The sequence below is a fragment of the Rhizobium sp. 22-785-1 genome, assembly GCF_053521965.1.
Window position 1 is genome coordinate 1 of sequence record NZ_JBNWDI010000002.1, and the last position, 113,822, is coordinate 113,822.

Annotated in this window: 106 protein-coding genes and 1 pseudogene (1 of these 107 running past the window's edge); 44 read left to right on the forward strand and 63 right to left on the reverse strand. The window is 57.6% G+C overall.

All coding sequences use genetic code 11. The features are described from left to right. Positions 1-480: pseudogene (locus ACQZ5M_RS04805) on the reverse strand (ice nucleation-like protein); the annotation flags it as partial. Between the two features lie 1,339 nt (positions 481-1,819). Further along, a complete protein-coding gene (locus tag ACQZ5M_RS04810; RefSeq protein WP_449079193.1) occupies positions 1,820-3,853 on the reverse strand; it encodes a methyl-accepting chemotaxis protein in 2,034 nt (677 codons plus the stop codon). 257 nt (positions 3,854-4,110) lie between these two features. Here ACQZ5M_RS04810 and ACQZ5M_RS04815 point away from each other — a divergent pair, with 257 nt between their 5' ends. Further along, on the forward strand, positions 4,111-4,863 hold the full coding sequence (locus ACQZ5M_RS04815; RefSeq protein ID WP_296041324.1) for a TlyA family RNA methyltransferase: 753 nt from the start codon (positions 4,111-4,113) through the stop codon (positions 4,861-4,863). Then, entirely contained in the window at positions 4,860-6,110 is a 1,251-nt protein-coding gene (locus ACQZ5M_RS04820) for a class I SAM-dependent RNA methyltransferase (protein ID WP_449079194.1), read from the forward strand. The genes ACQZ5M_RS04815 and ACQZ5M_RS04820 overlap by 4 nt, the downstream gene beginning before the upstream one ends. A 6-nt stretch (positions 6,111-6,116) precedes the next feature. Here the strand turns inward: ACQZ5M_RS04820 and ACQZ5M_RS04825 are convergent, their stop codons facing one another. The 3 genes from ACQZ5M_RS04825 to ACQZ5M_RS04835 all read right to left on the reverse strand — a co-directional run bounded on the left by ACQZ5M_RS04825 (position 6,117) and on the right by ACQZ5M_RS04835 (position 9,090). Continuing rightward, entirely contained in the window at positions 6,117-6,446 is a 330-nt protein-coding gene (locus tag ACQZ5M_RS04825) for a hypothetical protein (protein WP_449079195.1), read from the reverse strand. 89 nt (positions 6,447-6,535) lie between these two features. Next, complete coding sequence (locus tag ACQZ5M_RS04830) at positions 6,536-7,294, reverse strand: crotonase/enoyl-CoA hydratase family protein (RefSeq protein ID WP_449079196.1); 759 nt, start codon at positions 7,292-7,294, stop codon at positions 6,536-6,538. Positions 7,295-7,305: 11 nt separating this feature from the next. Then, positions 7,306-9,090, reverse strand: a complete 1,785-nt coding sequence (locus ACQZ5M_RS04835; RefSeq protein ID WP_449079197.1) for an acyl-CoA dehydrogenase — start codon at positions 9,088-9,090, stop codon at positions 7,306-7,308. A gap of 216 nt (positions 9,091-9,306) precedes the next feature. Between ACQZ5M_RS04835 and ACQZ5M_RS04840 the strand changes: the two genes are divergently transcribed. Continuing rightward, complete coding sequence (locus ACQZ5M_RS04840; protein ID WP_296041335.1) at positions 9,307-10,302, forward strand: transporter; 996 nt, start codon at positions 9,307-9,309, stop codon at positions 10,300-10,302. Positions 10,303-10,360: 58 nt separating this feature from the next. Here ACQZ5M_RS04840 and ACQZ5M_RS04845 read toward each other — a convergent pair whose 3' ends face one another. The 4 genes from ACQZ5M_RS04845 to ACQZ5M_RS04860 form a co-directional block, all read right to left on the reverse strand. After that, complete coding sequence (locus ACQZ5M_RS04845; RefSeq protein WP_296016702.1) at positions 10,361-10,864, reverse strand: BA14K family protein; 504 nt, start codon at positions 10,862-10,864, stop codon at positions 10,361-10,363. A gap of 218 nt (positions 10,865-11,082) precedes the next feature. Next, the gene (locus ACQZ5M_RS04850; protein ID WP_296016703.1) at positions 11,083-11,553 is read right to left on the reverse strand and encodes a BA14K family protein; all 471 of its coding nucleotides are present in this window, start codon (positions 11,551-11,553) and stop codon (positions 11,083-11,085) included. Between the two features lie 181 nt (positions 11,554-11,734). Further along, positions 11,735-12,811 (reverse strand): 2Fe-2S iron-sulfur cluster-binding protein, encoded by a 1,077-nt coding sequence (locus ACQZ5M_RS04855; RefSeq protein WP_449079198.1) that lies wholly within the window; start codon positions 12,809-12,811, stop codon positions 11,735-11,737. A gap of 11 nt (positions 12,812-12,822) precedes the next feature. After that, on the reverse strand, positions 12,823-14,067 hold the full coding sequence (locus tag ACQZ5M_RS04860; protein ID WP_449079199.1) for an aromatic ring-hydroxylating oxygenase subunit alpha: 1,245 nt from the start codon (positions 14,065-14,067) through the stop codon (positions 12,823-12,825). 317 nt (positions 14,068-14,384) lie between these two features. Here ACQZ5M_RS04860 and ACQZ5M_RS04865 point away from each other — a divergent pair, with 317 nt between their 5' ends. The 4 genes from ACQZ5M_RS04865 (at position 14,385) to ACQZ5M_RS04880 (ending at position 18,725) form a co-directional block, all read left to right on the forward strand. Then, entirely contained in the window at positions 14,385-15,002 is a 618-nt protein-coding gene (locus tag ACQZ5M_RS04865; RefSeq protein ID WP_449079200.1) for a DUF6656 family protein, read from the forward strand. Positions 15,003-15,191: 189 nt separating this feature from the next. Beyond that, on the forward strand, positions 15,192-16,169 hold the full coding sequence (locus ACQZ5M_RS04870; RefSeq protein WP_449079201.1) for an L-threonylcarbamoyladenylate synthase: 978 nt from the start codon (positions 15,192-15,194) through the stop codon (positions 16,167-16,169). 33 nt (positions 16,170-16,202) lie between these two features. Continuing rightward, positions 16,203-17,633 carry an FAD-binding oxidoreductase gene (locus ACQZ5M_RS04875; RefSeq protein ID WP_449079202.1) on the forward strand — a complete coding sequence of 477 codons (1,431 nt, stop codon included), beginning with the start codon at positions 16,203-16,205 and terminating at the stop codon, positions 17,631-17,633. Positions 17,634-18,158: 525 nt separating this feature from the next. Continuing rightward, complete coding sequence (locus tag ACQZ5M_RS04880; RefSeq protein WP_296016712.1) at positions 18,159-18,725, forward strand: DUF6101 family protein; 567 nt, start codon at positions 18,159-18,161, stop codon at positions 18,723-18,725. An 84-nt stretch (positions 18,726-18,809) separates the two neighbouring features. Here the strand turns inward: ACQZ5M_RS04880 and ubiA are convergent, their stop codons facing one another. From ubiA to ACQZ5M_RS04895, 3 genes are all read right to left on the reverse strand, one after another. After that, positions 18,810-19,763, reverse strand: a complete 954-nt coding sequence (gene ubiA, locus ACQZ5M_RS04885; RefSeq protein ID WP_449079203.1) for a 4-hydroxybenzoate octaprenyltransferase — start codon at positions 19,761-19,763, stop codon at positions 18,810-18,812. A gap of 93 nt (positions 19,764-19,856) precedes the next feature. After that, complete coding sequence (locus ACQZ5M_RS04890) at positions 19,857-21,113, reverse strand: class I SAM-dependent methyltransferase (RefSeq protein WP_449079205.1); 1,257 nt, start codon at positions 21,111-21,113, stop codon at positions 19,857-19,859. A 152-nt stretch (positions 21,114-21,265) separates the two neighbouring features. Further along, the gene (locus ACQZ5M_RS04895; protein WP_449079206.1) at positions 21,266-23,578 is read right to left on the reverse strand and encodes a Tex family protein; all 2,313 of its coding nucleotides are present in this window, start codon (positions 23,576-23,578) and stop codon (positions 21,266-21,268) included. A gap of 174 nt (positions 23,579-23,752) precedes the next feature. Here ACQZ5M_RS04895 and purD point away from each other — a divergent pair, with 174 nt between their 5' ends. The 5 genes from purD to ACQZ5M_RS04920 all read left to right on the forward strand — a co-directional run bounded on the left by purD (position 23,753) and on the right by ACQZ5M_RS04920 (position 29,639). Next, positions 23,753-25,024: a phosphoribosylamine--glycine ligase gene (gene purD / locus ACQZ5M_RS04900; protein ID WP_449079207.1), complete on the forward strand. Its 1,272-nt coding sequence runs from the start codon at positions 23,753-23,755 to the stop codon at positions 25,022-25,024. 247 nt (positions 25,025-25,271) lie between these two features. Beyond that, positions 25,272-25,997, forward strand: coding sequence for a hypothetical protein (locus ACQZ5M_RS04905; RefSeq protein ID WP_296077704.1), 726 nt, complete (start codon positions 25,272-25,274; stop codon positions 25,995-25,997). Continuing rightward, entirely contained in the window at positions 25,982-26,854 is an 873-nt protein-coding gene (locus tag ACQZ5M_RS04910; RefSeq protein ID WP_449079208.1) for a hypothetical protein, read from the forward strand. Before ACQZ5M_RS04905 ends, ACQZ5M_RS04910 begins: the two co-directional genes overlap by 16 nt. A gap of 258 nt (positions 26,855-27,112) precedes the next feature. After that, positions 27,113-27,574: a plant virulence effector HPE1-like domain-containing protein gene (locus ACQZ5M_RS04915; protein ID WP_296077708.1), complete on the forward strand. Its 462-nt coding sequence runs from the start codon at positions 27,113-27,115 to the stop codon at positions 27,572-27,574. 235 nt (positions 27,575-27,809) lie between these two features. Next, positions 27,810-29,639 (forward strand): methyl-accepting chemotaxis protein, encoded by a 1,830-nt coding sequence (locus ACQZ5M_RS04920; protein ID WP_449079209.1) that lies wholly within the window; start codon positions 27,810-27,812, stop codon positions 29,637-29,639. Between the two features lie 54 nt (positions 29,640-29,693). Here the strand turns inward: ACQZ5M_RS04920 and ACQZ5M_RS04925 are convergent, their stop codons facing one another. Together ACQZ5M_RS04925 and glyS are read right to left on the reverse strand one after the other, a co-directional pair. Beyond that, positions 29,694-30,179, reverse strand: coding sequence for a 2-thiouracil desulfurase family protein (locus ACQZ5M_RS04925; RefSeq protein ID WP_296078703.1), 486 nt, complete (start codon positions 30,177-30,179; stop codon positions 29,694-29,696). A 15-nt stretch (positions 30,180-30,194) separates the two neighbouring features. Next, complete coding sequence (gene glyS, locus ACQZ5M_RS04930; protein ID WP_296078704.1) at positions 30,195-32,348, reverse strand: glycine--tRNA ligase subunit beta; 2,154 nt, start codon at positions 32,346-32,348, stop codon at positions 30,195-30,197. Positions 32,349-32,568: 220 nt separating this feature from the next. Between glyS and ACQZ5M_RS04935 the strand changes: the two genes are divergently transcribed. The 5 genes from ACQZ5M_RS04935 to ACQZ5M_RS04955 all read left to right on the forward strand — a co-directional run bounded on the left by ACQZ5M_RS04935 (position 32,569) and on the right by ACQZ5M_RS04955 (position 39,569). Further along, entirely contained in the window at positions 32,569-33,531 is a 963-nt protein-coding gene (locus tag ACQZ5M_RS04935) for a glycine--tRNA ligase subunit alpha (RefSeq protein WP_162741795.1), read from the forward strand. Positions 33,532-33,657: 126 nt separating this feature from the next. Then, complete coding sequence (locus ACQZ5M_RS04940; protein ID WP_113266159.1) at positions 33,658-34,209, forward strand: LemA family protein; 552 nt, start codon at positions 33,658-33,660, stop codon at positions 34,207-34,209. A gap of 40 nt (positions 34,210-34,249) precedes the next feature. Then, entirely contained in the window at positions 34,250-35,515 is a 1,266-nt protein-coding gene (locus tag ACQZ5M_RS04945; RefSeq protein WP_113327602.1) for a 3-phosphoshikimate 1-carboxyvinyltransferase, read from the forward strand. Positions 35,516-35,573: 58 nt separating this feature from the next. Then, complete coding sequence (locus tag ACQZ5M_RS04950; RefSeq protein WP_296074992.1) at positions 35,574-37,496, forward strand: DUF2207 domain-containing protein; 1,923 nt, start codon at positions 35,574-35,576, stop codon at positions 37,494-37,496. A gap of 207 nt (positions 37,497-37,703) precedes the next feature. Next, positions 37,704-39,569, forward strand: a complete 1,866-nt coding sequence (locus tag ACQZ5M_RS04955) for a DUF2207 domain-containing protein (RefSeq protein WP_449079210.1) — start codon at positions 37,704-37,706, stop codon at positions 39,567-39,569. Positions 39,570-39,664: 95 nt separating this feature from the next. Here the strand turns inward: ACQZ5M_RS04955 and ACQZ5M_RS04960 are convergent, their stop codons facing one another. From ACQZ5M_RS04960 to ACQZ5M_RS04975, 4 genes are all read right to left on the reverse strand, one after another. After that, the gene (locus tag ACQZ5M_RS04960; RefSeq protein ID WP_062425942.1) at positions 39,665-39,859 is read right to left on the reverse strand and encodes an NfeD family protein; all 195 of its coding nucleotides are present in this window, start codon (positions 39,857-39,859) and stop codon (positions 39,665-39,667) included. Positions 39,860-39,873: 14 nt separating this feature from the next. Then, complete coding sequence (locus tag ACQZ5M_RS04965; RefSeq protein ID WP_449079211.1) at positions 39,874-40,731, reverse strand: S49 family peptidase; 858 nt, start codon at positions 40,729-40,731, stop codon at positions 39,874-39,876. A 106-nt stretch (positions 40,732-40,837) separates the two neighbouring features. After that, positions 40,838-41,629: a tRNA1(Val) (adenine(37)-N6)-methyltransferase gene (locus ACQZ5M_RS04970; protein ID WP_449079212.1), complete on the reverse strand. Its 792-nt coding sequence runs from the start codon at positions 41,627-41,629 to the stop codon at positions 40,838-40,840. A gap of 6 nt (positions 41,630-41,635) precedes the next feature. Next, positions 41,636-41,863, reverse strand: a complete 228-nt coding sequence (locus tag ACQZ5M_RS04975) for a putative signal transducing protein (RefSeq protein ID WP_112358867.1) — start codon at positions 41,861-41,863, stop codon at positions 41,636-41,638. Positions 41,864-41,974: 111 nt separating this feature from the next. Between ACQZ5M_RS04975 and ACQZ5M_RS04980 the strand changes: the two genes are divergently transcribed. The 4 genes from ACQZ5M_RS04980 (at position 41,975) to moaB (ending at position 46,538) form a co-directional block, all read left to right on the forward strand. Continuing rightward, positions 41,975-42,991, forward strand: coding sequence for a polyprenyl synthetase family protein (locus tag ACQZ5M_RS04980; RefSeq protein WP_449079213.1), 1,017 nt, complete (start codon positions 41,975-41,977; stop codon positions 42,989-42,991). Between the two features lie 241 nt (positions 42,992-43,232). After that, positions 43,233-45,071 (forward strand): tetratricopeptide repeat protein, encoded by a 1,839-nt coding sequence (locus tag ACQZ5M_RS04985; RefSeq protein ID WP_449079214.1) that lies wholly within the window; start codon positions 43,233-43,235, stop codon positions 45,069-45,071. Positions 45,072-45,078: 7 nt separating this feature from the next. After that, a complete protein-coding gene (locus ACQZ5M_RS04990) occupies positions 45,079-45,987 on the forward strand; it encodes a 4-(cytidine 5'-diphospho)-2-C-methyl-D-erythritol kinase (RefSeq protein ID WP_449079215.1) in 909 nt (302 codons plus the stop codon). Next, positions 45,984-46,538, forward strand: a complete 555-nt coding sequence (moaB, locus tag ACQZ5M_RS04995) for a molybdenum cofactor biosynthesis protein B (RefSeq protein WP_449079216.1) — start codon at positions 45,984-45,986, stop codon at positions 46,536-46,538. The genes ACQZ5M_RS04990 and moaB overlap by 4 nt, the downstream gene beginning before the upstream one ends. A gap of 120 nt (positions 46,539-46,658) precedes the next feature. Here the strand turns inward: moaB and ACQZ5M_RS05000 are convergent, their stop codons facing one another. Next, positions 46,659-47,177: a glycosyltransferase family A protein gene (locus ACQZ5M_RS05000; protein ID WP_296078091.1), complete on the reverse strand. Its 519-nt coding sequence runs from the start codon at positions 47,175-47,177 to the stop codon at positions 46,659-46,661. A 352-nt stretch (positions 47,178-47,529) separates the two neighbouring features. Here ACQZ5M_RS05000 and ACQZ5M_RS05005 point away from each other — a divergent pair, with 352 nt between their 5' ends. Together ACQZ5M_RS05005 and ACQZ5M_RS05010 are read left to right on the forward strand one after the other, a co-directional pair. After that, positions 47,530-48,687: a PA0069 family radical SAM protein gene (locus ACQZ5M_RS05005; RefSeq protein WP_296016766.1), complete on the forward strand. Its 1,158-nt coding sequence runs from the start codon at positions 47,530-47,532 to the stop codon at positions 48,685-48,687. 295 nt (positions 48,688-48,982) lie between these two features. Further along, a complete protein-coding gene (locus ACQZ5M_RS05010) occupies positions 48,983-49,657 on the forward strand; it encodes a ribonuclease HII (protein WP_449079217.1) in 675 nt (224 codons plus the stop codon). A gap of 46 nt (positions 49,658-49,703) precedes the next feature. Here ACQZ5M_RS05010 and ACQZ5M_RS05015 read toward each other — a convergent pair whose 3' ends face one another. The 16 genes from ACQZ5M_RS05015 to ACQZ5M_RS05090 form a co-directional block, all read right to left on the reverse strand. After that, a complete protein-coding gene (locus ACQZ5M_RS05015; RefSeq protein WP_449079218.1) occupies positions 49,704-51,533 on the reverse strand; it encodes a methyl-accepting chemotaxis protein in 1,830 nt (609 codons plus the stop codon). A 401-nt stretch (positions 51,534-51,934) separates the two neighbouring features. Beyond that, complete coding sequence (locus ACQZ5M_RS05020; RefSeq protein ID WP_296078087.1) at positions 51,935-52,420, reverse strand: F0F1 ATP synthase subunit B; 486 nt, start codon at positions 52,418-52,420, stop codon at positions 51,935-51,937. A gap of 1 nt (position 52,421) precedes the next feature. Next, positions 52,422-53,060 (reverse strand): F0F1 ATP synthase subunit B, encoded by a 639-nt coding sequence (locus tag ACQZ5M_RS05025; protein ID WP_449079219.1) that lies wholly within the window; start codon positions 53,058-53,060, stop codon positions 52,422-52,424. A 79-nt stretch (positions 53,061-53,139) separates the two neighbouring features. Beyond that, complete coding sequence (locus ACQZ5M_RS05030) at positions 53,140-53,367, reverse strand: F0F1 ATP synthase subunit C (protein WP_027673924.1); 228 nt, start codon at positions 53,365-53,367, stop codon at positions 53,140-53,142. A gap of 70 nt (positions 53,368-53,437) precedes the next feature. Beyond that, positions 53,438-54,187, reverse strand: coding sequence for a F0F1 ATP synthase subunit A (locus ACQZ5M_RS05035; RefSeq protein WP_449079220.1), 750 nt, complete (start codon positions 54,185-54,187; stop codon positions 53,438-53,440). Between the two features lie 70 nt (positions 54,188-54,257). Further along, positions 54,258-54,623 (reverse strand): AtpZ/AtpI family protein, encoded by a 366-nt coding sequence (locus ACQZ5M_RS05040; protein ID WP_296041431.1) that lies wholly within the window; start codon positions 54,621-54,623, stop codon positions 54,258-54,260. Between the two features lie 301 nt (positions 54,624-54,924). Beyond that, entirely contained in the window at positions 54,925-56,100 is a 1,176-nt protein-coding gene (locus ACQZ5M_RS05045) for a cell wall hydrolase (protein ID WP_296016798.1), read from the reverse strand. Between the two features lie 168 nt (positions 56,101-56,268). Further along, positions 56,269-56,706 (reverse strand): TadE/TadG family type IV pilus assembly protein, encoded by a 438-nt coding sequence (locus ACQZ5M_RS05050; RefSeq protein ID WP_296078084.1) that lies wholly within the window; start codon positions 56,704-56,706, stop codon positions 56,269-56,271. Beyond that, on the reverse strand, positions 56,703-57,299 hold the full coding sequence (locus ACQZ5M_RS05055) for a TadE/TadG family type IV pilus assembly protein (RefSeq protein ID WP_296078104.1): 597 nt from the start codon (positions 57,297-57,299) through the stop codon (positions 56,703-56,705). The genes ACQZ5M_RS05050 and ACQZ5M_RS05055 overlap by 4 nt, the downstream gene beginning before the upstream one ends. After that, the gene (locus tag ACQZ5M_RS05060) at positions 57,296-59,212 is read right to left on the reverse strand and encodes a pilus assembly protein TadG-related protein (RefSeq protein WP_296078081.1); all 1,917 of its coding nucleotides are present in this window, start codon (positions 59,210-59,212) and stop codon (positions 57,296-57,298) included. Before ACQZ5M_RS05060 ends, ACQZ5M_RS05055 begins: the two co-directional genes overlap by 4 nt. 415 nt (positions 59,213-59,627) lie before the next feature. Continuing rightward, positions 59,628-61,520 (reverse strand): potassium transporter Kup, encoded by a 1,893-nt coding sequence (locus ACQZ5M_RS05065; RefSeq protein ID WP_296078102.1) that lies wholly within the window; start codon positions 61,518-61,520, stop codon positions 59,628-59,630. A 39-nt stretch (positions 61,521-61,559) separates the two neighbouring features. Further along, positions 61,560-62,537 (reverse strand): magnesium/cobalt transporter CorA, encoded by a 978-nt coding sequence (corA, locus tag ACQZ5M_RS05070; protein ID WP_296016804.1) that lies wholly within the window; start codon positions 62,535-62,537, stop codon positions 61,560-61,562. A 327-nt stretch (positions 62,538-62,864) separates the two neighbouring features. Then, positions 62,865-63,995 carry an Mrp/NBP35 family ATP-binding protein gene (locus ACQZ5M_RS05075; RefSeq protein ID WP_449079221.1) on the reverse strand — a complete coding sequence of 377 codons (1,131 nt, stop codon included), beginning with the start codon at positions 63,993-63,995 and terminating at the stop codon, positions 62,865-62,867. Positions 63,996-64,178: 183 nt separating this feature from the next. Then, positions 64,179-65,396 carry an ABC transporter substrate-binding protein gene (locus ACQZ5M_RS05080; protein WP_296078078.1) on the reverse strand — a complete coding sequence of 406 codons (1,218 nt, stop codon included), beginning with the start codon at positions 65,394-65,396 and terminating at the stop codon, positions 64,179-64,181. Positions 65,397-65,472: 76 nt separating this feature from the next. After that, entirely contained in the window at positions 65,473-66,213 is a 741-nt protein-coding gene (locus ACQZ5M_RS05085) for a helix-turn-helix transcriptional regulator (RefSeq protein WP_296016811.1), read from the reverse strand. Between the two features lie 140 nt (positions 66,214-66,353). After that, entirely contained in the window at positions 66,354-67,151 is a 798-nt protein-coding gene (locus ACQZ5M_RS05090) for an IclR family transcriptional regulator (RefSeq protein ID WP_296078076.1), read from the reverse strand. A gap of 122 nt (positions 67,152-67,273) precedes the next feature. Here ACQZ5M_RS05090 and ACQZ5M_RS05095 point away from each other — a divergent pair, with 122 nt between their 5' ends. The 4 genes from ACQZ5M_RS05095 to ACQZ5M_RS05110 are packed head-to-tail and all read left to right on the forward strand — an operon-like array spanning position 67,274 to position 70,496. After that, on the forward strand, positions 67,274-68,044 hold the full coding sequence (locus ACQZ5M_RS05095; RefSeq protein ID WP_449079222.1) for an SDR family NAD(P)-dependent oxidoreductase: 771 nt from the start codon (positions 67,274-67,276) through the stop codon (positions 68,042-68,044). Then, positions 68,044-68,961 carry a 2-dehydro-3-deoxygalactonokinase gene (locus tag ACQZ5M_RS05100; RefSeq protein WP_296078072.1) on the forward strand — a complete coding sequence of 306 codons (918 nt, stop codon included), beginning with the start codon at positions 68,044-68,046 and terminating at the stop codon, positions 68,959-68,961. Before ACQZ5M_RS05095 ends, ACQZ5M_RS05100 begins: the two co-directional genes overlap by 1 nt. 14 nt (positions 68,962-68,975) lie before the next feature. Next, the gene (locus tag ACQZ5M_RS05105) at positions 68,976-69,605 is read left to right on the forward strand and encodes a 2-dehydro-3-deoxy-6-phosphogalactonate aldolase (RefSeq protein ID WP_449079223.1); all 630 of its coding nucleotides are present in this window, start codon (positions 68,976-68,978) and stop codon (positions 69,603-69,605) included. A 3-nt stretch (positions 69,606-69,608) separates the two neighbouring features. Then, entirely contained in the window at positions 69,609-70,496 is an 888-nt protein-coding gene (locus ACQZ5M_RS05110) for an SMP-30/gluconolactonase/LRE family protein (RefSeq protein ID WP_296078068.1), read from the forward strand. Positions 70,497-70,561: 65 nt separating this feature from the next. Here ACQZ5M_RS05110 and ACQZ5M_RS05115 read toward each other — a convergent pair whose 3' ends face one another. Together ACQZ5M_RS05115 and ACQZ5M_RS05120 are read right to left on the reverse strand one after the other, a co-directional pair. Beyond that, positions 70,562-71,914, reverse strand: a complete 1,353-nt coding sequence (locus tag ACQZ5M_RS05115) for a putative bifunctional diguanylate cyclase/phosphodiesterase (protein WP_296078066.1) — start codon at positions 71,912-71,914, stop codon at positions 70,562-70,564. Positions 71,915-72,025: 111 nt separating this feature from the next. Next, on the reverse strand, positions 72,026-73,690 hold the full coding sequence (locus tag ACQZ5M_RS05120; protein WP_296041462.1) for a response regulator: 1,665 nt from the start codon (positions 73,688-73,690) through the stop codon (positions 72,026-72,028). A 337-nt stretch (positions 73,691-74,027) separates the two neighbouring features. Here ACQZ5M_RS05120 and mutL point away from each other — a divergent pair, with 337 nt between their 5' ends. The 6 genes from mutL to ACQZ5M_RS05150 all read left to right on the forward strand — a co-directional run bounded on the left by mutL (position 74,028) and on the right by ACQZ5M_RS05150 (position 79,083). Further along, on the forward strand, positions 74,028-75,848 hold the full coding sequence (mutL, locus tag ACQZ5M_RS05125; protein WP_296016829.1) for a DNA mismatch repair endonuclease MutL: 1,821 nt from the start codon (positions 74,028-74,030) through the stop codon (positions 75,846-75,848). Positions 75,849-75,995: 147 nt separating this feature from the next. Further along, complete coding sequence (locus tag ACQZ5M_RS05130; RefSeq protein ID WP_296016831.1) at positions 75,996-76,226, forward strand: DUF2093 domain-containing protein; 231 nt, start codon at positions 75,996-75,998, stop codon at positions 76,224-76,226. 51 nt (positions 76,227-76,277) lie between these two features. Beyond that, entirely contained in the window at positions 76,278-76,679 is a 402-nt protein-coding gene (locus tag ACQZ5M_RS05135) for a DUF350 domain-containing protein (protein ID WP_449079224.1), read from the forward strand. 11 nt (positions 76,680-76,690) lie between these two features. Beyond that, entirely contained in the window at positions 76,691-77,317 is a 627-nt protein-coding gene (locus ACQZ5M_RS05140; protein WP_296101162.1) for a DUF1190 domain-containing protein, read from the forward strand. Beyond that, the gene (locus ACQZ5M_RS05145; protein ID WP_296078061.1) at positions 77,318-78,475 is read left to right on the forward strand and encodes a glutathionylspermidine synthase family protein; all 1,158 of its coding nucleotides are present in this window, start codon (positions 77,318-77,320) and stop codon (positions 78,473-78,475) included. A 110-nt stretch (positions 78,476-78,585) separates the two neighbouring features. Beyond that, positions 78,586-79,083 (forward strand): YciE/YciF ferroxidase family protein, encoded by a 498-nt coding sequence (locus ACQZ5M_RS05150; RefSeq protein ID WP_296041476.1) that lies wholly within the window; start codon positions 78,586-78,588, stop codon positions 79,081-79,083. A gap of 97 nt (positions 79,084-79,180) precedes the next feature. On the opposite strand, the gene ACQZ5M_RS05155 is transcribed toward ACQZ5M_RS05150, so the two are convergent. The 10 genes from ACQZ5M_RS05155 to ACQZ5M_RS05200 form a co-directional block, all read right to left on the reverse strand. Then, positions 79,181-79,495, reverse strand: a complete 315-nt coding sequence (locus tag ACQZ5M_RS05155) for a hypothetical protein (protein WP_296016842.1) — start codon at positions 79,493-79,495, stop codon at positions 79,181-79,183. A gap of 108 nt (positions 79,496-79,603) precedes the next feature. Next, on the reverse strand, positions 79,604-80,635 hold the full coding sequence (gene lpxK, locus ACQZ5M_RS05160) for a tetraacyldisaccharide 4'-kinase (RefSeq protein WP_449079225.1): 1,032 nt from the start codon (positions 80,633-80,635) through the stop codon (positions 79,604-79,606). A gap of 166 nt (positions 80,636-80,801) precedes the next feature. After that, positions 80,802-81,542, reverse strand: a complete 741-nt coding sequence (locus ACQZ5M_RS05165) for an HAD family hydrolase (protein WP_296078056.1) — start codon at positions 81,540-81,542, stop codon at positions 80,802-80,804. Between the two features lie 3 nt (positions 81,543-81,545). Then, positions 81,546-82,862 carry a lipid IV(A) 3-deoxy-D-manno-octulosonic acid transferase gene (gene waaA, locus ACQZ5M_RS05170; protein ID WP_296016851.1) on the reverse strand — a complete coding sequence of 439 codons (1,317 nt, stop codon included), beginning with the start codon at positions 82,860-82,862 and terminating at the stop codon, positions 81,546-81,548. A gap of 206 nt (positions 82,863-83,068) precedes the next feature. Further along, positions 83,069-83,305 carry a DUF4170 domain-containing protein gene (locus ACQZ5M_RS05175; protein WP_296016853.1) on the reverse strand — a complete coding sequence of 79 codons (237 nt, stop codon included), beginning with the start codon at positions 83,303-83,305 and terminating at the stop codon, positions 83,069-83,071. Positions 83,306-83,376: 71 nt separating this feature from the next. Then, on the reverse strand, positions 83,377-84,186 hold the full coding sequence (locus tag ACQZ5M_RS05180) for a 3'(2'),5'-bisphosphate nucleotidase CysQ (RefSeq protein ID WP_449079362.1): 810 nt from the start codon (positions 84,184-84,186) through the stop codon (positions 83,377-83,379). Positions 84,187-84,272: 86 nt separating this feature from the next. Beyond that, positions 84,273-85,619: a TldD/PmbA family protein gene (locus ACQZ5M_RS05185; protein WP_449079226.1), complete on the reverse strand. Its 1,347-nt coding sequence runs from the start codon at positions 85,617-85,619 to the stop codon at positions 84,273-84,275. Positions 85,620-85,710: 91 nt separating this feature from the next. After that, the gene (locus ACQZ5M_RS05190; protein WP_449079227.1) at positions 85,711-86,649 is read right to left on the reverse strand and encodes a patatin-like phospholipase family protein; all 939 of its coding nucleotides are present in this window, start codon (positions 86,647-86,649) and stop codon (positions 85,711-85,713) included. A 109-nt stretch (positions 86,650-86,758) separates the two neighbouring features. Then, positions 86,759-87,316, reverse strand: coding sequence for a 16S rRNA (guanine(966)-N(2))-methyltransferase RsmD (gene rsmD / locus ACQZ5M_RS05195; protein WP_296041489.1), 558 nt, complete (start codon positions 87,314-87,316; stop codon positions 86,759-86,761). After that, a complete protein-coding gene (locus tag ACQZ5M_RS05200; RefSeq protein ID WP_449079228.1) occupies positions 87,316-89,286 on the reverse strand; it encodes a pseudouridine synthase in 1,971 nt (656 codons plus the stop codon). The genes rsmD and ACQZ5M_RS05200 overlap by 1 nt, the downstream gene beginning before the upstream one ends. A 72-nt stretch (positions 89,287-89,358) precedes the next feature. On the opposite strand from ACQZ5M_RS05200, the gene ACQZ5M_RS05205 reads away from it, so the two are divergent. Then, entirely contained in the window at positions 89,359-89,811 is a 453-nt protein-coding gene (locus tag ACQZ5M_RS05205) for a nucleoside deaminase (protein ID WP_296016867.1), read from the forward strand. 16 nt (positions 89,812-89,827) lie between these two features. Here the strand turns inward: ACQZ5M_RS05205 and ACQZ5M_RS05210 are convergent, their stop codons facing one another. From ACQZ5M_RS05210 to chrA, 6 genes are all read right to left on the reverse strand, one after another. Further along, positions 89,828-90,310: a GNAT family N-acetyltransferase gene (locus ACQZ5M_RS05210; protein ID WP_296016869.1), complete on the reverse strand. Its 483-nt coding sequence runs from the start codon at positions 90,308-90,310 to the stop codon at positions 89,828-89,830. A gap of 81 nt (positions 90,311-90,391) precedes the next feature. Further along, entirely contained in the window at positions 90,392-91,024 is a 633-nt protein-coding gene (locus ACQZ5M_RS05215) for a hypothetical protein (RefSeq protein ID WP_296016870.1), read from the reverse strand. A gap of 234 nt (positions 91,025-91,258) precedes the next feature. Continuing rightward, on the reverse strand, positions 91,259-94,162 hold the full coding sequence (gene ileS, locus ACQZ5M_RS05220) for an isoleucine--tRNA ligase (RefSeq protein WP_449079229.1): 2,904 nt from the start codon (positions 94,160-94,162) through the stop codon (positions 91,259-91,261). A gap of 239 nt (positions 94,163-94,401) precedes the next feature. After that, on the reverse strand, positions 94,402-95,382 hold the full coding sequence (locus tag ACQZ5M_RS05225) for a bifunctional riboflavin kinase/FAD synthetase (protein ID WP_449079230.1): 981 nt from the start codon (positions 95,380-95,382) through the stop codon (positions 94,402-94,404). Positions 95,383-95,391: 9 nt separating this feature from the next. Further along, complete coding sequence (locus ACQZ5M_RS05230) at positions 95,392-96,240, reverse strand: TIGR01459 family HAD-type hydrolase (protein ID WP_296016945.1); 849 nt, start codon at positions 96,238-96,240, stop codon at positions 95,392-95,394. Positions 96,241-96,342: 102 nt separating this feature from the next. Beyond that, positions 96,343-97,662, reverse strand: coding sequence for a chromate efflux transporter (gene chrA, locus ACQZ5M_RS05235; protein WP_449079231.1), 1,320 nt, complete (start codon positions 97,660-97,662; stop codon positions 96,343-96,345). A 169-nt stretch (positions 97,663-97,831) separates the two neighbouring features. Between chrA and groES the strand changes: the two genes are divergently transcribed. The 3 genes from groES (at position 97,832) to ACQZ5M_RS05250 (ending at position 100,499) form a co-directional block, all read left to right on the forward strand. Further along, a complete protein-coding gene (groES, locus tag ACQZ5M_RS05240) occupies positions 97,832-98,128 on the forward strand; it encodes a co-chaperone GroES (protein WP_062425989.1) in 297 nt (98 codons plus the stop codon). Between the two features lie 76 nt (positions 98,129-98,204). Next, a complete protein-coding gene (groL, locus tag ACQZ5M_RS05245; RefSeq protein ID WP_296016884.1) occupies positions 98,205-99,839 on the forward strand; it encodes a chaperonin GroEL in 1,635 nt (544 codons plus the stop codon). Between the two features lie 213 nt (positions 99,840-100,052). Beyond that, positions 100,053-100,499, forward strand: a complete 447-nt coding sequence (locus ACQZ5M_RS05250) for a DoxX family protein (RefSeq protein ID WP_296078044.1) — start codon at positions 100,053-100,055, stop codon at positions 100,497-100,499. A 50-nt stretch (positions 100,500-100,549) separates the two neighbouring features. Here ACQZ5M_RS05250 and ACQZ5M_RS05255 read toward each other — a convergent pair whose 3' ends face one another. From ACQZ5M_RS05255 to hisS, 5 genes are read right to left on the reverse strand one after another with little or no spacing between them, the layout of a single operon-like run. Continuing rightward, positions 100,550-100,960, reverse strand: coding sequence for a GFA family protein (locus ACQZ5M_RS05255; RefSeq protein WP_449079363.1), 411 nt, complete (start codon positions 100,958-100,960; stop codon positions 100,550-100,552). 44 nt (positions 100,961-101,004) lie between these two features. Further along, entirely contained in the window at positions 101,005-101,703 is a 699-nt protein-coding gene (hisG, locus tag ACQZ5M_RS05260) for an ATP phosphoribosyltransferase (protein ID WP_449079232.1), read from the reverse strand. After that, on the reverse strand, positions 101,700-102,821 hold the full coding sequence (locus tag ACQZ5M_RS05265) for an ATP phosphoribosyltransferase regulatory subunit (RefSeq protein ID WP_296076113.1): 1,122 nt from the start codon (positions 102,819-102,821) through the stop codon (positions 101,700-101,702). Before ACQZ5M_RS05265 ends, hisG begins: the two co-directional genes overlap by 4 nt. A 16-nt stretch (positions 102,822-102,837) precedes the next feature. Then, complete coding sequence (locus tag ACQZ5M_RS05270) at positions 102,838-103,206, reverse strand: VOC family protein (RefSeq protein ID WP_296016893.1); 369 nt, start codon at positions 103,204-103,206, stop codon at positions 102,838-102,840. A 6-nt stretch (positions 103,207-103,212) separates the two neighbouring features. Further along, positions 103,213-104,730: a histidine--tRNA ligase gene (gene hisS / locus ACQZ5M_RS05275; RefSeq protein WP_296076115.1), complete on the reverse strand. Its 1,518-nt coding sequence runs from the start codon at positions 104,728-104,730 to the stop codon at positions 103,213-103,215. 153 nt (positions 104,731-104,883) lie between these two features. Here hisS and relB point away from each other — a divergent pair, with 153 nt between their 5' ends. The 5 genes from relB (at position 104,884) to copM (ending at position 107,238) form a co-directional block, all read left to right on the forward strand. Then, positions 104,884-105,111, forward strand: a complete 228-nt coding sequence (relB, locus tag ACQZ5M_RS05280) for a type II toxin-antitoxin system RelB family antitoxin (protein ID WP_296016896.1) — start codon at positions 104,884-104,886, stop codon at positions 105,109-105,111. Next, positions 105,095-105,364, forward strand: a complete 270-nt coding sequence (locus ACQZ5M_RS05285) for a type II toxin-antitoxin system RelE family toxin (protein ID WP_296076117.1) — start codon at positions 105,095-105,097, stop codon at positions 105,362-105,364. The genes relB and ACQZ5M_RS05285 overlap by 17 nt, the downstream gene beginning before the upstream one ends. 3 nt (positions 105,365-105,367) lie before the next feature. After that, positions 105,368-106,132 (forward strand): hypothetical protein, encoded by a 765-nt coding sequence (locus ACQZ5M_RS05290; RefSeq protein ID WP_296076120.1) that lies wholly within the window; start codon positions 105,368-105,370, stop codon positions 106,130-106,132. 313 nt (positions 106,133-106,445) lie between these two features. After that, a complete protein-coding gene (locus tag ACQZ5M_RS05295; RefSeq protein WP_449079233.1) occupies positions 106,446-106,808 on the forward strand; it encodes a hypothetical protein in 363 nt (120 codons plus the stop codon). A gap of 55 nt (positions 106,809-106,863) precedes the next feature. Then, entirely contained in the window at positions 106,864-107,238 is a 375-nt protein-coding gene (copM, locus tag ACQZ5M_RS05300; protein WP_449079234.1) for a CopM family metallochaperone, read from the forward strand. 63 nt (positions 107,239-107,301) lie between these two features. Here copM and ACQZ5M_RS05305 read toward each other — a convergent pair whose 3' ends face one another. Further along, complete coding sequence (locus tag ACQZ5M_RS05305) at positions 107,302-108,216, reverse strand: LysR family transcriptional regulator (protein ID WP_296016902.1); 915 nt, start codon at positions 108,214-108,216, stop codon at positions 107,302-107,304. Between the two features lie 81 nt (positions 108,217-108,297). On the opposite strand from ACQZ5M_RS05305, the gene ACQZ5M_RS05310 reads away from it, so the two are divergent. Next, a complete protein-coding gene (locus tag ACQZ5M_RS05310; protein WP_296077716.1) occupies positions 108,298-109,335 on the forward strand; it encodes a YeiH family protein in 1,038 nt (345 codons plus the stop codon). A 5-nt stretch (positions 109,336-109,340) separates the two neighbouring features. Here the strand turns inward: ACQZ5M_RS05310 and ACQZ5M_RS05315 are convergent, their stop codons facing one another. Then, a complete protein-coding gene (locus ACQZ5M_RS05315; protein ID WP_365999442.1) occupies positions 109,341-109,772 on the reverse strand; it encodes a hypothetical protein in 432 nt (143 codons plus the stop codon). A gap of 8 nt (positions 109,773-109,780) precedes the next feature. Then, positions 109,781-110,410, reverse strand: a complete 630-nt coding sequence (locus tag ACQZ5M_RS05320) for a DNA-3-methyladenine glycosylase I (RefSeq protein WP_296077719.1) — start codon at positions 110,408-110,410, stop codon at positions 109,781-109,783. Positions 110,411-110,592: 182 nt separating this feature from the next. Here ACQZ5M_RS05320 and ACQZ5M_RS05325 point away from each other — a divergent pair, with 182 nt between their 5' ends. Then, positions 110,593-111,315, forward strand: coding sequence for a L,D-transpeptidase (locus ACQZ5M_RS05325; protein ID WP_296077721.1), 723 nt, complete (start codon positions 110,593-110,595; stop codon positions 111,313-111,315). A 160-nt stretch (positions 111,316-111,475) separates the two neighbouring features. Here the strand turns inward: ACQZ5M_RS05325 and glcF are convergent, their stop codons facing one another. Together glcF and glcE are read right to left on the reverse strand one after the other, a co-directional pair. Next, entirely contained in the window at positions 111,476-112,792 is a 1,317-nt protein-coding gene (gene glcF / locus ACQZ5M_RS05330) for a glycolate oxidase subunit GlcF (protein ID WP_296077723.1), read from the reverse strand. Positions 112,793-112,794: 2 nt separating this feature from the next. Beyond that, on the reverse strand, positions 112,795-113,822 hold the 3' portion of the coding sequence (glcE, locus tag ACQZ5M_RS05335; RefSeq protein WP_449079364.1) for a glycolate oxidase subunit GlcE. 169 nt of this gene lie beyond the right edge of the window; 1,028 of the gene's 1,197 nt are visible here — the last part of the coding sequence; its start codon lies off the right edge, out of view; it ends in the stop codon at positions 112,795-112,797.

A 113,822-nucleotide genomic window follows, 5' to 3' on the forward strand; every position in this document is an offset into this window, starting at 1 on the left:
GAGGTTCTCCAGGGCCGCTGCGGTGAGGCTGGAGAGCGCCTGCGCGCTGATGGATGCGATCTCGCCAGTGGAGAAGAGAGCGAGTTCGGCACTGTCCAGCGTGCCGACCTGAGCTGCTGTGAGGCCAGCAACCTGCGCCGAGGTGAGCGCCTCGATCTGACTTGTCCCAAGAGCCTCGAATTGACTGGTGTAAAGAGCAACGACCTGCGCCGCACTCAGGCTGCTGACTTGGCCGCTGCTGAGCACCTCCAGCTGATTCAGCGTCAGACCCTTGACGGCGCTCGGCGAAATGGCGCGCATGTCTTCAGAGTCGAGCAAAGCGATATTCGCGGTACTAAGGGCTGCGATCTGCGAAGAACTAAGGGCCTTGATTTTTGTATTATCAAGAGCGTTCACGTCCGCCGAGGTCAAGCTCGCAATGGTCGATGTGGAAAGCTTTGAAATCTGCGCAGCAGACAGCGAAGAAATAATGGAAGTCATGAACGTGTCCCTTACCGGATGGCGACTGGTCACGCCTATCTGCCGTCAGACATCGCCCAAATAGACATGAATCCGACACGCGCAAATGAAGCGAAATTGTTGAGAACATGGCTCATGTGAACCTGCGTAGGAACCGCTTCATGCAATTCGAGCCTGAGAGGGAAGCCCGGATTTTCCACGCTAGTTATTGCGAATGACGCTAATAAATTTGGTTGCTTGAGTAACCTGACTGTAACGGTGTCTTATCAGGCAAACATTTAAAGCCAAGTTAATATTGGTGACGCATCTGATTATTCTTGAGACACATGTATCTCTGCGAATCAAACGCTAAATTTCAAAGGAAAGCTATGCCACCTACATCATTTTAACCATCTATCAAGAGCGAAAAATTTTAATTCGGCCTCAGATTCTCAATCATTCACGCAGTCTTTTTACTATCCAAGGAAAACCCCGTCGGAAAATTAATAGGTAAACCGCCAACAGAGATAACGACATAAAAAAAAGGGGTAAACACAAGCATATTTTTTAATATGTTGACATCAATGAATTACAATACATCGATTTTAAGATATAATATCGACTTTATCGAATTATAATTGCGATGAATACGGTTTCTGGGCCTTGGTTTCCGTTCCGACACCCGGCGTGAGTTAACGGAGAAAACCCGGTAAAGTTGTTTTTATTCTGCATGATTCGCCGTTTAGGACATTCAATCGGATACTCTCGCGGGCTTGATACTGGCAGTAATCATCACTCTTCCAGCAATATCGTTACAAGATATACTGCGTCTCACCGTCGCATCAGCAGATCATCACGATACCACTGGCTAAACTTTCACGTGCAATCGTCTGACAGTGCATCCCGTCAGCTTTCGATGAAGCGGCTGGCATTGAATCTTGATGGAGGGCGAGCGCGGGGTGCTGATTCGGTAAAACTCATCCTTCATCGAGTTTGACCGCTCCACGTTAGATGCGCGACGAGATCAGGTTTCCGGAACGTCTTGAAATGAAAACAAGAACGGACCGGGATCAGGTTGCGAATTGGGGGAGCCTAATAAGGGAATGCTCTGCGGGTCGAGACACTTCGAGAGGTTCAATACCTTCGTGTGTGACGGCTTTTCGCGCAGACACCGGCATAACGCCGTCGGTCGCAACGCATGCTGCGACACGAGAGCCGGACATTATCTCCGGCTCAAAGAGACTTCATGAGTTGTACGGCGGGCTCAAAGGTCCGCTAGATCTGGGATCATTTTGTTGTATCCGCCGTAACGGTTTTAATATCTGCCTTGCCATATGTTCTCATGGTTTGGCAGTTCAGCGAACTCGCGATGAGCCTGCTCTCAGAACTCTTCCCAGTTCTGTTCGCTTGCTTTCGGTTGTACCGCTTCTGCCGACGCTCCAAAGGCTTTGGCGAGCGTATTGCCCAGCGCACGCGCGGGCGAGGCTACGGGGCGTGCCGTTGGCTTGACAGCAGCAGGCGTGAAGCTCGGCTTCGTCGAATAGAGCGGCTTGGCGGAAGCCGCTGGAGCGGAACGCGGGACAGCGGGAGTGGCGGGCGGTATGTAGGACGCGATGCGCTGTTCTGCCCCTGCCCCGAGGTTGAACTGGCCGATCAGTCCGTTCAGCGCCTCAGCTTCGCGAGCCAGTGAATGGCTGGCTGCGGTCTGTTGTTCGACCATGGCGGCGTTCTTCTGCGTTCCCTGGTCCATGCTGTTGACGGCAGTACTGATCTCCTGCAGGCCCGTCGCCTGTTCGCGTGATGCCGTGACGATGGCGCTGACATGAGCGTTGATCTCTTCCACCTCAGCGACGATCATCTGTAGCGCCTTGCCGGTCTCGTCGACGAGGCCTACGCCATTTTCAACGTATCTGCTTGAGTTGCTGATCAGCGCCTTGATTTCCTTCGCGGCATTGGCGGAACGCTGAGCAAGCTCGCGAACCTCCTGTGCGACGACGGCAAAACCTTTACCGGCCTCACCGGCACGGGCAGCCTCAACACCAGCATTCAGCGCGAGCAGATTTGTCTGGAAGGCAATATCATCGATCACACCGATGATGTTGGTGATTTCGCCGGAAGACTTTTCGATTTCCTGCATTGCGGCCACGGCGCGACGAACGACCGCACCGGATTGTTCGGCACCGGCACGGGCGCGCTGCACCAGAGCTCCTGCTTCTTCAGCACCCTTGGCGCTATCGCGAACGGTGGTGGTCACTTCTTCCAGGGCGGCAGCGGTTTGTTCGACGGAAGCTGCCTGCTGTTCCGTGCGGCGCGACAGATCATCGGCTGCGGACAGCATTTCGGCGGCGCCGGCATGAATTGCAGCAGCGTTCTCGCCCACCTTACGCAATGTCTGCTGCAGGCTATCGAGCGAGGTGTTGAAGTTCAGACGAAGCGGCTCGACGAACGGGGTGAACGGCTTTTCGATGCGATAGTCGAGATTGCCGTCGGCCAGTGCCTGGAGCCCCTTGGCAAGTTCTTCGCGGGCAAAAGCCTGGTCAGCTTCGGCGCGCTCTTTTTCAGCCTCGTTGCGCCGACGATCAGCTTCGGTCGCGGAGCGCATGCGGTCCGTCTCACCTGCAAGACGCTGCTTCTCGATCGCGCTGTCCTTGAAGACCAGAACGGCCTTGGCCATTTTCCCAACTTCGTCGCCGCGATCAACCGCAGGGACATCGACATTGTTATCGCCATTGGCAAGACGGCTCATGGCATCCGTCATGCCGACGATGGGCGTGACGATGGCGCGTGATAGCGCCCAGATCAGCAGGACAGAAACGAGGCCGGCCCCAGCGCCACCGCCAAGCAATGCATATTGCAGGTTGGCCTGGGCGCTTTGCTGAGCCGCGATCTCCGACTTGGTCAGCGCGTTGAGCTGTTCCTTGATCTTTTCGGCTGCAGCGCGGAAGCCATCGACCTGGCCCTTGGCCTGGTTGCGGCCGATCTCGATGATTTCAGAAACCGGTGCTTCCGTCGTCTTGCGGGCTGCCATCTGCGGCTCTGCCAGTTGCTTGTAAAAGACGGTGGCGGTCGCTTCCATCTCATCGATGGATTTCAGAATCTCGGGTTGGTCGGCAGCGTATCCGCGTGCCTCATTCAATTTTGCGAGCATCACGTCGCGCTGGGCAAACACATCCTTGTATGTGCTGTCGCTGCGGAACAGAAGAAAGCCGCGCTGATTGACCACCTGCTCCAGCATGGCGGCTTTCGCTTCGTCGACCGTCTGCATCAGTTGAGCTGTGCGAGTTTGCGTTTCAGACAGATGCTGCGCGTCTAGCGTTTGAAGAAAGACGAATGCCGAGGCGACTAGACACACACCCATCAAGGCGACGAAGGTCATCATCAGTTTGATATTGATAGGTAAATTTTTCAAAGACATCGACAACTCTTCTTCGACGCAGGACCGCGCATCAGTCATCAGACCGCGAACCACAAGTTTTCCGGCCTAACCTTCATGTCAGCGACGGCTCTTTTTTCAGCTTCGCAAACTGCTGCAAAGCGGTTGATTTTTGCTTAAATCTGAAGGTACTAAAAAAACAAAGCTGAGGAGTGCCGGGCAGGGTAAACGAAGTCTTCAAGAGCCCTCGGACACAAACCGCTTGCGCTACGCCCGATTGGCCGTCATTGACACTCTCCATGACCAAAACATCTGAAAACCAACGCCTGGACCAGCTCCTGGTCGCCAAGGGCCTGTTTGCAAGCCGCTCCCGCGCGCGCGATGCCGTATCGCGCGGCACCGTCAGCGTGAATGGCAAGATCGTGACCAAGCCAAGCCTGTGCTTCGCCGAGACCGCAGTGATCGCCATTGACGATCCGGCGCAGGATTATGTCTCGCGCGCCGCCTTGAAGCTCGTTGCCGCACTCGATCATTTCGAGCTGGACCCGAAAGGCCAAGAGTGCCTGGATGTGGGCGCCTCCACCGGCGGTTTCACGGAGGTTTTGCTGGAGCGCGGCGCTGGCCACGTGACGGCGATCGACGTGGGTCATGGGCAGATCCATCCACGGGTGGAGAACAATCCACGCGTGACCAGCATCGAGGGGCTGAATGCGCGGTTCCTAACACAGGACGATATCGACGGTCGCGAGATCAGCTTCATTGTGTCGGATGTCTCCTTCATCTCGCTGAAGCTTGCGCTGGCGCCCGCGCTCGATCTCGCAGTCGAGGGCGCGCTCGCCGTGCTTCTCGTCAAGCCACAATTCGAGGCAGGCCGTGATGCGATCAGCAAGGCTGGTCTTTTGAAAGAGCCGGAGACAGCGCCGCAAGTCGCCGCAGAGCTGGAACGCTGGCTGACCGAAGATATGGGCTGGGAAAGCCTTGGCCTTATCCCCTCCCCGATTGCGGGTGGGGATGGCAATGTAGAATTCCTTCTCGGAGGCAGAAAGCCATGAGCACGCAGACCGTCAAGATCCAGAGTCTGGGAGCCCAGGGCGACGGCATCGCACATTGCCCTGAAGGCACGGTCTACGTGCCCTTCGCCCTTCCGGGGGAAACAGTCGCGATCGCCCGAGTGAAAGACCAGGGAACGATCATGTCGATCACCGAGGCGTCGGAGCAGAGACGTGAGCCCGCCTGCCGTCATTTCGGGCCGGATGGCAAGAACGGCACTTGCGGGGGCTGTTCGCTTCAACATGTGGCGGACGAAACCTATCACGCCTTCAAACGCAACCTCGTCGTCTCCGCGCTGCGCTCCAAAGGGTTGGATGCGGAGGTCGGGCCACTGGTGATCTGTCGGCCCGGTGAGCGCCGTCGCGTCGTCTTCACCGCACGCAAAACCGAGAAAGGACTTCTTCTCGGCTTCAGCCAAGCCAATAGCCACCATATTGTTGCGATCGAAGAATGTCCTATCGCGTCACCTGCCATCGTATCGAGGCTGGATGCAATCCGCGCAATCGGCCTGCCGCTGGCATCCAATGCCGAACCTTTCCGCATGACAGTGCTGGAGACGCTATCTGGGCTCGATATTGCCGTGGACGGCATCAAATCAGTCAATGACAAGCAGCGTCGGGCACTGACCGAAACGGTTCTTTCCATGCGCGGTATCGCCCGCGTATCGCTGTCAGGAGAAATTCTCATCGAGCCGCAAAAGCCGGTCATCGAGTTTGGCAGCGTCAAGGTCGCTCCTCCCGCTGGCAGTTTCCTTCAGGCAACCAAGGTGGCGGAAGACGCAATGGCTGAACGTGTGCTGGGACATATCGGCAAATCGAAGCGGATCGCCGATCTGTTCTGCGGTACCGGCACCTTTACGCTACGGCTGGCGCGCATCGGCAAGGTGCATGGTGTGGAAGCCGAAGACAAGCCATTGAAGGCGCTGGATTTTGCCGCACGCAACACCCCCGGCCTGAAGCCGGTCACGATCGAACGGCGCGATCTTTTCCGACATCCGCTGATTGCCAAGGAACTGAAGCTGTACGACGCCGTCGTCTTTGATCCGCCGAGAGCCGGTGCTGAAGCGCAGTGCAAGGAACTTGCTCGCAGCACAGTGAAGAAGATCGTTGCCGTCAGCTGCAATCCGCCGTCTCTGGCACGCGATCTTTCTATCCTGGTCGAGGGCGGTTATCGCATTACGAACGTTACGCCGATCGACCAGTTCCTCTGGTCGCCGCATGTCGAGGCGGTCGTGACGCTGGAAAAATAAGGCTTTTTACCAGGCGGTATCGATATTGCCGCTGCCGACAACGCCGGAGCAGCGGCAACGACCGCCAACCCTGCCCTGTTGGACGGGGCAGACATAGGGGCGCGAGCGCTCAGAACTTTCCGGCGGGGTGATGACGCAGACGAAACGCGGCTGGCGGCGGTCCCAACCATTGTTCTGGTTCTGGTTGCTACGTTGCGAGCTACTGTTAAAGTCCTGCACCTGCACCACATCGCTTTGTGCAAGCGACGGCGTTTTAAACGCCTGAGGCAGGCCCGCCTCCGCAACGCCGGATACGGACAGTAGTGCGATCATTGCAAGAGCGGTTTTGCGCATCATGGCGGCCTTCTCCCAACAGTAAAGATGCTGATCGAATAACCGGAAACACTTCCCGTTCGGTAAAGGTCGCCGCCTTTCTTCGCTAAGCCTTAACGACGCATGAATGCTTCGAATGCCGCTCTTGCCTCCGCGCTCTGAAGCTGGGCTGCAAAGTGGACGATTTCCTCGTCGATCCTCTTTCGGATAGCGTCGATATCGCCACGCACCAGATCACGAGCGATCTTCAGCGCCTGCGGTGGCTTGGATGCAAGATGAGCGGCAGTTTTGAGCGTTTCCGCCTCCAGCTCCGTCTCAGGGACAATCTTCCAGATCAAGCCCGCCGCAAGCGCCTGTTCGGCGGTGAAACTCTCACCTGCAGCCAGCAGCGCGAATGCCCGCTGATGGCCGGCGATGCGCGGCACCAGAAGACTGGATGCGGCTTCTGGCACCAGCGCCAGATCGACGAAGGGTGTCTTGAACAGGCTGCGGCTGGATGCAAGCGTCAGATCGCAGTGCAGGTTCAGTGTCGTGCCGATGCCGATAGCAAGGCCATCGACGCCGGAGACAATAGGCTTTTCGACGCCAACGAGCGTGTGCAGAAAGTCTGCGGCAGCGAGCCTGCCCTTGCCGCCGGACATGGCAAAGCCGAGAAAATCGGCCATGTCGTTGCCAGCCGAGAAACATCCCGGCGTACCGAGAAAGGCGATGACGCGAATATCAGCGTCGGCGTTGGCCGCCGTCAAGGCATCGATCAGGCTGCGATACATCGCATCTGTGATGGCGTTCTTCTTGTCCGGACGGTTGAACCGGATGACATGCACACCGGGTGCGGCCTGCGGACGTTCGAGAAGGATATGGTCTTCAGACATCAGCAACCTCCTCAGGCAAGCACAGCGCGCGCGGCTTCGAGGCTCGCAGCACCCGACACCACGCGGTCCTTCAAAGCAGCCGTTTCCGCCAGGAGATTTTCAGCGGCAAAGCGGCAAAGCGATGCTCGCTTGGCACCCTTACCGTCATCAACAGAAGCCAGCGCGCCCTTGGCGAGATAGACGCCCGTCAGGGCAAGACCAAAGAGCCGCTGGTACGGCGTGGCACCGGCAAGTGCTGATGCTGCCTCTCCCTTGGCCTGGGCCTCAAGTAGCCAGTCGGTGGCAGCTTCGAGGTCGGCTATGCTCTGGTCGAGATAGCGTGCGGTGTCGCCCAGTTCCGGCTTGTTCGATACACGAACGGCTTCGGCGATGGCCTTCAACTCGTTGATGAAGCCCCGGACGTGATGACCCTCGGAAAGCGGCAGCTTGCGCATGACGAGGTCGATAGCCTGGATGCCATTTGTGCCTTCATAGATTGGAGCGATACGAGCGTCGCGCAGATAGCGGGCCGCACCGGTTTCCTCGATGAAGCCCATGCCACCGTGTACCTGAATACCGAGGGACGCCACATCCACACCGGCATCGGTGGAGAAGGACTTGGCAATCGGCGTTAGAAGGGCTGCACGCTCCTGCCAGAACTTCTGCGTTCCAGCATCGCTTTCCGTATGGCTCATGTCGATCGCGTGAGCGCAGGCGAAGCTGATGGCGCGAGAACCTTGCGTCAGCGCCTTCATCGTGAGCAGCGTTCTGGCAATATCCGGATGCTCGATGATCGGGCTCATGCCCGTGGCCTTCGCTCCCGGCGCTTTGCCTTGGGTCCGCTCATTGGCGTATTGAATTGCCTTCTGCGTGGCGGCTTCGCAAATCGCCACACCCTGCATACCGACCGCAAGGCGCGCATTGTTCATCATGGTGAACATGCAGGCCAGACCCTTGTTCTCCTCACCGACCAGCCAGCCGATCGCACCTTTCTCCTGACCGAAACGGCCATCGCCAAAGATCATCGTGCAGGTGGGCGAACCGTGAATTCCGAGTTTATGCTCCAGCGCATGGCAGAACAGATCGTTGCGTTCACCCGGATTGCCGGCCGCATCGGGCAAGAATTTCGGCACGAGGAAGAGCGAGATGCCGCGCGTGCCGGCAGGTGCATCCGGAAGGCGGGCAAGCACCAGATGAATGATGTTCTCGGCAGCGTCGTGTTCACCCCATGTGATGTAAATCTTCTGGCCAAAAATGCGGTATGTACCGTCTTGGGCACGTTCTGCTCTGGCCTTGAGCGCCGCGAGATCGGAGCCGGCTTGCGGCTCCGTCAGGTTCATGGTGCCCGTCCATTTGCCGCTAACGAGGTTTTCGAGATAGGCGGCTTTCAGCTCCTCGCTGCCATGAGCAGAAATGGCTTCGACCGCGCCCATGGTGAGCGTCGGGCAAAGAGCGAACGCCATAGAGCCCGAGTTCCACATCTCCAGTGCTGCGACATTGAGCATGTGAGGCAGGCCCTGCCCGCCAAATTCCTCAGGGGCCGTCAGGCCGTTCCAGCCACCTTCCGCCCAGCGATGATAGAGCCCAGCCCACCCATCCGGCGTGCGAACCTCACCATCCACCATGCGTGAACCCTGACGATCGCCAACTTCCGCGAGCGGAGCGACCTCTTCCGTCGCGAAACGCCCTGCTTCCTGGAGAATGGCGTCGACGAGATCTTCATCGAGATCACCGAGCGCACCGCTCTGAAGAGCATCGCCCAGCCCTGCAACGTGTTTCAACGTAAAAGCGATATCGTCTACCGGCGCGGTATACATCCTGCCTCCTCCCGAAGCGTCTGCCTACAATGCAATGTCCCTACGGGCTAATTGATTTTTACGTAAACGTCAATTTTAAATTTGCCGCCAATGGGATCGCGCTTGTTATGAAACTGTCATAAAACTCTGCGCAGCATCACCAGCCTTCAGAGCAGCAATAGCCCCTTGCGTCTGCTCGATCTCGCCGTCCAAGACTCCGGCTTTCAGGACTGACATATGGATATACAGTACCCCGCCATTCCCGGCCTTGTCTGGGCCTACCGCTTCCAGCCGGGAAATCTGTCTTGTACCCGACTGGCGCCCAGCGCCCGTTGGGAAGACTTACAGAGCCACGACGGATTTTTCTGGCTGCACCTCAACCTGGCAGACACGCGGGTGGCGACCTTTCTTGAAGCCATCCAGGGGTTGGATGAGAATCTCCGCGCCAGCCTGACCACCCATGAGACGCACCCTTCGATCACCGTCGATGAGGGCGCGCTTTACGGCACGCTTGTCGACTTTCAGCGTGAGTTCGATCAGGAAACACGCGATCTTGGCTGGCTGCATTTTGCCCTTACGGATCGCTTCATCATTACGACGAGGCTTCAGCCGCTACGATCCGTTGACCGACTGCGCGCCGCCATCGACAAGAACTCAAAGCGCTACTCCACGCCGTCTCATATTTTCGAAGCGCTGGTGGCGGAGTTCCAGCGCAGCCTGATCAACCTAGTCATGGAGACGACCGAAGAACTCAACGCAATCGAAGACTATGTCTATGACACCACGCCGCGGGATGAGAGGCGCAGGCTAGCGCCTGTGCGGCGCACCGTCGTGCGACTGCATCGGCATCTGCGCACGGTGCTGACGCTGATGCGGCGCGCATCAGCAGCCGATGAAGATGATATGCCTGTCGGTTTTGAAGAAATTGCCGGGCGACTGACGAGCCGGCTGGAGTCTGTCGATTACGATGTCTATGCGCTGCAGGAGCGAGCGCGTCTGCTGCATGAAGAAATTGACTCTAAACTGTCTTCGGAAACCAACCGCCATCTCTACATCCTCTCGATCATGACGGCGTTTCTATTACCACCCACGCTCGTCACCGGCTTCTTCGGCATGAACACCAGCGCACTGCCGTTTATCGATGGTGGGAACGGTACGCTTTACGCGGGCGGGTTCATCATAGCGTCCAGTCTTCTGGCATGGTTCCTGCTGCGACGTGTCGGCATCATTTAACAAAGAAGCCGCCCCGCGAATGCGAGACGGCTCTTATCAATTATATACCCTTGTCCGATCAGCCGTACGGCGAGTAGCAGGTCTGGCGCGGACCGTGGTAAGGCTGGAAGGTGTTGCTACGGGCGTCGTACGAACGGTAGCGACCGTAGCACCAGTTCACGTGGGCCTGGCTCACGCCACCGCGCACAACCGGACGATACTCGCGGTAGACCGGGCGAGGACGATATTCCGGAACAGGGCGATACACCTCGCGTGGCTGCGCCAGTGCGCCGCCGACGATAGCGCCTGTCGCAAAGGCTGCCAACGGGAACCAGTAGCCATTGTGGCGACGATAGCCAGGACGGTAATCGCGGTAACCACGATGGCCCCGATAGTAGCCTGGGCCATAGTCGCGGTAATAGCCACGATCGCGCCAGTACTGGACGTTGACGATATTATTATCGGCCTGGGGCGCTGAAGGTGCTGCGGGCACAATCGGCATGGCCTGCGCTGGCACAATAGATCCAGCAGCAACAACTGCAGAAAGGCCGGCAGCCAAAATAGCTTTCATGTAATTCTTCATCTGACCTTCTCCATTCGCGTCCGGATACTCAACCGAACGGGGTGAACTACGACGATTATTCTCCTGTTTATCCATTTTTAACGGCGTGGACTCGCCTTATACTCACGTTAGGAAACCCAGCCTGAATGCAGCATTAACGAGACGATCACAGATACTTGAACGGATTGCTGCTAGACGGCAGCAGGCCCGGACAAGCCGGGCCCTCCAAATCAACGGTTTCAGCTATAGGGCGAAACGCACTGACGGCGTGGCCCGTTATTGGGCTGATAGCTGTTGTCATAAGCGCGATAAGAGCGCCACCGGTTCGCGCACCACTGTTGATGGCTGCTGCCGTAGGAAGGGCGCGCCTGATTCGTTGCGCCGCCGATGATCGCGCCAGCGGCAAAGGCTGCAAGCGGGAACCAGTAACCGTTATGGTAACGATAGCCTGGACGGCGTTCGCGATAGCCACGGTGACCGTTATAGAAGCCCTGGCGACGGTACTCGCGATGGTTACGCCAGTCGCGACCGTGCCGCTGACGCCAGTCACGACGGTCACGCCAATCGCGATATTGCACGTCTACGACGTGATCCTGGGCAGCAACGGGTGCCGGAATAGGTGTTGGGACCTGAAAGGCCTGCGATGGCGTAAAGCTCGTCAGGACCATGACAAAAGCGGTGGCGAGGCTCGTCTTCCGCAAATTCAGCATGAATTTCCTCCGTTTCTTTGCACATTGATGTTGTGCTGTTTTTATATCCTTCGGCAGAAACGCGGAAAAACGCCCGCAGTGACACAGCCTTAGACATTTTAGAAACGGAAGAACTAGGAACTCGTTCCATAGACTTGGCAGCGAATGCCAATTTCCAGAAGCGATAAGGTGGGTAGAGGCGTTACGCCTCCACCTTGACGTCAGTAAGCGGCCTTGAGCAGCAGGCCAGGATATAGCCTTCAGCAATATCTTCGTCGAGGATGCCGCCATTGTGGTTCATCTCGACCTCTCCCGACAGCTTCAGGACGCGGCAGGTGCCGCAGATGCCGGATTCGCAAGCCGCACCGATGCGAACGCCGGCCGATCTTGCAGTCATCAAAACCGTTTGTCCGGGCTGACAAGGCACTTCCTTGCCGGAGAGCGTGAAGCCGACGGTCGTCATCGCCTCACCATCGGCTTCTAGTGCCGTTTCTCCAACGGCAACCGGCGGTGCGGCAGGCGCGAAGCTTTCCTGATGGTAGCGTGTCATGTCGAAGCCTGAGGCTTCGAGCATGGAGCTGACCGCAGCCATGAATGGTTCAGGCCCACAGCAAAACACCGTGCGATCCATGAAGTCAGGCGACAGGAGCGCAATCTTCGCCTTGTCGACGAAGCCCTTCAGACCTGACCAAAGATCAGTACGACCACAGGACTCGACGATGAACCCTAGCGACAGGTTCGGCATGTAGCGCGCGAGATATTCGAGCTCATGGCGAAAAACGATGTCAGCGGGCGTGCGAGAGCAATTGATAAAGGAGATATCGCTCTGGGGCGCGCGATCGCACATGTCGCGCACCATCGACATCATTGGTGTGACGCCAGAGCCTGCCGAGATGAACAGGTATTTGTCGCCCGGGTGCTTAACGTAGGAGAAGTCACCCAGAGGACCAAGCGCGCGGATCTTCATTCCCGGCTTAAGGTTGTCGAACATCCACCGGGTGCCGATCGAGTTCTTCTGTGCCTTGACCGTGACCGCCACGGCATAGGGACGAGACGGTGTCGATGACAGCGTATAGGTCCGGAACAGCGGCTCCGGCCCGACTGGCAGTTCCAGCGTCACGAACTGTCCCGGAATGTAGCGAAACCAGTTCGTGTCATTGGAGCGAAACAGGAACGTCATCACATCGGGCGTTTCGGGGGTTACCGAAATGCATTCCAGCATGTGAAGCTTGTCGCTCCAGGGCTTCATCTCATCGATATGCTTATAGATCACAGCCATGGTCATCTGCATCAAGCTACTGCGGAAAGCTTCTTCTTGTCGCCCGACAACCGGTCGATCATGAAGTCGGCATACCAATTGACGAACTGCATGACGCCGCCTTCGTCTTCCATGGAATAAGGACCTGGCTCATACGCCGGCGAGCGAATACCGAAGGCATTTTCTTCGACGATCCGGCGATCCTGATCGTTGGTTTCGTTCCAGACGTGGGTCAGGTCTTCGAGATTGTAGTCGACGCCTTCCACGGCGTCCTTGTGAACGAGCCACTTGGTCGTCACCATGGTTTCCTGCGGACCGAGCGGCAGCACGCGGAAGGAAATCATGTGGTCGCCGAGGAAGTGATTCCAGGTCGTCGGATAATGGAAGAGCAGCAGCGCGCCGATGTGGCTGATGGTCACATCGTCAGACAACGGGCGACGAACTGCAGGCTTACCGGACATGGTATAGCTTTCGGCCTCACCGATCAGCGGCATGCGGGCCACGCGGAACTGGCCCTTCGGGTCGATCTTGAAACGGCTCGGCAGCCCTGCCGCTTCGCAGCGCGCCCAATGGCCGCCGATTTCGGGATCGCTGGCGCCACCATCTGTGCCGGTAACGCTCGGGTTTTCCGGATAGGTGCGGCAAAGCTCAGGATGGTTGGCCGCGCAGTGGTAGCACTCGCGATTGTTTTCCCAGACGAGCTTCCAGTTGCCCTTTTCGATAATGGTACTTTCATGGGCTACCTTGGCTTCCCAGGCGCGGTGCGGCTTCATGTAAGCCTCCACTTCGGCACGCACTGGCGCGAAATCCATGGGCTGATCAGCCAGGCAGATGAAGACGTAACCGGCAACCGTTTCGCACGCGATCGGCTTCAGGCCATAATCATCTTTGTTGAAGTTTTCTGCCATATGGCGGGCAAAAAGCAACTTACCATCGAGATCGTAGGTCCACTGATGGTAAGGACAGACCAAACGGGCGGACTGGCCCTTCTCACTCGTGCAAACGCGCGAACCGCGATGGCGGCAAGAATTGTGGAATGCGCGCACGGTGCCGTCTTTGCCGCGAACGATCACCACAGCATAGTTGCCGACCTGAACTGTGAAATACATGCCGGACTTCGGCACTTCGCAGTCATGACCCACAAACAGCCAATCGCGATACCAGATGGTTTCCATGTCGAGCTGGAAGTAATCCTGATTGGTATAAAATGGCTGCTCAAGGCTGAAGCCTTCGCGGCGATTCTTCAATTGGCGCAATACGGTTTCACGCAGTTCCATGGCCATGTCCTCGAATATACTGCGGCCCCACCCGATGAATCCGGCCGCATGGTGTGGATTGATCTAATCATTGACGTCTTTTTCCAGCACCACATTGCGCGACATTCAATCCCGCATTGACGACAAATTGCGACATCGTGCGCAAAAGTGCTATCTAATAATTTCACTATATAAAACAGCGACTTGCGACAGATATCTGAGCGGACTACGTCGCATTACGACCGCTTGTGTCTGCGACCCAATTCTATTCCTTGTTTTCATCGGAAACCGGGCGTTAACCCAAATCTGGCAAAAAGTTCTTATGTTTCAAGGGGGATATGGTTTTGGAAAAGGGAACCCGGATCCGTTATGTCGATGTAAAAAGGCCTCAGACGGCTGCTGAACGAACGAAGACGGCGCATTCCGAATTCCTGCGCACCGGACGCATCGCCCGTTACAAAGACATGCCGTTCTCGCAGGAGCGACGCCTGCTCTCCCATGAAAAGGTGGCGGAGATCACCGGCCGTCGCTTGCAGGAGGCAGGCTCCACGACCTACTCGCGGCTGAACAGCTTTCACCATACGATCCACTTCCCCGACATGATTTTTCACAGGCTGATCGAAGACAGTCCGCATCTGGGCTATTGCCATGTAACTGCATCGAGAACCAGTTTCGATACGCGCAAGCCGGTGCTCTGGTCATTCTACCTTGCCAATTTCTTTGCCGAACTGTGTGGCGAAGACCAGTTCTTCGACAAGATCGACCAGAGCCGCTCACGCATGTATTTCGCCGTCGCCATGCAGGCCGACAACGGCGGAAAGAACGTGACGATCGACAAATCGGTTCATCGCGGCGGCTTGCTGTTCCAGACGCAAGATCCGAAAGAAGCCTTGAAAAACGTATTGATGCTGGGAACGCGCTCGGAGAAGATGCGCGATTTCATTCGCCACATGTGAAGCGCTATCGTCCAGCCCTGTTCTGAACGCGCTTCATACACATGAAAACCCGTGTGCGTGCCTCGATCGCTCCTATCCTTCGTGCAAGCATGCGCCTGCCGGTTTTTGCAAAGTCTTCTTTGCAAAACAGCTTCACACATCTGGGCGGGATGCTTTAAGACGCTGTTTCCAAGCAAAGGGCCTTCAAGAATGGCGCGACATATCGATATCGAGGAGCAACCCGGCGAAGCACTGGAAGAGGCGGTCCGCATCCTCAAGGCCGGGTTTCCCGTCGCCATACCGACAGAAACGGTTTACGGCCTTGCGGCAGACGCAACCAATCCCGCAGCCATTGCCCGCATCTACGAAACCAAGGGGCGCCCACAGTTCAATCCGCTGATCTGCCATATGGCCAGCGTCGCCATGGCAGAGCAACATGCGGTCTTTGATCCGATATCCCGCAGGCTGGCGGCGGCCTTTTGGCCTGGGCCAATGACCCTTATCCTGACCTTGAGACAAGACAGCCCCATTCATTCGCTGGCGACGGCCGGTCTCGAAACGGTCGGCATCCGCCTGCCGAAGGGTTTTGCCAGCGTGCTGATCGAAAAGCTCGGCAAACCACTTGCTGCGCCGAGCGCCAATAGTTCCGGCAAGATCAGTTCCACCAGTGCGGCGCATGTGGAGGCGGATCTCGGACAGAAGATAGATCTGATTCTAGATGGTGGTTCCGCACCGGTCGGCGTCGAATCCACTATCATCAAGGTAGAGAGCGACAGCTCGGTACGCCTCCTGCGTCCAGGCGGATTGGTAGCAGATGAAATAGAGCGTGTCATTGGCGTCAAGCTGATACGCCCGGCGGCGGCATCAGCCGCGATAGAGGCCCCCGGCATGCTCGCCTCCCATTACGCACCGGGCGCATCGGTTCGGTTGAATGCGTTCTCGGTCCAGAAGGGCGAGGCGTTGATCCGCTTCGGCGGACAGGCGGTGGAGGGAGAGGCCAATGCGGTCGCCGTCTTCGATCTCAGTCCCTCGAGGAACCTTGCCGAGGCTGCCGCCAATCTTTTCGACTACCTTAAACTGGCCGATGCCAGTGGCGCGAACACGATTGCAATAACACCCATTCCATCGACAGGCCTTGGCGAAGCGATCAACGACAGGCTGGAGCGCGCTGCCGCGCCCCGATGCTGACCCCATCTGACGATTACATCCGGAGAAGTGATCATGACGCCTGTAAGCTTGCCCGACGCACTGATGTCTCGCTTTGCAGCCATCGTCGGTGAAAGAAATACGCTACGTGAGGCTTCCGATCTCGCGCCCCACCTTGTCGAGAACCGCGGGCTGTATCACGGCACCTCTCCACTTCTGTTGCGCCCCTCCACGACGCAGGAGGTCGCCGCCATCATGAAGCTCGCCAGCGAGAGCCGCACGGCTATCGTACCCCAGACCGGCAATACCGGTTTGGTCGGAGGTCAGACGCCCCGCAGTGGCGCTAGCGACGTTATTTTGTCTCTCGACCGCATGAACAAGGTTCGCGATATCGATCCCGTCGCCAATGTCATCGTTGTTGATGGTGGTTGCATCCTGGACGAGGTTCATAAGGCCGCCGAGAAGGTTGAGCGGATGTTTCCGCTTTCACTCGGCTCGCAAGGCTCGTGCCGCATCGGCGGCAACCTTGCCACCAATGCGGGCGGCACTGCGGTGCTGGCCTATGGCAATATGCGCCAGCTATGTCTGGGGCTGGAAGTCGTTCTGCCCACCGGCGAGATCTGGGACGGCCTGCGCCGCCTGAAGAAGGACAATACGGGTTACGATCTGCGTGATCTTTTCATCGGCTCCGAAGGCACGCTCGGCATCATCACTGGCGCGGTGCTAAAGCTCTTTCCAAAACCGCTTGGCCATCAGGTCGCCTTTGCCGGTCTCAACTCGCCAGCGGATGCGCTCAAACTGTTCGAGCGCGCATCCACTCTTTGCGGCTCTGCATTAACCGGCTTCGAACTCATGCCTCGCATCGGCGTCGAATTCACCGCAAAACACATTCCCGGCGTGCGCGATCCGCTGGAAACGCCGCATCCCTGGTATGCGCTGATCGACATCTCAAGCTCCGACTCGGCAGGCACCGCGCAGACGATGGTGGAAACCCTATTGGAACAGGGTTTTGAGGCAGGCATCGTTCAGGATGCCGTCATCGCCTCGTCCGAGAGCCAGCGTCAGGCGCTGTGGCACATGCGCGAGAGCATGTCGGACGCCCAGAAGCCGGAAGGCGGTTCCATCAAGCATGACGTGTCGGTTCCGGTTTCGCATGTTCCGGCCTTCATGGACGAAGCGGAAAGCGCCGTCTTACGCGCCATTCCAGATGCGCGTATCTGCGCATTCGGGCACATGGGCGATGGCAACATCCATTACAACATCTCCCAACCGGTCGGTGCCGACAAGAGCGCCTTCCTCGCCCGCTGGAGAGAGATCAACGAGATCGTCCACGGCATTGTTCTGTCTTTCGGTGGCTCGATTTCAGCGGAACACGGCATCGGGCAATTGAAGCGAGACGAGCTGGCGGCCATCCGCCCGGCAATCGAGATGGAGCTGATGCGCCGCATCAAAACAGCCTTCGATCCGGCAGGCATCATGAATCCCGGCAAGGTTGTCGTTTCCTAGGGCATGTGCAGCGATCACGCGATCGTCTATAATGCTCTGTGTCTTTGTTGTTGCCGCATTGACCGGCGTCGAAGCGGCGACGCACAACCTGAAACGCTTCAGATGAAGCCGCATCCTTCTCGCATGTCGTACTTTCTATCACCCTCAAGCTGAGCATTGTATTTTGATGCTGTGGAGTGCGTCTCCACGCTCATTTTTGGCCGCGCCAGCTTTGGCTATTGCCCCCTTCCTTCACACCTGTTGAAGTGCATTTGCGGAAATGCGCTCAGGCCGATCCCTGGTGTTTTTCCAAACACTTCGTCGATCCGTGCGGTCCGTGCGCCGGATAATGCACGATCGTCCCAATTCAGGAATCCGAAACCTTACGCGGCTGGGTTTTGCTAACCATTTGGGAATGCAAAGTTTTCTTAACCTCGATTTTTAAGCTGTTTCGAAGATGCGCTGGCTATCTTCCACCTATCAGAGGACGAAAAGTCCCGGACGAGGCCATGAAACGGCTCTCAGGTAAAACAAGGATAGCATGATATGAACAACACCGTTCTGAAGCCCGAATGGGCAGGCGCAACTCTCCGGCTCGATCCGACGCGGTTCCCGCAGCAGCTGACCTATGGCAACAGCAATGGTTCGTCGGATGTCGCCATCACGCTCGATGAGCGCGGCGCCGTTCTACGCAAGGTTCTTCATTCCAGCGGTCTACCGCTGTCCTTCGCCCTGCCTGCACGCGCTTTCAAGGGTGTTGCCGCCCGCGCGATCGACCATGGCGATGGCGGTGTAACGGTCACGCTCGAACTTCATCACGACGATCCAGACCTGTGCATTCCGCTCTTGGTGGCGCACGATCTGTGCGACATCGCCGCTGATTGGCGCAGCTGGTCGGAAAAGTACAATATCCCCATGCTGATGGTAGAAGCCGACGGTGTTGCCCGCCCTCTCGAAGATCATCTCGGCCATGTGCGCACGAAGTCTACGCGTCCGCGCCGTCGCCACTCCTACTTCGCCGATCGACGTCCGCGCTTTCTCGTACGTCGTAGCACCGGTTCGCTCGGCCTGACGATGCGGATCGAAGGCAAAGAAATCATCGCCCGCACCTGATCCACGTAACGCCGCTGTTCAGCCGGCGTTACGAGTGCGGACGAAAGCAGGCCCGGCACGCGCGCACCGCGTCCGGGCTTTTCGTCATGAGAAAATCAGCGGCAATATCAGACCTGCAAAGACGAGCAAGCCAACGCGGTTATTGGACTTGAAGAGAGCCAGGCACTTTTCCACGTTGCCGATATCCAGAGCCCTCACCTGATAAAACAGCATAGCGGCGGCAGCTATGAGCCCGACATACCCAAGCGCGTTAATGTTCGCGACCGCAAACGCCAGAACGAGACATATGAGGGCTGTGCCATAAAGCGCCACCAGTGCGCCATGTGTCCGATCTCCGAACAGGAGAGCCGTGGAGCCGATGCCAACGGCTACGTCATCATCTTTGTCCATGTGAGCGTAGATTGTGTCATATCCTACGGTCCAGGCAATGGCTGAGATATAAATCAGCACAGGCGCGGCGTTTAGCGAGCCGAATTGTGCGGCCCAACCCATCAGCCCGCCCCACGAGAAGGCAAGTCCTAAGAAAAACTGCGGCCAGTTGGTAAAGCGCTTGGCGAAGGGATAAATCGCCACGAAAATCAGAGACGAGAGGCCGAGCAGGATCGCAAAGCTGTTGAAGCAAAGCAGAACAATCAGCCCGGCAAGCGCCTGGGCCACGATGAATATCTTGGCCTGGGTTCGCGTCACGCGACCCGACGGCAGCGGTCTGGAGCGGGTGCGGGTTACCGCCTTATCGATCTTGTGATCGACCAGATCATTATAGGTACACCCCGCGCCGCGCATGGCCACCGAGCCCGCGAAAAATAAGAAGAGATGGAAGAGCAGCGTGCCCCAGGAGAACGAACCGACCTGCTTTGCCGCATTGGCAGCCAGAGCGGCGGACCAGAAACAAGGCCACATTAAAAGCTGCCAACCGATGGGGCGATCCCAACGGGCAAGCTGAGCATAGGGCCAGAGAGCCTTCGGCAACATCCGATAGACCCAATTGTTGGAAGGCGCGTCCGAAACGCGGCCGGAAAGATCGCTATGGTGAACCATGCCAGCCTTCTACCCCATGGGCAAGTGAAGCGGTAGCTCGGATTTAAGCTTTTGTTAAGGCTATCATCACCCGCGACTTGTTACCGACAGGGATCAGAAAACGACTTTCTCGAGCGGTGCCCTCGTCTTTTCGAACTCCATCAGCAGCGCTTCGTTGCGCGCGATGTAATCACGATTATCCGGCACGAGACCGCCACGTTTGGCAAGCTGGATCTGGAAGATGTGGAAATTCTCGTGCGTGAACGCCATTTCCGAGCCTGCCAGATAGAATTCCCACATACGGAAGAAACGCTCATCGTAAAGGGCGAGAGCATCGGTCTTTCGAGCGACGAAACGTTCACGCCAGTGGCGTAGAGTGTGGGCGTAGTGCATCGGCAGGATTTCAATATCCTTGACCAGTAAGCCTGCCTTCTCGATGGCCGGCAGAACCTCCGCCAGGGAGGGAATGTATCCGCCAGGGAAAATATATTTTTCGATGAAGGGGTTGGTAGCGAGCGCCGGATATGGTTGACCGATGGAGTGCAAAAGCATGACGCCGTCGTTTTCCAGCACCTCCGCCGCCTTCTGAAAATACTCCCGGTAATGGGTGGGTCCGACATGTTCGAACATGCCAACGGAAACGATGCGGTCATATTTCGTATCGGGCGGGAGGTAGCGATAATCCTGCAGCTGGAAACGCACGATATCGGTCAGCCCCCGTTTTTCTGCCCGATCCCGTGAGACGCGCAGTTGCTCTTCACTGAGCGTAATACCCGTTACGTCAACGCCCGAGCTTTCAGCCAGATACATTGCCATTCCGCCCCAGCCGGAGCCGATCTCCAGAACGCGGTGTCCCGGCTCCGGCATGAGCTTGGCAACGATGTGACGCTTTTTGGCAAGCTGCGCCTCATCAAGGGTGATGTCAGGGGGATTGAAATAGGCACAGGAGTATTGCCAGTCCTGATCGAGAAAGAGATCGAAAAGCTTGGCGCTTAAATCATAATGGTGGGCGACATTCTGCTTGTTGTGATTGACGGGCAGATGCATCTTGATGCGTGAGGCGATGATGCGTGCCATGCCGCGCCAAACCATGCCGAAGGTCAGGGCTTCAGAAAGCGTATTGCTTTTGATCAGGGCCAGGAAGTCGTAGATGTCGCCTTCGACGACCGACATTCGGCCTTCCATGTACATTTCGGCAAGCTTCAGTGCCGGGTCGGCGGCGATTTCGTCCATCGCGTGCTCATCACTGAAGCTCAGTGCGACGCGCTTGCCGCGTCCGTCTCCGAAGGACTGAAGACCGCTTGGACCCGTGACGATCAGGTTTCCGGTCTTGACGATTTTATCAAGCAGGGCATGCAGAGACGAGGCCATATTACCCCCAATAAGCTAAGTCTCACTTATCAAGTGCCTGTTACCGTATCTCTTTCCGCCAGAGTTGCAAGACGGGGTAGTTTCAAAAATACTGATTGATTTCGTGGAACAAAACGGCCCTTACTCAGTGGGTAAGAGCCATTTTATGCAAATCAACGGCGCTTCATGGCCTCCGCCAAAGCCGCCGCCAACGCGCCTCCGGACTGCGCAGGCTCGGCGCGGTCCGTCGGCTTTGCGCTGGCGTGGCTCATGACATTGGCATTGCCCTTTTCGCGCATTGGCTGAGGCGCTGCCTCGCCACCGTCCTTTCGCATCGTGAGACCGATCCGCTTGCGCTTTACATCGACTTCAACCACACGAACTTTGACGACGTCTCCGGCCTTCACCACCTCATGCGGATCCTTGATGAAACGGTCCGCCAACTGGCTGACATGCACCAGGCCATCCTGGTGAACGCCAATATCGACGAAGGCGCCAAAGGCGGCCACGTTGGTGATAGTGCCTTCCAGCAGCATGCCAGGCTTTAGGTCAGTGATCTCGTCGACACCTTCTGCAAAGGTCGCGGTCTTGAAGCTCGGGCGCGGGTCGCGGCCAGGTTTTTCCAGCTCGGCGATGATGTCCTTGACGGTCGGCAGGCCGAAACGATCATCGATGAAACGCTTGGGGTCGAGCGACTTCAAAGTGGCGCTGTCACCCATGACGGTTCTGAGATCGCGCCCACAGGCGGCGACGATCTTCTTTGCCACATCATAGGCTTCCGGGTGGACGGAGGATGAATCGAGTGGTTCCTTGCCATTTGGTATGCGCAGGAAGCCGGCGCATTGCTCGAAGGTTCGCTGGCCGAGCCGCGGCACCTTCAACAACTCCTTGCGGCTGGCAAACGGTCCGACCTGATCGCGATGCAGCACGATGGCATCGGCAATCGAGCTCCCAAGACCAGAGACGCGCGCAAGCAGCGGCGCCGACGCGGTATTAAGATCGACCCCGACCGCATTCACCGCGTCTTCCACCACCGCATCGAGAGAGCGCGACAGTTTGCCCTGATCGACGTCGTGCTGATACTGCCCGACGCCGATGGACTTCGGCTCGATCTTGACGAGTTCGGCGAGTGGATCCTGCAGACGACGGGCAATCGAAACGGCACCGCGCAGTGAAACATCGAGGTTAGGGAACTCTGCCGCCGCGCGCTCGGACGCCGAGTAGATCGAAGCGCCTGCCTCCGATACGATCACTTTGGTCGGTTTCGGCCCAGTGATCTGCGTCAGCATATCGGCCACGAGCTTTTCGGTTTCGCGGCTGCCAGTACCGTTTCCGATGGAGATCAGTTCGACGCCGTGCTTGCGGATGAGCGAGGCGAGTTCGGCCTGTGCGCCGCGAATGTCGTTCTTTGGCGGGAACGGGTAGACCGTGGTTGTCTCGACGAGCTTGCCCGTGCCATCCACGACAGCGACCTTGACGCCAGTACGGATGCCTGGATCGAGCCCCATCGTCGGACGAGATCCGGCCGGCGCTGCTAGAAGAAGGTCTTTCAGGTTGCGCGCGAAAACATGAATTGCCTCCTCTTCGGCTCGCTCGCGCAATTCTCGCATCAAATCCAGCGACAGCGACATGGACAGCTTGACGCGCCAGGTCCAGCCCGCAACCTCCATCAGCCATTGATCGGCAGTTCCGGCGTTGCGGATATCGAAGGCGGAAGCAATGCTGCTCTGTGCCGGCTTGATGGGAGACGGATCGTCGGCGTCCACATCGATTGTCAGCGTCAGCACCTCCTCATTCCAGCCGCGCAGCATGGCGAGCGCCCGGTGCCCCGGCGCCGTCGCCCATTTTTCTACATGGTCGAAATAGTCAGCGAACTTTTCACCGGTTGCCTGCTTGCCCTCCACCACTTTGGCACGCAGCATGGCGTTCTGGCGCATATACTCGCGCAGCCGTTTCAGGAGCTCAGCATTCTCCGTCATGGCCTCGGCGACGATATCGCGCGCGCCCTCGAGTGCTGCCTTAACATCGGCGACCTCTCCCACCACATAGTCTTTAGCGAGATCTGTCGGATTAGCCGCACGATTGTCCCATATCGCTTCAGCCAGAGGGCCAAGGCCACGCTCTCGGGCAATTTCTGCTCTAGTTCGGCGCTTTGGCTTATAGGGGAGATAGAGATCTTCCAGTTCAGCCTTGGTCACAGCCTGCATGATCTTGAGCATCAAGTCATCGGTCATCTTGCCCTGACCATTAATAGATTCGACAATCGTCGCGCGGCGGGTGTTGAACTCACGCAGGTAGGACAGTCGCTCTGCCAGAGTGCGAAGTTGGGTGTCGTCCAGACCGCCCGTAACTTCCTTGCGGTAGCGCGCGATGAAGGGAACGGTCGCGCCCTCATCCAGAAGCTGGATCGCCGCCTTCACCTGCTCGGCGCGGGCGTTGATCTCGGAGGCAATAAGGGATGAGAGACGGGCGTTATCTACGGACATATGGGGCTCTAAACTGTTCTTGAAATCTGGCCGACCATAGAGGCAGATTGTGGCGTGACAACATGGACACAAGAAGGCTCCACAGAAAAGCAGCGCATAAGGAGCGCCTTTTGCCTTGACCTTTGGGCCCCCTGCCCTTAACGCCGCAGGAAATTGAAAACAGGGGTGTCAAGCATGAAAGTTCTGTTGATCGGTTCCGGTGGACGCGAACATGCACTGGCCTGGAAAATCGCTCAATCACCCAAGCTAACCAAGCTTTATGCCGCCCCCGGCAATCCAGGTATTGCCGAACATGCTGAAATTGTGTCGCTTAGTGTCGAAGACCATGATGCCGTGGTGGCGTTCTGCCGTGAACAGTCCATTGACTTCGTGGTCGTCGGCCCAGAAGCACCTCTCGTCGCAGGCCTTGCCGACGATCTTCGCGCGGCAGGCTTCGCCACCTTCGGCCCCTCAAAGGGCGCTGCCCAATTGGAAGGCTCCAAGGGCTTCACCAAGGATCTTTGTGCCCGCTACAACATTCCCACCGGGGCCTATCAGCGTTTCAGATCTGCCGAACCCGCAAAGGCCTATATCCGCGAGCAAGGTGCGCCGATCGTCATCAAGGCCGATGGGCTAGCCGCAGGCAAGGGTGTGACGGTCGCTATGACGGAAGCGGAAGCGCTCGCCGCAGTTGACGATTGCTTCGACGGCGCCTTCGGCGCAGCCGGTGCTGAAGTGGTGGTCGAAGCCTTTCTGGATGGCGAGGAAGCAAGCTTCTTTTGTCTTTCCGACGGAAAGACCGCGCTTGCGCTTGCCACCGCCCAGGACCACAAGCGCGTTGGCGATGGCGATACTGGGCCGAATACCGGTGGCATGGGCGCCTACTCCCCTGCCCCGGTCATGACCGAAGAGATGGTTGAGCGCACCATGCGCGACATCATCGATCCGACGATCAAGGGCATGGCAAAGGACGGCAACCCCTTCTCCGGCGTCTTCTTCGCAGGCTTGATGATCACCAAAAAGGGCCCTGAACTCATCGAATACAATGTGCGCTTCGGCGACCCGGAATGTCAGGTGCTGATGATGCGCCTCAAGAGCGATCTGTTGCCGATCCTCCATGCCACTGCCACCGGCACGTTGGATCACGTCAGCGCCGAATGGCGCGACGAACCAGCGCTTACTGTGGTTCTGGCGTCGAAAGGCTATCCTGGGCCTTACGACAAGAACACACCGATCGCCTTCATTCCGAACGAAAGCACGAGCGCGAAAGTCTTCCACGCCGGTACCGCCCTCAACGACGGACAACTCGTAGCCACCGGCGGGCGCGTGCTCAACGTCACGGCTCTCGGCAGCACGGTCAGCGAAGCGCAGATCCGCGCCTACGAGTTGGCCGATGCAGTCAAATGGGAAAACGGCTTCTGCCGCCGCGATATCGGCTGGCAGGCTGTGGCGCGCGAAGGGAAGTAGAAGTCGTACATTTTCTTTCGGATGAGGCGCTGCATTTTCTCGTGTTCGTGCATTGAGGCGACATCTGCAGTAGGCCACCAATTTACGGGATGTGCTGTTCCAGTCGGTGGCGATCGACAAGAAAATGCTTTAAATGATTGCCGCTATCTTTTGATAGTGGGTAGGCTACCTCGATGTTTCGCTGAGCGAGCTTGACGGGGTCCAAAACCAATGACCGAGTACTGGACGCGAGAGTCAGGCTAATATAATGCAGAAAATCGACATAACGCTGGTTTCTGGGGCCCGCCCAGATCTATTGAACCTTACGCTCACTTCCTTCCAATCCAATCTTTTCCAACATTTCAACATACGGGATGTTTATGCAAATATCGACCCTGCTTTTGGCGGCAGTGACGCTCAAAATGCATGCGGCGATCTCATTAAATCTATGTTTCCAAAAGCACAAATCTTCACTCCGACCAAGGGTAGCTTTGGTGGCGCCGTGAAAAGATTGTGGCAACTGACATCTGACGCACATGTTTTGCACATGGAGGATGATTGGGAACTGAATGCTCTCGTCAAAGAAGAGGACGTTCTCCCTCTTTTCAAAGACGACGTAGGAATGGTCCAGTTCGCAATTCAAAACCGAGACTATTACGGTGGAGACTATCTCCACATAACCCAACGCAAGCGGATCTTCGGTTACGAACTTTGGAGCAAAAAGGTCAATGCTTATGGCACTAGCCCAAGATTTATACGGAAGGGTCTATGCAATCTTTACGGGCAACTTCTGAAGCCGCACCTCGACCCCGAAAAACAAGTTTACAAAAACAAGAACAAGGCGCTGTCCAAGGCGCATCAACCTTGGGCTTGTCGCCTTATCTACGCCGAAGATGGAGCTCCGCTTATTACTGACCTTGGCCGAGAATGGCGAGCCGCCCGACGAATTGAAAAAGTGGATGCGCGTGGAGGATCGAAATGGGTTCAGAAGTAGGGGGCATCTCGATTCTCTCAACCTACTTCGCTCCTTTGGTGGGAAGCGTTGCTGCTCATATAGATGCTATTTTACCAGGGCCAGAACAAGCACAGCTGATGGGTCAATCTTTTTCTCAAAGAAACCAACTTGCGCGTCAATATTTGATAACGGACACCGATATCCATATCCCTAATATTGAACGTATTGTCGTGGAAAAACCGTTGAGTGGCCAACTCACGTTGGAAATTCTGCGAAGACAGCGTGATTTTTTCAAACACAACGCGAATCCAACTCCCATCATCGTATGTGATACTGATCTGCTATTTTTTAAAAGCGTTTCGCACTTGTTCGATATGAATTTTGATATTGCGATAACAAGGCGGCATGGCAACCGAACCATGCCATTCAACAGTGGCATTTTTTTTGTGAACAACCGCACGCCGAACGCAGGGTACCGGTTCTGGACATTACAGGTTCAAACGATAGAACGCTGTTTCATGAATGATGCGGGCTGGTACGGAGACCAGCTTGTTCTCACGAAAATCATAACCGATCTGGCGACTCCCGTTGGCAAAGATATGTACGAAGTGGACGGGCTGAAAATTCTTGTGCTCGATGGAGACCAGTACAATTTTTCACCCAATAGGGAGCATAGCTATCTCTTTCTACGTCCCAATGTGCACGTGTATCATTTCAAGGGCAGAAGCCGAGAGTTCATGCGCTATTTTTACAGATTCTATATCTCTTCGGAGGAGCGGGATATTTTCACTCCTTTGAAAATTCTGTTTCACTCTATCAGGCTCGAATTAAGTCGCAAGAAATTGAAAGGCCTATATCTCCAGGCTCGCGAACGACTAAGTCCTGCTGCCACCTAGCACCACCGCTGCATCTTACTTTTGATAAGAACTCGTGGACTGACAAGTAAAGAAGCCGCAACCAAGCGGATATTTTTTCGTAGATAACCTTAAGCAGGAAAACCGCGATATCGGCTGGCAGGCTGTGGCGCGTGAGAATAATTAGAAACAGGCCTTTCGTTCAATTTTTACCAAACATCGTGACCGGATGGAAAGGAAGAATCCATAGGATCGCCGTTGTTTAAAGCGGCGATCAGACCGCGGGCTACGGGGTTGCACATGTTTAGAATTGTTTTGACGGCGGGCATGGTGTTCATCGGCGGCACGGCGATGGCATCCTCAATCGAGGTTCTACATGGCGCCAAGACTTCGAATGGAAGCGTGCTGACCATCACCTGTGACACATGCTCTTCCATCCCGTCGACGGGCAATGTTGTGACGAAGGCTGTTCTGAAGCGCGGAACGCAGAGCATCTCGACGCGTGACGTTGCTGGCCGCAAGGAGACAGTTCGGACCGAAGCGTGGCTCGGCGGCTCCCCAGTCACCTTCGTCAGCAGCAATCCTGTGTGGCTTCCCCAAGACCATTCCCAACCGGTTGTTGCCGAGTACACACCTCCCGTGGGAGAAGACCAGACCGCGCTCGAGGGGAATACTTCGCTCACCCAGAATCGCCAGCCTGTTTTGGCAGGTGCCGATGGACTGGATAACATCACTTTGATGTCGCTACGTCCCTCGCATTGATTTCGGCATGGTGACCTTGTGGTCGTGGCCCGCCTTGTGGCCAGAAGATACAGTTGACGTCTGAACGCCGGAAAACCCGTTTATCCGGCGCGTATATTTAAACATTCATCAATTCTAAAGCTGTTTGTGAGATTTCCTTCATGTAAGAAGCCGCGAAATTGGATCGCGTGCTTCCCTATGACGAACATTTAGTCTCAGGGCAGATGATACGGAACGCCCTTTATTGAGAGCGACGATGAAGAACATTCCAATTTCACGGCAACTGATCTTGCTTGTCATTGCACTGATGGCGGCTTTTACCCTTGCGACCTATTTCCAGATCAAATCCTCAGTGAACGCGATTTACGAAGAGCGTTACAACATGTTGAGGACACAGGTTCAGTCTTCGATTGCAATTCTTCAGTCCTTTTACGACAAGGAAAAAGCCGGGTCGCTGAGCCGCGAAGATGCGCAACGTCAGGCTTACACGATCGTCTCATCGATGAAATACGTACCGGACGGATACATGTTCGGCTATGACTACGATGTCAAAATGCTTTTTCATCCCGATCCCAAGCGTGTAGGCCAAAGCTTCAAAGGCAAGCCGGATTCCCAGGGCTTCAACTACCGTGACGAGTTGGTGCGTCTGGCTCGTGCGGGCGGTGGGGAAACCAGCTTTTACGGGCCGAAGCCCGGCCAGGAGGGCGACGGCTTCCTCAAGAGCTCCTACGCAATGGCGTTCGAGCCATGGCAGGTCGTTGTGGTCACGGGCGTTTATGTGGATGACCTTCAGGCACAGGTTCGAGCCACGGTGGTCCGCGCCGTTTCCGTCGGTCTTATCGTCTTCTGTCTCGGCATCGCGCTTGCCTTCTACGTCATCAAGGGCATTACGGGCCCGCTTACAAAGATCCATCAGGCTTTGGGCGATGTGGCAAACGAGAATGTCTCAATGCCTATTCCCCACACCGAAATGCGAAACGAGGTGGGCATGATGGCAAAAGCGATTGAGGCGCTGCAGCAGAAGGTGCGTGAACGCCAGGCCATGCAAAGGCACCAGGAAGAACAACAACTGCAACTGGATGCCGAACGCCAGACCAATATTGACATGCAGAGGGATGAAGCCGCGCTTCAGGCTCGGGTTGTGTCGACCATCGGTGAAGCTCTGGAAAGGCTTGCAGCGGGTGACCTGACGGTGCGCTGCGGCGATCTGGGTTCACGCTATGCCGGCCTGCGTACGAACTTCAACGAGGCGATCTCGCATCTCGATGCGGCAATGGCAAAGGTCAATGCCAAGAGCATCGACATCGGCGGTTCAAAAGAAGAAATTCGCAAGGCTTCAAATGAACTGTCGCAGCGCACCGAGCGCCAGGCCGCCAATCTCGAGGAAACATCCGCAGCGCTGGACGAATTGACCGTCGCGGTTCGCCAGACCGCCGATGGCGCCACTGAAGCGGCCACGCGGGTGATGTCCATCAGCAGTGATGCAAACCGCAGCGACACGATCGTGGAGCAAGCAATCGGCGCTATGAGCGGCATCGAGCAGTCCGCAGGCGAGATCTCCAAGATTATCGGCGTCATCGACGATATCGCGTTTCAGACCAATCTTCTCGCCCTCAATGCCGGCGTTGAAGCAGCGCGGGCAGGCGAAGCCGGTAAGGGCTTTGCGGTTGTCGCTCAGGAAGTACGTGAACTTGCGCAAAAATCCGCCGCTGCCGCCAAGGAGATCAAAACCCAGATCGCTCGTTCATCCGATCAAGTTCAGAACGGTGTTCATCTTGTCGGCGAAGCTGGCAACGCGTTGAAGCGTATCTCCGATCAGATCAAGTCGGCGAGCGACATCGTCAGCAAGATTGCGCACTCTGCTGCCGAACAGGATACGACGCTACGCTCCATCTCCTCTTCGCTCAACCAGCTGGACGCTGCAACGCAGCACAACGCCGCCATGGCCGAAGAGACGACGGCGTCCGCCGAGGCACTGGCGCATGATACCGAGGAGTTGCTGACGCTGATCCGTACTTTCCGCGTATCACAGCACCAGTCCGGCTCGTTACACGGCATGGCGCACCAGATGCGCATGGCAAGCTGATCGCGATAAGCACGGTTGATTTGAAAGACGCTGGAGAGATTTCTCCGGCGTTTTTTATTGGGTGATGGTGTCGAGACGGTCGATATCCGTATGCGAGAATACCTTGATCCCAGCTCGTAACAGGAGGGCCGCTGTCACGCCATGCCCCGCATGTTTGACGCCTGAAAACGTCCCGTCATAGATGGCGATCGAGCCGCAGGACGGGCTTCCATCGATCAGCAGCGCATAGGCGCAGCCGTGCTGTTTGGCAAAGGCGAGAGCTCTGTTTGCCCCAGCAATAAACGCGTCTGTTACATCTGCACCGGTGATCTCCAGCACGCGCGCCCTGCCCTCCAGCACATCCATACCGGACGCGCCGTTTTCGATTTCCGCAGGAGGGCGTGGAACAGGCATGCCGACTGCCATCTCCGGACAGATCGTCACGAGACGGCCCTCACCCTGCCATCGCTCGATGGCCGGATGATGGAGCCGCTTGCCGTTGCCGTCATATCGGACGGCGTGGCCGAGAAGACAGGCGCTGATGAGGATGTTGGACGTCATCAGCGCGGAACCTTCTTATCCCGTGATCTTGGAGAAATCTGCTACCGTGCCGGTGGCTTCACGGATGGCTTTGAGCAACGCCAGACGGTTGGCGCGGATGGCGGCGTCTTCATCATTGACAAGAACATCGTTGAAGAAGGTATCGACCGGTGCGCGCAGCGTGGAAAGCGCTTGCATGGCAGAGCGGAAATCTTCCGCCGCGACAGCCTTGGCCGCATTGGCGGAGGCGGTCTTAATTGCAGCATGAAGCGCCTTCTCGGCGTCGAGCTTGAGGAGTTCGTCCGCTACGCCATCCGCAACGACGGTGCCCTTCTTTTCTTCAGCCGCCAACAGTTGCGTCGCGCGCTTGGTGCCAGCCAGCAGATTCTTGCCATCCTCGCCGGTGATGAAAGCGGTCAGCGCTTCCACACGGCGGGCCACCATCAGCAAATCATCCGATTCAGGCGTCAGCACGGCCTCGATAAGATCGTAACGGGCACCGAGATCGCGCAGATAGACCTTAAGACGATCATGGAAGAAAGTAATGAGATCAGCATCCCTGACGACCGTCAGCAAGGCCAGGCGAACGCTGCGCTCCAGGAGGATGCGAACGACACCGAGAGCCGCACGACGCAGCGCAAAGGGATCTTTGGAGCCGGTGGGCTTTTCGTCGATCGCCCAGAAGCTAGCAAGAGTATCGAGCTTATCGGCCAGCGAGACAGTGATCGCCACCTTATCGGAGGGCACCCGATCCGATGGACCCTGGGGCTTGTAATGATCCTCGATGGCGGCAGCGACGCTTTCGTTTTCGCCCTGCAGGAGCGCATATTTGCGTCCCATCAGACCCTGCAGTTCCGGGAACTCGCCGACGGCTTCGGTGCGAAGATCGGCTTTAGCCAGAACCACGGCGCGGTCGACAAGGGCGGCATCGGCGCCGATGACGGGCGCGAGTTGCTTTGCCAGTTCGCGGATACGCGTGACGCGCTCGCCCTGCGTGCCGATCTTGGCATGGAAAGTGACGTTCAGTGCGTCGAGCTTTGCCATGCGCTGGTCGAGCGGCTTGTTAAGATCGAGGTCGAATTTCTTCGCGGAGTCCGTCAAGGTTTCGAGGTCCGGCAGATCGCCCTGATCGCGCGTCCAGAAGTGCTTGGCGTCCGACAGGCGTGCACGCACGACCTTGCCGTTGCCGTGAACGATTTCCTTGCCGCCGTCGCTCGCCTGGATGTTGGACACCAGAATGAAGCGGTTCGACAGGCCTTCTTCGGCGCCTTGCGGACGGGTGACGAAGCATTTCTGGTTGGTCTTGATCGTCAGCCGGATGATCTCCGCCGGAATCTGCAGATAGTCTTCTTCGAATGTGCCGATCAGCACCTGTGGCCATTCGACCAGACCGGAGACCTCTTCCAGCAGGCCTTCGTCTTCCACGAGGTCGAGACCATTGGCGAAAGCCAGGTCCTTTGCATCATGCAGGATGATATCCTTGCGGCGTTCCGCATCGAGAATGACCTTCGCCTTTTCGAGGCTCGCGACATAATCATCAAAGCGGCGCACGGTGATGGCGTCCGGCGCGTGGAAGCGATGGCCATAGGTGACATTGCCGGCAACGATGCCATCGATCTCGAAGGCAATGACCTGCGTCTCATCATGTTCGGGTCCGAACAGGCAGACGATGGATTGCAGCGGGCGCACCCAGCGAAGGCTTTCCGAGCCCTTGCCTTCGATCCCGGCATAGCGCGAACCCTTCGGCATGGACGCAGCACCGGAGCGCATGGATTTCGGCCAGGGGAAGGTGCGGATAATACCCGGCATCACATCGGCGATGATCTCTTCGGCGGCGCGACCCGGCTTGTTGATGATCGCGACATAGAAGTCGCCCTTCTTCGGATCGGAGACGACCTGCGCCTCAGAAATATCGCTCAGGCCCGCGCCGCGCAGAAAGCCTTCGATGGCCTTTTCATTGGCATCGGTGCGCGGTCCCTTCTTCTCCTCGCGCACATCGGCAGAGCGTGCGGTCAGACCACGGATATCCAGCGTCAGACGGCGCGGTGTCCAGTATTCGCGCGCACCCTCATAGGTCAGGCCCGCTTCCACCAGCGCATCGGTGACGAGCTTCTTCAGATCGCCAGCCGCTTTCCGCTGCATACGGGCAGGGATTTCCTCGGAGCGGAGTTCAAGCAGAAGATCGGGCATATTGGTTTTCCGGTGTCAGAGATATTCGGGTTCGGATTTTTCGGTTGGCCTCTGCTAGCAAAATTTGCGACAGATGCACAATGTAAATATCGGAACGAACGTCGCGAGACGGTACTCTGCTCTCCCGCTACTGCGTGACGGAAGTTCTTGACCCGCAACCCTTGCCATGGCACCTGTCCGCAATCGAAGTAAGTCCTTACTTATCCTCTCTTGACCCAAGATGACCGCAATGACCGACGTTCCAGACCATATGAACCCCAAGCGTTCCTTTCAGGCGCTGATCCTGACGCTTCATAACTACTGGGCGGACAAGGGCTGCGCCGTGTTGCAGCCTTACGATATGGAAGTGGGCGCGGGTACATTCCATCCGGCAACGACACTGCGTGCGCTTGGCCCGAGGCCATGGAAAGCGGCTTACGTGCAGCCATCCCGCCGTCCGTCTGATGGACGCTACGGCGAGAACCCCAACCGACTGCAGCACTACTATCAGTATCAGGTCATTCTGAAGCCGAACCCTTCCAACCTCCAGGAGCTTTACCTCGGCTCGCTGAAGGCGATCGGTCTCGATCCGCTTCTGCATGACGTGCGCTTCGTCGAGGACGACTGGGAAAGCCCGACGCTGGGTGCCTGGGGTCTTGGCTGGGAATGCTGGTGCGACGGCATGGAAGTGTCGCAGTTCACTTACTTCCAGCAGGTCTGCGGCATTGAATGCTCGCCGGTTGCGGGTGAGCTGACCTATGGCCTCGAGCGCCTCGCCATGTATGTCCAGGGCGTCGACAATGTCTACGACCTGAACTTCAATGGCCGCGAAGGCGAAGAGAAGATTTCCTATGGCGACGTCTTCCTGCAGGCCGAGCAGGAATATTCACGCCATAATTTCGAATATGCCGACACCGCCATGCTGCATCGCCACTTCATCGACGCCGAGAAGGAGTGCCAGGCGCTTCTGGCTGCCGGTGCACCCGGCGACAATGCCAACCAGATGCTGCATAAATGCGTGTTTCCCGCCTATGATCAGTGCATCAAGGCATCGCACGTCTTCAACCTTCTGGACGCGCGCGGCGTAATCTCGGTGACCGAGCGTCAGAGCTATATTCTGAGGGTACGCACCTTGGCGAAGGCCTGCGGTGAAGCCTTCCTGATGACGGATGCCGGTGGTTTGAACTGGAACAAGGCGGCCTGACGCCTTTAAGCGCGACGTGACGAAGATCGATTCAGGTCTTCTTGTTCTTGCGCTCAACAGTCAGGTGGTGAAGCGGGGCGCGTCTGATGGGTGCGGCTCGCCGGATTTCGTGAGGGGGAAGCTTGCATGTTCACCGCATTGGCCATCGTTGCGCTTGTCGCGCTCTATGTCGTCTTCACCTATAACGGCCTCGTCAAAGCGCGGCAGATGAAGGAAGAGGCGTGGTCGGGCATCGACGTGCAGTTGAAGCGCCGCGCCGACCTTATCCCCAATCTCATCGAAACGGTGAAGGGCTACGCGGCCCACGAGAAAAGCACCTTCGAAGAGGTCGTCTCACTGCGCAACCAGGCGCAGGCTGTGCCCGCCGGGGATGTCGAGGGGCGCGCCAAGGCGGAAGGCCTGCTCGGTCAGGCTCTCGGAAAGCTTTTTGCTCTGGCAGAAGCCTACCCCGACCTCAAGGCCAACCAGAATTTCGTCGAATTGCAGCGCTCGCTCGAGACGCTGGAAAGCGAAATCCAGATGTCTCGCCGTTATTACAACGGTGCTGCGCGTGACCTGAACGTCAAGGTGGAGAGCTTTCCTTCCAACCTGATCGCCGGCCAATTCGGATTTGCGAAAGCGCCCTATTTCGAAATCACCAACGAGGCGGATCGCGCCGTTCCCACCGTGAAATTCTGAGACTTGAAAGCCAGTCTGCTGGCGAGAAGACGATAAAGACATGATCGAACTGACCATCACCCCGCCCGGCCAACCGCTTTCCGGCAAGGTTGAGCCGCCCGGCTCCAAATCCATCACCAATCGTGTGCTGCTTCTGGCGGGCCTTGCCAAAGGTACGAGCAGACTGACGGGCGCGCTGAAAAGCGACGACACGCTCTACATGGCGGAAGCCTTGCGGGCGATGGGTGTGACGGTCACGGAGCCGGACGCGACGAGCTTCGTCGTCGAGAGCTCGGGCATTCTCACCGCACCGGAAAAGCCGCTCTTCTTGGGCAATGCCGGCACGGCGACGCGCTTCCTGACAGCGGCGGTCGCATCGGTGAACGGCACGGTCGTCGTCGATGGCGACGAGCATATGCGCAAGCGTCCGATCAAGCCACTGGTGGATGCACTGACAGCCTTGGGGATCGAAGCGGAAGCAGAGACCGGCTGCCCGCCCGTCACAGTCAAGGGTAATGGCCGAGGCTTCACCAGGGACAGCGTTACGATCGACGGCAATCTTTCCAGCCAATATGTCTCGGCGCTTCTGATGGCCGCCCCGTGCGGCGCGCAGCCGCTCGACATCATTCTGGCCGGAGAAGATATCGGCGCGAAAGGCTATATCGATCTGACCGTTGCCGCCATGGAAGCCTTCGGCGCCAAGGTTGAGCGCGTCAGCAATGCCATATGGCGCGTATACCCGACCCGCTACAAGGCGACGGATTTTCACATCGAGCCCGACGCATCCGCTGCGACCTATCTCTGGGGGGCGGAGTTGCTGACCGGCGGCAAGATCGATATCGGAACGCCAGCCGAAGCTTTCACCCAGCCGGATGCCAAGGCGCATGCGGTCATGGCGCAATTCCCCAACCTGCCCGCCGAAATCGACGGCAGCCAGATGCAGGACGCCATTCCCACCATTGCCGTGCTGGCCGCCTATAACAACACGCCAGTGCGCTTCGTCGGCATTGCCAATCTGCGCGTCAAGGAATGCGACCGCATTCGAGCGCTCTCTCTTGGTCTTAATCAGATCAGGGACGGCCTTGCACATGAAGAGGGCGACGACTTGATCGTTCATGCCGATCCGGCACTGGCGGGACAGGCGGTTCATGCCTCCATCGACACATTCCACGACCACCGCATCGCCATGAGCTTTGCGCTGGCGGGGTTGAAGACGGGCGGCATTGCCATTCAAAATCCCGCCTGCGTGGGCAAGACCTATCCGGGATATTGGAAGGCGCTGGCGTCGCTTGGCGTCACCTATCAGGAAGTGGAAAAGCCGGTTTAAAACGCGCTTGGCGCAACGGATCGGCTCGAGAAGCACACACCATCTGGAGAGATCGCACGTGAAGACCATGTTCGCCAGACTTCTCGGGCTTTGCCTCTTGCTCGCATGGGTGCTGCCCGCCTCCGCCGAAGAATTCATCAGCTCCTATCATTCCATCGTCGATGTCGCCAAAGACGGGACACTGACGGTGACGGAAGCCATCACGGCACGGGCTGAAGGTGACCGTATCAAGCGCGGCATTTTTCGCGACTTCCCGCTTTATGCGCTCGACAAGGACGGCAATCGGACGAAGGTCGGCTTCAAGGTGCTCTCGGTGGAGCGCGACGGCGCGCCGGAAGACTGGCACACGGAGAACATCGACGGCGGCATTCGCATCTTCACCGGAAATGCTGACCGCATTCTTCCCACCGGCGAGCACATCTTCCAGATCACCTACACAACCGATCGGCAAATCCGCTATTTCGATAGCTACGACGAGCTGACCTGGAACGTCACCGGCAATGGCTGGCAGTTTCCGATGCGCGAAATCTCCGCCACAATCTCTTTGCCGGAGGGCGCAAGCCCCATCGATACGGCCGTCTTCACCGGCCAGCTTGGTGCCACGGGCAAGGACGCGCGTATCCTGACCGAAGGCAACGATGTGTTCTTCGCCTCGACCCGCCCCTTCTATCCGGGCGAAGGCATGACGGTGGCCGTGAAGCTGCTGAAGGGTGTGCTGGATGCACCCTCCGTCTCGCAGCAGCGGGAATGGTGGCTTCGCGATCGCCTCGCCCTCATCATCGCCGGCCTCGGCCTGCTGATCGTTCCTGCCTATTACTATAGAGCATGGGCGGCCGTTGGTCGCGACCCGGCAGCGGGCGTGATCGTGCCGCGCTGGCATCCGCCAGAGGGCCTGTCACCGGCGCTTGTCAATTACGTTGATGGGCGTGGCTTTGCCGACGGTGGCTGGACTGCGCTGTCTGCCACGGCACTCGATCTTGCGGTCAAAGGCTTCGTCACGATCGAAGATCTGAAGAACGGCCTGGTCATTCGCCGCACGGAGAAGAAGATCGAGGACAGTCTGCCGGTCGGTCAACGAACACTGCTGTCCTCCATCGGAGCTCCTGGCAATAGCCTGACGATCGACAAGGCGAATGGCGCGACGGTGCAGAAAGTCGGGTCGGATTTCCGCTCGTCCATCGAGAAAGAGCATCGCGGGAAATATTATAGGAGCAATAGCGGCTATATCGTCGGCGGACTTGTCCTCAGCTTTGGCGTCATCGTCGCCGCCTTGATCTTTGGCAGTTTCGATGAAGGCGATATCGGCACCATCATTTCGCTGTCCATGGCCGCGGTGTTCTTTGCCGTCAGCGCCACCATCTACGGCAAACAGCGTCGTCGCGGACGCGGCGTCCTCTCACGCCTTGGCGGCATCGTCTTCATGGCCATCTCCGCCTTTCTGATCTTTTCGCTGATCGCCGGCGTTGTTGGCCGCATCTTTTTCGATCATGTCTATGATGCCAACACATTGGCGGTCGTTGCGCTGGCGCTCATCGTGCTTTTGAATGTGCTCTTCGTTCTCGTGATGGGCGCGCCGACTCCGCTTGGCCGGCAGTTGATGGATGCAATCGAGGGCTTACGGCTTTACCTCACCGTGGCTGAGAAAGACCGCATGAACATGCAGGGCGCGCCGCAGATGTCGCCGCAGCATTTCGAGACTTTGTTGCCTTATGCAGTGGCGCTTGGTGTGGAGAAGCCCTGGAGCAAAGCGTTCGAGACGTGGCTTGCCGCCGCTTCTGCCGGAACTGCGGCCTATGCGCCGACCTGGTATAACGGCAACTACAACAGCTTTGGCGACCGGATCGGCGGATTTTCCTCCTCCATGGCCTCCACGATTGCCTCGACCATTCCGGCACCGCCCAGCTCCTCCTCATCGAGCTTTTCAGGCGGCGGCGGTTCTTCCGGCTCTGGCGGTGGCGGCGGCGGTGGTGGCGGCTGGTAAGACGCCCAGGCTTCGATATCTCGGACTTTGCTTCGCAGGGCGGACGTCATGTCAGCAATATCCCGACCGCACCAACCGCTCCCGCTGCTGAGAAAGCCTGGCGCCATCCACCATTTCTATACGACTTGACGACAGCCGGACATCTGGAGACGACTTTACGTGACGACCACTTTTGCCAGATTTCTTGCGCTGTGTTTCTTTCTCGCCATGGTGCTGCCGGCCTACGCCGAAGAATTCATCCTCTCCTACGATTCCACGATCACCATCGCCAAAAATGGCGAGCTGACCGTGACCGAAACCATCAAGGCTCGGGCGGAAGGGGATCGCATCAAGCACGGTATCTATCGTGATTTCCCGCTCTACACCTTGGATGGCGACGGCAAAATCACCAAAGTCGGATTCAATATCGTTTCGGTGAAGCGTGACGGTGCGGTGGAGTACTGGGATACGAAATGGATCGATGGCGGTATTCGCATTTATGTTGGTGACGCCGATCATGTGCTGACGAAGGGCGATCATGTCTTTCAGATCACCTATACGACAGACAGACAGATCCGCCACTTCGAGACTTATGACGAATTGACCTGGAACGTGACAGGCAATGGCTGGGAATTTCCTATGAGAGATATCTCTGCCACCATCTTCCTGCCGAACGGAGCACGCCCGAGCGAAACCATAGTTTTCACCGGCCCACCTGGCGCAGTAGGCAAGGACGCACGCGTCGTGATCGAAGGCGACAGGACATCGTTCCTATCGACCCGCCCCTTCAGCAAGGGCGAAGGTATGACAGTGGCGGTGAAGCTGCCGAAAGGTGTGCTAGATCGGCCCTCGACTGTGCTGCAACTTAAATGGTGGATACGAGATCATAACTCGATGATCATAGGATGCGTCGGTCTACTGGTCGTGCTGGCCTACTACTTCAAGGCGTGGCACGCGGTTGGCCGCGATCCTGCCGCGGGCATCATCGTACCGCGCTGGGACCCGCCTGAGGGTGTTTCACCCGGGCTGATGAACTATATCGACCATCAGGGTTTTGAAGAAGATGGATGGACGGCCGTTTCCGCCAGCGCGCTCGATCTTGCCGTCAAAGGCTATGTCGAGATCGAGAATCTGGACGACGCCATCATTATGCACCGCACGCCCAAGCAAATGGACGACAGCCTGCCTGTCGGACAAAAAACACTGCTCACGACCATCGGGCCACCCAGTCATAGCTTCACCATTAATGAGGATACCGGCAGGGCCGTTGAGAAAATGGGAAAGCGTTTTTTCGCTGCTGTCGAAAAGGAACATAAAGGCAGGTACTTCAAGAGTAACATCATCTACAGCGCGGTAGGCTTCCTTGTCAGCGCCGCCTTTGTAATTGGAACGGTGTATTTCTCTCAACACAAAGACAACATGTGGGAGTTCATGCTCGTCGCTTACGTATGTGTGCCAGTAATGATCGCGCTATTAACGATTTGGATCGGGGACCTCCTGCACCCTAAGGCATCGCTCAAGGACAAGCTCGGCGGGATTGCGCTGTTATCGCTGCTGGCATACGGGATCGTCGCATTTGGCGGGTACATCATCGGCGCCGTGTGGTTCGAGATCACTCACGATCCAAACTCGATTGGCCTTGGGGCCGCCGGACTCATCACCCTGATCAACATACTCTTCTTCTCTCTGATGGACGCACCGACACCGCTCGGGCGCAAAGTCATGGATGAGATTGAAGGTCTACGTCTCTATCTGCGTGTCGCGGAAAAAGACCGGATGAACATGCAAGGGGCGCCGACAATGTCACCGCAGCATTTCGAAACGCTGCTGCCTTATGCGGTGGCGCTCAATGTCGAGGAACCTTGGACCGAGGCATTCGAGAGGTGGTTTTCAAAAGCGACGGAGGATTCTGAAAACTATGTGCCGGGCTGGTACTACGGTCTCGTGAAAGGCCCTAGCGACTGGATCGGTGCGTTCTCGTCCTCCGTGGCGTCAACCATTTCGGCGACGATTCCACAGTCGTCATCATCGAGTTTCTCAGGAGGCGGCTTTTCCGGCTCTGGCGGCGGCGGCGGTGGTGGTGGCGGCTGGTAGCCGCCGTTGCGCCCTCACGCTTGTCGGTCCGTCGCGGAGTACTTCGGACGATGAGCACGCATAGCGATCATCACGGCCAGCGAACCGCGCCACGCTTAAACCTCGTCTTCTCTCTTGACGCGATATTCGCCCGTCGTCGGATCCTTGACGAGCGTGCCGGTTGCGCCCGTTTGTCGCTCTTTCTCCTGCCGCTTCGATTTGGCAGAGAGTTTCTCGGCATCCGTCACAAAGCGGCGATAGAGGATGATCGCCCCGATCACAAGCAGGGCGAGCGTTATCAATTGGGCCATTTAAATCGCGTCCATCACAATCCGTATCGAGCCCACAATGCCTTTTCTTGCGCGACCTCCGCAAGTCCCGAAGCCGCGGAAGCGGCAATCGCCTGGGCGGAAAGATCGACGCCTGGCACTTTCTTGCCGAACAGGTTTCTTGCACCGCTGATCAGTTGCAGTTTCACCTTCTCGCCATAGCGTCGGCGCAGCACGTCCTTCATGTCGCCGAGCCCATCGACGAGGCCGAGATCGACGCCACGCATGCCCGTCCAGAACAGGCCCGAGAAGAGAGCGGGATCGTCCTTCAATTTCGCGCCACGGCGAAGCTTGACCATGTCGATGAAGACATTGTGGATTTCGGACTGAAGCGACTTCAGATACTCGATGTCGCCTTCCTTCTCCGGCTGGAACGGGTCGAGGATCGCTTTGTTCTCGCCGGACGTATAGACGCGGCGTTCCACGCCGATCTTGCGCAGCATTTCGGGAAAACCAAAGCCGCCGGAAACGACGCCGATGGAGCCGACGATGGAGGTGGGATCGGCGATGATCTCGTCGCCTGCCAGCGCAATCATGTAGCCACCGGAGGCTGCGACATCCTCGACGAAGATCAGAACCTTCTTGTCCTTCTCTTCCGCCAGTTGCCGAATGCGGTTGTAAATCATCCGCGACTGGACCGGTGAGCCACCAGGGGAATTGAGCGAGATAGCCACCACCGGCGCATCCTTCATGCCGAAGGCTTTGTCGAGCAGCGGCGCATAGCTGGCAAGGTTGAGCGCCGGTCTAAGCTGGCTACCGCCTGCCATGATCGCGCCATGCATGCGCACCACTGGCACGACCAATTCCTGCTTGCGAAACCGCTTCGGCACAATGCGCTTCAAAAACCCGGCCATCTCATCCTCTTGGTCGTTCATCGTGAAGACGGATGTATGTATCGTCGGGATAAACGCAATGGCGGTCACGGAAATTCGTTTGCCGCATACCGATCTGACGGTCCACTTAACATTGTGAACGGAGGCATTTGTCATTGCGCCGATAGGCGGCACGGCCATTGTTCAGTTCGTCAACGAAGGGTGAGAATGCGTGGCTTTCCTGTTCATGCATGATGAGCGGAGCGCGAAATGTCAGACGCGCGCGTGAACCCTTTATGGCGGTGACGAGCATCCGCACGGCGTCTTCACCAGGCCTTGGGTGAATGAGGGTGATTTCCAAGCCACCGAAACGACGTCCGCATGCGGCGATGATATCGGCCACCGATTGCGGTCGGGCGATAAGGGATAGTTGCCCGCCCGGAACCACGATGGCGCCTGCCGTTCTGATCCAGTGCTCGAAAAGATCATCCGTCATGGCATGCGCCCGCGCCTTCAGCTCATCCGGCGTCTTGCGATCGCCCGAATCATTATAGGGCGGGTTCATGATGACATGATCGAAGTGATCGTCGATGAGACCCGCCTCGGCACGGGCTTTAGCGCGCAGCGTCACATCTGCCTGACGAACGGTCAGCCGGCTCGCGAGATGCGCATTTTCCGGCAGAGCAATGCTACGGGTGGCGAAATCGACCATCTCGGGCACATATTCGAAAAGCGTGACTTCCGCTTTTTCCAGACGGGCAGCGACGGCAAATCCCGCAGCGCCTGCGCCAGCACCGAGATCCGCCACACGGCACCGCATGTCATCGGCCACGAGCGAGGCAAGCAACATGGCATCCATGCCAGCCCGGTGCCCCCTGCCCTTCGGCTGAACCAGATGAAACCGGCCCCGGTGAAAAGCGTCGATGGTCTGCGACGTCATCGTTGATCAGGCCTCGTCCCGCAATTCGTCGGCAAGCCCCGCATCGATCAGGATCCGACGTGCCTGCTCGGATCTGTCATCCTCCACGAGGAACCGGCGGGGCAGAAGGCCGAGCGATCCCTCCAGAATGCTCATGCCCTGATCGGCAATCAGACAATGGATGCCGGCATCCTTCATCAGGCTTTCCGCAAAAGAAAGCAGGACGGCGTCATTCGTTCGGATCAATTCACGCATCAATGAGTTTCCACATCCCGTATTTTTGAAGGTTCTGAGGCAATTCCACACTTGCCGCCACCATCGTCGCTTTCTATTGTCGAAACCAAAATCGAATAGGAGTCCGGTCCGTTGGGCGTCGTCATACCGCTTGAAGAAAGCAAAAACAAACTCGCATCCGTCAAGCCGCTTGTCGACCTGACGCGTCCCGATATGGAACGCGTCAATCAGCTTATCCTGTCCAAAGCCGGATCGGATGTGCAGATGATCCCGGAAGTGGCAAACCACCTGATCTCGTCCGGCGGCAAGCGTCTGCGCCCGATGCTCACGCTCGCATCGGCATCCATGTTCGGTTACGACGGCGACCATCATATAAAGCTCGCCACCAGCGTCGAATTCATGCACACGGCCACCCTCCTCCACGACGACGTGGTGGATGAGAGCGATTTACGTCGCGGCAAATCCACGGCGCGTACCATTTGGGGCAACCAGGCGAGCGTTCTCGTCGGCGACTTCCTGCTCGGTCAGGCCTTCCGCATGATGGTGGATGTCGGATCGCTGGACGCGCTGGACGTTCTCTCGACAGCCGCTTCCGTTATTGCCGAAGGCGAGGTGCTGCAGCTTTCTGTCGCCAAGAACATGGAAACGACAGAAGACGACTATCTACAGGTTATCCGCGCCAAGACGGCCGCTCTCTTTGCGGCGGCAGCGGAAGTGGGACCCATCGTTGCCAAGACTGACAAGGCCACCCGCAGCGCACTGAAGTCCTACGGTATGAACCTCGGTCTGGCTTTCCAGCTTGTGGACGATGTTCTGGATTATGGCGGCCACTCCGCCGATCTCGGCAAAAATACAGGCGACGATTTCCGTGAGGGCAAAATCACCCTTCCGGTCATCCTGTCCTATCGCCGTGGCACCGTCGATGAGCGGGCGTTCTGGAAGCGAGCGATTGAAAACGGCGAAAGCACGGATGAGAATCTCGACGTAGCACTTGGCCTGATCAAGAAATATAACGGGCTGACAGACACGATCTCTCGCGCCAATCACTACGGCACGATTGCACGTGATGCCTTGGCGCCGCTACCGAAAAGCCAATGGAAGGACGCGCTCATGGAAGTCATCGACTTCTGCATCCAGCGCGTCAACTGACGGACATCGTCGCAGCGAGACCATATTAAACGGCTCAGATGAGCGGCGGAATTTCTTGCAGGGCTGCTTCAAAAAAGCCATTCTATCATGCGGTAGTTTGGCGGCTTCCTGACTCGATTCCGATCTCGAAAGCCATGACCTATCTGAAGCGATGCAGTGTGCGTGGGCATTTCTAAGCCTTGAGGCTGTAGAGCTTAAAGCTGATTTTTCGGTGCGTAAGCACAAGAGCAAAGGTTCCTTCATGCGGCGCAAACCAGCATTTCGTCTTCTCTGCAGCGCGGCTTTCATCGCCGCCCTCACAATGGGCGCAGGCACTGTTGCGCTGGCAGAGACGAAGCCCGCCGATAGCAAGACTGAAGAGGCCGTCAAGTTCGATCCGGCAAAGGTCAACACCTTCTCGGGCGCGTTTCTGGCCGCCCGCACCGCCGATGTCGATCAGGATTACAAGACAGCGATTACGCTTTACCAGAAGGCTCTCGATTTCGACACGGCCAACACCGAAATCCGTCAACGCCTGATGATTGCACAGCTGCTGAGCGGTGACTTCGAGGCCGGTGCGAAAATCGCCGACAGCCTGAAGGATGACAGCTCCGTAGAGCGCGTGACGACGATCGTGCGTGCGCTTGCTGCCATCAAGCACAAGGAATTTTCCTCCGCGGAGAAGATTCTGAAATATAGCGGACCGAACGATCTGGACCGGATGGTCAACACGCTTCTCGCCGCCTGGGCTCGCGCTGGCTCTGGAAAAAGCAAGGAAGCGCTTGCCATGGTCAATGGCATGAAGGGTCCCGGCTGGTTCTCTATCTTCCAGAAGTACAATGCAGGGTCCATCGCGCTTGTTACAGGCAATACGGAGGCGGCACGCAAAAGCCTCGGCGAAGCGGTGGCCGACCGTGAAGGCGGCGCCACGGCGACGGACACCTATATGCGCGCCGTCATGGCGCTGGCCCGGCTGGAAGCGAAAGCTGGCAACAAGCAGAAGGCGCTGGATACGATTGCTGTCGGCGACGGGTTTGCACCGAATTACGCGCCCTTGAAGGCACTCAGGCAGAGCATCGAAAAAGGCGAGAAGCCGGATCAGCAGGTTCAGACCCCTGTAGAAGGTGCTGCCTCGGTAATGTTCTCGATTGCTGGCGCGCTGAATCGAGACGGTGCGGAAGAGATTGTCACACTTTATCTTCAGGCTTCGCGCGCACTGGACCCGAAAAGCGCCGACACGCTCATTCTGCTTGGCGGCCTGGCCGAGGCACAGAAGATGCCGGAGCGTGCAATCGAGTTCTACCGCGAAGTGCCCGCCGATTCGCCCATGCACCGGATTTCGGAGCTTCAGCTTGGCTTGACGCTGTCGCAGACCGGCAAGATGGACGAGGCGCGTCAGCATCTGAAGGCGCTGCTCGAATCCGATCCTGACGATGTTCGCTCCTACCTCGCCTACGGCGCCGTCCTTTCGGATGCAAAGGACTACGCCGCGATGGCAGCCAACTATGACAAGGCGGTGGAGGTCATCGGAGCCGTTCCGAAAAAGACCGACTGGACCATCTTCTTCCAGCGCGGCATTGCCTATGAGCGCCTGAAGCAATGGGACAAGGCCGAGCCGAATTTCAAACGAGCATTGGAACTGAATCCCGACCAGCCACAGGTTCTGAACTATCTGGGCTATTCCTGGGTCGACAAGAATATGAACCTCGACCAGGGCATCGAGATGATCCGCCGCGCAGTGGAGCTTCGGCCAAATGACGGCTACATCGTCGATTCGCTCGGCTGGGCGCATTACCGCCTTGGCGCCTTCGACGAGGCAGTGACGGAACTTGAGCGTGCTGTCGAGCTTCGTGCTGGCGACCCAACGATCAACGATCACCTCGGAGATGCCTATTGGCGCGTCGGGCGCAAGCTTGAAGCCGTCTATCAGTGGAACCGCGCGCTGATTGGAGACAGCGACGACGTGGACAAGGCAAAGGTGAAGGACAAGATCGCCAACGGTCTGCCGCCGCTGGAGAAGGACGCGCAAAATACCGCAAAGAAAGATCAGGCTTTGCCGCCTCCCGCACCACCGGCGCCTGCCCCGGACAAGAAATCCTGACGTCCGAATGGCTTCGGCTGACGGACATGGAGCGGTCGAAACCATCGAGGCCGCTCCGGCAAAAATCAATCTCGCCCTGCACGTGACGGGTCAGCGGGAAGACGGTTATCATCTTCTAGAAACGCTGGTGACATTTACGCTGGCGGGCGATGTGCTCCGCTTCCGCGAAGCGGAAGAAGACGGGTTTTCGATATCCGGCCGGTTTGCCCCGGAACTGATGGCGAGCGGTTCTAGTGAAAATCTGGTACTGAAGGCCCGCGATCTTTTCCGCAACTTTGCGGCAAAGAATGGGTCAGCCACGCGACCAGTCGCGATCCATCTTGAAAAGAATCTGCCGATTGCGTCCGGCATTGGTGGCGGTTCGGCGGATGCTGCCGCGGCTCTTAGAGGACTGAGGCGGCACTGGAAGTTGGAAATTGGCGATCTCACCCTGCAAGAGATGGCCTTGGCACTTGGAGCCGACGTGCCCATGTGTCTGACCAGCAGACCACTGATTGCACGCGGCATTGGTGAGAAAATCGAGCAGCTGTCCCGGTTTCCAAACTTGTCAATGGTGCTCGCAAACCCGCTAAAGGGCGTTTCGACACCGCACATATTTCGCCTTCTGACGGAAAAGAACAATCCATCACTCCCTCCAATAGTCGATGACAACGAGGCCGGTGGACTGCAAATGCTTCGCAGGCTTCGAAACGATCTCCAGCCATCCGCTATCAGCCTTCTGCCTGAGATCGATACTATCTTGTCCCTGCTGAGCTCAGAAGGGGCAGAGCTTGCCCGCATGTCGGGCTCCGGTGCCACCTGCTTCGGGATTTTTCCCACCATCCAGAAGGCAAAAGCTGCGGCTGCGGCACTTCGCCAAACGCAGCCTGGATGGTATGTTCAGGAGACAATGACGATTGCGGGAAGGACATCATGAGCCAGAACAAGGCGCCTAACGAGAGACAGTTCATCCCTGTGGGCATTGCCGTCCTTACCGTCTCGGACACGCGCACGATTGCTGATGACAAATCCGGCGATACGCTTGTCGCGCGCATCGAGGAGGCCGGGCACCGGCTTGTGGATCGCGCTATTGTCCCGGACGACAGTCAAGCCATACGCGGCAAGGTACAGGCTTGGACGCTGTCGGACGAGATCGACGTCATCATCACGACGGGCGGCACGGGGTTCACGGGGCGTGACGTGACACCGGAAGCGCTGGAGCCGCTATTCGACAAGCGAATGGATGGCTTCTCCGAAGTCTTTCACCGTATCTCGTACGACAAGATCGGCACATCGACCATCCAATCACGGGCAACAGCCGGGCTTTCCAATACCACTTTCATCTTCGTTCTGCCGGGCTCGCCCGGTGCTTGCAAGGATGCCTGGGACGGGATCTTGAAGGCGCAGCTGGATTACCGCCACATGCCGTGCAATTTCGTGGAAATCATGCCGCGCCTAGATGAGCATCTACGCCGTTCGAAGGGCTGAAAGCGAATGCTTAGCGATGCGGGGCGATCTTTCAAATTTGCTTACACGCCTCAATTGCTTGTTTCATCGCTTATCGTCATCGCATGACCCCCGCGTAATTCTGCGGCTACCGTGGTCGAGCTAACGCGTCCTGCGGAGCGCCCAAGCTGGTACGAGTTCTGCCCTCAATTGTCGGTTTTTTTGCGATACAGGGAACTGTGCAAGCGGGAGTCCGGATTTTGCCAGACGAGCGGCATCTCGTTTGCTTAGCAAAAGACCGAACTCGAGCGGCGGGCGACGGCGCAACAACCGCTCGATCAGGGGTCGCTTATGGTATCGGGACGGTGAAAACCGGGCCGGGCCTTCGTTCAACGCCACGTATTCGAGGATATCCTCTATCCAGCCGCTTTGCGGACGACTACCTGGTTCGACGACCAATATCCACTCGCCACGGATCGACTGAACGACAGCGTCCATCTCCCAGCTCTGGTGAAAACGGCAACCAGCCGCCTCCGCTACACGGGCCGAGCCGTCCTGCGAGGCATGATCGAGAATAATGACATCACTGACCAACCCCTCGACAGCACCCGTGACCAGCGCAGACAGTGTGTGCGCAAGCTCAGGCTCCTGGTTTCGGCATTCCATGATGACTGTCAGCATAATCTTGTCGCTTGCGATCCCTTACCACCCCTAAAGCTCCTATAGCATCGTCGCTGCAAACCCAAATCGAATCTATTGAAACACTGTTGTAGGAGTACACCCTCTCTGCCTTGAGCCTTTACATCGCTTTCGAAAATCGTTTCAGGTTCTGCCGCCTGTTCAGCAGACAACGGGAAAGTAGGAGCATCAATCGATGCATCGTTGATCGAAGCACCGCACGCGCATCGTTCGTCTCACCCATGCGCAGAAGTCCGAGACGGCCTTCAACTCGATTTTGTTCTTGTATTGTTCTCGTTCGTACGATATGAATGCTCTATCCAATTCGCTGGCTGAGGCCGGTCAGGAGCATCAGATGAGACACCATGTTCTTTCGGGGCAGGCTGCCTATCAGCCTGGCCATACGCCCGATATTGCCAATGCGCTGGCAGATGACTCCGGCCTCAGGATCGAGATCGATCGCCGTCGCGGCAGAGGCGCAGGCATCAATCCCGGCGGTCGATTTGAGGCCCTGCAACACGAAGCTTTCAATGATGGATGGGATATCATCGAGGAACTGCCCCAGTTCAAAACAGACGTGCAGGTGGAAAAACCGCGCACCATCATCACCCGCAACGATTCCCCCGATATTCCATTCGACCGTTCGATCAACCCCTATCGCGGCTGCGAGCATGGATGCATCTATTGCTTCGCTCGGCCGACGCACAGCTATATGGGCCTTTCAGCTGGGCTGGACTTCGAAGCAAAGCTCTTTGCAAAACCCGACGCGGCCAAGCTTCTGGAACGGGAGTTGTCCAAACCTGGCTACAAGGCGCGAGTGATCGCGATCGGTACCAATACCGATCCTTATCAGCCGATCGAGAAGGAATGGCGAATCATGCGCCAGATTCTGGAAGTTCTGGCGAAGGCAGAGCATCCGGTTGCCATAGTCACGAAATCAGCGCTGATCACGCGCGACATCGATATCCTCGCACCCATGGCGAAGAAGGGGCTGATCAAGGTCGGTATTTCCATCACGACGCTCGACCGCAAGTTGGCCCGCAGTATGGAACCCAGGGCATCGACGCCATCTAAGCGTCTGGAGGCGATCAAGGCGTTGACGGAAGCCGGCATTCCGGTGGCTGTGATGATGGCACCCGTCATTCCTGCGTTGAACGATCATGAAATCGAACGCGTTCTGGAGGCTGGTAAAGCCGCAGGTGCGACGGAAGCGTCTTATGTGTTGTTACGGCTTCCTCTGGAGGTCAGCCCGCTGTTTCGAGACTGGTTGCTGCGCAACTATCCTGATCGCTATCGCCACGTCATGTCGTTGGTGCGCTCCATGCGCGATGGCAAGGATTACGATGCGGAGTTCGGCAAGCGCATGAAGGGTGCCGGGCCCTATGCCTGGCAGATCGGTCGCCGCTTCGAGATGGCCACCAAAAGGCTTGGTCTCATTCGCAGGGGCATCCAATTGCGCGACGATCTGTTTGCCCCGCCAGGCGGCGCCGGCGTGCAGCTATCCCTGCTTTGATGGAGGAAAACCTCGACCACATCAATTTTCGAGCATGCCATGGTCTCGCGGCGTATCTCCATAAGAAGAAGTGTCCGCCATGAAACCGCTCTTCGAAGACATGTTCGGTGCGCATCCCTGACGTACCGGCATTGCCCCCGGTTCCGCCGCCTCGCGTGCGATTTCTCGTTTTCCGCCACTTGAGAAAACGATCCTGCCTTCATAAGGCAAGGATGACAACCACGCCCCACGGGTTGTCTTGATCGCCGCACCGGGGGCTTGCGGGAGATCGGATGTTTGTGCAAGTTTCCGCCGCATGAAGCGACGCACAGCATCCGATTCTCCTGCCCTGTTCGAGTTTGTTCCGCCAAGCCCGGATTTCAGCATGGAGCTTGAAGCGCGCCAGCGCGGCCTGTGGCCCGTGGCAGGAACGGATGAGGCTGGCCGCGGACCTCTGGCCGGTCCGGTCGTAGCCGCTGCAGTTATTCTTGATCCCGACAACATTCCCGACGGTCTCAATGACTCCAAGAAGCTGACAAAGGCGAAGCGGGAAGCACTGTTCACGAAGATCCTGGAGACATCCGTGGTCTCCGTGGCGTCATCTGGCCCGGTACTGATCGATCGGATCAACATCCTCAGAGCAAGTCTTGACGCCATGCGTCGCGCTGTCCTTGGACTTGAGCTTGCACCGCGACTGGTTCTTGCCGATGGGCGCGACCAGCCGCCCGGCGTGTCATGCGAGGCAAAGGCCGTGATCAAGGGAGATGCCCGATCCCTTTCAATCGCTGCCGCCTCGATCGTTGCCAAGGTTACCAGAGACCGGATGATGGAGCGGGCGGGCACAGTGCATGCAGCCTACGGTTTTGAGCTTCACGCAGGCTACGGGACGCCTGTGCATCTTCGCGCCATAGAGGCCCATGGTGCTTGCCCACTGCATCGAATGAGCTTTCGACCGCTTCGGCAAGATCTTGCCGAAGCGGATGTCGCTTGATGTGTCCTGAACTCCCCTGCGTCTCAGAGGGGAGCCGTTTTCCGCGTCAGCCGGCCATACGCATGTAATCGTCGCGGCCCGCGCCCTGCTGGGCTTGATCGGCCAGCTTGAACTGCTCCAGCAGCATACGCAGCCTGTCGCTCTCTGCTGCCAGGGCAGAAGTTGCGGTTGTGGTTTCCTCCACCAATGCTGCATTCTGCTGTGTCGTCTGGTCCATCTGATTGACGGCCGTATTGACCTCCGAAAGACCTGTCGCCTGCTCCTGAGACGAAGTCGCGATCGCGCCCATATGCGCATTGACGGCTTCGACGTGATGGCTGATCGTCTTGAGCGCTTCGCCAGTCTGCTGCACCAGCTTTACGCCGTTTTCAACTTCATGCGACGACTTGCCGATCAGTTCCTTGATTTCCTTCGCCGCCTGAGCAGAGCGCTGCGCCAGTTCGCGCACCTCTTGAGCGACAACCGCGAAGCCCTTGCCGGCTTCGCCAGCGCGTGCTGCTTCGACACCCGCATTCAGCGCCAGTAGATTGGTTTGGAAGGCGATCTCGTCGATCACAACGATGATGTTGGAGATCTGGCCGGAAGACTGTTCGATGCGCTGCATGGCGTCGACTGCAGCTGCCACGACATTGCCTGAGATTTTTGCTGCCCGGTTGGCTTCGCTCGCGGCACCCGTCGCCTCCTGTGCCCGCTTTGTCGAGTTCGCAACATTGACGGTGATCTCATCCAGCGCCGCCGCTGTCTGTTCAAGGGTCGCCGCTTGCTGCTCAGTCCGTCGGGAGAGATCTGCGGAGCCTTCGGCGATTTCCCGTGTTCCGCTGTTCATCGCTTCGATCGCGTGCGAGATCTCGATGAGCGTATTGCCAAGCTGCTGAATGGATTGATTGAAGTCGGTTCGCAGAGGTTCAAAATCAGGCGCAAAGGTCTCATTAAGGCGGAAAGCCAAGTCGCCGGAAGCAAGCCGGCGAAGTCCCGCGGCCAGACCAGATGTCGCCACGCGCAGCCGCTCTTCGGCCTCAACCTCAGCCTTGATCTGCGCCTCAAGCCGCTCCGTTTCGGCACGGTTGCGATTGACTTCCGCTTCTGTTGCAAGCCGCTTGTTCTCAATGGCACTTCGACGGAAGACCTCCACCGCGTCAGCCATAGAGCCGATTTCATCCTTGCGGCTACGGCCAGGAATATCAATTTCGGTATCGCCTGAAGAAAGCTTGCGCATCACGCCCGTCATCCGTAGCAGCGGCCTTGCGATGTAACGATTGCCAAAGACCGCCGCGCCAGCGCCGATTGTGAGCGCAACGGCCAGCGCGATATAGTTGAGCGTAATGGCCGTGCCAGCCGCCGCAACGGTGTGATCGCCCTCACCGCGAACGTCCATTTCGATATCGTCGACCGCTTCCTGAAGGCTCATTTTAGCTTGGTTGTACGCCTTCAACGCACCGCCAGCAAACAACCACCTTGCCTCGTCCATCTTGTTGGTATCGACAAGAGCTTGCACTTGGTCCCACTTGCTTTTGGCGGCAGCCCACCGTGCGTTGAAGCTCTGAAAGTTCTGTTTGTCCGCATCATCGACGAGATGCTCCCCGTACTCCTTAAGCCGGGCGGCCAGAACACTCTCGGCTTTGGAGAGTTCTGCCTGAAAATCGGCTCGGGCATCGGGATCGGCGATAACGATGGCGCCCTGTGCGTTTCGAATGCTTCCAATGTCGGCATTGATCGCGCCAATCACAATGAAGGCGGGGACGCGTTCCCGGACGATGACATTGATGCCCTGCTCGATCTGCGACATGGATATAATCGAGGAGATCCCCTGTATCCCTGCCACAAGAATCATGATGCCTGACAGAGCAGCCAGAACCTTGCCGATCGATAACTTCATAACATCCCCTCATATAATATCGGATGTAATCGCGGACCCATCTTCCTAATGGCCGAGACGTCGCCACATATCACGTTAAGTGAAGTGGACAGAACTTATCTGTCCAACTTGCCCGCGATGCATAGTGTTAAGATCATCTAATAGTATTTACATTTAATTAAGCTCATAATTTCAAATAATTTATTACACTCCCTTTCTACCCAACACCCGTAACTGTCCATATACTTTAGGCACAACTATATAAAGCTGAACCGGCTTAGCTTCGCTATCGAAGGACATTTCAGCAAGATAGCTGGGAGTAAAGCCGGAAGATCGCAACACCTTAAAAAGCAAAACAAAAAACCCTCCCGGCCATGGCCGGAAGGGTTTTGACGTTTCGATGAACGACGTTTTCGTCCGACTTAGTTCAGCCGCGACTTGACCTCACCGACAGCAGACTTGAACAGCTTGCCTTTGGCGGCAGCGGTGGTCTTTTCTGCGATCAGCTTTTCCGATGCTGCAATGGCGATATCGACAGCGGCGGAGCGCACAGCGCCAATCGCGTCTGCTTCAGCCTGTTTGATCTTCTGCTCGGATAGAGCTGTGCGGCGAGCGACGAACTCTTCCGTCTTTGCCTTGGCTTCTGCGGTCAGTGCCGCAGCTTCGCGTTCAGCGGCTGCAACGATGTTGGCCGCGTCCGCTTCGGCTTCCTTGCGCTTGCGCTGGTATTCGGCCAGCAGGTGCTGAGCCTCTTCGCGCAGGCGCTTGGCTTCTGCCAATTCCTCACTGATGTTCTTGGCGCGCTCGTCAAGCGAACCTGCCAACATGCCCGGAACCTTGAGGTATGCGATCAGGACGAAGAAGAGAATAAGACCTACGAGTGCGTAGAATGTTGCATCAAACGCCATCTCAAGCCCCCTTCACGTCGGATACCGCGGCAACGGCTGCCTTGGCATCGGTTTCCTTGACCTTGGCGCCAATCAGTTGATCGACAACCGCGGTCGCTGTTTCTTCGGCGATCGTACCGACATCGGCCAGAGCCTGCTGCTTGATGGACGCGATACGCGCTTCGGCAGCAGAGAGCTTTTCAGCCAGTTCCGCTTCGACTGTCGCGCGGTCCGCATCAGCCTTAGCTTTTGCGGCATCACGGGCGGCGGAAGCGATCGATCCAGCCTTCGCACGCGCTGCGGCAAGTTCTTTTTCGTAGGTTTCGATCGCGGCGTCAGCCTCAGACTTCAGCCGGGAGGCTTCATCAAGATCCTGCGCGATGCGGCCATGACGATCCTCAAGGATGCCACCGACACGCGGCACGATGACCTTCTTCATGAGCACGTAGAAAAGACCGAACGAAATCGCCAGCCAGAGAAGCTGGGACGCGTAGGTCGACGAATCGAATGGCGGAAATACGCCGGATCCGTGACCGGCGTCATGCGCCACTCCGGTTTCCGTATGCGTTGCTTCCGGGGCCGTCTGGCCGACAGCGGGTGTTTCCGTCGTCGTTCCGGTTGACGGCGCTGCTGACTGGGCAAGAGCCTCGGTCACGAACATGCTCACCTCCAGGGGTACTGCAAATGCGAAGGATCACGGCACGCCGTTTGCGAGCCGTGATCCAAACCTGATGCTGCTATTAGACAGCGAACAGGAGAAGGAGAGCAACGAGCAGCGAGAAGATGCCCAGAGCTTCCGTAACGGCGAAGCCGAATACCAGACGGCCGAACTGGCTGTCAGCGGCAGACGGGTTGCGCAGTGCGCCGGAGAGGAAATCGCCGAAGATACGGCCGAGAGCGAGGGACGTACCAGCCATGCCGAGGCATGCGAGACCTGCGCCGATGTACTTTGCTGCTTCCGCTTCCATATTAAGCTCCTTGAAATGGTTGTTGCGGCTGTTTTTTGACACCCGGTTTCGGGGCCAGCGACTTTACTTCTCAGTGACCACCATGCACGGCGTCATTCAGGTACATGCACGTCAGTACCGCGAAGACATATGCCTGCAGGAAGGCTACGAGAAATTCGAGAGCGGTCATGGCGACCGTCATGAGGAGAGGCAGGATCGCGCCGCCAACACCCAGAGCGCCAAGAGCGCTCATGGAGGCGACGAAGCCTGCGAAAACCTTCAGCGTGATGTGACCGGCCAGCATGTTCGCAAAAAGACGAACCGAAAGGCTGATTGGACGCGACAGGAAGGAAATGATTTCAATGGATGAAACCAGCGGCAGAAGCACAGTTGGAACACCCGATGGCGCGAAGATGCCGAGGAAGTGCAGACCATGCTTGTAAAAGCCGTAGACGACAACGGTACCGATGACGAGGCACGACAGTGCGAAGGTGACGATGATCTGGCTCGTGACCGTGAAGAAATACGGGAACATCCCGAGAAGGTTAGCCGTCAGAACGAACATGAACAGCGAGAACACGAAGGGGAAGAAAACCATCCCTTTCTTACCCGCACCTTCACGCAGCATGGACGCGATAAATTCGTAGGACATTTCCGCAACGGACTGCATACGACCCGGGATCAAACCACGGTTCGACGTTGCGAAGTAGAGGAAGCCGGACGCCGCTGCGACGGTAGCAACCATGAAAAGCGACGCATTTGTGAACGAAAAATCGACGCCACCGATGTTGATCGGGATAATCGGCTGCACCAAGAACTGATGAGTCGGATCGTTTGCCACCGGCTGCCCTCTTTACCTGTTGCCGCACAAAGGCGGCACCTCGTATCTATATTTCATGGAAAGAACGGCCTCAGCCGTTTTTCTCCCCACCCTGATCTTTCCCCAGCCCGTCCTCAAGCAGCGGCGGCTTGGCCACTACACCTGCGGACCGCAGAACATTCAACACACCCGCGCAAAAACCGAGAAGGAGAAGAATGATCATCCCCCACGGCGATGTGCCGGCAAAATGGTCCAGAAGATAACCTAGCATCGCGCCGACGATTACTGCGGAGATGAACTCGGAAGAAAGCTTGATCGCCAGTGCAAAGCCTTTTCGGCTCTCCTGTGCGTTCTGCTCCGTCCGCCTCTCCGCTGCGTCCTCCGCATGCACCTTTGCCAGTCCCTCGGCAAGACGCTTGCGCCGCTCATCCAGACTATCGTTACGGTTGCCGGTCATTTCAAATCCCGCCCTTTTCGCTCCGTTCCAGCTGCGCCAGAACCCTTTGGAGTTGTAAACGGCAGGGCTCTCAGCCTGTTCCAGCCCGCTCTGAAGTCGCGCGCAACATAGTTTTAGGGACTTCTCTAGTCAAGGCACCGTCGGCGCTTGTTTCAGCACAAATTAATGAATTAAAATCAATAGCTTACCCGACAAACACGGAATCTTCGCGCTGTTTGATGCCAGAATCGGCATTTTTGACACGAGTTTTGCAGGAAAATCCACGTGATCGTGAGAGCGCTTCCTCTTTAATGGATAGGCTCTAGCTCCAGCCGCCACCATAGGTACGGTAGAAGACGTGCAACCCGATTCTGCCGACCTTCTTCATGGACCTGCCCCAGGCCGGACGCACGTAAACGGCATGGTAATGGGTCGCGGAGCCCACTTCCTTCAGCCAGATCTTGCCGGCGGTGGTTGCCATGGCGACTTCACGCGCCATCTTCCAATGGCGTTCGGAATTAACGCGGTCCTTGATGTTGTCACAGGCAAAGGAGAACTGGCAGCGATTGCGCCAGTCCTTGTTCTGATAGACCACACCACAGATCGTCTTCGGATAGGCGGGATTGCGCACGCGGTTGAGAATGACCTGGGCAACGGCGGCCTGTCCTTTTACGGACTCGCCGCGCGCCTCGAAATAGATGCCGGAAGCCAAGCATTGCTGTTCTGCGGCTGAAAAGGCTTCTGCGGGAAGCGGGGTCGCGGCCCAGGCATGGTCATCGGAAGAGACCGGTGGAATGAAACGGCCCGTGTCCGGCTTTCTCAAGATCGCGTCAAAGGGAGATTCGCGGGCGAAATCGGGTTCTGCGGGCGCATAGGCGGTTGCCAGAATATCCGGGGTGCGATTGGTCACGAGATCCGCGAGCATGGGCGACATCGACTTGTCCGCTTTTTTCTCATCGCGACGGAAATAGAAAGACGCAAGCTCGATGTCTTTGCTCTTCTTCGGCTTAACGAAGGCGGTTCGGTCCTTACGCTTCAGCGGCTCTACATCAATCATGCTGGTGCGCTGCAAAACCGAGCCTGCAGTAAAAGCTTTGGGGGGCTGCATGACTTCGGTCGCCATCACCCTGCCCTTCTTCGCAGCACGGTTGACGCGTTCGCTATCAGGTGTCGTTTCGCGTCCGCTCTTATTGGTGACGAAAGCAACCTTGCGACCGTCCGGAAGCGTCATCCCCGCCCCGGCGATCGCGGCGGTATCGCTTGCATCATTGAAGGCCAGTGAAGCGTTGTGGACGGAACCTGCGGGAGAGTTCGTCAGCACCATGCGCCACTGCTCGCCGCCAGCATCCAGACCGGCAAGAAGAGATGCGAGATCGGCGCGTGCCGCGAGAGAGGGAAAGGCAAGCCAGGCCACGAGGCCAAAAACAACAGGCGAGGTCCACTTCTCATAGGCAATGAGGGGCCCGCGACGCGATACTTTTCTTGAACGCAAAACCATGACTCCGGACACACGCAAACAACTTGCTACACAACCGGATAATCTCTCATTAACCTTGATGCTTGGTTAACGGACACGCGGAAAGGTTTCTTGCATTCAGGCGATCGTACCTACCCGGATATTGAAGGATCATTGTATATGGGATCGATGGGGAGGAGGCTTCGAACCTCAGTTATTGGCGTGACATGCTTCAGCTTTAAGCCTGCTTCCACCTGCAAGTGATGTCAGTAGTTCTGGTATGACGGTTTCGAACCGGTATTCGATAGTTGCTTTGGAAAACCCCTCGAGACCGCTGCAACTGACATTGCGAGCGAGAGTGATGTCCGCCGGATCGAGGTCGATGATCCAGACAGCCGCCTGCGCGTGCGCGAAAGACATCGAGCGCTTTTGATCATAAACGCCGCCATCTTCGCATTCGAACTGGGGAATAGCCATGCATCGAGCTGTCGCGATCGCCGTCTCGTGGAGGGCATGGCTCGTCCAGACCAGTCGTGACAACTCGATGATGCCCAACAACAGAAGAAGAAACACAGGCGCAACCAGAGCGAATTCCACGGCGCTTGCACCGTGACGTTCGACGAAAAATCTGCGAATGGCCTTGCTCACTGTGCCTGCACCATTGCACTGGCTGCGATGGTGCTACCGTTCAAAGCACCCAGCATCGAGGAGAAAGGCGCGTAATCCCGCTTTACGATGATGGCGACATACTTTCCGGCGCGTCCGCCATTCGGGCAGGCCGCGTTACAGCTATACTGAGCACCCCATTCTAAAGACGACGGCGTGCCTTTGGGACAATAGCAGGCATCAGCTCTGGCCGGCTGACCGTCGAGCGTCACCTTCGCTCCATCATTGACCGCCTGCGGGCCGTTATTGATATCGACAAGGACGTCAACGTCGTCCGATGAGTTGTTGGCGACGATAGAGACGAGATTTTTGGCCAGCGCGCCACCATTGGCGCTATCGACCTGATCGACATGGGCGACCGCATAGCTCACACTTGCCGACACTGCTCCTTCGAGTTTGAAGCGCGAAAATATCAGCATTCCGATATCCGCACTTCCGACAACGATGACAGCAAAAAGCGGTATAACCAGCGCAAATTCGATTGTCGCATTGCCCGTTTTATCTTTCAAAGCAGCGCGTGCGCGACCGAGTGTCGCGAACCATCGGCCGATCCTTGTTTTCGAAAACGCGATCATTGCAGCCACGCCACCTTCCCGGCCTTGCTCAGTTGTGTGCATTGGGAAATAGCCTGGGAACCGCCTGACAGGGAAATGCTCGTTCCAATCAGTTGGAGGCAGCCACTGCTGGCATCGCCGATCTGTCCCCCGCCTCCGAACTCAACCGTGCCGTTCGGAAAATAAAATGCCCCGGAGATTTTTGCCTGGCCGCCGGACGTGATCACCGCACCTGCCTTCTTAGTGGAAGACTGCGGGCCTATAATCGCCAAATCGGCATAAGCGCCGGCTTTGGGCGCATTTAGCGTGATTGCATTGCCCCCCGTCAGACAAAAAGACTTCTTGTTACAATCCGAGCCTGATGGTGTGTCGACGCCTGAGACAATGATCGTAACGTCTTTGCCGGCTACCGCGACGTTGTCGCTGCACGATGCGCCACCGGTATTGACGGAAAAATAGCCGTCGATCGTGTAGGTGCCGGAACCAAGCTTGGCACCGCCAGCAAGATTGACGTTTCCGGATATGTCGTGCTCCGCACTTGCGGGAAGCGTAATGCAGCTGCCACCCCCGCCGCCATTTAAATCCCCGTTCAATCTGAAAATACCTTTGCCGGTGTTGGCATCCGCCATCACCGCGACAGCGCCGCCGCCCAGCGCAACGGCATTGCGGCCGCTCGATTTTCCAATCGTGTAACTATTGGAGGTGCCGAGGCCAAGTTTGAGTGATGCCCCACCACCGACATAGAAACCCGCGTCCAGCACAAATTTACTTGGGCCGCCTATCGTTATTTTTCCGGAGGAGCAGAGGCTATAGCGCGCGTCGTCGCATTTCTCGTCTCCCATACCGAAATAGAAGGCGCCTGCTCCGAACGTGAGATCAGCACCATAGACACCTTTTGCGACGGTAAATATGCCATCGCCAAATTCCAGTTTCGTGCCGTTATCGTTTTGGATTTTGCCAGAAAAATTATAGGCCGTCGATCCGCTCCCCGCGACATTGAACTTTACCTGAAGATTGCCGTGAACAAGCAAAGAGCCGGCATCGACTTTCGAACCGGCACATGTGACGTCCCACTTCTCGGTCCAGTACTGGTTGTAGTTGGCAGGATCATAACTGCACCCGATCGCTTTTAGAGCTGCCGCAGTCGTGGGTGGCGAAGACGCGCCACCAAATTCGACGTCCTGCCCGCGCGTCACCGAGGCCACCGCGGGCCAAGAGGCGTTCCTCATGATTTGAAAGCGCGCATTCAGCGCTGCCACGCCAGCGTGCTCTTCGAGCGGATCGGATGTCGGCGCGCGGGCAATGGGTGCCGGGCTGCCATCGGGCTTGACGATATTTGGTGTCCACTGGCACGGTTCCAGGGTGCCCATATAATAGGTCGCGCTCTTAGCGGTGATCTTGGTGCCGCAAGGCGCAACCAGACTATGATTGGAGGCGACGTAACAATTGGGAGCTCCAACCTGAACGCCGCCAGACAATGTCACGCCTGTTCCGCTTTTATCGAGCGCGATGATACAAGCGGCCTCCGCCGCGCCGAACGAAGCGAAAGCATCGGCCGAAATGTCAAGTGTTTTACCAACGCCGAGAACCGGCGCGAGAAACAACCTGTTCGTGGTCTTTACTTCAACACGCACCGATTGCGACGTCGGATCTTTAGGCGATGGCGTAAGAGAAACGGAAACGCTACCAGGATCGATACCGTTGAGCTTGGCAACATTCTCCGCAGCGGCTCTCATGCTGTCCTGCGAGTTGGTGTTGCCGTAGGCCAAGGCTGCTGCGTAGGATGCCAGATCTGCGATGCGCTGATTTTGGTCGCGCACTAGCAGGCCATAACCGTACTCGGTGGAAAGTGCGGCAAACCCGATAATCAGTGGCAGAGCGAGCGCCGCCATGATGGCGATCCCACCATCACGGTTCGCGGCAAGACGAGACATGACAGAAACACGTGTTCTCAATGTAAAAAATCTTTCGTATTCAAAAAGAGGTTCAGTAAAGGCAGCGTTATGGCGGCTTCGGCCTCATGCCATCTGGGAATAAACTCAGATCGCTGAGTTAAAGAAAATTGTTTTTCACTCTCATAATCGGTGAATATTGACGAATATAAGTGCGGCTTGAAACAACAAGAAATGGCATCGTAGTCGAGTCGACACGTGCAGATATTTGCGCGGAAAGATACGTATTATTTATTAACAGCAGGACAGCTAAACACGAAACAAACTTAATACGACAAATATGCCTCGAATTCGCCCTTGAAAATACAACTTATAATAAAATACAATTCATGCGACAATCCAGAATATAGGTTAGGATCCAAAGCGTACGAGCGAATCTGAAAGATTGCGACACGCTTTAGATCACCACATGCGATCCCAGTTCGACGACCCGGTTTGCGGGAAGGCGGAAGTAATCCGATGGATCAGCAGCGTTTTCTGCGAGAGCGATGAAAAGCCTGTTCTGCCAGCCCGGCATGCCAGACTTCGGATCGGGCACAAGTTTGCGACGACCGAGATAAAACGAGGTCGACATGATGTCGAACTTGTAGCCCGTACGACGCAGATAGCCGAGTGCCTGGGTGACGTTCTGGGTTTCCATGAAGCCGAAATGCAATTCCACCACAACGAAGCGTTCGCTGACCTTGGTCATGGTGTAACGTTTGTCCGGATGAACGCGCGGCGTATCTTCGGTTCGGATCGTCAGGATCACGTTCTTGTCGTGCAGAACGTGATTGTGCTTGAGGTTGTGGAGCAATGCGGCGGGCGCAGTTTCGGGATCGCCGGTCAGGAAGATCGCCGTGCCGGGAATGCGCACGGGCGCATGGGCGCTTTCCTTCTCTACAGAGGCGACGAAGGCTTTCAAAGGCACGTCGGTTCTACGGGTCTTCGCGAAGAGGATTTTCGATCCGCGCTGCCACGTGATCATGATGACGGTAAAGGCAATCGCCAGCAGCACTGGCACATATCCACCATCATGGATCTTCAAGAGGTTGGCGCCGAGGAAGATCAGTTCCAGCGTGATGAAAGGCAAAACGACCAGGAGTGTCAGCGGCAGCGACCACTTCCAATGGCTGCGCGCGAACTGGAAAAACAGCAGACTGGTTACGACCATCGCGCCGGTCACGGAGATACCATAGGCGGTAGCCAGCGCATCGGAGCTTCTGAAGGTGAGAACCAACGCCACGACGCCGAAGAGCAACACGGTGTTGACCGATGGCAGATAGATCTGTCCCGTGTTGGTTTCCGATGTGAAGAGGATTTCCATGCGCGGCAGGTAGCCGAGGTTGATCGCCTGACGCACCATCGAAAACGCCCCGGTGATGACGGCTTGACTGGCGATGATTGTCGCGGCCGTTGCCAGGATTACTGCTGGTAACAGCGCCCATTGCGGGAACATGAGGTAGAAGGGATTTGACATGGTGGACTGGTCTTTCAGGACCAGCGCGCCTTGACCGAGATAGTTGAGGGTGAGAGCCGGAAAAACCAGCACAAACCAGGCCCACTGGATGGGCTTTCGACCGAAATGGCCAAGATCGGCATAGAGCGCTTCGGCCCCTGTAATCGTCAGAAAGACAGCACCGAGCACCACAAGGCCATAGAAGCCCTCGTTCATTAGAAACTCGACCGCATGGATCGGATTGAAGGAATAGAGGATCCTATAATCGTCGGAGATATGTAGAAGACCGACGAGGCCCATCACGATGAACCAAACGGCGGTAATTGGGCCGAAGAACCTGGCGACAATCTCCGTGCCGTGCGACTGGATGGCGAAGAGGCCGACGAGAATACCGAGCGATATGGGAATGATGAACTCATCCATTGCCGGCGTGACGAGTTTCAGCCCTTCCACGGCAGAGAGAACGGAAAGCGCCGGTGTGATCATGGCGTCGCCCAGGAAAAGCGCAGCACCAATCAGACCAAGCATGATGAGGAAATTGCGCCGTGCGCCGGCCGTTTTCATCAGCAGCGCCAGAAGCGAGAGCGTGCCGCCCTCGCCGTCATTGTCCGCCCTCAGGAGAAAGCTGATATATTTGATGGTGACGATGATCGTCAGAGACCAGATCATCAGCGAAATCAAGCCAATAATCTCGGCTTCCGTCAGCCCGTCCTGTGAGATCGGCTTCAAGGCTTCGCGGAAGGCGTAAAGAGGGCTGGTGCCGATATCGCCGTAAACGACGCCGATGGAGCCGAGCATGGCAGCGAACAAGCCCTTGGCTTGGTGCTCCTCCACGTCCGGCTTGTCCAGCATTTCCTTCTCAAACGGATTTGGCATGTGCATTCTAGCTCTTCAGAGCCAGCCCTTCCAACGGAAAACAATGAACGGGATGATCGCCGATATCAGCATGACGAATATTGCCAGCGGGTAACCGTAGCTCCACTGCAACTCCGGCATATGCGCGAAGTTCATTCCGTAAATGGAGGCCACCAGCGTTGGCGGCAGAAACACCACGGACGCGATGGAAAAAATCTTGATGATCGCATTTTGCTCGACATTGATGATGCCGAGCGATGCATCCAGCAAAAAGGTAAGATTGCCGGAGATGTAGGAAACGTGTTCAGAAAGAGAATGGATGTCCCGCGAAATGGAGGCGCCCATTTCTCTTGCGTCCTTGTCCTGGTGAACAACGGAAGTCGCCTGGAGGAATGACTGCATGCGTGCGAGCGAAGTCAGACTGTCGCGGACTTTAGAAGCGAGCCGATGGAAAGAGGCTATTTCAGCGATCTTGTCTTCGAGGTAGCGCGGCGCCTTGCGCTTGCTGCGCGCCTCGCCGCCGAATATTCCCTTCGCTACGTGATCGATGCCAATCACGCTATTCTCGATGATCTCTGCCGTACGATCAACGATGGTCTCAAGCAACTTCAACAGCAGAACGGCCCCGCTCGCTATCTCATGCGGCGTGCGGGTGATGGCCGCGATGAAGAGGTTGAACGACTTAGGCTCGGCGTATCGGATCGTCACCAGTCTGTTGCCCGCCAGGATGAACGCCACATCGGTCAGCTGCGGATCGGAAGAATCAGCTTTCCAGACGAGTGACGCCGTCATGAAGACATTATCGTCTTCCTTATAGAGCCGGCTGGAGGGCTCGATATCTTTCAGATCCTCACGGGTGGGAAGCTCTGTGCCAAGCAGAGTCTCGACACGTTTTTCCTCGTCACGATGGGGATTGATAAGATCGATCCAGATGATGTCGTCCGCGATATGCGTAAGCTCTCTGTCCGAGGACAGGCTGATCGCCTCGCAATTCGAGCGATAGGCTTTTATCAATCAGTTTCTCCGGTCCGCGGTGCCGAATATCGTCGGCTGGTCGATCTAGCACATCATGCGTGGCGTTCGCAAACGCACGAATACGGCTGCGGTTCAGACGGCGCAGGGCTATGCTCCCAACGAGGTAAAGAATCAAGCGGTATTTTCGTTGGCCCATCCTGGCTCAAGGCCAACAAACCACCTCATACTTCAGAAAATGTCATCCAAAACAAACTATTGGTCCGATTTTTACTCGGACCCAATACTGGTGCCCTGCTTCTTATGAGCAGTTGATATGCGATCAATGCATCGATGCCGGAGCAGTTTCGGCATATTTTTCAACGCTTTCTATTCAAATACGATCTTTGGCGCGGTTCGTCCGGACCCTCTTGAGATCTCTGTCCACACCTTTTGTGCGATATCCTGATAGGCAAGCGCTTGTGGACCTTGCGGCTCGTTGACGGTGATGGGCGTGCCGGCGTCCGACATTTCCCGGATCGCGATGGTCAAAGGCACCGCGCCAAGGAACGGAACGCCAATGCGGCCAGCCTCGGCCTCGGCACCACCATGGCCAAAAATATCGTAGCGCTTTCCAGTATCGGGCGCGACGAAATAGCTCATGTTTTCAACGATCCCGAGAAGCGGCACCTCGACCTTGCGAAACATGGTGATGCCCTTACGTGCATCGATCAGGGCGAGATCCTGCGGGGTGGAAACGATGACCGCTCCTGCCAGCGGCACCTGCTGGGCGATCGTCAGTTGCACGTCGCCAGTTCCCGGCGGCATATCGAGAACCAATATGTCCAAATCGCCCCACATGACTTCGCGCAGCATTTGCATCAACGCCGACTGCACCATCGGACCGCGCCAGATCATTGCAGCTTCTTCATCCACCAGAAATCCCATGGACATGACCTTCAGGCCGTAATTCTCCATGGGCATGATCGTGCGTCCTTCGCCCTGCTTAGGGCGACCCGAAATGCCGAGCAATCGCGGAATGGACGGGCCATATATATCTGCATCCAATACGCCCACGCGCAAGCCGAGCGCCTGTAAGCAGAGAGCGAGATTGACGGCAGTGGTGGATTTACCCACCCCGCCCTTACCCGAAGCGACAGCGATGATCGCACCGATACCCGGCACACCGGCCTTTCCCTGTTGTTGTGGCGCCGGTCGCTGTGGTGCAGGAGGGGCTTTCGGTGCGGCTGCTGTGGCTGAACTACCGGGCCTGCTATTGGCCGTGAGGGCGACGACGGCGGCCTTGATGCCAGGAACAGTCAGCGTTGCTTTTTCCGCAGCCAGACGCAGTGGTTCAAGTTCATTCGCCTTTGCGGCAGGCACCGTAATGGAAAAATAGGCCTTGGCATCAGCCAGAAAGATCTCCGATACCATGCCCAGTGCGACGATGCTTTTATCGCTGCCTGGATAGATCACATGCTCGAGTGCCTGTTCGATCTGTCTCTTATCTAGCTGTGCCATGCCACTCCACCCAATCCGCTTCAGCAAGGGTTAGATAGAGCAGACAACGCCATTCGCCAATGTCACAACCCTTGCATTCGTCAAAGAAACACGAAGGTGCCCAGATTTCTGCGCAGGCGAGAAAGATGCGTCGCGTCGGTCGGAATGGAGCGTTGTGTGTGCGTCCAAGGACCTTAAGGCGCGCTAACTGGTTTCAAGCGTGTCCGGATCGAAAACGCGACCGTCGAAAAACGCATCGGGTCCAAGAAAAAGCGGCGCGCGATAGGCCCCGACCGGCGAGCGGCTACTCAGTGCTCCCTCCACCTTCATATTGGCCGCAGGCACGGGCGCGAATATCGGTTTCAACGCTTTGCGAAAAATGTCCGGGCGAAAGACTTCGGCGGCAGCCTCGCGCATGGCCTGATCGGCGATATAATGCGCTGGGCATTCGTCCCGACGGACCATCTGGTTGAAAAACCAAAGAGCTTGGCTCTGCCATGGAAAGTTCGCCGCATTGGCGCTGAATGCCAGAAAGTCTGGACACTCGAGCAATCGTGCCGGGGAGTTGGGAATGAAGCCGGACAGGGAGGGGAGGATCCGTTCGCTCTCGCAGGAGAGATAGAGATCAGCCGCCAGAAGTTCGGCCAGCTCCTCGATATTCGCTTGCGCCGAGCACCATTCTCCCGCGCGGTAGAGCGCACGCAGTAGCGAATCAAGCGTCTGCTCGTTTTCCTCTGCCCACGCCTTCGAAACGGCAAGCGCCTTCTCCGATCCATTCTGCCAAATGTGAGATTTTGTCGTGACGATACGCCCCGCTCCCTCCGTTACAACAGCGCTTCCATAGGGTTCGCCAACGTAAAAACCGTCAATGTCGGCTTTTGAGAGAAGATGCGGCATTTCTCTGGATGCGGCTTGCCTGATGGCAACATCGTCATGTCCTGCCAGGCGAGCGCTGGCTATCAGGTAGACCAGTTCATAGCTGGAACTTGAGTGTGGATGTTCCGTTGCGAACGTTAGGCGCGGAAGACCCGCGTTTTGACGCGCAATCACAATGCGCGATAGTGCCCGCGAGACCGAACCAGGCTCTGGGATCTTCATGCCCTGCTCTACCAGATCATCATATAGCAGATTGCTGACGACCAGCGTGGAGCCCCCGGTCGCCAGAATGAATGGTACGATAAGATCGGTTCGCGGCTCAGGCGATGGCAGGAGGGCGAGTGATACGGGTAGAGAAGCGGAAAGATGGGCGCCATCGATGCGCTCTTGCGACCATGCGTGGAGAATATCGCTCGGGGCGCTCATTCTGATGAGTTCGAGTCCGACACCTTCGTCGGCGGCAAAGCCCTTTTCTAGTGCTGCGACGAGAATGGCGCAGTCTACGGTAGGAGAAAACGCTGCTCTGAAGCGCCGTGTTCCTGCCAAATCAGTCTCCCTCTTTATCGAGGTGTGAAGGATCACTCACCCTGTGGCGGATAACAACAGGAAAAAGAGAAGATCCCTATTTTATCAAGCCTGCACGCAGCGCCTTCGCGACGGCCTGCGTGCGGTTGACGGTATTGAGCTTCTTCGTTGCGCGATTAAGGTGGTGGTTAACCGTGTGCTCGGAAAGCGAAAGAATGTCGGCGATCTCCGCACTCGTCTTGCCCGCAGCAGTCCAGTTGAGGCAATCGATCTCGCGATCCGTCAAGGTTTCACTGACCCGCGAATCCAGACTGCGCACATAGGCGAGATGTCCGTAAAGATGGGCGGCCACGTAGAAAATTTCCGCCACTTCCGAGGGCGAGAATGACGACCTGCTGCCTGAAATGGACACGCCACCCCGCATCCCCCTCATATCCTGCACCGGACACCATATGGCATTCGTCATTTCGAAACGTCTAAACAACTCCACCAATTTCGCGCCAAGCGCAGGGCGATGCCCCTTAGAGGTGAACTCCAGATCCACGAAAAAGGGCGCGCTCGCCTTCTCTAAGGCTTTGAAAATATTACTTTTACGCAGAAGACTATTGTCGTCGTATTCCTGAAAAAGATCCGCGGGCCAACTGCTCATCACAGTGCATTGCGACAGGCTGACCAATATCGGCGTCGGTACATCCACGACCAGGAACGCCTTCATGCCCCAGCTTTCAGTGATCCTCTTCATAAACCGGAAAATGTCGAACTGGCTTTCGAGACGTAGTAATTCTTGGACGCAGTCCGCGCCCATTGGAGAAGTTTTTTCTACTCCGGCATCGAGCATTCGTACAAATCTTTATAGTCGAACTTAGTGAATGGCCTCATAGTTAGCAAAATATAAGTTTCACGCAAGCAAAAGTTGGCCCAAAAACGTCTCTCGCTGGCCTGGTTGCAACCATTTTCAAAAATAAGCAAAATTTTACCTCACGTGGACGGTGACAGCCGTATGGAGGCCTCATCGGAAATACGACGCGCGATGGCTTGCACCATCGGCGCCCATCCTTCGAGACGCTCTCTCGTCAGTCTATAGGCCGGACCGGTCACCGATATTGCCGGATAGAGGCCCTGCCTGCCCGTGTTGACAGGCACGGCGATGCATTGAATGCCTTGCTCGTGCTCCTCAAGATCGAACCCGTATCCGCGCTCGCGTATCGCGGCGATCTCCGCGAGCAGAGCGTCCGCGCTGGTCAGCGTATTGGATGTAAAGGCATTAAACGACAATGATCTAACCAGGCGCAACAACGCGTTGTGAGGGATTAGGGACAGCGCCGCCTTGCCGACGCCAGTGCAATATAGGGGTGAAGTACGGCCGATCTGGGAATACATGCGAACGGCGTGCTTCCCATCGATCTTGTCGAGATAGATGATTTCGCAACCGCGGACGACGCCAAGATGAACGGATTCGCCTGTCTGCTCATGAAGATCGCGCAAATGCGGTGCGGCGACGCTGCGCAGGTCGCTGGCGCTCCAGGCTTTGGCAGCAAACTTCAGCAACCTGATCCCGGCGCTGTAGGACTGATCCAAGTTCTGTTCGAGAAGTCCCTCTTCGACCAGATGCGTTAGTTGCCTGTGCAGTGTTCCACGCGGCTGACCCGATCTTTTAAGAATATCGGTGAAGCGGAGCGGCTCATCGGCCATTACCACCGTTTCAAGCAAGGCAATGGCCTTACCGAGCGTTCCGGTGGAAATATCCTTTGTTTCAGCATCGGAAGAACGGGACATGAGCGATTTTCTCGACAAGGCAAGAACTGAGCTTGACAGGAATGGGGTAAGACGATGATTATTCCATTAAATAAAACTTAGTTCCAAATAGTAGAACTTTCAACCGTCAAGTTGATATCATCATGGGCAATTGCTTGGGCCAATCGCAGGAATTTTCCAACAAAGGCGTTCTAATCACCGGGGGCGGATCAGGCATCGGCGCCTCATTGGTGGAAGCATTTGTGCAACGAGACGCCCATGTCGCCTTCATCGACATCGATGCGCGCACTAGCAAAGCATTGGTCGACCGGCTGTCGACGGAAAACAAAACGTCTCCGCTATTCTTGCATGCGGATCTGCGCGATCCGTCTCAGCTTGCCATCGCGGTAAGGCAGGCGGGCGACGCGCTAGGCGGGCTCAAGGTCCTCATCAACAATGCGGCGTGGGACGATCGGCATGATATCGAGACGGTCACGAGCGATTATTGGGACGCCAATCAGGCCGTCAATCTGAAACAGGTTTTCTTCGTATCGCAGGCAGCGCTCCCCTATCTTCGAAAAGAGCAAGGTGCCTCCATCATCAACTTTTCGTCTATTTCGTATTTGTTGAATATGGGCGAGCTGCCCATCTACGCCGCAGCCAAGGCAGGCATCATCGGCATGACGAAAAGTCTGGCAGGGAGGCTCGGTCCGGAAAACATCCGGGTGAACGCGATCCTCCCCGGCATGATCGTGACGGAACGGCAAAAGGATTTGTGGCTCACCGAGGAGTCCATCTCACGCACCGTCGATCGCCAGTGTCTCAAACGCACACTGACCGGCGAGGATCTGGTCGGGCCCTGCCTCTTCCTGGCGTCAGATGCCTCTGCCGCCATGACCGCACAAACAATGATCATCGATGGAGGTCTTCTCTAATGTCAAATGCCGCATTCGTTGCCGTGGACTGGGGCACGACAAGCTTTCGCCTTTGGCTGATGAGCCGGTCGGGCCATGTTCTCGCCGAACGCCGTAGCGCCGAGGGCATGACCATAGCGATGCGAACCGGATTTGCGCAAGTTCTGGCCTCTCATCTGTCTGCCATATCCGCACCGGAAGGTTTGCCGGTGATTATCTGCGGGATGGCTGGGGCACGCCAAGGCTGGATCGAGGCGGGCTATGTGGATGTTCCAGCCAATCTGTCGGAAATCATGCAGCGTGCGACGCCAGTTCCCAACCAGAACAGCGACATCCGCATTCTTCCAGGGCTTGCCCAAAGAGACGGGATCATGCCGGATGTGATGCGTGGCGAAGAAACGCAGCTTCTCGGCGCGCTTTCCACTCAGTATCCTACAGGCTCTCAGCTCGTCTGCATGCCGGGCACCCACTCCAAATGGGTTCGCGTCAGAGATTTGAATGTTACCCAGTTTTCGACTTTCATGACGGGAGAAATCTTCGATGTCGTCTCGAAGCAGACGATTCTCTCCCATGCCATTGTCGATGCCGAGACCTTCGATGGCGATCTTCCCGCATTCCGCAATGCCGTGATCGACATCTACAATCATCCGCATATGGCAACCAATCGCTTCTTCACATTGCGGTCTGGACAGCTGCTGCACGGACTGTCGGCAACGGATGCAAAGGCGAAGCTATCGGGAACCATGATCGGTCTGGAGATAGCCGGAGCTCATGCGAGCGCGCCGCCCGATTCCTCTGTCGTGCTGGTCGCGTCGGGAGCTTTGGGTGAGCTATACAAGTCAGCGTTTCAAGCGCTTTCCATCGATTTCACCACCATAGATGCCGATGATGCGGTTCGCCGGGGGCTGATCGCCGCCGCCACATCCATCTGGCACTGAGGAGCTTCAAGCCAATGTACGTTCCCTTCCCCGAGATGAAATATCCGCTCGTCGCCATCCTGCGCGGCATCCGCCCCGAGGAGACCGAGGGTGTCGTCAGCGCGCTTCTGGAAAGCGGGCTTCGTGCTATCGAAATCCCGCTGAATTCGCCAGATCCATTCCGGTCTATCGAAATCGCCGCAAAGCTTGCGCCAGCCGACGCGCTGATCGGCGCGGGCACCGTTTTGACGGTTGATGACGTTGCCCGTCTGGATAGCGTCGGCGGAAAGCTGATGGTCAGCCCCAATGTCGACACGGATGTCATTATTGCGGCCCGTGAAAAGGACATGGTGACGATGCCAGGCGTGCTGACGCCGACGGAAGCCTTGCTCGCTCTCAAAGCAGGCGCTACCGGCCTCAAGTTCTTCCCCGCAAGCGTGCTTGGACCGGCCGGAATTGCCGCGATCCGCTCCATCTTGCCAAAGGACACGCTGGTTGCCGCTGTAGGCGGCGTATCCGACAAGAACTTCTCCGATTACACCAGCATCGGCATCAAGGCGTTCGGGCTTGGAACAAGTCTATACAAACCTGGTACGACTGCAGAGCAAGCGCGTGAACGCGCCGAAATTACCGTCAAGGCTTACGAAAGCGCACTGGGAGGTTAAGATATGGCAACCGTTCATCCGTTTCAGGGCAAGGTTCTGGACAGTACCCAGTTGATGCTTGGTGAGGGGCCGAGCTTCGATCCGATCTCCCACAAGATCGCGTGGCTCAACATTCTGGGCAAGGAGCTGCATGAGCTCGACCCGGTATCCGGCGACAAGACGGTCGTCTCCCTGCCCCTCATGGCAAGCGTGGTCGCTGCAATCGATGGGGAGCGACAATTGCTGGGAACGGAAAACGGACTGTTCATTCGTAACCGCGCCACTGGCGAACTATCTCTGCATGCCGACTTCGAGCCGGGCAAACCGGGCAACCGTTCGAATGACGGCAGAGTGCATCAGAGCGGCGCGATCTGGATCGGCACCATGGGCAAGAAGGCGGATGATGGTGCGGGAGCAATCTACCACGTTGCCAGGGGCGTCGTGACGATGCTCTTTGATGCGATCAGTATTCCAAACGCCATCTGCTTCTCGCCGGACGGCGCCACGGGCTATTATGTCGACACCAAGGTGAACCGATTGATGAAGGTCATGCTCGATCCAGCGACCGGGCTTCCCATCGGCCCTTCCAGTGTTTTCATCGATCGCTCCGAAGAGGATGGCGGGATCGACGGGGCAGTCTGCGACGCTCAAGGACATATCTGGAATGCCCGCTGGGGGGAAGGCGCGGTCGATCGCTACGATCCCGAGGGTCGACATATCGACCGCTATGAGGTTCCGGCCACGCGCACGACCTGCCCGGCGTTTTTTGCTAGCGGCGCGGACAGATTGCTGGTCACTTCTGCCTGCGAAGGCCTTGAGGACGCAGAGGTCAAGGCAAACCCGCATCATGGCGCAACCTTTGATCTCGGCGTAACCGTCAACGGCAGGCTGGATGGGCTTTACAGGCTGTGATGCGCAATGCGCGCGCAACGCCGATCACGATCTTCGAGGTCGGCGCCTCAAGGGGGAAGGTCTGATCAGATCACATCCGCATCGATAAAGTTATGTTTTTCCCGCAGATAGCGGCGCGTTGAGGCGGCGTCCGCGGGGCGTCCGTAAAAATAACCTTGTCCCATGGCGCAGCCCAACCCTTTGAGCTTTTCGGCTTCGCCAGCATCTTCGATACCTTCGGCCACGACTTCAAGATCAAGGCCGTCGCACATGGCGATGATCGCCTTGATGATATGTTCCGATGGCCGATCCGTTCTGATGCGCGAAACGAAGGCGCGGTCGATCTTGACCTTGTTGAAGGTGAAGTCCCGCAACCTGCCAAGACTTGATTGTCCGGTTCCGAAATCGTCCAGCGAGATGCGCACACCTGCCTGCTGTAGTTCTGCGATGATCGTCTGAGCGGTGTCCGCCGAACTCATGACGGCAGTTTCGGTAATTTCCAGCTCCAGCCGGCGTGGGTCGAACCCGACACAGGCGAGAATGGACAGGATATTGCTGGCGGTCGACGGGTTCATCAATTGCGCCGACGAGAGATTGAAGGACAAGAACAGTTCCCGTGGCCATGATAGCGCCGTTTCAGCGGCTTTTCGCAGCAACGCTTCGGAAAGAGCGTCGATGAAGCCGCGCTCTTCCGCCAGGGGCACGAAAACGTCAGGCGGTACGAAACCGAGATCCGTGTCGCGCCAGCGCGCCAGCGCTTCAAAGCCGATTACAGAAGCATCCGCCAGCCTGACGATTGGCTGGAAATGCACATCGATACTATCGGCCATGATCGCATTTCGAAGCGCTTGTTCCAACTGCGTGGCGCGCGTCATTTCCTGGGCTATCTCGTGGGAATAGACCGTGATCTGCCCGCGTCCGCGCCTTTTCGAGCGGTAGAGGGCCGTCTCGACGCTCTTCATCAGATCGTCGAACTCCTCTCCGGCAAAAGGATGGATAGCAAAGCCGAACGAGGACGATAGACGGACGCTGCGATCGCCGAGATCGTATGGCGCCGACAACACATCCTTGATCATCTGGCCGACGCGCTCGGCAGTGCCGCGCTCGAAGATGAGCGGCAGGATGAAAGCGAACTCATCGCCTTCATGGCGCGTGACGACCGAACCGTCCATCATGCATGCCTGCAGGCGGTGCGCAACCTGGCACAGAATCTCGTCGCCTGCATGTGCCCCGAAGAGATCGTTGATCGGCTTGAAACCGTCAATATTAACGATGCCCACCGTGAAGGGAGCGGGATCGGATGCCCGTTCCGCCGCGAGAAGCTTCACCTTGTCGCGCAAACGATATTTGTTGCCCAGCCCCGTCAGCGGATCGCTATAGGTCATCGCCTGCAACTCGTGCTGGCTGATGAGCGGAAGTGTCGGCACGGACGGATTCATTCACATATCCTGAGGGCTCTATGGTGGTGCGGATTATCCGGGTTCCATCCTTAACAAAGGCTGTCCATGGGCCGACAAAATATGATTACCATCAGGAATAAAGGTCCGAGGTCATGCAAGGCGGCTTTGCGTCTGCTGGGGCAGGAAACGCTTCAGTAGCATATCGATCATGTCCGGGCTGATCGGCTTCAACATCATGTCGTCCATTCCCGCATCGAGGCAGGCCCGTCGATCACCCTCGAAAGCAAGCGGCACGACCCCGACGATGGGTGTTCTGCCTTCCGTCAAAGCCTCGATCTGCCTGATGCGCCGGGTAACCTCGAAGGCGTCGATGTCGGGCAGCGTCGTGTCCATAAGCACCAGGACAGGGCTCTCCTTTTCGAACAGCGCAAGCGCTTCCTGGCCCGTAGGTGCCAGCCGGTATTCGATCTTGAAACCTTCCAGAATTTGCGAAAAGACAATCTGGTTGATCTTGTTGTCTTCCACCACGAGAACGACAGGGGCCTGTCCGTCGGCGACCTCGTCGTCCAGGCCGGTCATCACAACCCAATCGTCGTCCATGCCGCGACCCTGCTGCACGTTTCCAAGCGAGCGAAAATGGCGCGTCAGTCGATTGACAAGAGAGCTTCCGATCTCGAATTCGTCCGCAGTCATGATCTGAACCCCGAATGTCGCAGGCAGATCGAGACATTGCAGCGGTAGCTCTATATCCACGACGACGAGATCTATGCGCAGACCCATGGAATCAGCAACCGCCAGGAAGGCTTCCTGTTCCGCCATGCTCACCGCAACGGCGCAATCTACCCCGATAGCCGACAGCCGTTTGCGGGCCGCCTCACCGGCTTCAGCGTTTGAGACGACCAAAAGAACGCGACGATCTTTCAGCACTAGCGATGCTTGGTGGTTCTCGTCGTCCATATAGGAACTTGGGGTAAAGGTCAGATACTCCAGCCCCGGAATGATACGTCTGCCATCAGGCTGCGTCACTGCAAATGCGGTGACGTCATCCATGGTTGTGACAAGGAAATGGCTGCCGGGTTTGCCGACCCTGTGCTTTCTGGTGATCACAAGGATCTGCTCGCCGGTCAGCAATGTCACAAGTTCAGGCAGGACGGCGGGAACGCCAGTCTCTAGAACCTGCTTGTCGATTTCATCGATCGAGGCGGCAAGAGCCTGCGCGTGAATATCGAAGACGGTGCGACCCAGGATCAGATCGGGCGAGGTTTCGATAAGGGAACATCCTGCTTTGTTGACGGCGGAGTAGACCCGGTTGCGATCCTTGACGAAGATCGACAGCGGCAAATTATCGAGAATTTCTTCGGTTATCTGCACTCTGGAGACATCGGCACGCCAGTGTTCCTCTCGCCTCTTCTGTTCGGAAATGTCCGATATGGCGCAGATGCAGAAACCGGATGGTATCCGGCGCTTGGTGAAGCGCAGCCACTTGTCGGCTGGCCGCTGCTCCAGCGTTTCGGAACGCTCCGACCAATGGCAGGCCAGCTTCCTGGCAATCCATTCGTCCCGGTCGATCCGTGTGCCGCGCGACACACCCTCGCCAAATCCCGCGCGATCGTAGAATGCGCCCAGGACATCCTTCAACCTCGATCCAAGGGCAACATCGCCTTTATCGATCGGCAGCAAAGTGAAAATGCGCTGACTGACGAAAACAAGACGATCATCACGATCGTAGATCAGAAGCGCTGCTGAAATTGCATCGCTGACGGCATCTAACAGCGCAGTTTGAATGGCCACGCCATCTGGCGCTAAATCATTCATGACAATTCCCTATACACGTCTCCAGAACGCGCTCAACTCATCGTGAAAATCCGCGACGGCAAAAAGCTTCAGTTTTTATGGAAACATGCAGGCAAACTGCTTGAGAAGTCTTTCCAGGTCATGCAGGCGGCGCCCAGCGCTTCCGTTCTGCACTTGTCAGCCACCTTGGAAAGGGGATTGTGTCGATCATTCAAGCATCAACAGTCTTAGCGGGCCAAAATTAAGGACGTCTTAAATTACGATAAAAACCTTCATGAGGAAAAACGAACTGAAGGGCTCTCTATGAAAGCTCGCAATTTCGCTTTCGTCCGGGCAACGAATCCGCGACAATGAACCAATGTCAATCAAGCAGCTTTCAGAAACACTGATCAACCAGATCGCCGCAGGTGAAGTCATTGAGCGCCCGTCGAGCGCAGCGAAGGAACTGATCGAAAACGCCATCGACGCAGGAGCGACGCGGATCGAGATCGCAACCGCCGGTGGCGGCAAGGGGCTCGTGCGCATCACCGACAATGGATGCGGCATGTCTGCGTCCGATCTGGAGCTTGCAATCCGCCGCCATTGTACGTCGAAGATCTCGTCGACGCTCGACGACATCCGCACACTGGGCTTTCGCGGCGAGGCGCTGCCCTCCATTGGTTCGGTTGCCAAGCTGACTATCACCAGCCGAGAGCACGGGGCAAGCGAAGGCGCCATCATTTCGGTCAGTGGCGGCAAACTGCTGCCGGTACGACCTGCCGCTGCCAATACCGGCACGATCGTCGAGGTGCGCGACCTGTTCTTCGCAACCCCTGCCCGATTGAAATTCCTCAAGACCGAAAAGGCAGAAGCGGCGGCGATCACCGAGATCGTCAAGCGGATGGCGATCGCCTTTCCCCATATCCGTTTCGTGCTGTCCGGCACGGATCGGTCAACGCTTGAGTTTCCATCCACCGGTGACGACCATCTGGCGCGCATGGCGCAGATCCTTGGAGCCGAGTTCAAGGATAATGCCATCGAGATCGATGCCGTGCGCGAAGACGTAACGCTTTCCGGTTTCGCAGGCGTTCCCACTTTCAACCGGGGCAATTCGGCGCATCAATACGTCTTCGTCAATGGTCGCCCGGTACAGGATAAACTTCTCCTGTCGGCCATCAGAGGCGCTTACGCTGAAACAGTCCCGCACGGCCGATATCCTGTCGCGGTTCTTTCGCTGACCCTCGATCCGGCGCTAGTGGATGTCAATGTGCATCCGGCCAAATCCGATGTGCGCTTTCGCGATCCAGGCCTCGTGCGCGGATTGATTGTCGGCGCGATCCGTCAGGCGCTTGCGCGTGAGGGAGATCGCGCCGCCACTACGGGCGCTTCGCAGATGATGAGTGCTTTCAGGCCGGGTTACAGCCCTTCAACGGTCAGACCGTACTCTTCCCAGGCTTGGACGCCAACCAACTCCCCTTCCCGGCCCCTTCAGATGTCTCACGACATGGCTTTTCGCGAGCCAGCGCAAGCGCAGTTCGTCGATATAACCATGCCCACGGCCCGATCCGACATTTTCACGTCGCGGGAGGAAGAAACCATCGCCGTCTCAGAGCCTTCACGCTATCCGCTCGGCGCGGCGCGTGCGCAGGTTCACGCCAATTACATCGTCGCCCAGACCGATGACGGGCTGGTGATCGTCGATCAGCACGCCGCGCATGAACGTCTCGTCTTCGAGGAAATCCGCAAGGCGCTGCATGCGAAGCGACCTGCCTCGCAGGTGCTCCTCATCCCTGAAATCATCGACCTGCCGGAAGAGGATTGCGACCGTCTGATGGAGCATGCGCCGGGCTTCGACAAGATGGGACTTTCGATCGAGCGGTTCGGGCCGGGCGCGGTTGCGGTTCGCGAGACCCCTGCGATGCTGGGAGAGGTCAACGTGCAGGGGCTTGTGCGACAACTGGCCGATGAAATCGCCGAATGGGATACGGCAAGCAGCCTGTCCAGCAAGCTGGAATACGTGGCCGCAACCATGGCCTGCCATGGATCTGTTCGATCCGGACGGCGGATGCGTCCAGAGGAGATGAATGCGCTTTTGCGCCAGATGGAAAACACGCCGGGCTCCGGCCAATGCAATCATGGACGACCCACCTATATCGAACTCAAACTCGCCGATATCGAAAAGCTGTTTGGCAGAAGTTGAGCGCACGGGGCGAGCTGAATATGACGTTCGACATAGCTATGCGGCCACATCGATGGTCACATGTCCAAGATTTGCCCACTAGAATTGCAGGCTGCGTAGGAATAGAGATCGCATCCACATATGAGAAGACCGAGGAGACGGACGCGGATGAACAGATTTGACGGTGGGCTGCGGGAAGCGAAGATAGAATATCTCGATGGGGACCTGCGTGTCATCCAGAGCGGCTCCTACGTGGTCTGCGCCATGACGGGTGCTCAGATTCCGGTCGATGAGTTACGCTACTGGAGTGTCGTGCGTCAGGAGCCCTATGCCGATGCGGCAGCGTCGGTCGAGGCAGAAAAGCGCGCGGGTGCCTTACCGAACCAGAAACGGGCTTGAGCCCACTATTTTCAGCGCTACTGCATACATCATTATTGCGAGAGATTTCATATGTTCGGTTATGTCGTTGGCCTGCCTGCCTTTGCGAGCTATTTCGCGGTGGGTCTTTTTGCCTACACGGTCTTTGCCAGCGTCTATACAAGACTGACACCCCATGATGAAATCGGCCTCATCCGCTCGGGCAATCTCTCCGCAACCATCGCTTTTCTCGGTGCCCTGGTCGGCTTCGGTCTTCCCATGGCATCGGCAGCAGCGAACTCCGTCAATATCGTCGATTTCATTATCTGGTCGGCTATCGGTATCGTCGTACAGATCCTCGCTTTCTACATTGCCCGCGCCAGCCTCCCCGGGATCCATGACAAGATCAGCCGTGGAGAGATGTCCGCAGGCGTTTGGGGCGGCGGAATCGCGCTTATCATTGGCATTCTCAATGCCGCCTGCATGACATACTGAGGAGACTTCGCATGAAAAGACGCATGCGAAGCCATGCACGGCCGATGCTGTCATTGGGAACCATTACCGTCTCGAGCCTTGCTCTGGCGAGTTGTGGCGAGCAGTCTCCGGATGCCTTCGTCTTCAAGTCCCCTCAGCAATGCGTGATGAGCGGGATCGGCGCAGATGTCTGCGACATCGCCTTTCGCGATGCGATGAAGGACTACGGTCAGAACGCTCCGCGTTTTGCAAATCAGACGGCCTGTGAAGACAGTTTCGGCACCGATCTTTGCACGCGCTCGGCTCGTAGTCCGCAAGACACCGCGCCCTTCATCCCGGTGCTGACCGGCTTTTACCTGTCGCGCAACGTTCGCTCCATGGCGGATTACGATGCGGACCGAAAACGCCAGGAGGAAGAGGAACAGGCTCCTGAAAGTTCCGGCGGTGGGGGAAGCAGCGGTGGCGGATCGTTCCGTTTCGGTAGCGGTTCGGCGGTCTACAAGGACCGTCGAGACACCGCTATGGTCGCACGCAGCAAGGCAGGCGAAGGCGGAAGCAACGCCTACCGGCTTCTCAGCAATGTCAGCTATGGCGTTCCTGAAACCACGGCGCGCAGCGGGTTTGGCCATTGGGAGTCGTCGAGGCGTTACGGCAGTTGAATGAGGCGCATCTCCCTTTCCGAAAGACCTGACTGGCGCGAACAGGCACGATCCGTCGGCTTCGGCTTTCACGAGATGTATGGAGAGCCTTATTGGGTGGACGATGCTGCCTATGTTTTCAGCTTCGATCAGATCGAAGAGGATATAGAAGGACCGTCTCAAGAGCTTCATGAAATGTGCATGGATCTCGTCGCCGATGTCATCGAAAGCGAGGAGACGCTCGAAAAGCTCCGCATTCCGGAAGAGATGAGAGATGCGGTCCGACAGTCGTGGCTACGCGGCGACCGCCATCTCTACGGACGGTTCGATCTCGCCTACACAGGTGAAGGGCCCGCCAAGCTTCTCGAATATAATGCCGACACTCCAACCTCGATTTTCGAAAGTGCTTATTTTCAGTATGACTGGCTGACCGATCGCATTAACGCAGGCGTACTGCCGGAGGGTGCGGACCAGTTCAACTCTCTTCAGGAAAACCTGATCGAAGCGTTCGGTCATTTTCCGACGACCAGCATCTTTCATTTCTCTGCCCTGCTCGACAATGAAGAGGACCGCGGAACGACGACCTATCTGATGGACTGCGCCATGCAGGCCGGCCATCAAGTAGAACTCATCGACATACGCGATATCGGTGTGGATCGCGCAGGTCGCTTCACCGATCTGAAGGATCGCTTGATCGAGCGGTGTTTCAAGCTCTATCCTTGGGAAGTGATGTTCAACGAGCCGTTTGCGGTCCATCTTCGACATGCCAGCGGCATTTTTGTCGAACCGATGTGGAAGTCCATCCTGTCCAACAAAGGTATCCTTCCCTTGTTGTGGGAGCGTCATAGAGGCCATCCGAACCTCCTTGAGAGCTACTTTGCCGGAGATTGCGAGGCACAGAGCCTCGCCGATTATGTGAAGAAGCCCCTCTTTTCTCGAGAAGGCGAAAGCATCTCCCTGTTTGAGGGCCAGCGACTGGTCGCCGAAAACCCCGGCATCTACGGCGCGGAGGGCTATGTCATTCAGGCAATGACGCCGCTCTTCGATGTGGATAATGTTCACGCCATTCTCGGAAGCTGGATCGTGGGCGATGCAGCGTGCGGCTTGAGTATCCGCGAAGATGAAAGCCGTATCACCACCAACCTTTCGCGCTTCGTGCCACATGTCATCGTCGATTGAAGACGGCGATATCCGGATCCCAACTTTGTCGGCCCATTTTCGGAACCATCGGTAGCCCGCCAGGTTCGGTATGCCGTGCTATGACCAGCACCAACATTTGGGAGATACACATGGCAGAGAAGAAGCTCGACGATCTTTTCTATGATACGCTGAAGGACATCTATTTTGCGGAACGCCAGATATTGAAGGCGCTCCCCAAAATGGCGCGGGCAGCCAGCAGCGACAAGCTGAAAGCGGCATTCGAAAAGCACAAGGAAGAAACCCAGGGTCAGATCGAGCGCCTCCAGGAAATCTTCGAAATCATCGGCAAGCGCGCCCAGGGAAAAACCTGTGAAGCAATCCAGGGTATCATCGCAGAAGGCGAAGAGATCATGGAAGATTTCAAAGGAAGCCCAGCGCTCGACGCGGGCTTGATCTCGTCGGCGCAGGCGGTCGAACACTACGAGATGGCGCGTTACGGCACGCTCAAAGCCTGGGCGCAGCAGCTCGGGCACAAGCAGGCCGTCCAGTTGCTTGATGCAACGTTGAAAGAAGAGACGAAGACAGATGACGACCTCTCTTTACTGGCGACCGAGTCCTTGAACGCAGCCGGAAAGAAAGCCGCCTGACATCATTCCAGTCATGCAAAAAGCCGGAACACTCGCTCCGGCTTTTTCGTGCGACCAGCGCAGCCAGTCCGCCCAACGTCAAGAATGTTCAGGCGCTTTATGGCGCCTGGGTCGATGGATTTTTATCGACGCCTTCGGTCGGTGGCGTTGCGCCGGATGGCGGGTTGTTATCGAAACTCTGTCCGCCCTGCGCACCGGGATTGAGCGTCTGGCTGGATGTGGCGGGGCCTGGTGGTGGCGGCGTTTCCGTCGTCGCAGGGGCGGTGCTCTCACCCCATATTTCTGCGACCAGCCAAACGGCGAGTGCCAGAAACAGGCTGATGACGAGAATGGCCAGAACTGGCTTACCCTTGAAGCCCTGACGGGTTTCTCGCGGCGTGAATGTCTTCTTCTCCACGTTCGGTTGCTGCATATCTCTCCTCCTGGGATCAGAGCCCGGCTGGGGCCTACTGTGAAGTAAAAGGGCTGCAACGGCCGATTGTTCCTTGCCCTTGCCGATATGCGGAAGAAGGCTCTCTATCTATTTCTGACGCAGTCGGCGCGCACGGCAGTTTTCAAAGGCCGTATCGATCATCGTTGAGGCCGCTTGAGGATCGTCGAAGACCATGTCGATCTCGACAACCTGGCTCATCCAGAGAAGCTCAGCCGCCGGCCCGGTTTTGCCCGAAAGCCGCACGGCATCCTTGGCTGTCGTCAGCGGCATGAGATCCTGTTTCTTCGCTTCTTCCATCAGATCGGCAAGTTCATCGTCGCTGAACTGATGGTGATCGGGAAACGATCGTCGAACGACGATTTCCGCATTGAGAGCCTCGGCCGTGCGGTAAAACTTGGTGGGATCGGCAATACCGGCAAAGGCCAGAACACGTTTTCCGGCAATGCCTGGCAGGGGGCGCGGCTGCGTGGAGGACACAAAGACGGGCTTTGCCGCACGGGCTGCGGTACGAATGATCGCATCTGCCTCCTGCCCGTCCCCCACTTTCAGGAGAGCCGACGCCTGCCGGATCTGTTCGCCCAGCGGCGCACGCACCGGGCCACTCGGCACGAGATGTCCGTTCCCTATCCCGCGCCGCGTATCGATAACGAGGAGGGCGTAATCCAGTGTCAGCCGGGCGCTCTGAAAACCGTCATCCATCACGATCAGATCGACACCCTCTCTGACCAGCCGCTCTGCACCCTCGATGCGTCTGCGTGAAATGACCGTCGTTGCTTCGCGTGCCAGTAGAAGCGGCTCGTCGCCGACAGCAGCGGAGCGATGGTGATCCGGATCGACCAGCGTCGTCACGTCAAGCGTGCCGCCATAGCCGCGGCTGAGGAAGCCGGGCTTCAAACCCCTGTCGAGTGCCGCGCGGGCAATAGCGATTGCCGTGGGTGTCTTTCCTGCCCCGCCGACGGTGAAATTGCCAATGCAGATCACTGGAACGGGAACCGAGGCGCGCCTGGCCGTTTTCATCCGTCGACCCGCCACACGGCCGTAGAGATATGAAAAGGGACTTAGTGCCCATGCTTCCCAGCCAGCTTTTCTCCACCAGAAAGGCGGCGCTTCAGACACCATTGGCGTATCAACTCCATGGGCACATTTATGGTAGCAAGAGCTACAACATGTCGCGCAAAAGTGTCCAGCGTTTTGCGACGATAAGGTGCGCTACACATCAAGGGGAAAGATCGCCAGACGCCTATAAATCCCAGAAAAGAAACGACATTGCAAAGCCTGTCCGAAATCAGACAGAGGCGCGTTCCGGCAGCAATGCCTCTATTCCGGTAATATCGTCGAAGCAGTAATCGCAATCGGCAGACAGGCTTTCGCGCGAGCCAGTGCCCGTTAGCACACCGACACGCAAGCCTGCGCCGGCATTGCGCGCCATATGCAGATCGTGATTGTTATCGCCGACCATTGCGACGCGCTCCGGCGTCAGGCCGATCGCCTCGCAGAAGCCGAGGACCATGCCTGGCTGCGGCTTGACGCCGTGACCACTGTCATAGCCTGCGACGAAATCGAGATGGACATCGAAGCCGAAACGTTTGGCCGTCTCGCGAATGGAGGCTTCGTTATCGCTCGAAGCAACGCCAAGCTTATAGCCCCTGTCCTTAAGTCGCCCGAAGAAGGACTTGAGATCTGTGACGGCCACAGACTGGCTTGCTGCCGCAGTGAAAAGGCGATCGAGGCGTTCGGTCAAACGCTTTAGATCACAAGGCGACCCCGCAGCAATCAATCCTGCGGCAATTTCTGCCGTATTGCCAGCCGCGAGCAGGCTGTCGGGCTTAACATGTCCTGTGACGGGGTCCATGCCGCATGCGAGGAGAAGCCGATCGGCAAGCTCGCCGTCGCCCATCGCTGCAATGGATGCGAGTTCACGATTAACTGGCCCCCAACTGGCGTCGTAACCGATCAGCGTACCGTCCTTATCGAAAAGGACCGCGGCGATGGCGGCAGTGGATTTCTGTGAAACCTGTTCGGCCAACTTTCAACCCACCGCGCTGCGTGGCTGAAGTTTCGCCGATACCGTCAGCGGGTTGATATAGGGCTCAAGCGCCTTGAGCGTCAGCGACAAGGCGCCGCGCAGATCCTGGATGACCTTTCCACCAGCATCGATCATCTTGTAGCGCTCATTGTCGTTGGCAAGCAGATAATGGACGGCCTTCGCCAGCATCTCGACATCGCGAATGATACGGCCACCGCCGGAGCGCAGAAGCTTCTGATACGCCTCGCGGAAATTCTGCACGTGCGCGCCCGAAAGAACCGCGCATCCAAGCATGGCCGGCTCCAGAGGGTTCTGCCCGCCTTCAGCCGTGAGCGATCTTCCAACAAAGGCAAGCTCCGTCAGCCGCAGATAAAGCCCCATCTCGCCAATGCTGTCGCCGAGAAAAATGTCCGTGTCGGGACCGATCACATCGTTGCGGCTTCTGCGCGCGACGTTGAGGTTCATACTCTTCAGCATAGCTTCGACCTCATCGCCACGTTCAGGATGACGTGGAACGATAATGGTCAACTGGCCATTGCGGGATTTGATCGCCGCATGGACGGTGGCGGCTGCCTTTTCCTCACCATCGAAGGTGGAAATCGCTGCCCATGTCTTCCGGTTGCCGATCTGTCGGCGATAAATGTCCAAGACCGCCTGATCACAGGGCGGTGGATCGGTGTCACCCTTGAGATTGCCAGACGTTACGACAGGCCAGGAGCCGAGGTCGCGAAACCGTTCAGCGTCCAGATCCGACTGGACGACCACCAGAGCGAGCTTGCTGAAAAGAGCTTCGGCGAAGTCGGAATGGCTCCGCCATCTGTCGAAGGAGCGGTCAGATATGCGGGCATTCACGCGGATTTGCGGAATATGCCGACGCTCCAGTTCCATCATCGTGACCGGCCAGATTTCCGATTCAGCGGTGATGGCCGCATCCGGTGCCCAGTAATTGAGGAAACGGTTGATGCAAATCTTGATATCGAGCGGCACATATTGATGGATCACATCGTCGCCGAGGCGGGTGCGGCTGATATCGGCCGACGTTACGGTGCCGGTGGTGAGAAGCACGTGAATGTCGCGCTTGCGGATTTCGCGAATGAGCGGAACCAGAGCCAGCGTTTCGCCGACACTTGCGGCATGGAACCAGACGAGCGGACCGCGCGGGCGATCTGCACTCGAATAGCCAAAACGTTCAAGCCGACGCTGTTTATCTTCTTTGCCCTTGGCCGCCCGGTAAGACAGGTAGGGCCGAGCGAATGGATAAGCCGCCATGCCCGCTATTCTATAACCCGAGAGGGCAAAACGTGCGATCCGGCTGTTCATACGATGCTGCCCTCGATCACTTTGCGCAATGCTTTTTCCCCGTTCTCATGCCCGGCTACTTCTGACGAAAATGCGTCTTTTTTGTTGTGATCAGGCGTGGGCACAAACAATATAGCTCACCGCCAGATATTGTGCGTCTCTCCCATGGAGACGCACTACCCATATGCATGACGAACTATAATAGTAAAAAAACGGCTGAAAAGACGTTATTTGTTCTCAGGGTCGAGAAGACGGTGCATATGCACTATAAAATAGCGCATATGGGCGTTGTCTACCGTCTGTTGCGCCTTGGATTTCCAGGCGCTGAGCGCGGTCGCGTAGTCTGGAAAGATGCCTACGATGTCAAGCGCGTTCAGATCGCGAAACTGCACGTCCTGAAGATTGTCGAGTTCGCCGCCAAATACGAGGTGAAGGAGCTGTTTCTTGTTATCCGCTTGCGTCATGTCCTGTCGTCTCTTCTTTCTTCTTAAAGGCGTTCAACGAAGTTTCCATCTGCTGGATTTCATCGCAAAAATCAACCTCTCCTCGATCTCCCAAGCTGCACTAGCAAGGTGGGCAACACGTGGTTGGCAGCCGCGCAAAGAGCGCCTTGCTTGACGCGTGCGCGGTTATAAATCAACGGTTTGCCGTCCATATCGACGAGTTGTCCTCCAGCCTGCTGCAAAATCAAATCGGCTGCGGCAAGATCCCAGTCATGCGAATTCGGCAACACAAGCGTGCCATCGATCCGCTCGTCCGACACCATCGCCAGTCGGTAAGCCAGTGAAGGAACATGCGGAATGCGCCGAACAGACGGTCTGAAGTCTGCCGGCAGACGTCCGATTACATCCTCGGGAGCGGCGAGCTGAATTGGGCCTTCCCGGTTGCCGGCAATCTGCAAGACGGCGCCGTTTTTAGTGGCCTGCGCATCCTGAACAGCAGTGAACTCCTCCGCCAGAGCAGGCGCCACCAAGGCCGCAACGACCGGTCGGCCCTTGTGGACAACAGCAACGCTGACGCACCAGGTATCCTTACCCCCAATAAAAGCTCTCGTTCCGTCGATCGGATCCACGATGAAGAGCGTCTCATGCGAAAGACGTTTTTCGTCATCGGTGGTCTCTTCGGAGAGCCAGCCATAATCCGGCCGGGCAGAGCGCAAAAGACCTTCGAGAATTTCATTGGCGGCATAATCGGCGGCACTGACCGGCGAATGTCCGCCGTCTTTCCACCAGACCTGCGGGTCTTTGCGAAAATACTGGAGTGCCACCTGTCCCGCCTCGCGGGAAGCCCTCAATACAAGGTCAAGGTCAGCCTGCCACTCATATCCCAAAACATTCGGTGTCATGTCGTCGTTCTGCACGTATCGCACATGTTCAATCATGCTCTCACATGCGCATGACGGTTGCTGGAAAGCAACCGCACATCAGCATGTCAGCGTCCCGCAATGGTCATGCCTTCGATGGCAAGGGTGGGCGCTGCCACACCATATTTCCGGTCGACGTCATTTGCGGGCGTGACACGCATGAACATGTCTTTGAGGTTCGACGCAATCGTCACCTCTGAGACCGCGAAAGAGGTTTCGCCGTTCTCGATCCAGAAACCGCTCGCGCCACAGCTATATTCCCCGGTGATCATGTTGGCGCCGTGGCCAATCAATTCGGTAACATAGAAGCCCGTTCCGACCTCACGGATCAAATCTTCCGGAGAGATATCGCCCGGCTCCAAGACAAGGTTGGTGGATGCGGGCGAGACGGATGTCCCACCGCGCACGCCGCGACCATTGGTCTCGAGGCCGATTTCACGCGCCGTGGAGGTCGAGAGGAACCAGTGGTTCAAGACACCGTCCTCGATCATTACCAGCTTTTCACCGCGCACGCCCTCGCCATCGAACGGACGCGAGGATGGACCACGCACGATCTGCGGATCGTCGGTGATGGAGAGACCCTTCTTTAGGACCTGCTGACCCATCTTGTCACGCAGGAAGCTGGTCTTGCGCGCCACCGACGCGCCGTTGATCGCGCCTGCAATGGAGCCGACAAAGCCGCGCGCGATACGGGGATCGAAAACAACGGTGATATTGCTGCCGGTATCGACCTGCCTTGGGTTGACACGCCGAACCGCCCGCTCGCCCGCACGGCGACCAATCTCTTCTGGTGCGTCTAGATCAGCGAAATAGAGGCGGCTGTCGTAGTCGTAGTCGCGCTCCATCTTCGTGCCTTCGCCAGCAATGACACTTACGGAACGGCCGAAACGGCTTCCCATATAGCTGCCGGCAAAGCCGTGGGAAGTCACAAGCACGAGCCCGCCCATGCCGCTGGATGCTCCAGCGCCAGAGGAGTTCGACACGCCCTTTACCGCAAGTGCTGCCTCTTCCGCAGCCAGCGCCGCATCCCGAAGCTGATCTGTGGAGACCTCCGTCGGATCGAAAAGCTGCAGGTCATCGTAAGACGTCGCAAGACGCTCCTTCTCGGCAAGGCAGGCAAAAAGATCTTCGGGTGAGACCTTGGCCATGGCAACGGCGCGCTCGGCAAGTGTCTTCAGGTCGAAGCCTGGGTTGGCCGACACGCTCGCAACCCGCTTGCCGACGAAGACACGCAACGAGAAATCGTCGCTCTCCGACGATTCGGTGCTTTCAACCTTCCCAAGCCTGACGCCGACCGACTGCGAGCGGGAGCGGACGATCACCGCATCGGCCTCATCGGCACCGGCACGCTTGGCGAGAGCGACGAGTTCGCTTGCACGGTCGAGAAGCTTGGACGAATCGATTTCTGAGGACATGAGGCGGGCCTTTCGTTGACCTTCATTTATGGCCGCGCTTTTGCCGCATCAAGGTCAAAGCGCCATTTCACCTGCATTTGAGCAGAAGCGCTTAAATATCGAGGCCACGCCCGCGATGAAACAGCTCGATTTGCATGTCGATCTGCCGCTTTAGATCATCCTTGATGACATCAGATTCGGCCAGCACCTCATGGGCTTTGAGGAAATCCAATACGCGGAAGCGGTTGACTGGCGGGCGCAGAAAAATATGCGGGGGGCGCATTCGCAGCTTCAGACCGATGGCTGACTGCATCATTAACTGGCTCGCCCCGAATAGGCTCTCTATGCGGCTCGGCATGGTGGTGCCATCACCTTCTGGCCCACCCACGACATCGACTGCGATGACGATATCGGCTTCATCGAGGAGATGCTCGTACGGAACAGGATTGAAGATGCCACCATCGATCATGATGCGATCATTCATGCGGATCGGCATGAAGAGCGCAGGAATGGCGGCGGATGCAGCAAGCGCCTGGCGCAGATCGCCGTCCTGGCAGATGACTTCCATCTGGGCGTAGTAGTCGGTCGCGATCACCTTAAGCGGAACACCGAGTTCGGCGAAATCGCGCGGCAGCGCGGAAGGCAAAAGCGCATCAAGAATGAGTTCGAGATTAAACTGGCCAAAGCGAAAACCGAAGGCGGCGTGGCGCATAGAGGCTGGACCAAGGCTCCAGAGCTTGTTGGCAACGCTGCCCTTCTTGCCCATGAGCGCCAGCGTGTAATCGCGGATTTCCTTGCCGCTCATGCCAGCGGCCATGCCAGCCCCCATGATGCCGCCGATCGAGGCGCCAGCAATCGCGCTTGGACGAATACCAAGTTCGTCCATCGCTTCTATAACGTTGATGTGGCAGATGCCGCGCGCTCCGCCACCGCCGAAAGCGATGGCGAAGGTGGGATCGCTTCTTTCCGGTGGCAACTCTTTGCGCTTACGCTTTTTTTCGGAGAGTTTATTTTTCTTCGCAGCCACGAGAACAGCCTCATTTCCTGTCATGCGGTCGCCTGGGCAAAGCGTGGCGACGGTCACCGTGGCACTGGCTCTATGACATAAAGACGACAGGACAGTGACGCGGGAGGTCTCCTCTCGCGTCAACCGAGGGGCTTCAAGGCTCGTAGCGGTAGAAATGCATTCTGGTGTCGCCGAAGGTGCGGCTTTCCAAAGGCTTGAATGCCGGATCGACCATCACGGCCACATCGCCTTGCTCTTCCAGAATTGCCAGGGCGCCAGGCACCAGCCAACCACCGAGATGGGCGGCCTGAAAGGCCTTTTCTCCGAGAGCCTGCCCATAGGGCGGGTCAGCAAATAGAAGATCGAAGGGTTCGATATTGTTGACCCCGCCAAGCTTGGTCGCATCGCGGCGCAGGATGCGGGCTCGGCCATGCAGACCAAGCGCATCGATATTCTCCCACAACAGCCCCCTGCCCTCAACGCCGTTTTCGACGAACAGGGCGACCCGACAGCCGCGCGACAGCGCTTCCAGACCAACTGCACCTGTGCCCGCGAAGACATCGAGAATACGGGTGCCGTCCAGGCTTTCCGGATAAGCATGGCTCAGAATATTGAACAGGCTTTCCCGCGTCCGGTCGATCGTGGGTCTGATGGCATTGGACTTAGGCGCAGCCAGGCTGCGACCGCGAAACTCACCGCCGACGATCCGCATCAGCCGCCGTTCCCTCGCGAGCCGCCTCTCGGACCGGACGATCTACCGCCCGATGGCTTGCCACCCGGGCCACGACCGCCACCACCCGACGGTTTGCCACCTGAACCTTTGCCGCCGGAACCTCTGCTGCTGCCCTTGCTGCCAAAGCCCCTCGGGCCGCTGCCGCCTTCGGAGCGTTCACCGCGCGGCTTGCCGAAGCCAGGCTTGCCGCCCGATGGTCTTCCACCGGAGGGCTTACCGCCAAAAGGCTTTGCGCCGCGGGGCTTGTCGCCAAAGGGACGTTCGCTGCGTGCTGGACGATCACCATCCTCACGCGGCTTGCGATCACCGAACGGGCGGTCACCCCGAGCAGGACGATCGTCGAACGAACGGGCTGGGCGATCCGAACGCTCGGTTCTGTCGCCGAAGGATCTTTCGCCCCGGGGGCGGTCACTGCGAGGGCGTTCGCTGCGCTCGCCATCTTCGCGCGGCTTGCGATCGCCGAAGGGGCGATCACCGAACTTGCGGTCACCACGAGGCTTGTCCGCAAACGAACCGCGTGCAGGACGATCGCCAGCTTCACGAGGCTTTCGGTCGCCGAAAGAGCGCTCGCCACGGCCTCGGCCGCGACCTTCATCGCGTCCGGCCTCATTGCTCGAATCCGAGCGGATCCATTCGCCCTCATCATCGGCATGGCGCACGACAGCGCGGCGGGCCTCAGCCTGTGCCGATGGCTGCTTAAAGACGCTCTCGGCTTCAGCGCGCGCAGAGAGCTTACGCGCCTTACCGTCGCGTGTCGGCTTGGCGCCAGGCGCCATCCAGACATTGGCTGTACGGTTGCTTCCAAGAGGCGGACGCTTCGGCCCGCGATCATCGGCTTCGGTTTCGTCCCTGCCCTTACCGGCGAACTTGCCGGCTGGCTTCGCTCCGAACTTGCCGGCAGGCTTGTCGGAGCGCTTGCCTTCAAAGCGGCCAGCGGAACGCTCGCCACCATCGCGCGACCGGCGCTCGGCCTGGTCCTGCTTGCCCCACTCGGCCTTGGCCGGCTTGGCAGGTGCTTCGTCCTCATCTTCTTCGGACTTGTGGTCATAGATCGGCGCATCGAAATTGGCGCCTGCGGCCTCGATCAGGCGCGGTCCAAGCTGGTCGCGCAGCATGCGACCGCGGACCTCGATGACCTGGCCTTCCGGCAGATCGCCCAGCTGGAACGGGCCATAGGAAACGCGGATCAGGCGGTTGACCTCAAGACCAAGCGCGCCAAGCACGTTCTTGATTTCGCGGTTCTTGCCTTCGCGAAGGCCCATGCTGATCCACACATTGTGGCCCTGCGTACGGTCGAGCGTCGCGTCGATCGCGCCATAGAGCACGCCGTCCACGGCAATGCCGTCCTTCAGCTTGTCGAGCGCTGCCTGATCAACCTCGCCATGGGCGCGCACACGGTAGCGGCGCAGCCAGCCGGTGGTCGGCAGTTCAAGCACGCGCGACAGGCCGCCATCATTGGTCAGCAGCAGCAAGCCTTCGGTATTGATATCAAGACGACCGATCGAAAGAACGCGCGGCAGTTCCTTCGGCAGGTTGTCGAAAACCGTCGGACGGCCTTCCGGATCGGAATTGGTGGTCACGAGGCCAGCAGGCTTGTGATAGAGCCATAGACGCGTGCGCTCCGCGCCACGGATCGGCACGCCGTCGACTTCGATCTTGTCGTCGAGCGTCGCATTGACGACTGGCGTATCCAGCTTCACGCCATTCAAGGACACGCGTCCTTCCATGATCATGCGCTCGACATCGCGGCGCGAGGCCACGCCTGCGCGCGCCATGATCTTGGAGATGCGCTCCGGCTTTCCGGCCGTCGTTTCGACGGCTGCGACTTCCGGCTTTTCCTTGAAAGGCTTTTTCTCACGCGCTTCTGACGGCTTAGCCGATGATTTCGGCTTCCTGTCGCGGTCGAATGTCTTGCCACCAGCGCGCTTCGGCTTGTCTTTGAATGTCATTTGTTGTTTGCCTGTTGTTTGCCGTGTCCTATCAGGTCACGCGGCGGCGGTTAAGAGGAAATTGCACCAAGCATGGCGGAAACGACGCATTTCATGGACATGGCGCTCGAAGAAGCGCAGGCAGCGGGTGCGCGTGGCGAAGTGCCGATCGGCGCCGTGCTCGTTTATGAAGGCCGCGTCCTTGCCCGTTCCGGCAATCGCACACGTGAATTGAACGACGTTACCGCCCATGCCGAAATTGCCGTAATGCGCATGGCCTGCGAAGAACTTGGCCAGGAGAGGCTTCCAGGCGCCGATCTTTACGTCACGCTCGAGCCCTGCACCATGTGCGCGGCGGCTATTTCTTTTGCCCGTATCCGTAGGCTCTATTACGGCGCGAACGATCCGAAGGGCGGCGGCGTAGAGAGTGGCGTTCGCTTCTACAGCCAGCCGACATGCCATCATGCACCCGATGTCTATTCCGGCTTCGCAGAAGTGGAGAGCGCCGAAATCCTGCGAGCGTTCTTCCAGACCAAGCGAGACTGAAGGCGCCCCAAAAAAATCAGTCGGCTGAAGCAAAAGCCGTAAGGGCTGCGCCTGAAAGACGGTATCGCACCCATTCGTCCTGCGCCTCGGCACCGATGGATTGATAGACGCGGATGGCCGGTTCATTCCAGTCCAGAACGCTCCACTCGAAGCGCCCACAGCCTTTCTCCACTGCAATTGCTGCCAGACGCTTCAACAGTGCTTTTCCTGCTCCAGAGCCGCGTGCATCCGGCGTCACATAGAGATCTTCCAAGTAGAGACCATTTCTGGAAAGCCACGTGGAATAGGTGAGGAACCATACGGCAAAGCCGATCGGCTGACCGTCACGCTCGCAGATCAGCGCGGAAGTCACGGATCCCTCTCCGAAAATGGAGGCCGTAATGCTTTCGACAGTGGCCTTCACCTCGTGCTCGGCGTTTTCGTAGATGGCCAATTCACGAATGAAGCGCAAGATGGTGGGCGCATCGGCGGCAACCGCGTCCCGGATCAGCAACGTCATGACAAATTCCTTTCACAGAGATGCTGAAACAGAAAACGCGACGCTATTGCGCCGCGTTCGGAAGGAAGGCCATGGAAGCCCTTACTGGAAGGGGTTCCACCAGCTTTTGCCGGTTCCGGCCAGAGCGGCGTTCTTTTTGCGCTCCTTTTCCTTCTTCAATTCCGGCTCCCCAAGATCGGTCAACTGGTCCTGAGACACGTTGCGATATTCTACCGGAGGATCGGTCAGATATTTGCGCGTATTGGTGTTGACGACCGTGCCGCCTTGCGCATCGGCCTTGGCCTTGCGGAACGCTTCCCACTTCTGGCTTTCGGTCATCTGGCCGTTCGTGCCGTTACCGGCCAGGAGCGGCGAACGATAATTGGGATTATCCTTGTTCGCCTCGGCTTCCTGGCGAAGGCGCTCCCGAGCTTCCTCCGGTGTTTCCGGCCACTGCGGGTTGTTTTCGCGATTGGCGAGGCTTTGCTGCGGCTGTGCCAGTTGATCGGCGCGAGCCTTTGCTGGAACGACCAGACCGGGGCGCGGACTGTACTTTACGTTGCGCTTGCTTTGGTCGCCAGTCAAAGAGGTGGCATTGCCAAGGTCGTCAAGGAGTTGTTCGCTTGCAGACTTACCCGTGCCGTAAGTCGGGCTGGTGCATGCGCTCAGCGCCAAGCAAGCGAAAGAGATGCCTGCCAAGGTGCGATACATGCGAAAACTCTGCGTCATGCTCATGAAACCCTTCCGCCCAGAACGCCGCGCGGCACGAATGACGCAAAACAGACGTTCTCCATATTAAAACTACGCGATACGCTTCCAGAAAATCACCCTGATCTTCCTATGTACGCGCAGATGTCCCGACGACCGGATGCACCCCTTGATGCGTAATTCCGACCATTTTCAGGCAGGTTTACCGGATGAACGGCGAAAGCGCAATTCATCCGGCCATTTTCTTGAGCGGAGGAGGTGTCAGACGCCGATACCGAGCTCACGCAGCGCCGCGGCATCGCGGGCCGAAACCTCCGGATATTGCGGATCGGAGCCGACATCGGTGGTGATCCGCCAGGAGCGGGCACATTTCAGCCCTTCCGCCAGCTTTTGCTCGACCGCCACCTTCTGCACCTCGCCAAGGCGGAATGCATCGGCCGGGCCTTCGCCAGCGACAACGGAGATTGCCGAGGTGATGCAGATTTCGGCAAAATCCTGGCCTTCAAGTGCCGCCATCAGATCCGGATCGGCAACGTGAACCACGGGCGCCGCTTCCAGCGAGGAGCCGATGCGCTTTTCACGACGCTCCACTTCCAGCGCGCCTGTCACGACCGTGCGGACCTTGCGGATCTTCTCCCACTTGGCATCGACCGCAGGGCTGTTCCATTCCGCCGGTATCGTCGGGAACTGTTCCAGATGAACGGATTGCGCATCCGAGTATCGCGACAGCCATGCTTCCTCCGTGGTGAAAGGCAGCATCGGTGCCAGCCACGTTACGAGGCAATCGAAGAGCTTGGCGATTACGTAAAGAGCCGAGCGACGCTTCAATGACGACGGCGCATCGCAGTAGAGCGCATCCTTGCGGATATCGAAGTAGAAGGCCGAGAGCTCGACGTTGGAGAAATCCACCAGCGCGCGGGCGATCTTCTTGAACTCGAAGCTGTCATAGCCCTCACGCACGACCTTATCGAGTTCGCTCAAGCGATGCAGGACGAGCTTTTCCAGCTCCGGCAGATCGGCGTAGGCGATCTCCTCGCCCTTGTCGTGAGCAAGCGTGCCGAGCATCCAGCGGATGGTGTTGCGCAGTTTGCGATAGGCATCGACATTGGTCTGGATGATGGCCTTGCCGAGACGCTGATCGTCCCAGTAATCGGTGGTCATGACCCACAGGCGCAAGATATCGGCGCCCGCATCCTTCATCACATCCTGTGGCGCAACGACGTTGCCCTTGGACTTCGACATCTTCTCGCCCTTCTCATCCATGGTGAAGCCATGGGTGACGACGGCGTTGTAAGGCGCGCGGCCGCGCGTCGCGCAGCTTTCCAGCAGCGACGAGTGGAACCAGCCACGATGCTGGTCCGAGCCTTCGAGATAGACGTCAGCCGGCCACTTGAGGTCCGGGCGGTCTTCCAGCGTGAAGGTGTGGGTGGAGCCAGAATCGAACCAGACATCGAGAATGTCTATGACCTGATGCCACTTGGCGTGGTCGTGGTCGTTGCCCAGGAACCGCTCCTTGGCGCCTTCAGCAAACCACGCATCCGCGCCTTCTGCTTCGAACGCTTCGAGAATACGGGCGTTGACGGCCTCGTCCACCAAGACCTCGCCCTTGTCGTCGGCGAAGACGGCGATCGGAACGCCCCAGGCGCGCTGGCGCGACAGGACCCAGTCCGGGCGATTTTCGATCATGGCGCGCAGGCGGTTCTGGCCGCCGGCAGGAACGAAGCGAGTGTCGTCGATCGCAGACAGGGCTCTCGAGCGCAGCGTGGTGCCGTCGCTGAGTTCCTTGTCCATGTAGACGAACCATTGCGGCGTGTTGCGGAAGATAACAGGCTTCTTCGAGCGCCAGCTATGCGGATAGCTGTGCTTGAGGCGGCCACGGGCAAATAGGTTGTTCGCACCAATCAGCGCCTTGATAACGCGCTCGTTGGCATCACCCTTCTTGCCGTTATCGTCCATCACGCGGGCAGCGCCGCCCTCTGCCGAGGGACCGAAGCCGGGAGCATCTTCCGTGTAGAAGCCATCATCACCGACGGTGAAGGGGATTTTCGCCGAGATGCCACGCGCTTCCAACTCACGCGCCTGCGCCATCCATGCGTCGAAGTCCTCACGACCGTGACCGGGAGCGGTATGCACGAAGCCCGTACCGGCATCGTCGGTGACGTGATCGCCATCGAGCAGCGGCACCTTGAAATCGTAGCCGAGATGGGCCAGCGGATGGGCGCTGACGAGATTTCCTAGCTCATCGGAAGAAACGTCCCGGACGCGCTTGAATTCCAGCTTCGCCTTGGCAAAGCATTCGGCCGCCAGCTTGTCGGCAAAGACGAGCTTCTCGCCCGGCTGCGGACCAAAATCATTAGCAGCAGCCGTGACTTTATAAAGGCCATACTGGATGCGCGACGAGAAGGAGATCGCGCGGTTGCCCGGGATCGTCCATGGCGTCGTGGTCCAGATGACGACGGACGCGCCTGCCAGTTCGTCCGAGCCTTCGACGACCGGGAATTTCACCCAGATCGTGTCGCTTTCGACATCGTGATACTCGACTTCGGCTTCCGCCAGTGCGGTGCGCTCGACAACCGACCACATGACCGGCTTGGAGCCACGATAGAGCTGGCCGCTCTTGGCGATCTTCAAGAGTTCGCCAGCGATGCGCGCTTCGGCGTGAAAGTTCATCGTGGTGTAGGGGTTGTCGAAATCGCCCTCGATGCCGAGGCGCTTGAACTCTTCCGACTGAACCTTGATCCAGCCCGCGGCAAAGTCACGGCATTCCTTGCGGAATTCGTTGATCGGAACCTCGTCCTTGTTCTTGCCCTTGGCGCGATAGGCTTCCTCGATCTTCCATTCGATCGGCAGGCCGTGGCAATCCCAACCTGGAACATAGTTGGAGTCGTAACCGCGCATCTGGAAGGAACGGGTGATGACGTCCTTCAGGATCTTGTTGAGCGCATGGCCGATGTGGATGTTGCCGTTCGCATAGGGAGGGCCATCATGCAGCACGAATTTTTCGCGGCCGGCGGCAGACGCACGCAGCTTCTTGTAGAGGTCCATTTGCTGCCAGCGCTTGACCAGCTCCGGCTCTTTCTGCGGCAGGCCGGCGCGCATCGGGAAATCCGTCTGCGGCAAGTAAAGCGTTGCGGAGTAATCGATTTTTTCTGCGGTGTCGTTCATGATCGTACCATTATCGCGGCGCCGAATAAGGCTCGCGCCGTCTCAACAAAAAAGAGGGCTTAGCGAAGGCACTTGGGAACAAGCGCCAAAATCCCGGACCTTCCGGCTCTCAGAGCGGGCGGAAGGCCGGGCCAATAATTCGGGATATGAACGTCGACCGAAATTGGTTCATGGCCGGTTGTTTAAGCCGTTTCAGTCTGTTTGAAAAGGGAATTGATCGCAGGCAGCGGCTCGCTTTGTCAAAAAGCGATCTTGGCGTCCATTTCGCTCAACGGGGTGACGCCAGCAAGAAGCGCCCTCGCCTCTTGCTCATCCTGCTTCATCTGAACGACCAGTGGTTCCAGTCCGTCAAATTTCAGCTCGTCGCGCAAGTGGCCGAAGAAGGAAACCGAACAGACCTGACCATAGAGATCCCCGCTAAAGTCGAAGACGAAGGTTTCCAGGAGCGCTGACCCGTTGTCCGTTACCGTCGGACGGTGGCCGAAGCTTGCCACGCCATCATGTAGCGTACCATTGGCCTCTCTGAACCGTACCGCGTATATGCCGGGTTTCAGCTCTGTTTCTGGGGGCAGCGCCATATTGGCTGTCGGATAGCCCAGCGTGCGGCCAAGCTGCTGTCCGCGAATAACTTCGGCCTCGACCGTGAACCGATAACCGAGCAAGCCTGCCGCTCCGACCACGTCTCCTTCGGCTAGACAGTCACGAATACGACTGGATGAAATCACCTCTGCTCCCTCATCGCGAAAAGAGTCCACCAGCGTCACGTCGAAACCGTGGCGCTTGCCCGCCTGCATCAAAAAGGCAGGACCACCCTCACGGCCCCTGCCGAAGTGAAAATCGACGCCGGTGACGACACTTGCTGCCCCCAGCCACTCCACCAGTTCCGATTTGACGAAATCCTCAGCGGAGCGCTGCGAAAAGGTCCTGTCGAAGGGATATTCGACGACGGACTGGAAGCCTTCGGCCTCAAGAAGGCGGGCTTTCAGCGGGGCGGGCGTGAGGCGAAAAACAGGCGTTTCAGGTCGAAACACGGTTCGAGGATGTGGCTCGAATGTCAGGACCAGCGCTGCCACACCGCGCGATTTCGCCAGTTCCAGCGCCTGATCCAGGACAGCGCGATGGCCGCGATGGACGCCATCGAAATTGCCGATGGCAACCACACCGCCCTTCAATTCCTCGGGAAGCGGCTCTTTCTTCTCGTTACGGTGAAACACGGTCATAAGAACTCACTAAGCCAGGCGCGGCATCCACCAGCCGGGGGCTGCATTCTGGCTTTTCAGATAGCTGTTCAGAAGCGCCTCGTCGATCTCCCCATTCAACGTGTACTCAGCCGCGTGAATACCGCCGCTGATATAGAGGAGATCGAGACCAGCGGAGATGGCACCCTTCACATCGGTCGGCATGCCATCGCCGATTGCGAGAACACGATCCTTGCTGAACTCGCCGCGCACTTCTTTTGCCGCGGCAAAGCACGCCTCGTATATCGGTGCATGCGGCTTGCCGGCGATACGCACCTCGCCGCCCAATTGCTCGAAATAGACAGCCATAGCGCCAGCGCAAGGGATGATACGCTCGCCGCGCTCCACCACCAGGTCCGGATTGGCGCAGATCATCGGCGCAGAGCGGGCCACGAAGGCCTTCAACATATCGGTATAGTCTTCCGGCGTTTCCGTCTCATCGTCAAAGAAGCCGGTGCAGACGACAGCTTCCGCCTCATCCTCTCCGACCACAGTCACATCGAGACCGTCAAACAACGGCAGATCGCGCTCCGGACCAAGCAGAAAAACCTTCTTCGGACCTTCAGCAATCAACTCTCGCGTGACATCGCCCGAGGTGACGATGCGATCGTAGGCTTCGTCCGGAACGCCGAGTGCGCGCAGTTGCGGAATGACGCCGATTGCGGGGCGAGGCGAATTGGTAATCAGAACGACTGTCTTTCCGTCTGCCCGCGCATCGGCCAATGCGGCACCGGCGGCGGGAAAACACGTCACGCCGTTGTGAAGTACGCCCCAGACATCGGAGAAAATCACATCGAATTGGGAGGTAATGTCGCCAAGCGTGGCAATGCGGTGGGCCATGAAGCGTCCAACTCTTTCCATCATTTCAGGCTCGTGACATCGCAAAGGCAGATAGCAATGGCAAGAGAAAAAGACAAAAGGACCAGTCAGGGAGCTACCGCATCAGACGAGCCAGAGCCTGATCAAGCCTGCCGCCAGGCAGACACCAAGAACCGGGACCATGCCAAGCTTTAAACGAAAGAGCATGATTGCCGAGACGATGAAAAGCGCAAGCGACGCCAGATCGAGCGAGCTCCATTCTGGTAAGGACATGCCCAAATTGATCTGCGGCAGAAGCTCAACGCGATCCACCTTGCCGAAAAGCACATGCAGGCCGAACCAGACCGAAAGGTTGAGAATGACGCCCACCACCGCGCCGGTGATGGCAGACAACGCACCTGACAGGGCCGCATTGTCTTTCAGACGCTCAACATAGGGCGCTCCGAGAAAAATGAAGATGAAGCTCGGGACGAAGGTCGCCCATGCGGCAACGCTCGCGCCCAGCACACCTGCCAGCATGGGATCCAGCATGCCCGGATGGCGGAAGGCTGCGAGAAAACCGATATAGGAGAGGACGAGAACGAGCGGTCCGGGTGTCGCCTCGGCCAACGCCAGGCCATCCAGCATCTCGCTTGCGCTCATCCAGTGATGCGTTTCCACCGCGACCTGCGCCACATAGGCAAGCACCGCATAGGCACCGCCAAAGGTAACAACTGCAAGCCGCGAAAAGAACGCCTGCAATTCTATGAGCGAGCCGGGCGCGGCCAGAAGCCAGAACAGCAGGAGTGGCGTCTGCCAGATGAGGAGGCCGACCAAGACTCCACGCAGTTGCCGCAAAAGAGAGGGTGCCTTGCTTGCCGCATCACGCTTCACTGACGGCCCTCCTCTAGCTTTCAGAAAACCCGCGACACCGGCGGCCAGGATGACAAGCGGAAAAGGAACGGCGAAAAAGAAAAGCGCGATGAAGGCTGCTCCTGCGACACCAATCAGAAAGCGGCTTTTCAGGGCTCGTTTCGCCACCCTCAGCAAAGCTTCAATGACGATGGCCAACACGCCGGCCTTCAGGCCGAAGAGCAGTGCCGGAAGCCAGTGTGTATCCTGATAAAGCGCGTAAGCGGCGGCCAGTGCGACGATAACGAGAAATCCGGGCAGGATGAAGAGTGTGCCGGCGATGACGCCGCCGCGCCTGCCATGCAGCAGCCATCCGGCATAGGTCGCCAGTTGCTGCGCCTCCGGTCCGGGAAGAAGCATGCAGTAATTCAACGCGTGCAGAAACCGCTCTTCCGAAAGCCAGCGGTTCTCGTCGACCAGCACGCGGTGCATCATGCCGATCTGCCCGGCCGGTCCGCCGAAGCTTAAAAGGCCGACTCGGCCGAAAACGAAAAACAGCTCCGAAAGGGTCGGATGGACGGGTGGAGATTCAGGGCGCAAAAAATCTGTCATGCAATCGCAGTAACCATTTTACATGAAATTTTTCCGACAGGCCGTTCTTGACAGTGCCTTAGGCCCTGCTTATCTCACTGCCGCTAGCACTCGGCAAATGAGAGTGCTAACATCAATCCAGGCGGATCGTATTCGATCCGCGAATGTCATTTGATCGAGGGAATAGACAATGGCAAGCACCAATTTCCGCCCGCTGCACGACCGCGTTGTGGTTCGTCGCGTTGAGTCTGAAGCGAAGACCAAGGGTGGCATCATCATTCCTGATACCGCCAAGGAAAAGCCGCAGGAAGGCGAAATCGTCGCAGTCGGCTCCGGCGCACGTGACGAGTCTGGCAAGATCGTCGCTCTCGACGTCAAGGTCGGCGACCGCATCCTGTTTGGCAAGTGGTCCGGCACGGAAGTCAAGCTCGACGGCGAAGACCTTCTCATCATGAAGGAAGCCGACATTATGGGCATTATCGGCTGATTTAGCCGCCTTCCCATTTTCCGTAATCTTGAAGCCGGACATCGTTCCGGCCATTCGAAACCAGGAGTTTTGAAACATGGCAGCCAAAGAAGTAAAATTCGGCCGCTCGGCGCGCGAAAAGATGCTCAAGGGCGTCGACGTTCTCGCTGACGCAGTGAAGGTCACGCTCGGCCCGAAGGGTCGTAACGTTGTTATCGACAAGTCCTTCGGCGCACCGCGCATCACCAAGGACGGCGTTTCCGTCGCCAAGGAAATCGAACTGGAAGACAAGTTCGAAAACATGGGCGCACAGATGGTCCGCGAAGTTGCTTCGAAGACCAACGACATCGCTGGTGACGGCACCACGACGGCAACCGTTCTTGCTCAGGCTATCGTTCGCGAAGGCCAGAAGGCTGTTGCCGCCGGCATGAACCCGATGGACCTGAAGCGCGGTATCGATCTGGCCGTCGCAGAAGTCGTCAAGGACCTGCAGGCCAAGGCTAAGAAGATCAACACCTCTGAGGAAGTTGCTCAGGTTGGTACGATCTCCGCCAACGGCGACACGCAGGTTGGCCGCGACATCGCGGAAGCCATGCAGAAGGTCGGCAACGAAGGCGTTATCACCGTCGAAGAAGCCAAGACCGCTGAGACCGAACTCGAAGTCGTCGAAGGCATGCAGTTCGACCGCGGCTACCTGTCGCCTTACTTCGTAACCAACCCTGAAAAGATGGTTGCTGACCTCGAAGACGCTTACATTCTCCTTCACGAGAAGAAGCTCTCCAACCTGCAGGCCATGCTTCCGGTTCTCGAAGCCGTCGTTCAGACCGGCAAGCCGCTCGTCATCATCGCTGAAGACGTCGAAGGCGAAGCTCTTGCAACGCTCGTCGTCAACAAGCTGCGTGGCGGCCTCAAGATCGCTGCCGTCAAGGCTCCTGGCTTCGGCGACCGCCGCAAGGCAATGCTCGAAGACATCGCGATCCTGACCGGTGGTACAGTGATTTCCGAAGACCTCGGCATCAAGCTCGAAAATGTCACGCTCGACATGCTCGGCAAGGCCAAGAAGGTTTCCATCTCCAAGGAAAACACCACGATCGTTGACGGCTCCGGCCAGAAGACCGACATCGAAGGCCGCGTTGCCCAGATCAAGGCTCAGATCGAAGAAACCTCTTCCGATTACGACCGCGAAAAGCTGCAGGAACGCCTTGCTAAGCTCGCTGGTGGCGTTGCCGTCATCCGCGTTGGCGGTGCAACGGAAGTTGAAGTGAAGGAGCGCAAGGACCGCATCGACGACGCTCTGAACGCAACCCGCGCTGCTGTTCAGGAAGGCATCGTTGCTGGCGGTGGTACCGCTCTGCTTCGTTCCGCTCAGAAGATCACCGTCAAGGGTGTGAACGACGACCAGGAAGCTGGTATCAACATCGTTCGCCGCGCTCTGCAGTCGCTGGTTCGCCAGATCGCAGACAACGCCGGTGACGAAGCTTCGATCGTTGTTGGCAAGGTTCTCGACAAGGCTGACGACAACTTCGGTTACAACGCTCAGACTGGCGAATATGGCGACATGATTGCCATGGGTATCGTTGACCCGGTCAAGGTTGTTCGTACCGCTCTGCAGAACGCAGCTTCGGTTGCTTCGCTGCTGATCACCACGGAAGCCATGATTGCCGAGCTGCCGAAGAAAGAATCCGCAATGCCTGCAATGCCAGGTGGCGGAATGGGCGGCATGGACTTCTAATCAGTCCATTCCCTCTGGGATTTAGAAAGGGCGGTCTTCGGACCGCCCTTTTGTTTTGGCGCTCTGAAAGCCAGGATGAAGCTCATCCATTGTTCACTTTTTGAAGACGAACAGTCTTCTCTCGTTTATCTTTCGTCAATTAAAAAAATCCGCCAGAACTGTCTCCAGATTTCACTCAACGGCTTGAACGAAAGCCTAAACGGAGACACCGCAATGTCCAGCAGTCAGAACGCTCTCGTGCTCGTCGCACGCATCCTTCTTTCCTTCATCTTCGTCTATTCCGGCTTCGGCAAGCTGATGGACCCTGCCGGCACAGCTGGCATGATCACCGGCGCTGGCCTCCCTGCGGCAACCGCTCTTGCTTACCTCGCCGGTCTGTTTGAACTCGTCACGGGCCTTGCCGTTCTGGTTGGCTTCCAGACCAAGATTGCCGCTTTCGCATTGGCCGCATTCTGCGTGTTCACCGGCCTCGTCTTCCACAGCGGCACGGTTGCCGTTCCCGGCTGGCCTGATGCGGCTCTCGGCTGGATCAACACGCTGAATGGCATCATGCTGATGAAGAACATCACGCTGGCTGGCGCCTATATCCTTCTTGGAGCCTTCGGCGCCGGTGCATACTCCGTCGACGCGATGCGCGGCGTCAAGCTTGCCCACGCCTGAGATCGAATGCTATTCCTCCAGAAGCCGTCGGAGCGATCCGGCGGCTTTCTTTATTTCGGGGGTTCCTTGGGGTGCGCAGGGATTTCTTTAGGGTCATCGACCCACTTGGCCCTCGATCGCGCCCATATCTGCACATGCGGCTCTAAAGCGGCACGCTCATTGATCGAGCCCCAGCGGATGCCCCAGGTGCCACTCTCCTGCTCCGCACTGCTGAAGAGCGGCGCGCCGCAGTCGCTACAGAAATGCATCAGACGGATATTCCCGTTTTCCGCTTTCTTTCTGTAGAGCTTCGGTTCGACGCCAGTCAGGATGATGTTCTGACGCTTTGCCCGCAACGTTACGCGATAGGGTGAACCGGTCAAACGCTGGCAATCCGTGCAGTGACAGATGACCACATGCTCTGGATCGGCTTCTGCTTCATACCTAACGTTGCCGCAGTGGCATTGGCCTGTGATGCGCATCATGTCCTCCTCTATTAGGAGGGCAGCATAGACAAAATATACGGTCAGCCAAGCGCCGTCTTGACGCGCGAGACAATCTCTTCAACGACAGAATCGCCCTCGTGCTCCGCCTTTCTGGCGCGAACAAAGCAGGCTTCGGATTTCAGGATGATGCCGTCCGTCAGTATTTTCAGGTGATTGGCCTTCAGCGTCGAACCCGTGGAGGTGATATCAACGATGATATCCGCCTGGCCTGCCGCAGGCGCGCCCTCTGTCGCACCGAGGCTTTCGACAATGCGGTAGAGCTGAATGCCATGCTGGCGCGAGAAGAATTGCTGCGTCAGCCGCCAGTATTTGGTGGCGATTGCCAGACGGCGGCCATGGCGGGCGCGAAATTCGGAGGCGACGTCGCCGAGATCGGCCATGCTATCGACATCGAGCCAGATTTCCGGCACGGCGACCACCACATCCGCGTGGCCGAAGCCGAGACGCGCGCAGAACTCCACGCGTGCATTGACGTTGCTCAGATCTTCGCGCACGAGATCTTCGCCCGTCACGCCGAAATCGACGGTGCCGTTGCCGATCTCACGGGCGATCTCGGATGCCGAGAGATAGGCGATCTCGATATCGTCACGCCCTTCGATCCGGCCGCGATAGGAGCGATCGCTGCCGATAGCGGTGATTTTCAGCCCGGCGCGTTCGAGGATGGCGGAGGAATCGTCCTTCATGCGTCCCTTGGAGGGCAGCGCTATGGTGATTGTCATGCAGCGGCCCTCGCAGCTTCGATACGGTCCAGCCAGAGCGAGAAACCGACGGCAGGAATGGTGTCGGTGGCGCCAAGCAACGTCATCAGGCGATCGAAGCGTCCACCGCCTGCCAGCACCGCGGTTTGCCCCTGTTGTGTGATTTCGAAGACCAGGCCGGTATAGTAATCGAGCGGGCGACCGAAAGCCGCGCCATAAGTCACGGCCTGCAAATCGACGCCGCTATTGGCAAGGGCTGCCACGCGGGAACCGAAATCGGACAGTGCTGGCCCAAGTTTCAGCTTTGCCTTTTCGGCAAAGTCGGAAAGCGTCTTAGATGCCTCCGACAAAGGTGCCTGAAGGCTTAAAAACTGCTTCAGCAGCTCGAAGCTGTCGTCCGGCAGGCGGGTGGCGGCGAGCGCCAGCTTTTCGCGGAGGCGTCTCGCGATCTCCTGCGGGGAACGGCTGGCATTGGTGGAATAGCCGGTCTCTTGCATGACGCTGTCAATATAATCGACCAGAACCTTCTCCTCGCCGGTCGCAAGCAGTCCGGCCACGCGAGCGTCGAGCCCGGTCATCGGCTTGGGGCTGACGAGGCTTTCCAGCAGCGCATCGAGTTGAACCGTGTCGCCAAAGGCCTGAACCAGACGCTTCTGCCAGCCGAGCGGCAGGCCAAGTGCTGCAATCACCGCCTCGAAGACCTTCTGGTCCCCCAAACGTGCAGAGAGCGAGCGGCCCGGCAGCAAGCGCTTCAGAATGCCGAAAGCGTCGCCAATCGCGCGGGCATCGGCAGCGGCGACATCGCCATCGCCCAGATCTTCGATGCCGGCCTGATAGAACTCATTGCCGCCCTCGCGCCGCTGGCGAAACACTTCGCCGAGATAGGCGTAACGTTTCGGCGTCCCGGTTGCCGTTTCGATATGGCGCAGGCAGACGGGGATCGTAAATTCCGGTCGTAGGCACAGGCTCTCGCCCGTTTCGCTTTCGGTCAGGAAAATACGACGGCGCAAATCCTCGCCGGCCATATCCAGAAAGGGGGCAGCTGGCTGGATAACGGGTGTGTTGACCCGCACCGTTTTGCGCGCCGCAAACTCGTCCAGCAGCTCTCCGGAAAATTCCGGCATGTCGATCAGGGGCATGAAGCGATACTTTTCGTCACGGTTCGAGCGGTTGCATCATCTCGATGCGGTTTCCGAAGGGATCATTCACGTAGAAGCGGTCATACCCTTCCAGTGGCTCATCCTCAACCACAGGGCAGCCTGCCGTTTCAAGTCTTTTTAGAAGTCCAGACAGATCATCTACTACAAAGGCGGGATGGGCCTTGGTGGCGGCGATGAAATCTTTCGCGACGCCGAGATGCACGCGGACATCGCCACGCGCAAACCAGCATCCGCCGCGGCCCGCAAGATTGGCAGGCTTTGCAACCTCCTGAAGACCGAGAAGGCCCGCATAAAACGTCCGCGCCTTGTCTTCTCCACCTTCAGGCATTGCCAGTTGGACGTGATCCAGGCGGAGAATGGTCATGGCCGATCAGCCTTCTGCCCGACGCCGGTCTTCGGCCTGGGCGGCCAGGATTTCCTTGACCTTGGCAACCAGTTCAGACTCGGCGACGACCTCTTGCGCGACACGCGCTTCGCGCCATGTCGCGTTGTCCTCGATCTCTCCGGAGAGGCGCTTGCCTTCGATCAGGTCCTTGATCTGAACCACGCCTTTAGCACGCTCATCGCCACCCTGAATGATGGCGATGGGGGCGCCCATGCGGTCGGCATATTTCAGCTGATTGCCGAACTTCTTCCAGTTGCCCTGATACATTTCGGCGCGAATGCCTTCCGCTCGCAGTGCCTGCGTGAAGCGCTGGTAGCGCCCCATGCTCTCCAGATCGCCATCCATAACGGTGATGAGAACAGGCGCGAGCACCTTTGCCTGACCGAGCTTGCCAAGGTTCTTCAACGCCGTCATCAGGCGCGAGACACCGATCGAAAAACCGGTTGCCGGAACCGGCTGGCCCATGAAGCGCGACACCAGACCATCGTAGCGACCGCCGCCGCCAACGGACCCAAAGACGACTTTCTCGCCCTTTTCGTTGGTGACATCGAATGTCAGTTCAGCCTCATAGACAGGGCCGGTGTAATATTCGAGACCACGCACGACAGATGGATCGATCTTGATGCGATCTGCGTCATAACCAGCGCTTGCGACGAGTGCGCCGATGACATTCAATTCCTCGACACCTTCCGCACCCTTAGAGGTACCGGCAACGAGGTTCGCCAGATCGGCAGCGCTTGCGGCATAATCCTTGATGCCGACGAAGAAGAGAACCTTTTCGATTTGCGCCTCGTCGAGCCCCGCACCCTTGGTAAAATCGCCGGACTCATCCTTGCGACCGGGACCAAGCAGCAGCTTCACGCCCTCCGGCCCGAACTTGTCGAGCTTATCGATGGCACGCAGAACGTTGAGACGACGACCAGCATTCTCTTCGCCGCCAAGACCGATGGCTTCCATCACGCCATCCAGAACCTTGCGGTTATTGACACGGATGACATAGTCGCCGCGCTTGATGCCAAGGGCTTCCAGCGTATCGGCCATCATCATGCACATTTCCGAGTCCGCCTGGACGCCAGCGGCACCGACGGTATCGGCATCGAACTGCATGAACTGGCGGAAGCGACCCGGGCCGGGCTTCTCATTGCGGAAGACATAGCCTGCGCGATAGGTGCGGTAAGGCAGTTGGATCTCGTTGAAGTTTTCCGCGACGTGACGGGCGAGCGGCGCGGTCAGATCGTAGCGCAGACTCATCCACTGGTCGTCATCGTCCGTGAGAGAAAACACGCCTTCATTCGGGCGGTCGCTATCCGGCAGGAACTTGCCCAACGCATCGGTATATTCGAACAGCGGGGTTTCGACCGGATCGAAGCCGTAAAGCTCATAGACCTTACGAATCTTTTCGATCATCTCATTGGTGGCATGGATATCGGCAGCCGAACGATCCACGAAGCCGCGCGGCAGGCGTGCTTTCAGTTTCTGAGGCTTTTTTGCTTTTTCGCTCATGATGCCAGTCCAATTGTCTCTTGAAATCAAGCCGGTGTCTTAGAGGATGACGCCCCATGCGGCAAGGCCGGAGGTCCGCGGATTTGCTGGCCTTTGGCGCGAAAAACTGCTAAACGGGATACATGCATCCCAATCTCTTCGGGAGAGAACCGCATGAGCAAGCAAACCGCCATCCGTCTACCGGACGAGACCTATGAACGCCTGAAGGCGCTTTCCGAGCGCACCGGACGAACGTCGGCCTTTTACATCCGCGAGGCGATAGAAAAACATATCGAGGATATGGAAGATCTGTATCTGGCGGAAGAAGCGATGCGACGTATACAGCGCGGCGAGTCGAAGGTTGTGAGCGCCGAGGAGTTTTGGCGTGACCTGGACAATTGAATACGACATTCTCGTTCAGAAACAGATCAAGAAACTCGATCCACAAACGCGACGTCGCATTCGGTCATTTTTACACGACCGGCTGCTGCAACTCAACAGTCCGAGGCAAACGGGTGAAGCCTTGCAAGGCTCCGAACTCGGCAATTTCTGGCGCTACCGCGTCGGCGACTATCGTATCATCTGTGACATTCAGGATCAGAAGCTTGTCGTTCTCGTGGTCAAAATCGGTCATCGCCGGGAAGTCTACCGTTAATCCATGATCCTCGAAGCCCTGAACTATGCTGGCACATACTGGAAAACAGCGCCGGAATTTCGCCGGCATATCCGCTACTCTGTCAATCTGTGGGCGCGCGCCAATCGATGCGCGAAGCCGTGGGGACAGCATGAGGAAAACAGCAAGCGATTCATCCTATCGACGGCCTCGAAACTGAAACAACGACGTACCGCCGTCATTCTTGGTTCCGGCCTGTTGCGCGATGTGCCGTGGCGGCAACTCGCGGCAGGGTTCGATACGCTAGTGCTGGTCGATCTGGTGCATCTGGCGAGCGTGCGGATGAAGCTCTATGGCCGAAAATACCGCAATGTCGTTCTCAATAGCCGCGATCTCTCCGGCTATGATGCGCTGAAGACGAGCGGCGTGATCGAGCCGTTGAGCTTTCTGCGGCAAGTGCCATATCTCGATCTCGTCGTTTCCGCTAATCTCCTGTCGCAAATCGGCACCGGCGCGCGTCACCGGATAGAGCAGGACGGGGCAAGCGGCATGCCGCAGGACACGCTCCAACGCCTGATCCAGGCGCATATCGACGGTCTCTCCGGCCTGCCCTGCAAGGTCTGTCTTCTCACCGATACGAGTTTCGAGATCATCGACAAAAGCGGCAAAGTGCATCAGCAGGAAGACCTGCTGCATGGGGTGACTGTTCCAAATGTCGCGCATCAATGGGACTGGCCCGTTGCGCCCTTCGGCGAGGAAAGCAAGGACTATCAGATCCTTCACAGGGTCGTTGCCAGCGAGGTGAGATGAGCGCCATTTTCTGACCGCGATTGATGCGTTAGAGCGTTTCCTTGTTAAATGGCAACGTTCTGCCGGAGCAGGTTTTCGTCAGGGCAAAGGCGATCGGCGAAGGGCATACCCCAAGGTACGGTCGAGCCGATCGTCTTTGATCCTGGCGGAAAGATGCCCGGCCCTTTGGGTTGGTTGAAACGGGTCACCTGCTTGCCCGGACGGCTTGGCCGTATGCGTTGGCTACGACACCCGCCATCCGGACAATCAGTCGATCCCGTTTGAACCAACAGAACTGTTTCCATTTAACAAGGAAACGCTCTAAAGTAACCGCATGCGCTTGATGGTTCGTACATTGATGTTTCTTGCTTGCCTGATCTACGGCGCCATGCCGGCTACGGCGGCGATGGATATGTCCATGCCTGCTAGCGAGAACCCCTCATCCGGCATGGCCAAGAGTCATCCTGTCGATCACGACATGGCGGATGCTTCCGAAGACATGCGAGGCCAAAGCGCTCCCTGCCCGCATGAAAAGAGCATGACGCACGCGCCCTTCTGTGCTGCCTGTCTCGTTCTTCTGCCTTACCTTACCTTCGCGGAAAAAGGCCGACCGCCTCACGCCGCCCCGATACCGGGCTTGCAAGCAAGCCTCGTTGGCGATGCTCCTACGCCACCTCTTCCCCCTCCCCGTGTCTGATCCGATTTCGACATTCACGTTTCAATCGAAATTTCCGACAGAGGAAGGATATCCCATGTCTATCAAGATCATTTCCATCGCCGCCGCCTTCGGCGCGTTCATGGCGCTGCCCGCGCTTGCGCAGGACCACTCCGTTCATGCCGGCCACGCCATGCCCAAGCAGGAGGCCACGAACAGCGCCTCGACCAAAGCCTTCATGGAGGTTTCCAAAAAAATGCACGCGGCCATGGAGCAGGACTATACCGGCAATGCCGATGTCGATTTCGTCCGAGGCATGATCCCGCATCATCAGGGTGCGATCGATATGGCGAAGGTGCAATTGCAATATGGCAAGGACCCGGAAATCCGTAAACTCGCCGAAGAGGTGATCAAGGCGCAGGAAGCGGAAATCTCCATGATGAAAGAATGGCTGAAGTCGAAGGGTTACTGATCACGCAGTAGGTGTGTTTGGAGGGAGCGCCATCGGGCGCTTCCTCTTCTCGGCGACCTGTGGTCAAAGCCCCGTCAGACCCGCCTTGTAGCTTCCGGCAAACTCCCGGCTCAGACGCTCCAACTCCAGCGATGCGCGGCTTGGGTGCCGCTCCTTGTGCATGAGAAGCGAAAATTGGCGTGCAGGCAGGTCGATGCCGACGCGGGTGAGCAACCCCTGGCGCAGCATCAGTGCTGCGACGGACGCCGACACCACCGCAGCCGCGCCGCCTGCGCGCGCTGCCGCAACCACAGCCTCGTTGGATGGCAGTTCCAGCGTTACCTGCAGATCGGCAAGAGACATGCCCATGGCTTTCAACGCAGCTTCGAAGGCGGAGCGCGTACCCGAGCCCTGCTCGCGCAGCACCCATGTCGTTGAGCGAATATCCTGCGCTTTCAATTGCCGACCGTCCGAGAAAGGATGCAGCGGCCCGACCACGACGAGCAGTTTATCCGACACGATGGGGCGAACGGAGAGCGCCGGCTCATCGATATCGCCCTCGATGAAGCCGATCTCGGCGACACCCTTCAGGACTGCCTCCGTCACCGTGCGGGTATTGCCGACCTCAAGCGTGACCGTCACGCCGGGATAGAGCTGCTTGAACTGCATGAGAATGGATGGAAGCCAGTAGCTGGCAATTGTCTGGCTGGCGAAGACGCGGATTTCACCACGCGTCAGACCGCCCATTTCAGAAAGGATCAGTTCGGCGCTGCGCACGCGGTTCAAGGTAGAGCGCGCTTCGTCTAGAAAGACGCGACCGCTCTCCGTCAACTCGATACCACGACCGACGCGGTGGAACAGTTCGACATTGTAGTAAGCCTCAAGCGTTTTGATCGCGGAGCTGACGGCCGAGGGCGTCAGCCCGAGTGCTTCCGCAGCACGCGTCAGATGCTGTCTTTCCGCGACAGCAACGAAAATTCTCAATTGCTCAAACGTCATTTTCTATCATTCGATTTTGTCGAATAAAATATGCCATATTATTTGATGGAATGGAACGGACGTTCGTAAGATGATGATCATATGGCAAATCATCGTTCACTGACCTCATCCCTGTCCCTGTCGCGCTTCCCGTCAATTCGGTTGCTCCCTGGCATATTTTTATGCGGCGCCATCAGCGTCGCTGCGATCATTGCGCAGGAGGCGCAGGTACGCGGAGCCGGCCATGCCTGGCTTGGAGATCTGGTGATTGCGATCGTGTTCGGCGTGCTGCTCAAAAGCTTTACCAGGCTTCCGGAAGCGACGACGGTTGGTATAAAGTTCAGCGCCAAGACGCTGCTGGAGATCGCCGTTGTGCTTCTTGGCGCTTCGCTCAGCCTCTCAATTCTCAAAGGCGCTGGCGGCTTGCTGATTTTCGGTATCGCCATCATCGTTGCATTGTCGCTCGCCGGTAGCTACGCCATCAGCCGGATGATCGGTCTTGACTCTAAGCTTGCCATCCTCGTTGCCTGCGGCAATTCGATTTGCGGCAACTCCGCCATTGCGGCGGCTGCACCCGCCATCGGCGCGAAGGCTCAGGACGTGACCGCAGCCATCGCCTTTACCGCCGTCCTTGGCGTCGCAGCAGTCGTCATCATGCCGGCACTTCCCGCTCTCCTCTCAATGGATGCGATCCATTATGGCATGTTTGCGGGTATGACCGTCTACGCCGTACCGCAGGTTCTGGCTGCAACCGCACCGATGGGCGCGGTTGCGGTTCAGACCGGTACGGTGGTCAAACTCATCCGCGTGCTGATGCTGGGGCCCGTCGTCACCACGCTTTCGATCATCCATGGCCGTGGTGCGAGCGGTCGGCTCGATCTACAACGGATGGTGCCCTGGTTCATCATCGGTTTCGTGTTGATGATCATGGCCCGTTCCTTCGGCCTGATCCCAAATATTGCGCTGGCACCCATCAGCGGCCTTGCCAATGTGCTCACCATCATGTCGATGGCAGCCCTCGGTCTTTCGGTGGATATCCGCTCCCTGCGTCATGCGGGCGGCAAGGTCATCCTGGCTGCCACAGCATCGCTGCTACTTCTCTGCGCACTATCGGTCGGGCTGATCGCGATCGCCGGATAAGCCGCTTACGGTTGGCGTTCGACGGTGATCGTATAATTGGCACCGAGACCACGACGCGATGAACTCAAGACCAGGATGGGCCGGATCAGCCACTCGGTGTCTTCTTTCGGTGTGATCACCGTTGTGTTGTTGCCGGTGTCGCTGAAGAAGATCGCATCGTCGTCCGGTTTGCCGAAATCAAAAATCGCCATGACGACGAACTCGCTGCGGCTAGCGAGCGACACCTTCAGCGTTTCGCCGGCTTTCACCTTGAGACGATAGACTTCACCCCTGCCCTGGCGGGTCCAACCGTTCAGGCTCAGATTGCCGGAGGCCGGCATTTCGACGGCCTTCAACTGCTCCCCATCATCGAGCCACATGCCGTCGACGTTCCGCTGCTCGGCGACGACGGGCGCCGCAACAGAAAAGAAAAGAAGGCTGGCAAGGGTGCATTTGATAAATGTCTTCAAGGCCGTACGAACTCCTGCCGCAGCGCTTCGATTCGGGGGCGACAATGGCAGCCCTCTATGTGGTCGTTGACCATGCCCATGGCCTGCATGAAAGCATAGACGGTGGTGGGCCCGACAAAACTCCAGCCACGCTTCTTCAGGTCCTTCGACAGTCGAATGGAGGCTGGCGTCGTCGGATTGGCGCGCAGGGTTGCGTAGTCGAAGACATCCGGGCGCTCGTCCTGCTTGGGCTCGAAGCTCCAGAAATAGCGCGCCAGCGTGCCGAATTCATCGCGAAGGGCGACGGCGCGCTTGGCATTGTTGATGGTTGAAACGATCTTGCCGCGATGACGCACGATGCCTTTGTCGGCAAGGCAGCGCTCTATATCGGCGTCGGTGAAGGCTGCGACCTTCTCGAAATCGAAGCCAGCGAAGGCGGCGCGAAAGCTCTCGCGCTTGCGCAGGATTGTCAGCCAGGAAAGACCGGACTGAAATCCTTCAAGACAGATCTTCTCAAACAATCGCTTGTCGTCGGTGACAGGGTGGCCCCACTCGTCATCATGGTAGCGGCGGTAATCTTCCAGTCCCTGCTGCCAGAAGCAGCGGACCTTGCCATCCTCGCCCGTCAACAACCCGTCTTCACTCATGTGGCACCGTCTCTTTCAGCCCGGTTCTTACCATTGATTCACCTTGTTTTAAAACCGCCTGCTAACCTTATCGAAAGGTTTCAGCAAAATAGCGATTTCGACCGAAGTCTCTTTACCATTCGCTGGTCTGCACGTGCGAACGTGACGATCATTTTCCGGTGTCATGTAAAAGAGTCCACCCGATGTCGATGAAAACCATCTTTCTAGCGTTGAGCGCCGTGTGTGCCGCTCTCACTCCGGCAATGGCAAATGACCGTTACCGCGAGCGCCCGCCGATCGTCGTCAGCCCTGATCTGACAGCGCCGTGGGTAACACAGATGGGTCGTGGCGATGTGCGTCCGGTCGTCTATCCGCAACCGCCACAGCGCCAGCCGCTTTTCCAGCGCCGCGGCGTGCAGCAGCGTCCTCAGGCCGTGGCTGCAAGACCAAATGCGCCGCGTGTGAGGATCGACCCGCAGTTCCTGCCGCAGATCGTTAATTACGACACGAAAGAAGCACCCGGCACGATCGTCATCGATACGCCGAACCGACTGCTCTATCTCGTCATGGAGGGTGGCAAGGCACGCCGTTACGGTGTGGGCGTCGGCAAGCCGGGCTTCGAGTGGGCGGGAACGCACGCAATCACCCGCAAGACGGAGTGGCCGACCTGGACTCCACCGAAGGAAATGATCACGCGCGAAGCCGCCAAGGGTCATTATCTTCCGGCCTTCATGGAAGGCGGACCGGAAAACCCGATGGGCGCGCGCGCAATGTATCTGGGCTCGACGCTCTACCGCATCCACGGCACCAACCAGCCATGGACCATCGGCAGCAACAATTCGTCCGGCTGCATCCGCATGCGCAACGAAGATGTCACTGACCTTTACGAGCGCGTGAAGGTCGGCACGAGGGTTATTGTGATCTGATAGCAACGCCTGGCTGTAAGTTTGATTTAAGACACCATCACGCTTCACACTTCTACTTGCGAGCTTCGGCGGAACGGCTAAATTGATTTCACAAGCTTGGCGGGGGATGCCAGGGGGAACGGTAAGCGCTTTTAGCAGCAACCGAAGAAAAACGAGCGGCTCAGCCGCTCGTTTTTTGTTTCAGGCTTAACTTCGGTGGCTTTTGACCGCCATAGGCCCAGTCCAGCAGCTCGACCGTATGCAGGATCGGCATCGGAGTGCCGGTGGCGATCTGCGTCATGCAGCCAATATTGCCAGTTGCGATGATATCGGCCTTGGTGGCCTCGATGTTCTTAATCTTGCGCGCCTTCAACTGGCCAGAAATCTCCGGCTGCATGATGTTGTAGGTCCCGGCAGAGCCACAGCAGAGATGTCCCTCTGCGGGATCACGCACGACGAAGCCCGCATGTTTCAACAATAGCTTCGGCGCCATCGTGATTTTCTGGCCATGTTGCATTGAGCAAGCAGAGTGATAGGCTACCGATAGCCCGTTACGTTCCAACACCGGCAAATCGAGTGTCGACAGATATTCCGTTATGTCCTTTGCCAAAGCGGAAACGCGCGCTGCCTTTTCCGCATATTCCGGATCGAGCCGCAGCATATGGGCATAATCCTTGATCGTTGTGCCGCAGCCGGATGCGGTGATGACAATCGCGTCGAGCCCGCCCTGTTCCACCTCGCGCATCCAGATATCGACGTTTTGGCGGGCGAAAGCGAGCGCCTGTTCTTCGCGCCCCATGTGATGGACCAGCGCACCGCAACAGCCCTCCCCATTCGGTGCGACCACCTCGATACCCAGACGGGTCAGGAGCCTGACAGTAGCCTTGTTGATGCCCGGGTCGAGAACCGGCTGAGCACAGCCGGTCAGGATTGCGACCCGGCCTCGCTTCTGCCCTTCAGCGGCGGGAGCGGAATGCCAAGCAACAGGCGGCGCGGAAATCGAATTGGGTGCGAGATCGAGCATGGCGGCGAGCGGCTTCAATGCCGAGACCTTGCGCAGGAGCGGTGACAGCGGGCGCCCGATTTTCGCAAGCTTCAAAGCCAGCCTGAAGCGTGCGGGATAGGGCAGGATGGCGGCCAGCAGGCCGCGGATCAACCGGTCCATCAGCGGGCGCCGATAGGTCTTTTCGATATGGACGCGCGCGTGATCCACCAGATGCATGTAATCCACACCCGACGGACAGGTGGTGGTGCAGGCAAGACAGGACAGGCACCGGTCGATATGTGTCACCACCTCGCGGTCGGCAGGACGGTCGTTCTCCAGCATATCCTTGATGAGATAGATGCGCCCACGCGGGCTATCTAGCTCGTTGCCGAGCGTGACATAGGTGGGACAGGTGGCGGTGCAGAAGCCACAATGCACGCATTTACGCAGGATCTTTTCAGACTCGGCAACATGCGGATCGGCCAGTTGTTCAGCCGTGAAGGAGGTTTGCATGATCAGATCCCCATTCTGCCTGGATTGAAGAGCCCCGCCGGATCGAGCTTGTGCTTGATACGTTGAGACAGCGCTGATTCGACCGCATTCAAGGGCTCGAAAGCCGGAACCGTTCGTCGCACATTATCCGCTGCACGAAGGAGCGTCGCGTGCCCGCCGCCGAGCGAACGGATGTAACCGCGCAGCAATTGCGCCTCCGGATCGGCTTCCATCTGCATCCACACAAGCCCACCCTGCCAGTCATAGAAGGCATCAATGCCTGCCTCCAGACGGAGCGCGGCGACCAGCTTGTGGCCCTGTGAGGGCGCAATCGACACCCGCCAGAGCGGCTTGGACGCGTTGCCCGCGTACGGCGCTACATCGCGGATTTCCTGCCAGAGTGTGCGGCTCTCGCCGCGCTCAAGAGAAGTCATTGTGCCGAAGGATGCCAGAAGCGTCTTCAGCTTTTGCGATCTCGCCTCGACCGAGGCTGCAAGCCCCTCTAGTCGAAGCACGGTCGCGGCACCTTCGGGAAGTTGCCCATTGAGGAAGCGAAACCTAACACTTTCCGGCAGATGCGCCGCTCCGGAGATTTCGAGGCTGGTTGCCATCGCCGCTGCCATAGCATTGGCCGCTGTCTCATCTTCCAGCCCCGAAATAACAAGCGTCACTTCAGCAGGCGGAACCGGCAACACGCGGAAGGTCACCTCCGTCAGCAAACCGAGCGTGCCGTAGGAGCCCGCAAGAAGCTTGACGAGGTCTAGACCGGTGACATTCTTCATCACTCGCCCACCGGCCTTGATCGCCTCGCCGCTGCCATTGACGAAGCGGATACCGAGCAGACTGTCTCGCGCAGCACCGGCCACATAACGGCGCGGACCAGAGACATTGGCTGCAAAAACGCCGCCAATGGTGGGTTCGCCTGTCGTGCCCATGATAGCGCGATGATCCATGGGCTCGAAGGCCATCATCTGCCTGGCCTCGGTCAAGGCGGCCTGCACGTCGGCGGTTGGCGTCCCGGCCTTGACGGTCATCACCATCTCGGCGGGAT

Excerpts from the sequence above, each read along its gene's own strand:
- ACQZ5M_RS04810 (WP_449079193.1), bottom strand. The coding sequence starts at position 3,853 with ATGTCTTTGAAAAATTTACCTATCAATATCAAACTGATGATGACCTTC.
- ACQZ5M_RS04815 (WP_296041324.1), top strand. The coding sequence starts at position 4,111 with ATGACCAAAACATCTGAAAACCAACGCCTGGACCAGCTCCTGGTCGCC.
- ACQZ5M_RS04820 (WP_449079194.1), top strand. The coding sequence starts at position 4,860 with ATGAGCACGCAGACCGTCAAGATCCAGAGTCTGGGAGCCCAGGGCGAC.
- ACQZ5M_RS04825 (WP_449079195.1), bottom strand. The coding sequence starts at position 6,446 with ATGATGCGCAAAACCGCTCTTGCAATGATCGCACTACTGTCCGTATCC.
- ACQZ5M_RS04830 (WP_449079196.1), bottom strand. The coding sequence starts at position 7,294 with ATGTCTGAAGACCATATCCTTCTCGAACGTCCGCAGGCCGCACCCGGT.
- ACQZ5M_RS04835 (WP_449079197.1), bottom strand. The coding sequence starts at position 9,090 with ATGTATACCGCGCCGGTAGACGATATCGCTTTTACGTTGAAACACGTT.
- ACQZ5M_RS04840 (WP_296041335.1), top strand. The coding sequence starts at position 9,307 with ATGGATATACAGTACCCCGCCATTCCCGGCCTTGTCTGGGCCTACCGC.
- ACQZ5M_RS04845 (WP_296016702.1), bottom strand. The coding sequence starts at position 10,864 with ATGAAGAATTACATGAAAGCTATTTTGGCTGCCGGCCTTTCTGCAGTT.
- ACQZ5M_RS04850 (WP_296016703.1), bottom strand. The coding sequence starts at position 11,553 with ATGCTGAATTTGCGGAAGACGAGCCTCGCCACCGCTTTTGTCATGGTC.
- ACQZ5M_RS04855 (WP_449079198.1), bottom strand. The coding sequence starts at position 12,811 with ATGGCTGTGATCTATAAGCATATCGATGAGATGAAGCCCTGGAGCGAC.
- ACQZ5M_RS04860 (WP_449079199.1), bottom strand. The coding sequence starts at position 14,067 with ATGGAACTGCGTGAAACCGTATTGCGCCAATTGAAGAATCGCCGCGAA.
- ACQZ5M_RS04865 (WP_449079200.1), top strand. The coding sequence starts at position 14,385 with ATGGTTTTGGAAAAGGGAACCCGGATCCGTTATGTCGATGTAAAAAGG.
- ACQZ5M_RS04870 (WP_449079201.1), top strand. The coding sequence starts at position 15,192 with ATGGCGCGACATATCGATATCGAGGAGCAACCCGGCGAAGCACTGGAA.
- ACQZ5M_RS04875 (WP_449079202.1), top strand. The coding sequence starts at position 16,203 with ATGACGCCTGTAAGCTTGCCCGACGCACTGATGTCTCGCTTTGCAGCC.
- ACQZ5M_RS04880 (WP_296016712.1), top strand. The coding sequence starts at position 18,159 with ATGAACAACACCGTTCTGAAGCCCGAATGGGCAGGCGCAACTCTCCGG.
- ubiA (WP_449079203.1), bottom strand. The coding sequence starts at position 19,763 with ATGGTTCACCATAGCGATCTTTCCGGCCGCGTTTCGGACGCGCCTTCC.
- ACQZ5M_RS04890 (WP_449079205.1), bottom strand. The coding sequence starts at position 21,113 with ATGGCCTCGTCTCTGCATGCCCTGCTTGATAAAATCGTCAAGACCGGA.
- ACQZ5M_RS04895 (WP_449079206.1), bottom strand. The coding sequence starts at position 23,578 with ATGTCCGTAGATAACGCCCGTCTCTCATCCCTTATTGCCTCCGAGATC.
- purD (WP_449079207.1), top strand. The coding sequence starts at position 23,753 with ATGAAAGTTCTGTTGATCGGTTCCGGTGGACGCGAACATGCACTGGCC.
- ACQZ5M_RS04905 (WP_296077704.1), top strand. The coding sequence starts at position 25,272 with ATGCAGAAAATCGACATAACGCTGGTTTCTGGGGCCCGCCCAGATCTA.
- ACQZ5M_RS04910 (WP_449079208.1), top strand. The coding sequence starts at position 25,982 with ATGGGTTCAGAAGTAGGGGGCATCTCGATTCTCTCAACCTACTTCGCT.
- ACQZ5M_RS04915 (WP_296077708.1), top strand. The coding sequence starts at position 27,113 with ATGTTTAGAATTGTTTTGACGGCGGGCATGGTGTTCATCGGCGGCACG.
- ACQZ5M_RS04920 (WP_449079209.1), top strand. The coding sequence starts at position 27,810 with ATGAAGAACATTCCAATTTCACGGCAACTGATCTTGCTTGTCATTGCA.
- ACQZ5M_RS04925 (WP_296078703.1), bottom strand. The coding sequence starts at position 30,179 with ATGACGTCCAACATCCTCATCAGCGCCTGTCTTCTCGGCCACGCCGTC.
- glyS (WP_296078704.1), bottom strand. The coding sequence starts at position 32,348 with ATGCCCGATCTTCTGCTTGAACTCCGCTCCGAGGAAATCCCTGCCCGT.
- ACQZ5M_RS04935 (WP_162741795.1), top strand. The coding sequence starts at position 32,569 with ATGACCGCAATGACCGACGTTCCAGACCATATGAACCCCAAGCGTTCC.
- ACQZ5M_RS04940 (WP_113266159.1), top strand. The coding sequence starts at position 33,658 with ATGTTCACCGCATTGGCCATCGTTGCGCTTGTCGCGCTCTATGTCGTC.
- ACQZ5M_RS04945 (WP_113327602.1), top strand. The coding sequence starts at position 34,250 with ATGATCGAACTGACCATCACCCCGCCCGGCCAACCGCTTTCCGGCAAG.
- ACQZ5M_RS04955 (WP_449079210.1), top strand. The coding sequence starts at position 37,704 with ATGGTGCTGCCGGCCTACGCCGAAGAATTCATCCTCTCCTACGATTCC.
- ACQZ5M_RS04960 (WP_062425942.1), bottom strand. The coding sequence starts at position 39,859 with ATGGCCCAATTGATAACGCTCGCCCTGCTTGTGATCGGGGCGATCATC.
- ACQZ5M_RS04965 (WP_449079211.1), bottom strand. The coding sequence starts at position 40,731 with ATGGCCGGGTTTTTGAAGCGCATTGTGCCGAAGCGGTTTCGCAAGCAG.
- ACQZ5M_RS04970 (WP_449079212.1), bottom strand. The coding sequence starts at position 41,629 with ATGACGTCGCAGACCATCGACGCTTTTCACCGGGGCCGGTTTCATCTG.
- ACQZ5M_RS04975 (WP_112358867.1), bottom strand. The coding sequence starts at position 41,863 with ATGCGTGAATTGATCCGAACGAATGACGCCGTCCTGCTTTCTTTTGCG.
- ACQZ5M_RS04985 (WP_449079214.1), top strand. The coding sequence starts at position 43,233 with ATGCGGCGCAAACCAGCATTTCGTCTTCTCTGCAGCGCGGCTTTCATC.
- ACQZ5M_RS04990 (WP_449079215.1), top strand. The coding sequence starts at position 45,079 with ATGGCTTCGGCTGACGGACATGGAGCGGTCGAAACCATCGAGGCCGCT.
- moaB (WP_449079216.1), top strand. The coding sequence starts at position 45,984 with ATGAGCCAGAACAAGGCGCCTAACGAGAGACAGTTCATCCCTGTGGGC.
- ACQZ5M_RS05000 (WP_296078091.1), bottom strand. The coding sequence starts at position 47,177 with ATGCTGACAGTCATCATGGAATGCCGAAACCAGGAGCCTGAGCTTGCG.
- ACQZ5M_RS05005 (WP_296016766.1), top strand. The coding sequence starts at position 47,530 with ATGAGACACCATGTTCTTTCGGGGCAGGCTGCCTATCAGCCTGGCCAT.
- ACQZ5M_RS05010 (WP_449079217.1), top strand. The coding sequence starts at position 48,983 with ATGAAGCGACGCACAGCATCCGATTCTCCTGCCCTGTTCGAGTTTGTT.
- ACQZ5M_RS05015 (WP_449079218.1), bottom strand. The coding sequence starts at position 51,533 with ATGAAGTTATCGATCGGCAAGGTTCTGGCTGCTCTGTCAGGCATCATG.
- ACQZ5M_RS05020 (WP_296078087.1), bottom strand. The coding sequence starts at position 52,420 with ATGGCGTTTGATGCAACATTCTACGCACTCGTAGGTCTTATTCTCTTC.
- ACQZ5M_RS05025 (WP_449079219.1), bottom strand. The coding sequence starts at position 53,060 with ATGTTCGTGACCGAGGCTCTTGCCCAGTCAGCAGCGCCGTCAACCGGA.
- ACQZ5M_RS05030 (WP_027673924.1), bottom strand. The coding sequence starts at position 53,367 with ATGGAAGCGGAAGCAGCAAAGTACATCGGCGCAGGTCTCGCATGCCTC.
- ACQZ5M_RS05040 (WP_296041431.1), bottom strand. The coding sequence starts at position 54,623 with ATGACCGGCAACCGTAACGATAGTCTGGATGAGCGGCGCAAGCGTCTT.
- ACQZ5M_RS05045 (WP_296016798.1), bottom strand. The coding sequence starts at position 56,100 with ATGGTTTTGCGTTCAAGAAAAGTATCGCGTCGCGGGCCCCTCATTGCC.
- ACQZ5M_RS05055 (WP_296078104.1), bottom strand. The coding sequence starts at position 57,299 with ATGATCGCGTTTTCGAAAACAAGGATCGGCCGATGGTTCGCGACACTC.
- ACQZ5M_RS05060 (WP_296078081.1), bottom strand. The coding sequence starts at position 59,212 with ATGTCTCGTCTTGCCGCGAACCGTGATGGTGGGATCGCCATCATGGCG.
- ACQZ5M_RS05065 (WP_296078102.1), bottom strand. The coding sequence starts at position 61,520 with ATGCTGGACAAGCCGGACGTGGAGGAGCACCAAGCCAAGGGCTTGTTC.
- ACQZ5M_RS05075 (WP_449079221.1), bottom strand. The coding sequence starts at position 63,995 with ATGGCACAGCTAGATAAGAGACAGATCGAACAGGCACTCGAGCATGTG.
- ACQZ5M_RS05085 (WP_296016811.1), bottom strand. The coding sequence starts at position 66,213 with ATGCTCGATGCCGGAGTAGAAAAAACTTCTCCAATGGGCGCGGACTGC.
- ACQZ5M_RS05090 (WP_296078076.1), bottom strand. The coding sequence starts at position 67,151 with ATGTCCCGTTCTTCCGATGCTGAAACAAAGGATATTTCCACCGGAACG.
- ACQZ5M_RS05095 (WP_449079222.1), top strand. The coding sequence starts at position 67,274 with ATGGGCAATTGCTTGGGCCAATCGCAGGAATTTTCCAACAAAGGCGTT.
- ACQZ5M_RS05100 (WP_296078072.1), top strand. The coding sequence starts at position 68,044 with ATGTCAAATGCCGCATTCGTTGCCGTGGACTGGGGCACGACAAGCTTT.
- ACQZ5M_RS05105 (WP_449079223.1), top strand. The coding sequence starts at position 68,976 with ATGTACGTTCCCTTCCCCGAGATGAAATATCCGCTCGTCGCCATCCTG.
- ACQZ5M_RS05110 (WP_296078068.1), top strand. The coding sequence starts at position 69,609 with ATGGCAACCGTTCATCCGTTTCAGGGCAAGGTTCTGGACAGTACCCAG.
- ACQZ5M_RS05115 (WP_296078066.1), bottom strand. The coding sequence starts at position 71,914 with ATGAATCCGTCCGTGCCGACACTTCCGCTCATCAGCCAGCACGAGTTG.
- ACQZ5M_RS05120 (WP_296041462.1), bottom strand. The coding sequence starts at position 73,690 with ATGAATGATTTAGCGCCAGATGGCGTGGCCATTCAAACTGCGCTGTTA.
- mutL (WP_296016829.1), top strand. The coding sequence starts at position 74,028 with ATGTCAATCAAGCAGCTTTCAGAAACACTGATCAACCAGATCGCCGCA.
- ACQZ5M_RS05130 (WP_296016831.1), top strand. The coding sequence starts at position 75,996 with ATGAACAGATTTGACGGTGGGCTGCGGGAAGCGAAGATAGAATATCTC.
- ACQZ5M_RS05135 (WP_449079224.1), top strand. The coding sequence starts at position 76,278 with ATGTTCGGTTATGTCGTTGGCCTGCCTGCCTTTGCGAGCTATTTCGCG.
- ACQZ5M_RS05140 (WP_296101162.1), top strand. The coding sequence starts at position 76,691 with ATGAAAAGACGCATGCGAAGCCATGCACGGCCGATGCTGTCATTGGGA.
- ACQZ5M_RS05145 (WP_296078061.1), top strand. The coding sequence starts at position 77,318 with ATGAGGCGCATCTCCCTTTCCGAAAGACCTGACTGGCGCGAACAGGCA.
- ACQZ5M_RS05150 (WP_296041476.1), top strand. The coding sequence starts at position 78,586 with ATGGCAGAGAAGAAGCTCGACGATCTTTTCTATGATACGCTGAAGGAC.
- ACQZ5M_RS05155 (WP_296016842.1), bottom strand. The coding sequence starts at position 79,495 with ATGCAGCAACCGAACGTGGAGAAGAAGACATTCACGCCGCGAGAAACC.
- lpxK (WP_449079225.1), bottom strand. The coding sequence starts at position 80,635 with ATGGTGTCTGAAGCGCCGCCTTTCTGGTGGAGAAAAGCTGGCTGGGAA.
- waaA (WP_296016851.1), bottom strand. The coding sequence starts at position 82,862 with ATGAACAGCCGGATCGCACGTTTTGCCCTCTCGGGTTATAGAATAGCG.
- ACQZ5M_RS05175 (WP_296016853.1), bottom strand. The coding sequence starts at position 83,305 with ATGACGCAAGCGGATAACAAGAAACAGCTCCTTCACCTCGTATTTGGC.
- ACQZ5M_RS05180 (WP_449079362.1), bottom strand. The coding sequence starts at position 84,186 with ATGACACCGAATGTTTTGGGATATGAGTGGCAGGCTGACCTTGACCTT.
- ACQZ5M_RS05185 (WP_449079226.1), bottom strand. The coding sequence starts at position 85,619 with ATGTCCTCAGAAATCGATTCGTCCAAGCTTCTCGACCGTGCAAGCGAA.
- ACQZ5M_RS05190 (WP_449079227.1), bottom strand. The coding sequence starts at position 86,649 with ATGACAGGAAATGAGGCTGTTCTCGTGGCTGCGAAGAAAAATAAACTC.
- rsmD (WP_296041489.1), bottom strand. The coding sequence starts at position 87,316 with ATGCGGATCGTCGGCGGTGAGTTTCGCGGTCGCAGCCTGGCTGCGCCT.
- ACQZ5M_RS05200 (WP_449079228.1), bottom strand. The coding sequence starts at position 89,286 with ATGACATTCAAAGACAAGCCGAAGCGCGCTGGTGGCAAGACATTCGAC.
- ACQZ5M_RS05205 (WP_296016867.1), top strand. The coding sequence starts at position 89,359 with ATGGCGGAAACGACGCATTTCATGGACATGGCGCTCGAAGAAGCGCAG.
- ACQZ5M_RS05210 (WP_296016869.1), bottom strand. The coding sequence starts at position 90,310 with ATGACGTTGCTGATCCGGGACGCGGTTGCCGCCGATGCGCCCACCATC.
- ACQZ5M_RS05215 (WP_296016870.1), bottom strand. The coding sequence starts at position 91,024 with ATGAGCATGACGCAGAGTTTTCGCATGTATCGCACCTTGGCAGGCATC.
- ileS (WP_449079229.1), bottom strand. The coding sequence starts at position 94,162 with ATGAACGACACCGCAGAAAAAATCGATTACTCCGCAACGCTTTACTTG.
- ACQZ5M_RS05225 (WP_449079230.1), bottom strand. The coding sequence starts at position 95,382 with ATGACCGTGTTTCACCGTAACGAGAAGAAAGAGCCGCTTCCCGAGGAA.
- ACQZ5M_RS05230 (WP_296016945.1), bottom strand. The coding sequence starts at position 96,240 with ATGGCCCACCGCATTGCCACGCTTGGCGACATTACCTCCCAATTCGAT.
- chrA (WP_449079231.1), bottom strand. The coding sequence starts at position 97,662 with ATGACAGATTTTTTGCGCCCTGAATCTCCACCCGTCCATCCGACCCTT.
- groES (WP_062425989.1), top strand. The coding sequence starts at position 97,832 with ATGGCAAGCACCAATTTCCGCCCGCTGCACGACCGCGTTGTGGTTCGT.
- groL (WP_296016884.1), top strand. The coding sequence starts at position 98,205 with ATGGCAGCCAAAGAAGTAAAATTCGGCCGCTCGGCGCGCGAAAAGATG.
- ACQZ5M_RS05250 (WP_296078044.1), top strand. The coding sequence starts at position 100,053 with ATGTCCAGCAGTCAGAACGCTCTCGTGCTCGTCGCACGCATCCTTCTT.
- ACQZ5M_RS05255 (WP_449079363.1), bottom strand. The coding sequence starts at position 100,960 with ATGCGCATCACAGGCCAATGCCACTGCGGCAACGTTAGGTATGAAGCA.
- hisG (WP_449079232.1), bottom strand. The coding sequence starts at position 101,703 with ATGACAATCACCATAGCGCTGCCCTCCAAGGGACGCATGAAGGACGAT.
- ACQZ5M_RS05265 (WP_296076113.1), bottom strand. The coding sequence starts at position 102,821 with ATGCCCCTGATCGACATGCCGGAATTTTCCGGAGAGCTGCTGGACGAG.
- ACQZ5M_RS05270 (WP_296016893.1), bottom strand. The coding sequence starts at position 103,206 with ATGACCATTCTCCGCCTGGATCACGTCCAACTGGCAATGCCTGAAGGT.
- hisS (WP_296076115.1), bottom strand. The coding sequence starts at position 104,730 with ATGAGCGAAAAAGCAAAAAAGCCTCAGAAACTGAAAGCACGCCTGCCG.
- relB (WP_296016896.1), top strand. The coding sequence starts at position 104,884 with ATGAGCAAGCAAACCGCCATCCGTCTACCGGACGAGACCTATGAACGC.
- ACQZ5M_RS05290 (WP_296076120.1), top strand. The coding sequence starts at position 105,368 with ATGATCCTCGAAGCCCTGAACTATGCTGGCACATACTGGAAAACAGCG.
- ACQZ5M_RS05295 (WP_449079233.1), top strand. The coding sequence starts at position 106,446 with ATGCGCTTGATGGTTCGTACATTGATGTTTCTTGCTTGCCTGATCTAC.
- copM (WP_449079234.1), top strand. The coding sequence starts at position 106,864 with ATGTCTATCAAGATCATTTCCATCGCCGCCGCCTTCGGCGCGTTCATG.
- ACQZ5M_RS05305 (WP_296016902.1), bottom strand. The coding sequence starts at position 108,216 with ATGACGTTTGAGCAATTGAGAATTTTCGTTGCTGTCGCGGAAAGACAG.
- ACQZ5M_RS05310 (WP_296077716.1), top strand. The coding sequence starts at position 108,298 with ATGGCAAATCATCGTTCACTGACCTCATCCCTGTCCCTGTCGCGCTTC.
- ACQZ5M_RS05320 (WP_296077719.1), bottom strand. The coding sequence starts at position 110,410 with ATGAGTGAAGACGGGTTGTTGACGGGCGAGGATGGCAAGGTCCGCTGC.
- ACQZ5M_RS05325 (WP_296077721.1), top strand. The coding sequence starts at position 110,593 with ATGTCGATGAAAACCATCTTTCTAGCGTTGAGCGCCGTGTGTGCCGCT.
- glcF (WP_296077723.1), bottom strand. The coding sequence starts at position 112,792 with ATGCAAACCTCCTTCACGGCTGAACAACTGGCCGATCCGCATGTTGCC.